This window comes from Mesorhizobium sp. L103C105A0, from assembly GCF_000502215.1.
Taxonomy (GTDB): Bacteria; Pseudomonadota; Alphaproteobacteria; order Rhizobiales; family Rhizobiaceae; genus Mesorhizobium.
Genome location: NZ_AYXF01000009.1, coordinates 1 through 112,725 on the forward strand (window position 1 = coordinate 1; position 112,725 = coordinate 112,725).

At 63.9% G+C, this 112,725-nt stretch carries 111 protein-coding genes and 2 tRNA genes; 72 read left to right on the top strand and 41 right to left on the bottom strand.

From position 1 onward, the window contains the following. Window positions 1–81: 81 nt before the first annotated feature. The 3 genes from X727_RS143210 to X727_RS143200 form a co-directional block, all read right to left on the bottom strand. Window positions 82–158, bottom strand: a tRNA-Arg gene (locus tag X727_RS143210). Window positions 159–320: 162 nt separating this feature from the next. Continuing rightward, entirely contained in the window at window positions 321–1,223 is a 903-nt protein-coding gene (locus tag X727_RS143205) for a DUF1003 domain-containing protein (protein WP_023703727.1), read from the bottom strand. Between the two features lie 429 nt (window positions 1,224–1,652). Then, window positions 1,653–2,621: a D-alanyl-D-alanine carboxypeptidase family protein gene (locus X727_RS143200; protein ID WP_023689149.1), complete on the bottom strand. Its 969-nt coding sequence runs from the start codon at window positions 2,619–2,621 to the stop codon at window positions 1,653–1,655. Window positions 2,622–2,870: 249 nt separating this feature from the next. On the opposite strand from X727_RS143200, the gene X727_RS0134390 reads away from it, so the two are divergent. From X727_RS0134390 to X727_RS143185, 4 genes are all read left to right on the top strand, one after another. Then, window positions 2,871–4,682, top strand: coding sequence for a chemotaxis protein (locus X727_RS0134390; protein WP_031204543.1), 1,812 nt, complete (start codon window positions 2,871–2,873; stop codon window positions 4,680–4,682). 236 nt (window positions 4,683–4,918) lie between these two features. Further along, window positions 4,919–6,010 (top strand): hypothetical protein, encoded by a 1,092-nt coding sequence (locus X727_RS143195; RefSeq protein ID WP_023714518.1) that lies wholly within the window; start codon window positions 4,919–4,921, stop codon window positions 6,008–6,010. A gap of 269 nt (window positions 6,011–6,279) precedes the next feature. Further along, a complete protein-coding gene (locus X727_RS143190; protein WP_023671222.1) occupies window positions 6,280–6,900 on the top strand; it encodes a nucleoside triphosphate hydrolase in 621 nt (206 codons plus the stop codon). Window positions 6,901–6,985: 85 nt separating this feature from the next. Then, on the top strand, window positions 6,986–7,357 hold the full coding sequence (locus tag X727_RS143185; RefSeq protein WP_023683605.1) for a hypothetical protein: 372 nt from the start codon (window positions 6,986–6,988) through the stop codon (window positions 7,355–7,357). A gap of 25 nt (window positions 7,358–7,382) precedes the next feature. On the opposite strand, the gene X727_RS143180 is transcribed toward X727_RS143185, so the two are convergent. From X727_RS143180 to X727_RS143170, 3 genes are all read right to left on the bottom strand, one after another. Beyond that, window positions 7,383–8,087 carry a glutathione S-transferase N-terminal domain-containing protein gene (locus tag X727_RS143180; protein ID WP_023671224.1) on the bottom strand — a complete coding sequence of 235 codons (705 nt, stop codon included), beginning with the start codon at window positions 8,085–8,087 and terminating at the stop codon, window positions 7,383–7,385. Between the two features lie 152 nt (window positions 8,088–8,239). After that, entirely contained in the window at window positions 8,240–9,448 is a 1,209-nt protein-coding gene (locus tag X727_RS143175) for a beta-ketoacyl-[acyl-carrier-protein] synthase family protein (protein ID WP_023671225.1), read from the bottom strand. A 5-nt stretch (window positions 9,449–9,453) separates the two neighbouring features. Further along, on the bottom strand, window positions 9,454–9,708 hold the full coding sequence (locus X727_RS143170) for an acyl carrier protein (protein ID WP_023671226.1): 255 nt from the start codon (window positions 9,706–9,708) through the stop codon (window positions 9,454–9,456). A gap of 235 nt (window positions 9,709–9,943) precedes the next feature. On the opposite strand from X727_RS143170, the gene X727_RS143165 reads away from it, so the two are divergent. The 5 genes from X727_RS143165 to X727_RS143145 are packed head-to-tail and all read left to right on the top strand — an operon-like array spanning window position 9,944 to window position 12,300. After that, the gene (locus tag X727_RS143165; RefSeq protein ID WP_081726189.1) at window positions 9,944–10,765 is read left to right on the top strand and encodes an urease accessory protein UreD; all 822 of its coding nucleotides are present in this window, start codon (window positions 9,944–9,946) and stop codon (window positions 10,763–10,765) included. A 30-nt stretch (window positions 10,766–10,795) separates the two neighbouring features. Further along, a complete protein-coding gene (locus X727_RS143160) occupies window positions 10,796–11,098 on the top strand; it encodes an urease subunit gamma (protein WP_023671228.1) in 303 nt (100 codons plus the stop codon). Window positions 11,099–11,108: 10 nt separating this feature from the next. Beyond that, window positions 11,109–11,363 (top strand): DUF1272 domain-containing protein, encoded by a 255-nt coding sequence (locus X727_RS143155; protein ID WP_023671229.1) that lies wholly within the window; start codon window positions 11,109–11,111, stop codon window positions 11,361–11,363. A gap of 29 nt (window positions 11,364–11,392) precedes the next feature. Then, a complete protein-coding gene (locus X727_RS143150) occupies window positions 11,393–11,986 on the top strand; it encodes a HupE/UreJ family protein (RefSeq protein WP_023671230.1) in 594 nt (197 codons plus the stop codon). Window positions 11,987–11,994: 8 nt separating this feature from the next. Continuing rightward, window positions 11,995–12,300: an urease subunit beta gene (locus X727_RS143145; RefSeq protein ID WP_023671231.1), complete on the top strand. Its 306-nt coding sequence runs from the start codon at window positions 11,995–11,997 to the stop codon at window positions 12,298–12,300. 26 nt (window positions 12,301–12,326) lie between these two features. On the opposite strand, the gene X727_RS143140 is transcribed toward X727_RS143145, so the two are convergent. Then, on the bottom strand, window positions 12,327–12,824 hold the full coding sequence (locus X727_RS143140; protein ID WP_023671232.1) for a hypothetical protein: 498 nt from the start codon (window positions 12,822–12,824) through the stop codon (window positions 12,327–12,329). A gap of 123 nt (window positions 12,825–12,947) precedes the next feature. Next, window positions 12,948–13,310: a hypothetical protein gene (locus tag X727_RS143135; RefSeq protein WP_023671233.1), complete on the bottom strand. Its 363-nt coding sequence runs from the start codon at window positions 13,308–13,310 to the stop codon at window positions 12,948–12,950. Window positions 13,311–13,487: 177 nt separating this feature from the next. Between X727_RS143135 and ureC the strand changes: the two genes are divergently transcribed. The 8 genes from ureC (at window position 13,488) to X727_RS143095 (ending at window position 19,776) form a co-directional block, all read left to right on the top strand. After that, entirely contained in the window at window positions 13,488–15,203 is a 1,716-nt protein-coding gene (ureC, locus tag X727_RS143130; protein WP_023671234.1) for an urease subunit alpha, read from the top strand. 91 nt (window positions 15,204–15,294) lie between these two features. Continuing rightward, entirely contained in the window at window positions 15,295–15,888 is a 594-nt protein-coding gene (locus X727_RS143125) for a hypothetical protein (protein ID WP_023683601.1), read from the top strand. Window positions 15,889–15,930: 42 nt separating this feature from the next. Beyond that, complete coding sequence (locus tag X727_RS143120; RefSeq protein WP_023683600.1) at window positions 15,931–16,536, top strand: glutathione S-transferase family protein; 606 nt, start codon at window positions 15,931–15,933, stop codon at window positions 16,534–16,536. Continuing rightward, entirely contained in the window at window positions 16,533–17,135 is a 603-nt protein-coding gene (ureE, locus tag X727_RS143115; protein WP_023683599.1) for an urease accessory protein UreE, read from the top strand. The genes X727_RS143120 and ureE overlap by 4 nt, the downstream gene beginning before the upstream one ends. Next, window positions 17,128–17,799 (top strand): urease accessory protein UreF, encoded by a 672-nt coding sequence (locus X727_RS143110; RefSeq protein WP_023683598.1) that lies wholly within the window; start codon window positions 17,128–17,130, stop codon window positions 17,797–17,799. The genes ureE and X727_RS143110 overlap by 8 nt, the downstream gene beginning before the upstream one ends. After that, complete coding sequence (locus tag X727_RS143105; RefSeq protein WP_023683597.1) at window positions 17,796–18,236, top strand: DUF3995 domain-containing protein; 441 nt, start codon at window positions 17,796–17,798, stop codon at window positions 18,234–18,236. The genes X727_RS143110 and X727_RS143105 overlap by 4 nt, the downstream gene beginning before the upstream one ends. Before the next feature lie 13 nt (window positions 18,237–18,249). After that, window positions 18,250–18,882: an urease accessory protein UreG gene (ureG, locus tag X727_RS143100; RefSeq protein WP_023671240.1), complete on the top strand. Its 633-nt coding sequence runs from the start codon at window positions 18,250–18,252 to the stop codon at window positions 18,880–18,882. A gap of 126 nt (window positions 18,883–19,008) precedes the next feature. Beyond that, complete coding sequence (locus X727_RS143095) at window positions 19,009–19,776, top strand: class II aldolase and adducin N-terminal domain-containing protein (RefSeq protein WP_023683596.1); 768 nt, start codon at window positions 19,009–19,011, stop codon at window positions 19,774–19,776. A gap of 81 nt (window positions 19,777–19,857) precedes the next feature. Here the strand turns inward: X727_RS143095 and X727_RS143090 are convergent, their stop codons facing one another. Further along, complete coding sequence (locus X727_RS143090) at window positions 19,858–20,490, bottom strand: HAD family phosphatase (protein ID WP_023671242.1); 633 nt, start codon at window positions 20,488–20,490, stop codon at window positions 19,858–19,860. A gap of 219 nt (window positions 20,491–20,709) precedes the next feature. Between X727_RS143090 and X727_RS143085 the strand changes: the two genes are divergently transcribed. Beyond that, window positions 20,710–21,669 (top strand): sugar-binding transcriptional regulator, encoded by a 960-nt coding sequence (locus X727_RS143085; protein WP_023671243.1) that lies wholly within the window; start codon window positions 20,710–20,712, stop codon window positions 21,667–21,669. 35 nt (window positions 21,670–21,704) lie between these two features. On the opposite strand, the gene X727_RS143080 is transcribed toward X727_RS143085, so the two are convergent. Continuing rightward, entirely contained in the window at window positions 21,705–21,890 is a 186-nt protein-coding gene (locus X727_RS143080) for a hypothetical protein (protein ID WP_023834773.1), read from the bottom strand. 110 nt (window positions 21,891–22,000) lie between these two features. Between X727_RS143080 and X727_RS143075 the strand changes: the two genes are divergently transcribed. The 10 genes from X727_RS143075 to X727_RS143030 all read left to right on the top strand — a co-directional run bounded on the left by X727_RS143075 (window position 22,001) and on the right by X727_RS143030 (window position 32,486). Then, a complete protein-coding gene (locus tag X727_RS143075; protein ID WP_023671245.1) occupies window positions 22,001–22,909 on the top strand; it encodes a LysR substrate-binding domain-containing protein in 909 nt (302 codons plus the stop codon). 112 nt (window positions 22,910–23,021) lie between these two features. Then, entirely contained in the window at window positions 23,022–23,363 is a 342-nt protein-coding gene (locus X727_RS143070; protein WP_155923262.1) for a hypothetical protein, read from the top strand. Between the two features lie 242 nt (window positions 23,364–23,605). Beyond that, entirely contained in the window at window positions 23,606–24,916 is a 1,311-nt protein-coding gene (locus X727_RS143065; RefSeq protein WP_023746514.1) for a sugar ABC transporter substrate-binding protein, read from the top strand. A 122-nt stretch (window positions 24,917–25,038) separates the two neighbouring features. Further along, complete coding sequence (locus X727_RS143060; protein WP_023711367.1) at window positions 25,039–25,911, top strand: sugar ABC transporter permease; 873 nt, start codon at window positions 25,039–25,041, stop codon at window positions 25,909–25,911. An 11-nt stretch (window positions 25,912–25,922) separates the two neighbouring features. After that, complete coding sequence (locus X727_RS143055; RefSeq protein ID WP_023829333.1) at window positions 25,923–26,747, top strand: carbohydrate ABC transporter permease; 825 nt, start codon at window positions 25,923–25,925, stop codon at window positions 26,745–26,747. A gap of 50 nt (window positions 26,748–26,797) precedes the next feature. Then, complete coding sequence (locus tag X727_RS143050) at window positions 26,798–27,802, top strand: ABC transporter ATP-binding protein (protein ID WP_023689168.1); 1,005 nt, start codon at window positions 26,798–26,800, stop codon at window positions 27,800–27,802. After that, complete coding sequence (locus tag X727_RS143045; protein ID WP_023834774.1) at window positions 27,799–28,569, top strand: L-iditol 2-dehydrogenase; 771 nt, start codon at window positions 27,799–27,801, stop codon at window positions 28,567–28,569. Before X727_RS143050 ends, X727_RS143045 begins: the two co-directional genes overlap by 4 nt. A gap of 46 nt (window positions 28,570–28,615) precedes the next feature. Further along, window positions 28,616–30,094 carry a mannitol dehydrogenase family protein gene (locus X727_RS143040; RefSeq protein WP_023834775.1) on the top strand — a complete coding sequence of 493 codons (1,479 nt, stop codon included), beginning with the start codon at window positions 28,616–28,618 and terminating at the stop codon, window positions 30,092–30,094. Between the two features lie 11 nt (window positions 30,095–30,105). Further along, complete coding sequence (locus tag X727_RS143035) at window positions 30,106–30,765, top strand: HAD family hydrolase (protein WP_023689170.1); 660 nt, start codon at window positions 30,106–30,108, stop codon at window positions 30,763–30,765. A 134-nt stretch (window positions 30,766–30,899) separates the two neighbouring features. Beyond that, a complete protein-coding gene (locus X727_RS143030) occupies window positions 30,900–32,486 on the top strand; it encodes an FGGY-family carbohydrate kinase (protein WP_023834776.1) in 1,587 nt (528 codons plus the stop codon). 54 nt (window positions 32,487–32,540) lie between these two features. On the opposite strand, the gene ugpC is transcribed toward X727_RS143030, so the two are convergent. The 7 genes from ugpC to X727_RS142995 form a co-directional block, all read right to left on the bottom strand. Then, complete coding sequence (gene ugpC / locus X727_RS143025) at window positions 32,541–33,635, bottom strand: sn-glycerol-3-phosphate ABC transporter ATP-binding protein UgpC (protein ID WP_023834777.1); 1,095 nt, start codon at window positions 33,633–33,635, stop codon at window positions 32,541–32,543. A gap of 2 nt (window positions 33,636–33,637) precedes the next feature. After that, entirely contained in the window at window positions 33,638–34,684 is a 1,047-nt protein-coding gene (locus X727_RS143020) for an NAD(P)-dependent alcohol dehydrogenase (protein WP_023834778.1), read from the bottom strand. A 15-nt stretch (window positions 34,685–34,699) separates the two neighbouring features. Further along, a complete protein-coding gene (locus tag X727_RS143015) occupies window positions 34,700–35,512 on the bottom strand; it encodes a carbohydrate ABC transporter permease (protein ID WP_023806251.1) in 813 nt (270 codons plus the stop codon). Between the two features lie 11 nt (window positions 35,513–35,523). Continuing rightward, complete coding sequence (locus tag X727_RS143010; protein ID WP_023683583.1) at window positions 35,524–36,390, bottom strand: sugar ABC transporter permease; 867 nt, start codon at window positions 36,388–36,390, stop codon at window positions 35,524–35,526. A gap of 98 nt (window positions 36,391–36,488) precedes the next feature. Then, window positions 36,489–37,760 (bottom strand): sugar ABC transporter substrate-binding protein, encoded by a 1,272-nt coding sequence (locus tag X727_RS143005; RefSeq protein ID WP_023693095.1) that lies wholly within the window; start codon window positions 37,758–37,760, stop codon window positions 36,489–36,491. Window positions 37,761–37,989: 229 nt separating this feature from the next. Next, complete coding sequence (locus tag X727_RS143000) at window positions 37,990–38,907, bottom strand: AraC family transcriptional regulator (protein ID WP_023671262.1); 918 nt, start codon at window positions 38,905–38,907, stop codon at window positions 37,990–37,992. Window positions 38,908–39,001: 94 nt separating this feature from the next. Further along, window positions 39,002–39,811, bottom strand: a complete 810-nt coding sequence (locus tag X727_RS142995) for a LuxR C-terminal-related transcriptional regulator (RefSeq protein ID WP_023745861.1) — start codon at window positions 39,809–39,811, stop codon at window positions 39,002–39,004. A gap of 113 nt (window positions 39,812–39,924) precedes the next feature. On the opposite strand from X727_RS142995, the gene X727_RS142990 reads away from it, so the two are divergent. The 6 genes from X727_RS142990 to X727_RS142965 all read left to right on the top strand — a co-directional run bounded on the left by X727_RS142990 (window position 39,925) and on the right by X727_RS142965 (window position 46,323). Further along, entirely contained in the window at window positions 39,925–41,061 is a 1,137-nt protein-coding gene (locus X727_RS142990; protein ID WP_023745860.1) for an ABC transporter ATP-binding protein, read from the top strand. Continuing rightward, window positions 41,042–42,205 (top strand): spermidine/putrescine ABC transporter substrate-binding protein, encoded by a 1,164-nt coding sequence (locus X727_RS142985; RefSeq protein WP_023711362.1) that lies wholly within the window; start codon window positions 41,042–41,044, stop codon window positions 42,203–42,205. Before X727_RS142990 ends, X727_RS142985 begins: the two co-directional genes overlap by 20 nt. A 34-nt stretch (window positions 42,206–42,239) precedes the next feature. Continuing rightward, entirely contained in the window at window positions 42,240–43,130 is an 891-nt protein-coding gene (locus tag X727_RS142980) for an ABC transporter permease (protein ID WP_196813865.1), read from the top strand. Continuing rightward, entirely contained in the window at window positions 43,130–43,942 is an 813-nt protein-coding gene (locus tag X727_RS142975) for an ABC transporter permease (protein ID WP_023671267.1), read from the top strand. The genes X727_RS142980 and X727_RS142975 overlap by 1 nt, the downstream gene beginning before the upstream one ends. Before the next feature lie 28 nt (window positions 43,943–43,970). Beyond that, a complete protein-coding gene (locus tag X727_RS142970) occupies window positions 43,971–44,732 on the top strand; it encodes a glucose 1-dehydrogenase (RefSeq protein WP_023745859.1) in 762 nt (253 codons plus the stop codon). Between the two features lie 187 nt (window positions 44,733–44,919). After that, window positions 44,920–46,323 carry an MATE family efflux transporter gene (locus X727_RS142965; protein WP_023745858.1) on the top strand — a complete coding sequence of 468 codons (1,404 nt, stop codon included), beginning with the start codon at window positions 44,920–44,922 and terminating at the stop codon, window positions 46,321–46,323. Between the two features lie 196 nt (window positions 46,324–46,519). Here X727_RS142965 and X727_RS142960 read toward each other — a convergent pair whose 3' ends face one another. Beyond that, window positions 46,520–47,134 carry a TetR/AcrR family transcriptional regulator gene (locus X727_RS142960; protein ID WP_023745857.1) on the bottom strand — a complete coding sequence of 205 codons (615 nt, stop codon included), beginning with the start codon at window positions 47,132–47,134 and terminating at the stop codon, window positions 46,520–46,522. Between the two features lie 89 nt (window positions 47,135–47,223). On the opposite strand from X727_RS142960, the gene X727_RS142955 reads away from it, so the two are divergent. The 3 genes from X727_RS142955 to X727_RS142945 all read left to right on the top strand — a co-directional run bounded on the left by X727_RS142955 (window position 47,224) and on the right by X727_RS142945 (window position 50,562). After that, window positions 47,224–48,639 carry a coniferyl aldehyde dehydrogenase gene (locus tag X727_RS142955; protein WP_023745856.1) on the top strand — a complete coding sequence of 472 codons (1,416 nt, stop codon included), beginning with the start codon at window positions 47,224–47,226 and terminating at the stop codon, window positions 48,637–48,639. A gap of 147 nt (window positions 48,640–48,786) precedes the next feature. Next, window positions 48,787–49,689, top strand: a complete 903-nt coding sequence (locus X727_RS142950) for an NAD(P)H-binding protein (protein WP_023745855.1) — start codon at window positions 48,787–48,789, stop codon at window positions 49,687–49,689. A gap of 45 nt (window positions 49,690–49,734) precedes the next feature. Beyond that, window positions 49,735–50,562, top strand: a complete 828-nt coding sequence (locus X727_RS142945; protein ID WP_023834779.1) for an SDR family oxidoreductase — start codon at window positions 49,735–49,737, stop codon at window positions 50,560–50,562. Between the two features lie 366 nt (window positions 50,563–50,928). Here the strand turns inward: X727_RS142945 and X727_RS142940 are convergent, their stop codons facing one another. From X727_RS142940 to speB, 8 genes are all read right to left on the bottom strand, one after another. Next, window positions 50,929–51,732, bottom strand: coding sequence for an ABC transporter permease (locus tag X727_RS142940; RefSeq protein ID WP_023834780.1), 804 nt, complete (start codon window positions 51,730–51,732; stop codon window positions 50,929–50,931). Beyond that, window positions 51,729–52,583 carry an ABC transporter permease gene (locus X727_RS142935; RefSeq protein ID WP_023703699.1) on the bottom strand — a complete coding sequence of 285 codons (855 nt, stop codon included), beginning with the start codon at window positions 52,581–52,583 and terminating at the stop codon, window positions 51,729–51,731. The genes X727_RS142940 and X727_RS142935 overlap by 4 nt, the downstream gene beginning before the upstream one ends. After that, window positions 52,580–53,617, bottom strand: coding sequence for an ABC transporter ATP-binding protein (locus X727_RS142930; protein ID WP_023834781.1), 1,038 nt, complete (start codon window positions 53,615–53,617; stop codon window positions 52,580–52,582). Before X727_RS142930 ends, X727_RS142935 begins: the two co-directional genes overlap by 4 nt. A 77-nt stretch (window positions 53,618–53,694) precedes the next feature. Next, entirely contained in the window at window positions 53,695–54,774 is a 1,080-nt protein-coding gene (locus tag X727_RS142925) for an extracellular solute-binding protein (protein ID WP_031193903.1), read from the bottom strand. 77 nt (window positions 54,775–54,851) lie between these two features. Further along, a complete protein-coding gene (locus X727_RS142920; protein ID WP_023739697.1) occupies window positions 54,852–55,499 on the bottom strand; it encodes an amino acid ABC transporter permease in 648 nt (215 codons plus the stop codon). Further along, entirely contained in the window at window positions 55,496–56,152 is a 657-nt protein-coding gene (locus X727_RS142915; RefSeq protein ID WP_023671277.1) for an amino acid ABC transporter permease, read from the bottom strand. The genes X727_RS142920 and X727_RS142915 overlap by 4 nt, the downstream gene beginning before the upstream one ends. A 6-nt stretch (window positions 56,153–56,158) precedes the next feature. Further along, a complete protein-coding gene (locus tag X727_RS142910; RefSeq protein ID WP_023695894.1) occupies window positions 56,159–56,953 on the bottom strand; it encodes a transporter substrate-binding domain-containing protein in 795 nt (264 codons plus the stop codon). Window positions 56,954–57,036: 83 nt separating this feature from the next. Continuing rightward, on the bottom strand, window positions 57,037–58,098 hold the full coding sequence (gene speB, locus X727_RS142905; RefSeq protein WP_023671279.1) for an agmatinase: 1,062 nt from the start codon (window positions 58,096–58,098) through the stop codon (window positions 57,037–57,039). A 212-nt stretch (window positions 58,099–58,310) separates the two neighbouring features. Between speB and gcvA the strand changes: the two genes are divergently transcribed. The 8 genes from gcvA (at window position 58,311) to X727_RS142865 (ending at window position 67,300) form a co-directional block, all read left to right on the top strand. After that, window positions 58,311–59,279, top strand: coding sequence for a transcriptional regulator GcvA (gcvA, locus tag X727_RS142900; RefSeq protein ID WP_023671280.1), 969 nt, complete (start codon window positions 58,311–58,313; stop codon window positions 59,277–59,279). Between the two features lie 169 nt (window positions 59,280–59,448). Further along, window positions 59,449–60,753: a nicotinate phosphoribosyltransferase gene (pncB, locus tag X727_RS142895; RefSeq protein WP_023683568.1), complete on the top strand. Its 1,305-nt coding sequence runs from the start codon at window positions 59,449–59,451 to the stop codon at window positions 60,751–60,753. Window positions 60,754–60,944: 191 nt separating this feature from the next. Continuing rightward, the gene (locus X727_RS142890; protein ID WP_023745848.1) at window positions 60,945–62,387 is read left to right on the top strand and encodes a hypothetical protein; all 1,443 of its coding nucleotides are present in this window, start codon (window positions 60,945–60,947) and stop codon (window positions 62,385–62,387) included. 152 nt (window positions 62,388–62,539) lie between these two features. Further along, window positions 62,540–63,844, top strand: a complete 1,305-nt coding sequence (locus X727_RS142885; protein WP_023689191.1) for an ABC transporter substrate-binding protein — start codon at window positions 62,540–62,542, stop codon at window positions 63,842–63,844. 159 nt (window positions 63,845–64,003) lie between these two features. Next, window positions 64,004–64,885 (top strand): branched-chain amino acid ABC transporter permease, encoded by an 882-nt coding sequence (locus X727_RS142880; RefSeq protein WP_023671284.1) that lies wholly within the window; start codon window positions 64,004–64,006, stop codon window positions 64,883–64,885. After that, complete coding sequence (locus X727_RS142875) at window positions 64,882–65,844, top strand: branched-chain amino acid ABC transporter permease (RefSeq protein ID WP_023689192.1); 963 nt, start codon at window positions 64,882–64,884, stop codon at window positions 65,842–65,844. The genes X727_RS142880 and X727_RS142875 overlap by 4 nt, the downstream gene beginning before the upstream one ends. Next, window positions 65,841–66,566 (top strand): ABC transporter ATP-binding protein, encoded by a 726-nt coding sequence (locus X727_RS142870; protein WP_023693111.1) that lies wholly within the window; start codon window positions 65,841–65,843, stop codon window positions 66,564–66,566. The genes X727_RS142875 and X727_RS142870 overlap by 4 nt, the downstream gene beginning before the upstream one ends. Beyond that, window positions 66,563–67,300, top strand: a complete 738-nt coding sequence (locus tag X727_RS142865) for an ABC transporter ATP-binding protein (protein WP_023707773.1) — start codon at window positions 66,563–66,565, stop codon at window positions 67,298–67,300. Before X727_RS142870 ends, X727_RS142865 begins: the two co-directional genes overlap by 4 nt. 161 nt (window positions 67,301–67,461) lie before the next feature. Here X727_RS142865 and X727_RS142860 read toward each other — a convergent pair whose 3' ends face one another. Then, window positions 67,462–68,829 carry a sodium:proton antiporter gene (locus X727_RS142860; protein WP_023823943.1) on the bottom strand — a complete coding sequence of 456 codons (1,368 nt, stop codon included), beginning with the start codon at window positions 68,827–68,829 and terminating at the stop codon, window positions 67,462–67,464. Between the two features lie 85 nt (window positions 68,830–68,914). Then, window positions 68,915–69,529 (bottom strand): bifunctional nicotinamidase/pyrazinamidase, encoded by a 615-nt coding sequence (gene pncA / locus X727_RS142855; RefSeq protein ID WP_023683560.1) that lies wholly within the window; start codon window positions 69,527–69,529, stop codon window positions 68,915–68,917. 283 nt (window positions 69,530–69,812) lie between these two features. On the opposite strand from pncA, the gene X727_RS142850 reads away from it, so the two are divergent. The 6 genes from X727_RS142850 to X727_RS142825 are packed head-to-tail and all read left to right on the top strand — an operon-like array spanning window position 69,813 to window position 77,108. Beyond that, window positions 69,813–70,676: a xanthine dehydrogenase family protein subunit M gene (locus X727_RS142850; RefSeq protein ID WP_023745842.1), complete on the top strand. Its 864-nt coding sequence runs from the start codon at window positions 69,813–69,815 to the stop codon at window positions 70,674–70,676. 11 nt (window positions 70,677–70,687) lie between these two features. After that, window positions 70,688–73,651, top strand: a complete 2,964-nt coding sequence (locus tag X727_RS142845; protein WP_031204548.1) for a molybdopterin-dependent oxidoreductase — start codon at window positions 70,688–70,690, stop codon at window positions 73,649–73,651. Continuing rightward, window positions 73,648–75,189, top strand: a complete 1,542-nt coding sequence (locus X727_RS142840) for a hypothetical protein (protein WP_023739686.1) — start codon at window positions 73,648–73,650, stop codon at window positions 75,187–75,189. Before X727_RS142845 ends, X727_RS142840 begins: the two co-directional genes overlap by 4 nt. Next, window positions 75,189–76,073, top strand: a complete 885-nt coding sequence (locus tag X727_RS142835) for a thiamine biosynthesis protein ApbE (RefSeq protein ID WP_023834783.1) — start codon at window positions 75,189–75,191, stop codon at window positions 76,071–76,073. Before X727_RS142840 ends, X727_RS142835 begins: the two co-directional genes overlap by 1 nt. Continuing rightward, entirely contained in the window at window positions 76,066–76,650 is a 585-nt protein-coding gene (locus X727_RS142830; protein ID WP_023683555.1) for an amino acid synthesis family protein, read from the top strand. Before X727_RS142835 ends, X727_RS142830 begins: the two co-directional genes overlap by 8 nt. Then, a complete protein-coding gene (locus X727_RS142825; protein ID WP_023671294.1) occupies window positions 76,647–77,108 on the top strand; it encodes a MarR family transcriptional regulator in 462 nt (153 codons plus the stop codon). The genes X727_RS142830 and X727_RS142825 overlap by 4 nt, the downstream gene beginning before the upstream one ends. Here the strand turns inward: X727_RS142825 and X727_RS142820 are convergent. Together X727_RS142820 and X727_RS142815 are read right to left on the bottom strand one after the other, a co-directional pair. Continuing rightward, window positions 77,105–78,220, bottom strand: coding sequence for an aminomethyltransferase family protein (locus X727_RS142820; protein ID WP_023834784.1), 1,116 nt, complete (start codon window positions 78,218–78,220; stop codon window positions 77,105–77,107). The genes X727_RS142825 and X727_RS142820 overlap by 4 nt on opposite strands. A 70-nt stretch (window positions 78,221–78,290) precedes the next feature. Then, a complete protein-coding gene (locus tag X727_RS142815; RefSeq protein WP_023683553.1) occupies window positions 78,291–79,061 on the bottom strand; it encodes an ABC transporter substrate-binding protein in 771 nt (256 codons plus the stop codon). A 254-nt stretch (window positions 79,062–79,315) separates the two neighbouring features. On the opposite strand from X727_RS142815, the gene X727_RS142810 reads away from it, so the two are divergent. After that, on the top strand, window positions 79,316–80,206 hold the full coding sequence (locus X727_RS142810; protein ID WP_023671297.1) for an SGNH/GDSL hydrolase family protein: 891 nt from the start codon (window positions 79,316–79,318) through the stop codon (window positions 80,204–80,206). Between the two features lie 22 nt (window positions 80,207–80,228). Here the strand turns inward: X727_RS142810 and X727_RS142805 are convergent, their stop codons facing one another. Both X727_RS142805 and X727_RS142800 read right to left on the bottom strand, forming a co-directional pair. Next, on the bottom strand, window positions 80,229–81,911 hold the full coding sequence (locus X727_RS142805) for a hydantoinase B/oxoprolinase family protein (RefSeq protein ID WP_023834785.1): 1,683 nt from the start codon (window positions 81,909–81,911) through the stop codon (window positions 80,229–80,231). 1 nt (window position 81,912) lies between these two features. Continuing rightward, window positions 81,913–83,997, bottom strand: a complete 2,085-nt coding sequence (locus X727_RS142800) for a hydantoinase/oxoprolinase family protein (protein ID WP_023834786.1) — start codon at window positions 83,995–83,997, stop codon at window positions 81,913–81,915. Window positions 83,998–84,217: 220 nt separating this feature from the next. Between X727_RS142800 and X727_RS142795 the strand changes: the two genes are divergently transcribed. The 5 genes from X727_RS142795 to X727_RS142775 all read left to right on the top strand — a co-directional run bounded on the left by X727_RS142795 (window position 84,218) and on the right by X727_RS142775 (window position 90,914). Beyond that, complete coding sequence (locus tag X727_RS142795; RefSeq protein ID WP_023671300.1) at window positions 84,218–85,045, top strand: ferredoxin--NADP reductase; 828 nt, start codon at window positions 84,218–84,220, stop codon at window positions 85,043–85,045. Window positions 85,046–85,251: 206 nt separating this feature from the next. Continuing rightward, window positions 85,252–86,301 (top strand): deoxyribose-phosphate aldolase, encoded by a 1,050-nt coding sequence (deoC, locus tag X727_RS142790; RefSeq protein ID WP_023689207.1) that lies wholly within the window; start codon window positions 85,252–85,254, stop codon window positions 86,299–86,301. A 226-nt stretch (window positions 86,302–86,527) separates the two neighbouring features. After that, window positions 86,528–88,900, top strand: a complete 2,373-nt coding sequence (locus tag X727_RS142785; RefSeq protein ID WP_023732652.1) for an aldehyde dehydrogenase family protein — start codon at window positions 86,528–86,530, stop codon at window positions 88,898–88,900. Between the two features lie 290 nt (window positions 88,901–89,190). Beyond that, a complete protein-coding gene (locus X727_RS142780; protein ID WP_023671303.1) occupies window positions 89,191–89,922 on the top strand; it encodes an SDR family oxidoreductase in 732 nt (243 codons plus the stop codon). A 146-nt stretch (window positions 89,923–90,068) separates the two neighbouring features. Beyond that, window positions 90,069–90,914, top strand: a complete 846-nt coding sequence (locus tag X727_RS142775; protein WP_023671304.1) for a fumarylacetoacetate hydrolase family protein — start codon at window positions 90,069–90,071, stop codon at window positions 90,912–90,914. Between the two features lie 80 nt (window positions 90,915–90,994). Here X727_RS142775 and X727_RS142770 read toward each other — a convergent pair whose 3' ends face one another. Continuing rightward, complete coding sequence (locus X727_RS142770; RefSeq protein ID WP_023671305.1) at window positions 90,995–92,014, bottom strand: LLM class flavin-dependent oxidoreductase; 1,020 nt, start codon at window positions 92,012–92,014, stop codon at window positions 90,995–90,997. A gap of 82 nt (window positions 92,015–92,096) precedes the next feature. Beyond that, entirely contained in the window at window positions 92,097–92,294 is a 198-nt protein-coding gene (locus tag X727_RS1000000168065; RefSeq protein WP_155923605.1) for a hypothetical protein, read from the bottom strand. A 60-nt stretch (window positions 92,295–92,354) separates the two neighbouring features. Between X727_RS1000000168065 and msuE the strand changes: the two genes are divergently transcribed. Genes msuE through X727_RS142745 form a run of 5 tightly spaced genes read left to right on the top strand, consistent with a single transcriptional unit; the run spans window position 92,355 to window position 97,047 of the window. After that, the gene (gene msuE, locus X727_RS142765) at window positions 92,355–92,912 is read left to right on the top strand and encodes an FMN reductase (RefSeq protein ID WP_023683545.1); all 558 of its coding nucleotides are present in this window, start codon (window positions 92,355–92,357) and stop codon (window positions 92,910–92,912) included. A gap of 55 nt (window positions 92,913–92,967) precedes the next feature. Then, complete coding sequence (locus tag X727_RS142760; RefSeq protein WP_023834787.1) at window positions 92,968–94,344, top strand: LLM class flavin-dependent oxidoreductase; 1,377 nt, start codon at window positions 92,968–92,970, stop codon at window positions 94,342–94,344. A 24-nt stretch (window positions 94,345–94,368) separates the two neighbouring features. Beyond that, window positions 94,369–95,217, top strand: a complete 849-nt coding sequence (locus X727_RS142755; protein WP_023711343.1) for an ABC transporter permease — start codon at window positions 94,369–94,371, stop codon at window positions 95,215–95,217. 42 nt (window positions 95,218–95,259) lie between these two features. Next, the gene (locus X727_RS142750) at window positions 95,260–96,258 is read left to right on the top strand and encodes an ABC transporter substrate-binding protein (protein ID WP_023732650.1); all 999 of its coding nucleotides are present in this window, start codon (window positions 95,260–95,262) and stop codon (window positions 96,256–96,258) included. A gap of 24 nt (window positions 96,259–96,282) precedes the next feature. Beyond that, window positions 96,283–97,047, top strand: coding sequence for an ABC transporter ATP-binding protein (locus tag X727_RS142745; protein ID WP_023683542.1), 765 nt, complete (start codon window positions 96,283–96,285; stop codon window positions 97,045–97,047). Window positions 97,048–97,095: 48 nt separating this feature from the next. Here the strand turns inward: X727_RS142745 and X727_RS0134400 are convergent, their stop codons facing one another. From X727_RS0134400 to X727_RS142735, 3 genes are all read right to left on the bottom strand, one after another. After that, window positions 97,096–97,431 (bottom strand): hypothetical protein, encoded by a 336-nt coding sequence (locus X727_RS0134400; RefSeq protein WP_245259937.1) that lies wholly within the window; start codon window positions 97,429–97,431, stop codon window positions 97,096–97,098. A 156-nt stretch (window positions 97,432–97,587) separates the two neighbouring features. After that, window positions 97,588–97,663 (bottom strand) — tRNA-Ala (locus tag X727_RS142740). Window positions 97,664–97,836: 173 nt separating this feature from the next. Further along, window positions 97,837–98,229: a TIGR02300 family protein gene (locus tag X727_RS142735; RefSeq protein ID WP_023683538.1), complete on the bottom strand. Its 393-nt coding sequence runs from the start codon at window positions 98,227–98,229 to the stop codon at window positions 97,837–97,839. A gap of 206 nt (window positions 98,230–98,435) precedes the next feature. Here X727_RS142735 and aroA point away from each other — a divergent pair, with 206 nt between their 5' ends. From aroA to X727_RS142715, 4 genes are all read left to right on the top strand, one after another. After that, window positions 98,436–99,794, top strand: coding sequence for a 3-phosphoshikimate 1-carboxyvinyltransferase (gene aroA / locus X727_RS142730; RefSeq protein ID WP_023671314.1), 1,359 nt, complete (start codon window positions 98,436–98,438; stop codon window positions 99,792–99,794). A gap of 240 nt (window positions 99,795–100,034) precedes the next feature. Next, window positions 100,035–100,679: a (d)CMP kinase gene (cmk, locus tag X727_RS142725; protein ID WP_023671315.1), complete on the top strand. Its 645-nt coding sequence runs from the start codon at window positions 100,035–100,037 to the stop codon at window positions 100,677–100,679. 204 nt (window positions 100,680–100,883) lie between these two features. Further along, entirely contained in the window at window positions 100,884–102,581 is a 1,698-nt protein-coding gene (rpsA, locus tag X727_RS142720; protein WP_023671316.1) for a 30S ribosomal protein S1, read from the top strand. 247 nt (window positions 102,582–102,828) lie between these two features. After that, window positions 102,829–103,650: an MOSC domain-containing protein gene (locus X727_RS142715; protein WP_023742298.1), complete on the top strand. Its 822-nt coding sequence runs from the start codon at window positions 102,829–102,831 to the stop codon at window positions 103,648–103,650. 136 nt (window positions 103,651–103,786) lie between these two features. Here the strand turns inward: X727_RS142715 and X727_RS142710 are convergent, their stop codons facing one another. The 4 genes from X727_RS142710 to X727_RS142695 all read right to left on the bottom strand — a co-directional run bounded on the left by X727_RS142710 (window position 103,787) and on the right by X727_RS142695 (window position 107,770). After that, window positions 103,787–104,494 carry an SDR family NAD(P)-dependent oxidoreductase gene (locus X727_RS142710; RefSeq protein WP_023742299.1) on the bottom strand — a complete coding sequence of 236 codons (708 nt, stop codon included), beginning with the start codon at window positions 104,492–104,494 and terminating at the stop codon, window positions 103,787–103,789. 188 nt (window positions 104,495–104,682) lie between these two features. Beyond that, on the bottom strand, window positions 104,683–106,263 hold the full coding sequence (locus X727_RS142705) for a 5-guanidino-2-oxopentanoate decarboxylase (protein ID WP_023834788.1): 1,581 nt from the start codon (window positions 106,261–106,263) through the stop codon (window positions 104,683–104,685). Continuing rightward, on the bottom strand, window positions 106,260–106,928 hold the full coding sequence (locus X727_RS142700; protein WP_023834789.1) for a TetR family transcriptional regulator C-terminal domain-containing protein: 669 nt from the start codon (window positions 106,926–106,928) through the stop codon (window positions 106,260–106,262). Before X727_RS142700 ends, X727_RS142705 begins: the two co-directional genes overlap by 4 nt. Further along, window positions 106,898–107,770 carry a dimethylarginine dimethylaminohydrolase family protein gene (locus X727_RS142695; protein ID WP_023725952.1) on the bottom strand — a complete coding sequence of 291 codons (873 nt, stop codon included), beginning with the start codon at window positions 107,768–107,770 and terminating at the stop codon, window positions 106,898–106,900. The genes X727_RS142700 and X727_RS142695 overlap by 31 nt, the downstream gene beginning before the upstream one ends. Here X727_RS142695 and X727_RS1000000168615 point away from each other — a divergent pair. The 6 genes from X727_RS1000000168615 (at window position 107,697) to X727_RS142665 (ending at window position 112,462) form a co-directional block, all read left to right on the top strand. Continuing rightward, on the top strand, window positions 107,697–107,852 hold the full coding sequence (locus X727_RS1000000168615) for a hypothetical protein (RefSeq protein ID WP_196815015.1): 156 nt from the start codon (window positions 107,697–107,699) through the stop codon (window positions 107,850–107,852). The two genes, X727_RS142695 and X727_RS1000000168615, sit on opposite strands and share 74 nt — an antisense overlap. 144 nt (window positions 107,853–107,996) lie before the next feature. Continuing rightward, window positions 107,997–108,812: an ABC transporter ATP-binding protein gene (locus tag X727_RS142690; RefSeq protein WP_023671322.1), complete on the top strand. Its 816-nt coding sequence runs from the start codon at window positions 107,997–107,999 to the stop codon at window positions 108,810–108,812. Window positions 108,813–108,866: 54 nt separating this feature from the next. Further along, a complete protein-coding gene (locus X727_RS142685) occupies window positions 108,867–109,667 on the top strand; it encodes a transporter substrate-binding domain-containing protein (RefSeq protein WP_023671323.1) in 801 nt (266 codons plus the stop codon). 156 nt (window positions 109,668–109,823) lie between these two features. Next, window positions 109,824–110,537: an ABC transporter permease subunit gene (locus tag X727_RS142675; RefSeq protein ID WP_245274195.1), complete on the top strand. Its 714-nt coding sequence runs from the start codon at window positions 109,824–109,826 to the stop codon at window positions 110,535–110,537. Continuing rightward, window positions 110,537–111,346, top strand: coding sequence for an ABC transporter permease (locus X727_RS142670; RefSeq protein WP_023834792.1), 810 nt, complete (start codon window positions 110,537–110,539; stop codon window positions 111,344–111,346). Before X727_RS142675 ends, X727_RS142670 begins: the two co-directional genes overlap by 1 nt. Before the next feature lie 114 nt (window positions 111,347–111,460). Next, on the top strand, window positions 111,461–112,462 hold the full coding sequence (locus tag X727_RS142665) for an Ldh family oxidoreductase (protein ID WP_023834793.1): 1,002 nt from the start codon (window positions 111,461–111,463) through the stop codon (window positions 112,460–112,462). The last annotated feature ends 263 nt before the right edge of the window (window positions 112,463–112,725 follow it).

A 112,725-nucleotide genomic window follows, 5' to 3' on the forward strand; every position in this document is an offset into this window, starting at 1 on the left:
AAAACCCCTTCGGGCCAAAAGTGTTACCCATGTCTCCGATATAAACCGTAACCTATGTGTCCGGAATGGACCTCGGTAAGTTGGCGCACCCGACAGGATTCGAACCTGTGACCTCTGCCTTCGGAGGGCAGCGCTCTATCCAGCTGAGCTACGGGTGCCTTCAAGGAACCTGAAAACGAACCAGCCGATAGGCCGGCCAGCCACGGCTTCTTAGCGGAAGCCGCGCCGGGCTTCAACGGGCAATTGGCGTGGCGATATTTTCGAAGCCACCTTGCGCGGCCTGGCAAGTTCGCGTCCGCCCTGCAGCCTCAGCCGGGGACTCACCCCGCCACCTCCACCTTCGCCACCCGCCTGCGCACCCTGCGTGGCGCCCGCTTCGCCTTCTTCGCCCCCGTCAGCTCGTGCATCGCGTCCAGCTGCATCTGCTGCATTTCGGCCAGCCGCGTCCATTGGCGCGAGATCAGGTAGTCGAGCTTTTCGTGCAGGTGGCGCACTTCCAGCTCGGCTTTCAGGTTCACCCGGTAGTCGTTGAAGGAGCGCAGGCGGTCCTTGGCCTCCGTCCGTCTCTGGCTCATCATGATGATCGGCGCCTGGATGGCGGCGATACAGGAGAGCAGCAGGTTGAGCAGGATGAAGGGGTAGGGGTCGAAGGCGCTGCTCACGCCCGCGATCAAATTGATGCCGATCCACACCGCAAGCACGCTGCCGAACGAGATCAGGAACCACCAGCTGCCGCCGAAAGCCGCCATGTTGTCGGAGACGCGGTCGGCGAACGAGCGGTGCTCCTCGAACTCCTCTTCCGAGTTTTCCGAAATCGTGTCCTGCCTAGCGATCGATTCGACCACCTGGCGGTCGAGCTCGGAGAATTCGCCATGCTCCTGCTGCAGCAGCTCCTCCATGTAGCGCATGCGGTAACGGCCGAGCTCCTCCCGGCTGATGCGGGCGCCGCGCGGCAGGTCGGGATGATCGGAGCGGATGCGGTCGGCCAGGCTCGGCCTGAGGTCGTCGATGCGCACCAGGTCACGCTTGCGAAACTTTCTACCTGATATCGCCGACGGTTTTCGCTTCGGCTTCAGGCGGCCATGGGGTTCGGAGTCCGGCACATCGGGCGCTTCCAGCGCCTCGTCGGCAACCAGTTCGGCGTCGTGGGCGGGCGGCGCCTCGAAATACTCGCCGCCGCTGTCGTTTTCATTGTCGGCCTGTTCGGATGGTTTTGGGCTCATGATGCCGGCTCCTGCTGTCGCGCCCACGATACGCCAAGGCGAGGCGGCATAGCCACTGTGGCGGTGAAGATTGGGGGCTTGTGCATGCTTGTGATGAATGCCTGCTGCAATTGCCTGTGGCAGCGCAGCCCCCCGGGGCCTCGCTCGCCTGCTGCTCGGCAACCAGACCGCCGAAGTGCTGTTGCCGACGGAGGTCGCGCCTGCTGCAGAGTTAAGATGAGGCAGCGATCCTTCACGACCCCCCTCTGTCCTGCCGGACATCTCCCCCTCAAGGGGGGAGATCAGATGTCGCCATGGCTTCGCCAAACACGAAAAAGAGGCGAGACGCCGAAGCTGCTAATCTCCCCACTTGAGGGGGAGATGGCCGGCAGGCCAGAGGGGGGTGCTGTCCCGCCGGCGTTTCAGAGTTCCTCCACCCAACGACGGGTTCTATTGCGGCGGTAAACCAGGCAACTGCGACCCCTGCGCCGGCAAACCAGGCGGCGGCAGGCCGGGCGACGCGGCCGGCTGATCTCCCGCAAACATCAGCCGCGTCTTCGTATCGGCCATGGCGGGCGACAGACTGCGCTGGATCAGCGCTTCGACATGGTCGTTGCGCTGCCTAGCGCTGTCGGCGCCCATCACCACCACGATCAGATGCCGGCCGTCGGCATTGTAGGACGTGACGATATTGTAGCCGGATGCCCTGATATAGCCGGTCTTGATGCCGTCGACGCCGCGCACCCGGCCGAGCATGTCGTTGTGGCCGCGCACCAGCCGGCCGCGGAACATGAAGTCGCTTTCGGAGAAATAGTGGAACTGCTGCGGGAAGCGGGCGCGCAGCGCCATCCCCAGCGTCGCCATGTCGCGCGCCGATGTGTGCTGGCCATCGTCGGGCAGGCCGGAGGCATTGCGGAAGACGGTGCTGCTCATGCCGATCTGGCGCGCCTTGGACGTCATCATGGCGGCGAACTGGTCCTCCGAGCCGCCGAGATATTCGCCCACCGCCACCGCCACGTCATTGGCCGACTTGACCACGATCGCCCGGATCGCCGAATCGACATCGATGCTCTCGCCGCGCTTGAAGCGCAATTTGGTCGGCGGCTGCCGGGCGGCATTGTCGGAGACCGGAATCTGCGTTTCCTTCGAGACGCGGCCGGACTCCAGCGCCTCGAACAGCAGGTACAGCGTCATCATCTTGGTCAGCGACGCCGGATAGCGTTGCGCCCTCGAACTGACTTCGAACAGCGTCTTGCCACTGCCGGCATCGACGACGATGGCCGCATATTTCTCCTGCGGCGCCGGCACCGCCAGCACGCTGTCGGGCGGTGCGGTGGTGCTGCAGCCGGCCACGAAGACAAGCAGCAGGAGGGCTGCGAGAAATTTCTGGGCGGGGGAGGGGAAATGGAAATTTGGCAAGTCAAGTCCGGCGTTGCTGAGAGGGCCGGAACCTAGCCTAACCCATTTTGTTCGTCCATTTGGTTAACGGCGGAGCTGCCGATGACGCTGCCAATCTCCCCCGCAAGGGGGGAGATCAGATGTCGCTTCGGCTTCGCCAACCATCGGCGCTGAAACGGCAACCTCCCGAAATCGCCTGCTTCCTGTCCTGTTTTGCCTGCGGGGTCGCGGTGCTGCTATAGAGGCGGCAATTGCTTGGGGGATTTGACAATGACCGGTGACATCGGCGCGGCTGCGCCATCTCTTATCAGGGCTTCGCTCAGCCGCACCGGCAAATGGGCCGGCAGCGTCGCTTTCATCGGCGGCGCCGCATCCGACATCCTCAATCCGCTGGCGCCGTTCGCCGCCTATATCGCGCTGGTCGCTTCGGTTGCCGCCGCCGTCATCGCCATTGCCATCGTTCTGCGGCTGGTGCTGGCCGCCAAGGCGCTGCCGGCGCTGATCTTTGCCACCAGCGCTGCCGCCGTCGCCGGCGGCGTCTATGGCCTGCAGCAGCAGTCCAATTCGCAGAACGGTGTGATCGCCGGCCTGGTGCCGGCCATCGCCCAGTTGCAGCAGCAGATGGGCATCGTCTCGGCCAGGGTGGCCAAGATCGAGCAAACGGTAACCGAGACGAAGCTGGCGGTCGACCAGGTCAAGCAATCGACCGACGCGGTGGCGAAGAAGACCGAGGAAATTGCGTCGACCCAGCAGCAGCAGGCTGAGCAGGGCGCGCAGACGCAAAAGTCGGTAGAGGCGGTCAAGCAGACGACCGAAACGCTCGCTGCCGGCCAGCAGAAACAGGCCGAGCAGGCGGATAAGCTTCAGGCGACCACCGAGCAGATCGCCGCCTCGATCGACACCATCGCCAAGGGCTTTGCCGCATTGGCCGCGCAGGGCGGGACGATCGCCGAGCCGAAGCGGCCGGACGAATTCTATCACAATGCCCGCGTCTACGAGCTTTCCGGCGACATGCTGAATGCGCGGCGCTCCTATCTCGCTTTCGCCGGTTTCGACGTCGACGCCGTCGATCCCTACACACGCTTCGCCACCCTGCTGCGCGTGCAGGACGGCAAGGCCGGCGCCCGCGAAGTGTTCGGCGCCCTGGCCGACAAGGCCAAGGCGCTGTCGATCAAGCTGGTCCATATCCTGCAGTTCGACGATGCCCAGCGTCTCGACAAGCTCAACGCCTTCATCGCGGCCAATCCGGATTTCGCACCGGCCTATTACCTGCTCGCGCAGGAGTTTTCCGAGGATCGCCTCGGCGTCCAGTCGCTGTCCGACAAGCGCAGCGAGGCCGAGGCGCTGACCAGGTTCGTCTCCTATGAAAAGGAAGGCGGGCTGCTCAAATATTTCGTCGACCAGACGCAGCTCGCCGACTGGCTCGACCGCAGCCGTACCCGCCTGACGGCGCTTGGCGACGTGCTCGACCCAGCACGCTTTGCCCCGACGCTGACGCCGATGCGCTCCAATGCCGGCTGGACGATCTCCATCTCGCTGCCCGAGGCCGCGACCGGCATTTCCTGGCGCATGGGTGTGTCAGGTCCGTTCACCGACACCGGGCTGATGGCGATGAACGACCAGCGCACCGGCAAGCCGATGCCCAATCCGAGCTTCGAATTGCCCGACAGCACCACGGCCACCACCATCGGGGTCAAGTATCTCGATCTCAGGGGCCGCGAGACCGGGCCGTTCGACATAAGTTTCGATCCGGACGCAGCGCTGCAACAGGGCAACAAACAGATCCTCGACCAGTTCTGGACGTCGTGGATCGCCTTCGGCGCCAGCGGCAATCATGGCCTGGTCTATTTCTCCCAGATGCTGTCATTCCGCTGCGGCATCAAGGAGGTGCGCTACAGCCTGAACGGCACGGCGCTCGACAGGGAGATCAAGCTGCCGCCTTGCGACAAGAAGGACCCGTACGCCATTCCTTATGACTACCAGCCTTACTTCAAGGTCGCCGACAACGTGACGTCGATGGCGGTGCAGGTCACCTACACCGACGGCACCAAGTCGCCGGTGCGCGAGTATAAGCGGCAGTAGGCGCCCACCCTCCCCCATGTGGGGAGGGTCGATCCGCGTAGCGGATCGGGGTGGGGGTCCTCGTAGGGCGCTACCCCCACCCCGTCGATCGATCTCCGCTTCGCTCCGATCGCTCGCCGACCCTCCCCACAAGGGGGAGGGTAAAAATCGCCCTGATGCAAAATGCCGGTCGCTGTGCTTGCGCATCCCTCGCGGAGCGGGTTTGTTCGCTGCCATCAGAATCAGCAGGTGCGCGGATGGATACGGTCACGATCAAGGCAAAGGGCATTTCGGTCACGCTCGATCTCACTGTCGGCCATATCGCCGACATGACGGTCGACAGCGATGGCCGCCAGCTGAAGCCGCTGCACCGCGCGCCCTGGATCGATGCCGGCGAGACGCTGCCGCCGGATCTGCCTCAAGGCACGGTGCGGCTGTCGGGCGATTTCCTATGCGCACCGTTTTCGGCCAGCGACATCGAGGCCGCACCGCTGCATGGCTGGCCGGCCAACAGCCCCTGGGATGTCACCGTCAGCGAAGCGACATCCGACGGCTGGCGGGCCGTCTTCCGGTTGCGCCGCACGGTGATGGGCGCGACGGTCGACAAGATCTTCACGCTCCGCAACAGTCATCCCTTTCTCTATCAGGAGCATGTCTTTTCCGGCGGTTCCGGAGCGGTCTCCGCCGCCCACCATCCGATGGCGGCGATGCGCGATGGCGGCCGGCTGGCCTTTTCGCCGAAGCGCTTTGCCGGGACACTGGACGCACCGCTGGAGCCCGATCCGGCCCGCGGCCGCTTCAAGCTTTCCTATCCCGCCCGCTCGACCGATCTGACGCGCTTTCCAGCCACTGGCGGCGGCACGCTCGATCTCACCGACTACCGCATGGAGGATGAGCGCGAGGATTTCATCACCCTGGTCGAAGCCGATCATGACGGTCCGGGCTGGACGGCGCTGGCGCGCCGGGCCGAACAGGATCTGGTGCTGGTGCTGAAGAACCCGGCGGAGCTTCCGGTCACCATGCTGTGGTTCAGCAATGGCGGCCGCGACTACGCGCCGTGGAGCAGCCGCCATCGCGGCGTGCTCGGCATCGAGGACGGCCGCGCCGCCATCGGCCATGCCGCATCGATCGACGACAATTGGCTGAAGCGCGAAGGGGTCGCGACCGCTTTTACCCTCGGCGGCGAAGTCTCCTTCCGCCATGTCATCGGCACGCTGCCGCTGGCGAGCGGCGAGCCGCCGCGCGCTATCGGGACAGCCTCAGGTCACATGCATCTCACCGGAGCCGATGGTTCGACCCGCGATGTCGCATTCGACAGCGATTTCCTGCGGATCGGCCAGCCCGGCTGATTTTCGAACGCTGGCCCTGCCCCTCACCTGCCTGCCGGCATCCTCGACACACGGCACATGGAGCTTGTCCGCCGCACCGCCGCGCCAACCAATCTGCTTGGCGCTGCGGCGGACGCATAGGGGGAGAAGTGTTACCCATCTATCGGCTGCACACCGGCAGGGCGACGAGGGGCAGCGCTGACGTGGCGGATGTCGTGAGATTGCCCAAATCGCGGTTTGAAATTTCCTCAAACTGCCGACAAGATGCAAAGCATAACTGGAAGCGCCCAATGTCCGAAATCGCCCATCTCGCCGCCACCATCTTCAAGCGCGCTGGCAAGGCGAAACGCTTCATCGTCGCCATTGCCGGCCCGCCCGGCGCCGGCAAGTCGACGCTCTCGGCCGGCCTGCATGATCTGTTGCCGGAGGGCGCGGCTGAAGTCGTGCCGATGGACGGCTTCCACTATGATGACATCGTGCTCGACCAGCGCGGCCTGCGGTCAAGAAAGGGCGCGCCGGAGACTTTCGACTTCGCCGGCTTCGAGACGCTGTTGAAGCGCATCCGTTCGGGCGAGCCAGACATCGCCATTCCGGTGTTCGACCGCAGCATGGAATTGTCGCGCGCCGCCGCCTCCATCGTTGCCGCCGAGACCAAGTTCATCCTGGTCGAAGGCAATTACCTCCTGCTGGACGAGGAGCCGTGGTCGCGGCTGGCGCCGCTGTTCGACTTCACCATCTTTGTCGATGTGCCGCGTGCCGAACTCGAGCGCCGCCTTCTGGTGCGCTGGCACGAGCATGGCCGCTCCGACGAAGACGCCCGCGCTTGGATCGCTTCCAACGACATGCCCAACATCGATCGCGTGCTCGGCCGTCGCAGGTCCGCCGACCTGGTTGTTGGCGATCCCGCATAGTTCGCTGGACTTCGGAACGGGAACCTTAAGACTTTCAGGTCGTTATCTCTCATCGGCAATCGTGCCGCCGTGAGGGAACCGTCAGATGGCAACCAAGGCAAAAACACCCGCCAAGAGCAAGACCGCTCAACCCAAAGCCAGGCAGGCAAAGGCCACGCAGGCGAAGGCAGGCGCCGGCCCGGCGATCGCCGAGCGGTCCAAGGACGCAAAGCCGGCTTTCGGCAAAGCGGCGCCAAAGAAGGTAGAACCGGTGGCGACGGCAAAGGTGACGGCGAAAACCGCCAAACCCAAGAAGCCGGCAAGCAGCGGCTCGGTGGCCGGCGGCGCGATGCGCACCGTCAAGGCGACCGCCAATGTCGCCGCTGGTGCGGTGGCGGCGACAGCCAGGGGCGCTGCGTCGCTCGCTGCGTCCGTCATCGGCAAGGGCGGCTCGAAAAGCAAGGCCAAGGCGAAATAGACCCGGCTGCTTCGGCTGGCCGAGGTCAATTCCTGGCGGGAATGGTCAGGCCGCGCTGCACCGCGGGCCGCGCCAGCCCGCGCTCCAGCCATGCCGCGACGGTGGGGAAGTCGTCGAAGCCGACGAGTTCGCGCGCCTCGTAGAAGCCGATCAGATTGCGCACCCAGCCCAGCATCGAAATGTCGGCGATGGTATAGTCGTCGTCCATGATCCAGGTTCGACCCTTCAGCCGCGTCTCCAGCACCCCGATCAGCCGCCGCGATTCATTGCGGTAGCGATCCAGCGGCCGCTTGTCGGCGATCTCGCGTCCGGCGAATTTGTTGAAAAACCCGACCTGTCCGAAAATCGGCCCGATCGCCGCCATCTGGAAGAACACCCATTGGATGGTCTCGTAGCGCCGCGCCGGATCGGCAGGGATCAGCTTGCCGGTCTTGTCGGTGAGGTAGAGCAGGATGGCGCCGGATTCGAACAGGCCGAATGGCCTGCCGCCCGGCCCGTCGGGGTCGATGATCGCAGGTATCTTGCCGTTCGGGTTCAGCGACAGGAATTCCGGCGTCCAGCTCTGGTCCTTGCCGATATCCACCAGATGCGCCTCGTAGGGGAGGCCGAGTTCTTCCAGCGCGATCGAGACTTTCACCCCATTCGGCGTCGTCGCGGAATAGAGCTGCAGGCGGTCGGGGTGGCTGGCCGGCCAGCGCTTGGTGATCGGAAAGGCGGACAGGTCGGTCATCGAAAGCTCCGGTCGGGAATTTGGCGCGGTATCGCGCCGTCTGGCGAGTTGCGAAGGATTATCCTCGGCTTCTTTGCCGATCAACCGGTCGAAGGTGCACACACCGTCTTCGCAGTCATTCAGGGCCAGTCGCTCAGGCCAGTCGCTTGCCGTCAGACCGCCTTGAACGCCACCACGGCATTGGTGCCGCCGAAGGCAAAACCGTTGCTGATCGCCGCGCGCACCTTGCGCTCGCGCGCCACATTCGGCGTGATGTCGAGATCGCAGTCGGGGTCGGCCTGCCGGAAATTGGCCGTCGGCGGCACGATGCCTTCGCGGATCGCCATCACGCAGGCGATCATTTCCAGGCCGCCCGAGGCGCCGAGGCAATGGGCATGCATCGACTTGGTCGACGACACCGACAGCTTATAGGCATGGTCGCCGAAGACGCGCTTGATTGCCGCCGTCTCGATCTGGTCGTTGGCCTTGGTGCCGGTGCCGTGGGCGTTGAGATAGTCGACGTCCTCGGGATTGAGCCCGGCGTCCGCCAGGCAGGCGCGCATCGCCGCCGTCGGTCCCTCGACAGTCGGCGCGACGATATCGGAAGCGTCGGCGGAAAGGCCGGCTCCGGCAAATTCGGCCAGAATGGTCGCGCCGCGCGCCATGGCGTGTTCATACGTTTCCAGCACCGCCATTCCAGCACCTTCGCCGAGCGACAGGCCTTGGCGATCGGCCGAGAACGGCCGGCAGGTATCGGGCGCCAGCACCCGCAGGGCCTCCCAGCCCTTCAGGATGCCCCAAAGCAGCGGCGCGTCGGTGCCGCCGGCGACCATGACATCGGCGCGGCCGAGCCGGATCTGGTCGACCGCCGAGGCAAAGGCGTGATTGGACGAGGAGCAGGCCGAAGTGACGCCGAACACCGGCCCGCGCAGGCCGAGATTCATGCTGACATGGCCGGATGCCGCACTCGGCATCACTTTCGGCACGGTGAAGATGCCGGCCCGGTTCTTGCCGTCTACCAGGATGGCGCGATAGTTCTCCTCGATCGCCTCCCAGCCGCAGACGCCGACGCCGACAACCGCGCCCATCCGGTAGGTGGTTGCTTCAGTCGATGTCAGGCCGGCATGCTGCATGGCTTCGCGCGCGGCAATCGTCGCCAAAAGGCTGAAGCGGTCCATCGACACGGTCTGCTTGTGGCTGATGCCATGGTCGGGCAGCGTCTTGATTTCGCAGCCGACCTTGACCTTCAAATCATGCAAACCGGGATTGCTGATTTGACCGATGGCCGATCGGCCGGCCCGCATTTCGTTCCAGATTGCAGGCGCATTGGCGCCGAGCCCGCATATGCCGCCGATGCCGGTAATGACGACGCGCTTTTGCATTCAGCTCAGGCTTTTTTCGCAATCAGCGCGCGAACAGCCTCAACCATATCGCCGACATTCTTGAGATTGCTCCAGGCATCGACCGTGTTCATCTCGATCTCGATGCCGTACTGCTCCTCGAGATCGAAGATGATCTCGGTCAGTTCCAGGGAATGGATGCCAAGCGCGGTCAATTCCGTATTGGTGGTGATCTCTTCGCCACCGGGCTCCGCATGTGCCCTGATCTTGGCGATGATTTCCGTTGCCAGCTCGTCAGCCATTCGATTCCTTCCCCAATTTTATAACGTCGCGGTGCCGATTGGTTGGCGCCCCTGTTGCCTGGACTGAAATCGCCGTCGCCTTCAAAAACCCGCCAGGCGCAGCATGACCGTTCCAAAGAGGCTCCCTCTATAGAAACGGAAACGCTGTCAAGCAACAAGCTATATCAACAAGCACCATATCGACAAAGCGCCGGGAGTGCTTAACGTTAGCGCCGTGGATACGTTGCAGCATGTCTTGATCCCAGCTCTTCCGGCCCAGCGCGCGGCCGGGGCGGCCCGGCTTGCGTGCGGCGTCAGGGATGGACGCACCCGGCTTTTGCGCCTCTATCAGGACGGCTCGGCCAAAATCCGCATGCCGGCCGTTGCGGCCGATCCGCTCGAAGCCGTGCTCATCAACACCGCCGGCGGTCTGACCGGCGGCGATCGGCTCGGCTGGGAAATCGATGTCGGGCCAGGTGCCTCCGCCTCGATAACCACCCAGGCCTGCGAAAAGATCTATCGTGCCGCTAGCGACCGCGCCGAAGTTCGGGTGAAGCTCAGCGTCGGCGCGGGCGGGCGTATCGCCTGGCTGCCCCAGGAAACCATCGTCTTCGACCGCTCGGCCTTTGCCCGCACGCTCGAGGTCGAGCTTGCCGCAGGCGCCGAGGCATTGCTGCTTGAAGCCACCATATTCGGCCGCCTCGCCATGGGCGAAGAGGCCGCGCACGGCCATTTCCACGACCGTTGGCGTGTCCGCCAGGATGGTGCGCTCGTTCATGCCGAGGATTTCCGCATCGGGCCGGCTATCGCGGCGGCACTTGGCCGCCCGGCGGTCGCCGGCGGCGCCATTGCCGCTGCGACGCTGCTGATGGTCTCGCCGCAGGCCGAAGCCTTGCTCGATCCGGCCCGCGACATCGTCGGCGCCGACGGCGATGCCAGCGCCTGGAGCGTCAAAAAATCTGGCAAGCTTCTTGCGAGGCTGTTTGCCGAGGACGGCTATCAGCTGCGCAAGCGGCTGGTTCCGCTCGTCGAACTGCTCAACGGGCGGGCGGGTCTGCCCAAATTATGGTCACTCTGAGCCAAATACAGGCCAAATCCAGGAAAGCGCATGAACCTGACGCCGCGTGAAAAGGACAAGCTGCTCATCGCCATGGCGGCGATCGTGGCGCGCAAGCGGCTGGAACGCGGCGTCAAGCTCAATCACCCCGAAGCGATCGCGCTGATCACCGATTTCGTCGTCGAGGGCGCCCGCGACGGCCGCCCGGTCGCCGAACTGATGGAGGCCGGCGCCCATGTCATCACCCGCGCGCAGGTGATGGAAGGCATCGCCGAGATGATCCACGACGTGCAGGTCGAGGCGACCTTTCCCGACGGCACCAAGCTGGTGACCGTTCACGAACCGATCAGGTGAGGAGAAAACGATGCTGGAGCTGCGACCGAATTGCGAATGCTGCGACAAGGACCTGCCGCCGGAAGCGGCGGACGCGCTGATCTGCACCTTTGAATGCACCTTCTGCGCTGACTGCGCTGAACATGTGCTGGGCGGCGTCTGCCCGAACTGCGGCGGCAATTTTTCCGCACGCCCGATCCGCCCAGTGGAGAAACTGGTGAAATATCCGGCCTCGACCCAACGCGTGCTCAAGGCCGAGGGCTGCGGCCCGCGCAAGGCTGCGTGATTGTTTTCGTGACTTCGAAGGGAAGACCGATGATCTCTGCTTCAACCAAACGCACCACGCTTGCAGCGATCCTGCTGCTGGCGGCGGCGATGCCCGCCTATGCCCATGTCGGCATCGGCACGACCTCGTCCTTCGCGGCGGGCTTCGCGCATCCGCTGTCCGGCCTCGACCATATGACCGTCATGGTAGCCGTCGGCCTGTGGGCGGCGCTCAAGGGCGGCAAGGCAATCTGGGCCTGGCCGCTGGCCTTTGTCGGCGTCATGCTGGTCGGCGGCGCGCTCGGCATGCTCCACGTGCCGGTGCCTTTCGTCGAACCGGGCATCCTTGCCTCCGTCGTCGCGCTTGGCTTGCTGGTGGCGTTGGCGGTCGATCTGCCGGTCTCGGCCGGAGTCGCCATCATCGGCCTGTTCGCGCTGTTCCATGGCCATGCCCACGGCACCGAAGTGCCGGAAAATGCCGGTGGACTTGACTATATGGCCGGCTTTGCCGTTGCCACCGCACTTCTCCATGCCATGGGCATCGCTGCCGGCCTTGGCCTCGGCATGCGCTTTCGCGGGCTTGCCCGCGCCGCTGGCGCCGCTTGTGCTGCAGTCGGCGGCGGCCTGGTCTTCGGCGTTTTGTGAGGCTAACGATGATTCCCGGCGAAATCATCACCGCAAGCGGCGACATCGAGCTCAACAAGGGGCTGCCGACGGTGACGCTGAAGGTCGCCAACAGCGGCGACCGGCCGATCCAGGTCGGCAGCCACTACCATTTCTTCGAGACCAATGAGGGGTTGAAATTCGACCGCGACAAAGCGCGCGGCATGCGTCTGGACATTGCCGCCGGCACCGCGATGCGCTTCGAACCGGGACAAGAGCGGGACGTCACGCTGGTGCCGTTCGGAGGAAAACGCGAGGTCTACGGTTTTCAGCAGAAGATCATGGGCAGGCTGTGAGATCGACGGGGTCGAGCGCCCTGAGGTCAGTTCGACGGCCTGGCCGCCGCGTAGATGACGATTCTTGCCGAGCCGTCGAATTCCACCGCAAGGACGTCTTCCGTAAGCACGCGCCGCGAATCGATGGCGTTGAACAGCAAGGCGTTGGCGTCGATCTCCTTGCGCAGTTCCGCAATGTCGTCCTGATGCTGTTCGACCTTGCTCTCGACGGCCGGCGGCGGGCCGCCTTCGCTGCGCGCCGCGTCGGTGAGGAAGACGATATCCACAGTATCGAGCTTGGACGTCTTGCGCACGGCGCCGATGTTCTCACGCGTCCGCTCGATCGCGGTGATGATCTTGTTGGTCTGTGGTTCCGTCCGCGCCTCCTCCTGCCGGACATCGGAGCCGACGATCCTGTTGACGGTGTCGGCCCGGTTGACGGCGTCAGCGCTTTCAAGACCTTGCGCGGCTTGCGGGCCGAAAGCTGCGAGAAATGCGCAGGCAGCAAGGCTCTGGAGCCATCTGGTGTCGGCAAAGACAGGCATTGCTCGCTCCTGGTGGACTTTTCTGTGCAACGCCGTTCGGCGCCAAAGGGACGAAACGCCTCCTGTCGGGCGAAGGTTCCCTGTGGGCTGGCGGGCCGGGTGCCGGCCCGCCAAGCGCTTCTTTCAGCTTGCCTTCTTGGTGACAAGGGTCAGCGCGCCATCGGTGGTCATGCTGGCGGCGACCACCTGTGCCGAGGTGAGCCCCTTGGCTTCGAGCGCCGACTTGATCTGCGGCGTCGCGTCGATCGAAGAGCGCAGTTTCTGCAGCCCGGCATCGCCACGCTGGGCGATCACCTGATTGACCTGCGTCTGGGTGGCTTTGGGCAATTCGCTGATATCGACGATGTTGACCTTCTGGATCGCCGGCGCCGCCGGCTGAGCGCTGGGCGCTGCCGGCTTCGGTTGCGGCGTGGGCTGCTGCTGGGCGCCGGCTACGGTTGCGGAGGCCAGCGTGGCGGCGGCTGCAAGAACGATGATTTTGCGCATGTATTTTCCTTTCATCGATTTGGCCAAGGGTTTGGCAAACGGGCGGTTTGGGGTGGCACGGCCACCTCAACGGCCAAATGGGATCAGAAGGTGTCGCCGGGCGGGTCATTGCATGACCATTGGATGGCGACGATGTGGAGTTCGGCTGCGGCCGGCCTCTCGTTTGGGGAGCATTGACTGATGGCTAGAATTACCCGCGCCGCCTACGCGCAGATGTATGGCGCGACGGTCGGCGACAGAGTGCGCTTGGCCGACACCGAGCTGTTTATCGAGGTCGAAAAGGACCTCACCGTCCATGGCGAGGAGGTGAAATTCGGCGGCGGCAAGGTCATCCGCGACGGCATGGGCCAGAGCCAGGTGTCGCGCGCCGGCGGCGCGGTCGACACGGTCATCACCAACGCGCTGGTGGTCGATGCCACGGCCGGCATCTTCAAGGCCGACATCGGTCTCAGGGACGGCCGCATCGCGGCGATCGGCAAGGCCGGCAATCCCGACACGCAGGACGGCGTCACCATCGTCATCGGCCCCGGTACAGAGATCATCGCGGGCGAGGGCAAGATCCTGACCGCCGGCGGCTTCGACGCGCACATCCACTTCATCTGCCCGCAGCAGATCGACGAAGCGCTGATGTCGGGCATCACCACCATGCTCGGCGGCGGCACCGGCCCGGCGCATGGCACGCTGGCCACCACCTGCACGCCTGGACCCTGGCACATGGCGCGCATGATCCAGTCCTTCGACGCTTTCCCGATGAACATCGGCCTGTCCGGCAAGGGCAACGCCTCGCTGCCGGCAGCGCTGGAGGAAATGGTGCTGGGCGGCGCCTGCTCGCTGAAGCTGCACGAGGACTGGGGCACGACGCCGGCGGCCATCGACTGCTGCCTGTCGGTTGCCGACGATTACGACGTGCAGGTGATGATCCACACCGATACGCTGAACGAATCCGGCTTTGTCGAGAACACCGTCGCCGCCATCAAGGGCCGCACCATCCACGCCTTCCACACCGAGGGTGCCGGCGGCGGCCATGCGCCCGATATCATCAAGGTCTGCGGCTTGCCCAACGTCATTCCGTCTTCGACCAACCCGACCCGGCCCTACACCGTCAACACGCTGGCCGAGCATCTCGACATGCTGATGGTCTGCCACCATCTGTCGCCGTCGATCCCTGAAGACATCGCCTTTGCCGAAAGCCGCATCCGCAAGGAGACCATCGCGGCGGAAGACATTCTGCACGATATCGGCGCCTTCTCGATCATCTCGTCGGACTCGCAGGCCATGGGCCGTGTCGGCGAGGTGGCGATCCGCACCTGGCAGACCGCCGACAAGATGAAGCGCCAGCGCGGGTCATTGCCGCAGGAGACCGGCAACAACGACAATTTCCGCGTCCGCCGCTACATCGCCAAATACACCATCAACCCGGCCATCGCGCATGGCCTGTCCAGGGACATCGGTTCGATCGCGGTCGGCAAGCGCGCCGATCTGGTGCTGTGGAACCCAGCCTTCTTCGGCGTCAAACCGGACATGGTGCTGATCGGCGGCATGATAGCCGCAGCCCCGATGGGCGACCCAAACGCCTCTATCCCGACACCGCAGCCGATGCACTACCGCCCGATGTTCGGCGCCTATGGCAAGGCCAGGACCAACTCGTCGGTGACGTTCGTTTCCAAGGCGGCTCTGGACTCAGGCCTGCATGGCCGGCTCGGCGTCGACAAGCAGTTCGTGGCCGTGGAAAACACCCGTGGCGGCATCGGCAAGCATTCGATGGTGCTCAACGACGCTACGCCGCATGTCGAAGTCGACCCGGAGACTTACGAGGTGCGCGCCGATGGCGAGCTACTGACCTGCGAGCCGGCAAGCGTGCTACCGATGGCGCAGCGGTATTTCCTGTTTTGAGGCGAGGGGCGATTTGATCGACCCGGCAAATTCCGTTGCGACCCGGTCGGTCCCACCGCAATATGCGGCTCAAAGAACCGCGTAGCAGGTCATGGTCACCGAAATAGCCTCCGCCCACGACATCTTCCCGCATATCCGCATCGTCATGGGCATGGTGATCGGACTTGGCGTCGCTCGCCTGCTGTCGGGGGTGGCGCGAATCGTCCAGCATCCCGGCCAGTACAGGCTCTATCCCGTGCACCTCGGCTGGGTCGCCTCCATGCTGTTGCTGCTGGTGCATTTCTGGTGGTGGGAGTTCGGCCTCTACACCATAGAGGTCTGGACTTTCGGCAAGTACCTGTTCCTGATCTTCTACGCCATCACGCTGTTCCTGCTGTGCGCGCTGCTGTTTCCGGATTCGATGCTCGACTACACCAGCTACGAGGATTTCTTCTATTCACGCCGTGGCTGGTTCTTCGGCCTGCTGGCGACGACCTATCTGCTCGACGTCGTCGACACGCTGCTGAAGGGTCCCGAGCATTTCGCCCGCTACGGCAATGAATATCTGTTCCGAACGCCGGTTTTCGTGGTGTTGTGCATCGCCGCCATACTGGTGCGTGACCGCCGCTTCCACATCGCATTCGTCGCCGGCACGCTGATCTATCAGATATCGTTCATCCTGCGGCTCTTCGACACCATCGTCTGAACAGTGGCTATGGTTTAGGGTCGCAGGAAAGAGGGTTCAACCATGTACAAGGCCATCGGATCGCGTGGATCCCGCGTCAGCCGCGTTCTGTGGATGCTCGAGGAACTCGGGCAGCCCTATGAATTCGTCGAGGTCAAATTGCGTTCGCCCGAAGCCTATGCGCTCAACCCGTCGGGCAAGGTGCCGATCCTGATCGATGGCGAACTGACGGTGACTGATTCGGCGGCAATCTGCGTCTATCTCGCCGACAAGCACGCCGACAAAGGCATGGGCGCCAATCCAGGTGTGGCCGGACGCGCCGAAATGGATTCCTGGATGCATTTTGCCCAGTCCGAGTTCGAAGCGCCGCTGTGGAACAAGCTGCGCCACCGCTTCCTGTTGCCGAAGGACGTGCGGGTCGATGTCGGCCCCGCCGCCGCCTACGATTTCGCCTCGGAGGCCAAGGCGCTCGACGGCCGGCTGGGGGATCGGGAGTTTGCGCTGGGCGACCGGTTTTCCGCCGTCGACGTGCTGTTGGGCGACATGGGCGGCTGGGCCCGCGCCGGAAAATTTCCGATCGAATCCGAGCGCGTCAACGCGTATTTCGACCGCGTCCTGGCGCGGCCTGCCCGTGCGAGAGCCCAGGCTAACGGTGGAGCCATGCGATGAAACTCAACCTGAACACCGACTTCACCAAGTTCCCCCGGGCCGTCTCGGTGGTGCCTGCCGGCACTGCCGGAACTACGCCGCCATCCGGCCGTGCCGTCCTGCCCCATGACGAGCGTCATTTGCGCCGCCGCGCCATTGAGCTTGCCGACGGCAGCAAGGTGCTGGTCGATCTGCCCGAGCCCGTGACCTTGAACGATGGCGACCGGCTGGTGCTGGAGGATGGCGGCCAGGTCGAGATCACCGCGGCACCCGAAGAGGTCTATGATATCCGCGCCCGCGATGCGGTGCATCTGACGGAGCTTGCCTGGCATATCGGCAACCGCCATCTGGCGGCAGCGATCGAGCCCGGCCGCATCCTGATCCTGCGCGACCATGTCATCAAGGCTATGCTGGAAGGGCTGGGCGCCACGGTCCGCGAAGTCTCCGAACCGTTCAAGCCGGTGCGCGGCGCCTATTCCGCCCAAGGTGCGCATGGTCACGATCATGGCCATGCGCATGCGCACGCCGAAGCGCATTCCCATGATGGACGTTCCCACGCACACAGCGAGTCGCATTCGCACAGCCATTCCCATGACGGGCACCATCACGATCATGACTGACCAGCCATCCGGCATCGCTTTGCTGCGGCTCATGGCGTGGCTGTCGCCGGCCTTTCCGGTCGGCGGCTTTGCCTACAGCCATGGCCTCGAACGCGCCGGGCAAGACGGGCTGGTTGCCGATACCGCCAGCCTCGCCTTCTGGCTGGAGACGCTGGTCGAGATGGGCTCGGGCTGGAACGACGCCGTGCTCTTCACGGAAGCCTGGCGCCGCGCCCGCGACGGCGGCGATCTCCATGAAATTGCCGATCTCGCCGAAGCGCTGGCCGGCTCGCGTGAGCGTCACACCGAAACCATGCTGCAAGGCGCCGCCTTCCTGAAAGCGGCAGCGGCTTGGGCGAATCCGGTGTTGGGCCGCCTGCCGGCCGAATGCGCCTACTGTGTCGCCGTCGGCGCCGTTGCCGGCGGCAACGGCATCGCGCTTCAGGACGCGATGTCGGCCTTCCTGCAGGCCTTCTTCTCCAACCTCGTCCAGGCGGCGATCCGACTCGGAATCGTCGGCCAGACGGACGCTATGGCCTTGCTCGCCGGCTTCGAGCCGTTGGCGCTGTCGACGGCCGCGCGCGCCGCCGGCTCGACATTGGACGATCTCGGCGGCTGCGCCTTCATCTCCGACATCATGGCGATGAAGCACGAGACGCAGTATTCCAGGCTGTTCCGCTCATGATCGTCCTCGCCTTCGCCCTCTCGGCCGTCCTGCTGCTGATCACCGCGCTGCATGTCTATTGGGGCCTTGGCGGCATCTGGCCGGGCAGGGACGGCGTCTCCTGCGCCCACGCCGTCGTCGGCTTTCGCGGCGTCGACGAGATGCCGACGCCGTTTGCCTGTCTCGCCGTTGCCGCGTGCCTGTGCCTCGCAACCCTGTGGCCGCTGGCGCTGACCGGGGTCTTCGCCACCCCCTTTCCAAGGGAAGGCCTTGCCGCCACAGCGCTGCTCATAGGGCTGGTCTTCCTCGGCCGCGGCATTGCCGGCTTCACGCCGTGGTGGCGCCGTCTGGCGCCGGAACAGCCTTTTGCGCGGCTCGATGTCAGCTTCTATTCGCCGCTCTGCCTGTTGATCGGGCTCAGCTTCGCCATCCTCGCCATCACGGAGTTTTCGGCATGACGGATTTTTCGCTATGACTCAGGCCAACGGTCCCCTGCGTATCGGCATCGGCGGTCCCGTCGGCTCCGGCAAGACGACGCTCACCGAGAAGCTCTGCAAGGCGCTGCGCGACGATTTCTCCATCGCCGTCGTCACCAACGACATCTACACCAAGGAAGACGCCATGATGCTGGCCCGCCTGCAGGCGCTGCCTGAGGACCGCATCGTCGGCGTGGAGACCGGCGGCTGCCCGCACACCGCCATCCGTGAGGACGCCTCGATCAATTTGCAGGCGATCGCCGGACTGAACAGGAAATTCCCCGACCTCGACATCGTCTTCATCGAATCCGGCGGCGACAATCTTGCCGCCACCTTCTCGCCCGACCTCGCCGACCTGACCCTCTATGTCATCTCGGTCTGCCAGGGCGAGGAAATCCCCAGGAAGGGCGGGCCGGCGATCACCCGTTCCGATTTCCTGGTCATCAACAAGAGCGATCTGGCGCCCTATGTGAACGTCAACCTCGATGTCATGGAGAGCGATGCCGCCCGCATGCGCGGCAAGCGCCCGTTCGGTTTCACCGACCTGTCGCGCGGCAAGGGCCTGCAGGAAGTCATCGACTTCATCGTCGAACATGGCGGGCTGCAGTCGGCCCGCTCGGCGGCGTAATGCATGTCGCCCAAAAGTGCGTAGCGGTTTTGGGACAACGGACAATGCGAAGACAGCCTGCCCCAGCAGTTTGCGGTTGCTGGCCACGGCCGAGCGCGGCATTCTCTTAAAAACGGAGGTTTTCGGATGAGCATCGCCCGCCTGCAAAAGGAAACGCTGACCAACCTGCCCTATTATGAGGAGCGCGTCGACCTTGCCGCCGCCTTCCGCTGGACGGCGCGGCTCAACATGCATGAGGCGGTGGCCAACCACTTCTCGCTGTCGGTCAACGAGGACGGCAGCAAATTCCTGATGAACCCCAACCAGGTGCATTTCTCGCGCATCAAGGCGAGCGACCTTTTGCTGATCGACGCCAACGATCCCGAGACGCTGACCAGTCCCAACGCCCCTGACCCTACCGCCTGGGGCCTGCACGGCGCCATTCACCGCAACGTGCCGCATGCGCGCTGCACCATGCATGTGCATTCCATTCATGCCACCGTGCTTGCATCGCTGGCCGACTCGACCCTGCCGCCGATCGATCAGAACTCGGCCATGTTCTTCAACCGCCACGTCGTCGACGCCCATTATGGCGGGCTGGCCTTCGAGGAAGAGGGCGAGCGCTGCTCGCAACTGCTCACCGACCCTAAGGTCAAGGTGATGGTGATGGGCAATCACGGCGTCATGGTCATCGGCGACACCGTCGCCGACGCCTTCAACCGCATGTTCTATTTCGAACGCGCCGCCGAGACCTACATCAAGGCGCTGTGGACCGGCCGTCCGCTGCGCACGCTGTCCGACGCCATTGCCGAAAAGGCCGCCAGCGAAATGGACGACTATCCCGGCCAGGCGGAGCGTCACCTCGCCGAGCTGAAGGCGATCCTCGACGACGAAGAGCCGGTGTACCGCAGCTGAATGAGTTCACCCTTCTCCCCGTTCACGGGGAGAAGGTCCCGCCAGGGGGATGAGGGGCAGCGCCGACGTTCATAGGCTCACTCAGAGTCCCAACTGAGCCCGCAACTCTTCCGCACTGTTGATCACGACAGCGCCCTTCGGTCCTGCCATCGGCGCTTCCGGCCAGAAGATCGTCCGCATCCCCGCGGCCAGGCCTGATGTGGCGCCGGTAACGCTGTCGTCGACGGCCACCGCGTCTGAAGGATCGACGCCGGCCAGCCATGCGGCGCGCAGGAACGGTTCGGGATGCGGCTTGCCTTCGCGCACGTCGTTTCGGCTGATCGTGCGCATGCCGGGATAGATCAGGCCGACGGCGCTCAGATTTGCATCGACGATCACCCGGTCGGAATTGGACACCACCGCCTGCTGCACGCCGAGCGCGCGCAATTCGTTGAACACTTCGATCGCGCCGGGGCGCGGCTTCAGCGTCTCGGCCATCGGCATGTAGTGATCGTATTTGCGCACGATCCAGTCGTCGAAGGGCAGGTCGAGGCCGAACTCGCTGCGCAGCATCTCGTAGACCGGTGCGGCGGCGACGCCCAGCACCCGCTCATGCAGGTCGGCCGGCGGCGTGATACCGACGCTGCGCAGCGCCGCCACCAAGGCCGCCTCATGCAGCGGCTCGCTGTCGACCAGCGTGCCGTCCATATCCCAGAAAACCGCTTTCGGCGTCATGCGAGGCTCCTTTGCCGATCCCCTTAAAGCGTTTGTATCAGGAGATAAACCGCCGAGCCCGTCCGCTGGCGATTTTCGCTGGGTTGGTTGCCGCGCGGCGGCCGGATCGAAGCAGCAAGCAATTGCCCTGCCGATAGACAATTGCGCGCCGACACATTCCCTGCAAGACTATGACGCTTCGCCTAAGGGCGGGCAAAGGGGCAGGGCTGGAGGCACATTTTGAATTCGCGGCAAGACGGCGGCAGCAGCAGGCTGGACGAGGCAGCGCGCGCCGGCTGGCTTTATTATGTTGCCGGCAACACCCAGGACCAGATCGCCGCCACGCTCGGCATTTCCCGGCAGACGGCGCAGCGGCTGGTGTCGCTGGCGGTGTCGGAGGGGCTGATCAAGGTTCGCGTCGATCACCCGATCGCCAATTGCCTTGATCTCGCAGCTAGACTGAAGTCACGCTTCGCGCTCGACCTCGTCGAAGTGGTGCCGAGCGATCCAACCTCATCCTCGACCACGATCGGCATTGCCGAGGCGGCCGCGGCCGAGATCGAGCGGCGGCTGCGGTCACCGACGCCCATCGTCTTGGCCATCGGCACCGGCCGCACGCTGAAGGCGGCGATCGAGCAATTGCCGCCGATGGAATGCTCGCAGCACAAGGTTGTGTCCTTGACCGGCAACATCTCGCCCGACGGTTCGGCCGCCTTCTACAACGTCATCTTCACCATGGCCGACCGGGTCAAGGCGCGCTCGTTCCCGATGCCGCTGCCGGTCATCGCCTCGTCGCCGGAAGAGCGCGAGATGCTGCTTGCCCAGCCGATGATCCAACCGACGCTGGCGCTGGCCGCGGAAGCCGACGTGACCTTTGTCGGCATCGGCGATCTCGGCCCGAAGGCGCCGCTCTACGAGGACGGTTTTATCTCGGAAAGCGAGCTGAAGGCGTTGCAAAAGGCTGGCGGCGTCGCCGAGATCGTCGGCTGGGTGTTCGATCGGGAAGGCCGCATGATCGAGGGCATCACCAACGACCGGGTATCGTCGGCAGCCTTGCCGTCACGCGAAAAGTCGCTGGTCATTGCGCTCGCCATGGGCGAGCGCAAATTGCCGGGCATCCTGGCCGCTGTGAACCGCCGGCTGGTCAATGGCCTCATCACCGACGAGCGGACCGCCACGGCCTTGCTCGACGGTTCCTGATAGATTAAGCGGCCCATCGATAAAATCCAACACGTTTATTTGCAGCGCCCGGACGGGTCGTTGCCGTCGAGAAAACCCATGTCGCGCTGCAGATGCGGCGACAACTCCCGGACGTCGACGTAGCCGCGCCGGCGGTGCACAAGCACGGAAAATTCATGCACCAGCAGGGAAAACCAGCTCTGCGCCGGGGTGGAATGGAGTTTTTGCTGTGCCGTGGTCATGATCTTCAGCCTCCGCTATGCTTGAACTTGATTGATCGTTGACACCAGATATCGGCCTGATTGGCTCTTGCCGCCAATCAAACGTCGATCACGACCCATAAGGAGGGCTTATGCCCGATCTCAAGGCACCACAGCTCGCCCAGTTGCCGCCGCTGCAGGCCATCAGGGTGTTCGAAGCCGTCGCGCGGCATCTCTCCTTCACCAAGGCCGCGCAGGAACTCGGCATGACGCAGGCCGCCGCCAGCTATCAGATCAAGCTTCTGGAAGAGCGCATCGGTTCGCCGCTGTTCCTGCGCCAGCCGCGCCAGATCGTGCTGACCGAACCCGGCCAGCGCCTGGCGCCCGCCGTCAGCGAGGCGTTCAGCCTGCTCTCAAGCGCCTATTCCGCCGCGCGTGGGGGCGCCGATGGTGTGCTGTGCGTCTCGACGCTGCTGACCTTTGCCTCGAACTGGCTGGCGCAGCACCTCGGCTCCTTCCAGGTCGCGCATCCGTCGCTGGCGGTGCGCGTCGATACCTCGAACAGGGTGATCGATTTTGCCCGCGAGGACATGGACATCGCTATCCGCTCCGGCAGCGGCAAGTGGCCTGGAGTGGAGACCCATCTTTTGTTCAAGGCCGATTTCACCCCGGTGCTGAGCCCGGCACTCGCTGCCACCATAGGTGGCGTCCACGAACCCGCCGACCTGTTCAAGCTGCCCATTCTCGATCCCGGCGACATCTGGTGGCGGGAATGGTTCGCCCTTGCCGGCGTCCCGGCGGACGAACTTGCCAGGCGCACCGGCACCAGCATGGGCGCGCAGGCCTATGAGGCGAACGCGGCCATCGCCGGCCATGGTGTGGCGATCCTGACCACCGCATTGTTCAAGACCGAGCTCGCCGCCGGCCGCCTGATCCAGCCCTTCGACCTAGTCGGCGACGACGGCCACGCCTATTGGCTGGTCTACCCGACGGCGCGTCGCAACGTGCCGAAGATAAAAGCCTTCCGGGACTGGATCCTGGCCGAGATCGCCTGCGCCTGAGGGCGAGCGATTCGCGGATTGATTTCCGAGATGCAAAGCGAGCCATGGATCCGCGACGAATGCTCGCTTTCGCGGACAAACAGCTGCGATCGGGCCACCCGGTTAACCAAGCTTGACAAAAACGCTGTCGATATCACTCGCCCGGCATAGGCTTGTGCTTGTGACGACCCAATTGAGCAGGATCAATCGTCTGCAGATTGAAACAGGGTCGATCAGCCGGCTGATGAAAGTCTATCGCGTCGAAGAAATCGAAAACAACACCGTGCGCACGACGCAGGTGATCGAAGCATTTACGCCGTTTCAAGCTGCCGTGAAGGCAATCGGCCGGGAAGTTAGGCTGCGCAAGGACGAGCCCAGCTGGATCCAGGTGACGGAAGTGCTGACCAGAGCCAAGCAAACACGCGACGGCAGGGTTTTCGAATATTCCGTGGGAAGCTACCCGTCCCACGGCTGATGGACTCGGCCCTATCGCTCCCCTGGCGCGACGATTGGGTTGCGATGGGTCGGCATCAACGCGCTCTCACATCCCCTGCAAACAGCTTCCCAAATCGGTTCAATATCCTCTACGCGCGCAACGCCGCGCTCCGCCTTGCGTGCTGCGCTGCAGCATCGAATCTGGCTTGACATAATTTATGCCAAGTGAGTAATTGCCCATTACCAAGGCAAATGCTCATCTTGGTTCATGGGAGGAATTTGATGAAACTGCGCACGCTCACCCTGGGCTTGTTGTCGGCCAGCGCTTTCGCTTTTGCCGCACACGCCGAATCCATCACCATCGCCACGGTCAACAATGGCGACATGGTCCGCATGCAAAAGCTGACGGACGACTTCACCAAGGCGAACCCCGACATCCAGCTGAACTGGGTCACGCTCGAAGAGAACGTGCTGCGCGAGCGCGTCACCACCGACATCGCAACCAAGGGCGGCCAGTATGACGTGATGACGATCGGCACCTACGAGGTTCCGATCTGGGCCAAGCAGAGCTGGCTGTTGCCGCTCGACAAGCTCGGCGACGACTATGACGCCAAGGACATCATCCCGGCCATCGCCGGCGGCCTCTCGGTCGACGGCAAGCTCTATGCCGCGCCCTTCTACGGCGAAAGCTCCTTCGTCATGTACCGCAAGGACCTGATCGAGAAGGCCGGGCTGACCATGCCCGATGCCCCGACGTGGGACTTCATCAAGCAGGCGGCCGACAAGATGACCGACCGCGCCAATGGCGTGAACGGCGTATGCCTGCGCGGCAAGGCCGGCTGGGGCGAGAACACGGCGTTCCTGACGGCCATGTCCAACTCGTTTGGCGCCCGCTGGTTCGACGAGAACTGGAAGCCGCAGTTCGACCAACCGGAATGGAAGAACACACTGCAGTTCTATGTCGACCTGATGAAGGCCGACGGTCCGGAAGGCGCTTCGTCCAACGGCTTCAACGAGAATCTGGCTCTGTTCCAGCAAGGCAAGTGCGGCATGTGGATCGACGCCACCGTGGCTGCGTCCTTCGTCTCGGATCCGAAGGCCTCGAAGGTGGCCGACAAGGTCGGTTATGCTTTGGCGCCGGACAATGGCCTCGGCAAGCGCGCCAACTGGCTCTGGGCATGGTCGCTGGCGATCCCCGCAGGCACGCAGAAGGCGGAATCCGCCCAGAAGTTCGTCTCATGGGCGACCAGCAAGCACTATGCCGAACTGGTCGCTTCCAAGGAAGGCTGGGCCAACGTTCCTCCGGGAACGCGTTCCTCGCTCTACGCCAATCCCGAGTACCAGAAGGCGGCCCCGTTCGCCAAGATGACGCTGGACTCGATCAATGCCGCCGATCCGGCGCATCCGACGGTCAAGCCGGTGCCCTATGTCGGTGTGCAGTTCGTCGCCATTCCTGAGTTCCAGGGCCTCGGCACAACCGTTGGCCAGCTGTTCTCGGCGGCGCTCGCCGGCCAGACCAGCGTAGACGACGCGCTCAAGCAGGCGCAGGACGCCGCCACGGCGACCATGACCGAAGGCGGTTATATCAAGTAAGGCTCCTCCCGGTGCCGAACGCCGGTCGCCTCCTGACCGGCGATGGCCGCCCGAGTCCCAGTTCGGGCGGCCGCTTTTTCCCCGCTGTGAAAATTCAGTCCGACTAGTGAAGGGTGACCGTCATGGCTACTCAGCAGACCCGTTCGCTTGCCCGCTTCATGATGGCGCCGTCCGTCGTGTTGCTGTTCGTCTGGATGATCGTGCCGCTGGTCATCACCTTTTGGTTCTCCTTCCAGCAATACAATCCGCTGAACCCGATCCGCGACGGCTTCGTCTGGTTCTCGAATTACTCGCTGTTCTATTCCAACCCGGCATTCCTGCAGTCGATCCTCAACACGCTGGTCCTGGTCGGCAGCGTGCTGCTGATCACCGTCATCGGCGGCATCATGCTGGCGCTGTTGATCGATCAGCCGATGTGGGGACAGGGGATCGTCCGCATCCTCGTCATCTCTCCGTTCTTCGTCATGCCGCCGGTGGCTGCACTTGTCTGGAAGAACATGATCATGCACCCGCAATACGGCGTCTTTGCCGACATTGCGCGCTTCTTCGGGGCTCAACCGATCGACTGGTTCGGGCAGCATCCGATGCTTGCCATCATCATCATCGTCGCCTGGCAATGGCTGCCCTTCGCAACGCTGATCCTGCTGACCGCATTGCAGTCGCTCGACGGCGAGCAGAAGGAAGCCGCCGAGATGGACGGCGCCGGCTTCGTCAGCCGCTTCATCTATCTGACGCTGCCGCACATGTCGCGCGCCATCACCGTCGTCATCCTGATCCAGACCATCTTCCTGCTGTCGGTCTATGCCGAAATCCTGGTCACCACCAATGGCGGACCCGGCTATGCCTCCACCAACCTGCCCTTCCTCGTCTACCAGAAGGCATTGCTGGAGTTCAAAATCGGCCAGGCATCGGCCGGCGGTGTCATCGCCGTCATTCTCGCCAACATCGTCGCCTTCTTCGCCATGCGCGCGGTGGGCAAGAACCTGGACAAGTAAGGGAGGATACGATGGCACGTGCAGTCACCACCCAACACAAGATCATTGCGACAGGCGCCGCCTGGATCGTCGCGCTGCTGATCTTCTTCCCGATCCTCTACACGATCATCACCTCGTTCAAGTCGGAGCAGGAGGCCATCCAGGGCTTCGCGCTGATCCCGTCGGGGACGTTCGAGAGCTATACCGAGGTCCAGGCGCAGAGCGGCTACTTCAAGTTCTTCTTCAACTCGGTGCTGCTCTCGGTCGGCTCGACCATCCTGGCCCTGATAGTCGCGGTTCCGGCCGCCTGGTCGATGGCCTTCTCGCCGAGCAAGTGGACCAAGGACATCCTGATGTGGATGCTCTCGACCAAGATGATGCCGGCGGTTGCCGTGCTATTCCCGATCTACCTCATCTTCCGCGATGCCGGACTGCTCGACAGCCGCATCGGCCTGATGATCATGCTGATGCTGATCAACCTGCCGATCGTGATCTGGATGCTCTACACCTACTTCCGCGAAATCCCCGGCGAAATCCTGGAGGCGGCACGCATGGACGGCGCCACCCTGTGGGGCGAGATCGTCTATGTGCTGACCCCCATGGCCGTGCCGGGCATCGCATCGACCATGCTGCTCAACATCATCCTGGCATGGAACGAAGCGTTCTGGACCATCCGCCTGACCACCACCGAGGCGGCGCCGCTGACGGCCTTCATCAGTTCGTTCTCAAGCCCGCAAGGCCTGTTCTGGGCCAAGCTTTCGGCGGCCTCGACGCTGGCCATCGCCCCCATCCTGATCATGGGCTGGTTCAGCCAGAAGCAGCTGGTGCGCGGCCTGACATTCGGCGCGGTAAAATAACGGACGTTGCCTGAAGCAATCCGGCCAAATAACCCCTCGGGGAGGAAACCATGGGAAACATCACGCTCAAGAACGTCTCCAAGCATTTCGGATCGACGGTCATCATTCCAGGCCTCGACCTGGTCATCGAGAATGGCGAGTTCGTCGTCTTCGTCGGGCCGTCGGGTTGCGGCAAGTCCACGTTGCTGCGCCTCATCGCCGGGCTCGAGGACACCAGCGGGGGCACCATCAACATCGATGGCCGTGACGTCACCGGCGAGGCGCCGGCCAAGCGCAAGCTGGCCATGGTATTCCAGTCTTATGCGCTCTATCCGCATATGACGGTGGCCAAGAACATCGGCTTCCCGCTGAAGATGGCGGGCGAGGATGTGGCGACGATCGACAAGAAGGTGAAGGACGCAGCCCGGGTCCTCAACCTCACCAACTATCTCGAACGCCGGCCCGGCCAGCTCTCCGGCGGCCAGCGGCAACGCGTCGCCATCGGCCGCGCCATCGTGCGCCAGCCCTCGGCATTCCTGTTCGACGAGCCGCTGTCCAACCTCGATGCCGCACTGCGCGGCACCATGCGGCTCGAAATCAGCGAGCTGCACCATCAGCTCAAGACGACGATGGTCTACGTCACCCACGACCAGATCGAAGCCATGACCATGGCCGACAAAATCGTCGTGCTCAACGCCGGCAACATCGAACAGGTCGGCTCGCCGATGGAACTCTACAAGTCGCCGAAGAACCTGTTCGTGGCGGGCTTCATCGGTTCGCCGAAAATGAACCTGATCGAAGGTGCGCCGGCGGCCAAATACAACGCCAAGACCATCGGCATTCGTCCTGAGCATATGGGGATATCGACCACCGCGGGTGACTGGAAAGCCCTTGTCGGCGTCGCCGAGCATCTGGGCTCCGACACCTTCCTGCATGTCCAGGCCGACGGCGTCGGTCCGCTGACGGTACGCGCCGATGGCGAACTGGCCGTACGCCACGGCGACACCATCTATTTGACGCCGGACAAGGTCCGCATGCATCGCTTCGGCCCCGACGGAAAGGCGCTGACGCAGTGAGACTGAAAGGCAAATCGGCGCTGATCACCGGATCCGCGCGCGGCATCGGCAGGGCTTTTGCCGAAGCCTACACCCGCGAGGGCGCCACGGTGGCCATTGCCGATATCAATCTGGCGGCTGCCGAAAAGACGGCCGCCGAGATTGGCGCCAACGCCTATCCGGTCAGGCTCGACGTCAGCGACCTCGCTTCGATCCAGGCGGCGGTCAATGCGGTCGAAACAAAGACCGGCGGCCTCGACATACTGATCAACAACGCTGCTTTGTTCGACCTGGCGCCGATCGTCGAGATCACCAAAGCAAGCTACGACAAATTGTTCTCCGTCAACGTCGCCGGCGCCTTGTTCATGCTGCAGGCAGCGGCGCGTTCGATGATCGCAAGGGGCAAGGGCGGCAAGATCATCAACATCGCCAGCCAGGCAGGACGCCGCGGCGAGCCGCTGGTCGCCGTCTATTGCGCCACCAAGGCCGCGGTGATTTCGCTGACCCAGTCCGCCGGGCTCGATCTGATCAAGCACCGCATCAACGTCAATGGCATCGCGCCCGGCGTCGTCGACAGCGATATGTGGGATGAGGTCGATGCGCTGTTCGCCAAATACGAGAACCGGCCGAAAGGCGAGAAGAGGCGGCTGGTCGGTGAGGGCGTGCCCTATGGCCGCATGGGCAAGCCGGAGGACCTGACCGGCATGGCGGTATTCCTGGCCAGCGACGACGCCGAATACATCGTCGCCCAGACCTACAATGTCGATGGCGGCCAATGGATGAGTTGATGGGCCGGGATCACGAAGGCCGCAGCCCGGCCAAAAGGGTAAAAAAATGACCGTGAAACTCTCCTCCTCGATCCTCTCGGAACTCCCCGCCAAGGTCGCCGGTCCCAGATATGATCGCTCCAGGCTCAAACCCGGTATCGTCCATTTCGGCGTCGGCAATTTCCATCGCTCGCATCAGGCGGTCTACCTCGACGATCTCTTCAATTCAGGCATCGGCCATGACTGGGCGCTGGTCGGCGCCGGGGTCTTCGAGGGCGAAAAAATCGGCCGTTCCAAGCTGCAGGAGCAGGACTGGCTGACCACCGTGGTCGAGCAGGATTCCGACCATATGAGCGCCCGCGTCACCGGCGTCATGATCGACTTCCTGACGCCCGGCGATGCCGATGCCATCATCGACCAGCTCGCCGATCCGGCGATCAAGATCGTCTCGCTGACCATCACGGAAGGCGGTTATTTCATCGATCCGGCCTCCGGCAAGTTCAACCCGACCCACCCCGACATCGTCGCCGACGCACAGGGAGGCACGACGCCGAAGACGGTGTTCGGCCTCATCCTGGCCGGGCTGAAGCGCCGCCGTGCCGACGGCATCGTGCCGTTCACCGTCATGTCTTGCGACAACATCCCTCACAACGGCCATGTCACCTCGGATGGCGTCATCGGCCTCGCCCGCCTGATCGATGAGGATCTGGCGAACTGGGTCAGCGACAATGTCGCCTTTCCCAACGGCATGGTCGACCGCATCACCCCCGCCACCTCCGACCGCGAGCGCGGTATTCTCGCCTCGGAGTTCGGCCTCGAGGACAACTGGCCGGTGTTCTGCGAGCCGTTCAAGCAATGGGTGCTGGAAGACCGTTTCACCGACGGCCGCCCGCCGCTGGAAAAGGTCGGTGTGCAATTCGTGAGGGATGTCGCGCCCTATGAACTGATGAAGATCCGCATCCTCAATGGCGGTCATGCCACGATCGCTTATCCCGCAGGGTTGATGGACATCCATTTCGTCCATGAGGCGATGCAGGAGCCGCTGGTGCGCGGCTTCCTCGCCAAGCTCGAGCATGACGAGATCATCCCGACGGTGCCGCCGGTGCCGGACACCGTGCTGGAGGATTATTACCAGCTCATCGAGCACCGCTTTTCCAACCCGAAGATCGGCGACACCATCCGTCGGCTTTGCCTCGACGGTTCCAACCGGCAGCCGAAATTCATCATCCCGACCATTGCCGACCGGCTGAAGGCCGGCAAAGGCGTCGCGGGTCTGGCGCTCGAGTCCGCGCTGTGGTGCCGCTACTGTTTCGGCACCACAGACAGCGGCGCGGTCATCGAGGCCAACGACCCGAGTTGGGACCGGCTGCAGGCAAGCGCGAAGGCGGCGAAGGATAAGCCCGGTGCCTGGCTTGCGATGGAGGATATCTATGGCGGTGTCGGCCGCTCGGCGCCTTTCGCCGAGGCCTTTGCCCATGCGCTCAACGTCTTGTGGGCGAATGGCACGCGCGCGACGCTGACGCGCTATATCTCCGGCAAGCTCTGACGCCAGCCGCAATGACGCCCGAACTGGTCATCTTCGACTGTGACGGCGTGCTGGTCGACAGCGAGGCGCTGTCGGTTTCGGCTCTGCTCGGCATGATCTCTGCCGCCGGGGGCTCGGTCAGCGAGGATGCCGCCTACGAGCATTTCCTCGGCAAGAGCATGAAGAGCGTGCGCGAGATACTTCTTCGCGATTTCACCATCGACATCACCGACGTGCATCTTACCGACATGCGCGTCGAACTGATGCGCAAATTCCGCGAGGAGCTGAAGCCGATTCCCGGCATCAGCGACATCCTGCCGAGGCTGGGCGTACCCTGCTGCGTCGCTTCCTCCGGCACGCTCGACCGGATACGCTACGCGCTCGACGTCACCGGTCTGCTCGGCCTGCTCGAGCCGCATCTGTTCAGTGCCGCCATGGTCGCGCGCGGCAAGCCGGCGCCGGATCTTTTTCTCCATGCCGCCGCCGCCATGGGCGCGCATCCCGGTAATTGCATCGTAATCGAGGACAGCCCTGCCGGCATCGCGGCGGCGCGTGCGGCCGGCATGCGCGTCTTTGCTTTCACCGGCGGTTCGCACGCCGGCAACCCGGCCTTGAAAGCGCGGCTTGCGTCGAGTGAACCGGACTTTATATTCGCGGACATGCTGCAATTGCCCGATCTGATTGCAGGCTAGAGCATGATGCCGAAAAGTGTGAAGCGGTTTTCGGACGACATCATGCTCTACTTCTTTGATTTAGAGACGGATTCAGATTTCAGGTCGAACAGACCTGAAATCATACGGCTCTAGGGAGCGAGAGTAAAAGCATCTTGACGAAGAGCTTCGTTTGCGCGGTCGATGTCGGCACCGGGAGCGCCCGTGCGGGCATTCTCGACATGTCAGGCACCTTGCTCGGCCGCGCCGAGCATCCGATCGTCATGAACCAGCCGAAGGCCGATCACGCCGAGCACAATTCGCAGGATATCTGGTCGGCTGTGTGCATTGCCGTACGTGCCGCGCGCGAAAAGGCCGGTGTGTCAGCCGACGATATTGTCGGCATGTCGTTCGACGCCACCTGCTCGCTGGTGGTGCTGGACAGGAATGCCGGCCAGCTCAGCGTCTCGGTGACGGGCGAACGGCGCTGGGACACCATCGTCTGGCTCGACCATCGCGCCATCGCCGAGGCAGATGAATGCACCGATAGCGGCCACGCCGTACTCGACTATATCGGTGGCGTCATGTCGCCGGAAATGGCGACGCCGAAGCTGATGTGGCTGAAGCGCAATCTGCCGGGAACTTGGCATGAAGCCGGCTACCTGTTCGACCTCACCGATTTCCTGACCTGGAAGGCGACCGGGTCGCTGGCGCGCTCGCAATGCACGCTGACCGCCAAATGGACCTATCTGGCGCATGAGGAAACCGGCTGGCGCCGTGACTTCTTCGACAGGGTCGGGCTTGGCGATCTGTTCGAACACGGCAGCCTGCCGGAGAAGGCAAGTGCTGTCGGCGAAGACATCGGCACGCTCACCCCTGAAGCGGCGGCGGAGTTGGGCTTGAGCGAAAACTGTCGGGTCGGCGCCGGCGTCATCGATGCCTATGCCGGCGCGCTTGGCGTGCTCGGCGGCTTTGCTGGCGACGAGCAGAATATCGGCCGCCATCTGGCGCTGATAGCCGGCACCTCGTCCTGCGTCATGGCGATGTCGCCCGACCCGCAGCCTTTCGCCGGCGTCTGGGGTCCATACTATGGTGCGGCACTGCCAAAGCTGTGGCTGTCGGAAGGCGGACAGTCGGCCACTGGTGCCTTGCTCGACCACATCATTCGCTGGCATGGCGCCGGCGGCGAGCCGGATGCGGCCATGCATGCCAAGATCGCCAGGCGCGTCGCTGAACTGCGTAGCACCGAAGGCGACAAGCTGGCGGCGAGGTTGCATGTGCTGCCGGATTTCCACGGCAACCGCTCGCCGCTTGCCGACCCGCATGCCGTCGGCGTGGTCAGCGGGCTGACGCTGGATTCCTCCTTCGACAGCCTGTGCAAGCTCTATTGGCGCACCGCCGTCGGCATCGCACTCGGCGTGCGCCATGTGCTGGAGGCGCTGAACGAGAACGGCTATCTCATCGACACGCTGCATGTCACCGGCGGCCACACCAAGAACCCGTTGCTGATGGAGCTTTATGCCGACGCCACCGGCTGCGCGGTGATCGAGCCGCTGGCCGACGAAGCCGTTCTGCTCGGCACCGGCATGGTCGCCGCCACCGCGGCCGGTCTGTTCCCGGACCTGAATGCCGCTTGCGTCGCCATGCAGCAAGGCGGCAGGGCGCGCACCTCGAACCCGGCCGCGTCAGGCCGCTTCGACCGCGACTACAGGATCTTCCTCGAAATGCACCGCCAGCGGCAGGAGCTCGACGCCATCAGCTAGAGCAATTCCAGGAAAGGTCTGAAACGGTTTTCCGTCCGGAATTGCGTACCAAATCTAGGCCTCCTCTCGCCTGCGCAAGGATGCGCCCGTTGCCGCGTCGAACAGATGCACGCTCTCCTCCTCGAATGTGTAGCGCACAGGCGCGCGCAACGCCGGGCATTCGCGGGTTGATACCAACGCACCGACCTCCTTGCCGCCGCAGGCGAACGTCACCAGCGCGTCATTGCCATGGAACTCGATGAGGTCGGCGGTGCCTTGCAGAAGATTGATGCTCTGAGCGCCGGCGGTCTTCAGGTCCGGCGGTCGGATTCCAAGCACGGCGCGCTGGACGCCGCGCAGATCGAAGCCCAGGCCTTCTATGGAGAAGGTCGAGCCGCCGCCTGTCAGCGTCCAGCGTTCGTCCTTCCGCCCGACGGCCACGTCGATGAAATTCATGTTCGGCGTACCGATGAAGCCGGCGACGAACAGATTGCCCGGCTGGCGATAGATCTCCGCAGGCGAGCCGATCTGTTCGATAACGCCATCCCTGAGCAGCACGATCCGGTCGGCCAGCGTCATCGCTTCCAACTGATCGTGGGTGACATAGACGGTGGTGGTCTTCAGCGACTGATGCAGCCGGGCGATCTCGACCCGCATGTGGTTGCGCAGCTTGGCATCGAGATTGGACAGCGGCTCGTCGAACAGGAACACTTTCGGCGTCTTGATCATGGCGCGCGCAATCGCCACGCGCTGCTGCTGGCCGCCGGAAAGTTCGGTCGGCTTGCGGGCGAGGTAAGGTTCGAGGCCGAGCGTCGTTGCCACCGCCTCGACCCGCTTCCGGATCTCGGCCGGGGGCACTTTCTGTCGCTTGAGCCCAAAGGCGATGTTGTCGAAGATCGTCATATGCGGGTAGAGCGCATAGTTCTGGAAAACCATGGCAATGCCGCGCTCGCCGGGCTCGAGATCGTTGACCACTTTGCCGCCGATCGACACTTCCCCGCCGCTGATATCCTCCAGTCCGGCCAGCATCCTGAGCAAGGTCGACTTGCCGCAGCCGGACGGGCCGAGGAATACGACGAATTCGTGCTCCTCGATCGAGAGATTGAGGTCGCGGATGACGGTGCTGGCGCCGTAAGCCTTGTCGACATGGGAGCAAACGATCGCGGGCATGGTCAGCCCTTCTCGCCGGTAAGAAGGATTTGCAGCTTGACGTCTTGCGGCTTGCCTTGCGCCGCCCGCTCGAAGGCCTCGATGCTGTCCGAGAAATCATAAGTGCCGGTGATCAGCGGCTTGAGGTCGACCTTCCCCGAGGCGATCAGCTGCAGCGCGCGGTCGAAGATGTTGGCGTAACGGAACACCGTCTCGATGCGCACTTCCTTGGAGATCGCCGCCGGAACGTTGAGGCTGACCGGTTCGACCGGCAGTCCGACCAGCACCACAGCGCCGCCCGGCCGCACGACATCGAACAGGTCGGCGAATGCCTTCGGGCTGCCGCTCGCCTCGAACACGATATCCGCGCCCCAATTGTCGGTCGCGGCGGAGACTGCGTCGACCAGCGATTGCTCACCTAAATTGACCGGCACGATGCCGGGATATTGCGCGGCAATCTTGAGCTTGGGTGCGGAAAAATCGGAGATCAGCACCTTCGAGCAGCCGCCGGCCAGCGCCGCCAGCGCGATCATGATGCCGATCGGGCCGCAGCCGACGACGACGGCGACGTCGCCAGGCACGATGCGGGCGCGGCTCGCCGCCTGCATGCCGATGGCAAAGGGTTCGACCATCGCGCCTTCGGCGAAGGTGACATTGTCCGGCAGTCTGTAGGTGAAGGCGGCCGGGTGCACGGCATAGGGCGCCAGCACGCCATGCACAGGCGGCGTCGCCCAGAAGGAGACGTCAGGGTCGACATTGTAGATGCCGAGCCTGGTCGCGCGCGACGACAGGTTCGGCACGCCCGGCTCCATGCAGACGCGGTCGCCGACCTTCAGCGTGCCGACATTGGCGCCGATCTCGACGATCGTTCCCGCGGCTTCGTGGCCGAGCACCATCGGGGCCCGCACGACATAGCTGCCGATCGCGCCATGGGTGTAATAGTGCACGTCGCTGCCGCAGACGCCGACCGTGTGGATGGCAATCTTGACATCGCCCGGTCCGACGTCGAGCGGCAGCGCGATCTCGCGCAGCGACAGTTCGCCTTTTTTCTCAAGCACCAGTGCCCGCATAGGTAAGTCCTCGCATCAAGTCTTTTTTTGCCGGAAAACGGAATTCAGGAAGCCGCTGAGCACGCCGAGGAACAGCAGCGGCGGTAGCGACAACAGCACGACCGAGGCGTTGAGGATTCCCCACGGCACGTTCATGCCTTGCTGTGAAAGTTCGGAAGCGACGATCGGCAATGTTTTGGCGTTGGAACTGGACAGCATCAGCGCGATCAGGAATTCGTTCCACACCAGCACGAAGCTGAAGGCGACGGCGCCGATCAGCGAGCGCGCCGCTACCGGCAGCGCAATGCGCCAGAACACCGAGTAAGCGCCGTAGCCGTCGACGAAGGCGGCTTCCTCGATTTCCTTCGGCACGGCCTGGAAGGCGGGAATGGCGAGCCACATGATCACCGAGATGGTGAGCAGCGAATAGGTGACGATCAGCGCCGGCAAGGTGTCGTAGAGCCCGATCTGCAGCCAGATCACCATCAGCGGAATGGCGACTGCCACCGGTGGCAGGAAGCGCAGCGACAACACGAAGAACTGGATGTCCCCAGCGAAGCGGTTGGGATAGCGCGCCACCGCATAGGCTGCCGGAAGGCCGAGCATGACGCCGATCAGCACGGCGACGCCGCAGGAAATGACCGAGTTATAGAGGCCGGTCATGACGCTGTCGCGGCCGATGATGTAGCTGATGTTGTCGAAGGTCGGGGTAAACACCAGGCGCGGCACGCGGGTGATGATGTCGACATTGTTCTTCAGCGAATTGACCGCCGTCCAGGCGAGCGGAAACACCGCCATGAAGCCGGCGAGGGCCAGGATGATCTTGCCGATGAGGCGGCCCGGTCTCATGCGATACGGCCTCATGCCTGCACCCGCTTCCACAGCATGGTGAAGGTGATGACAGTCGCGATCATCATCAGCACCGCCATGGCCGAGGCATAGGACACCTTGCCGGATTCGATGAAGCCTTGCGAGAAGGCGTACATGTCGAGCGTCTCGGTCGCCACGCCCGGCCCGCCGCGCGTCATCACATAAATCAGGTCGAAGGAGCGCAGCGATTCGATCATCTTGACGAACATCAGGCTGATCAGCGGCGCCTTCAGCATAGGCAAGGTCACATAGGCATGGATCTGCCAGCGTTTGGCGTGGTCGAGCCGCGCCGCTTCGATCGGCTGCGGCGGCAAGGTCTCCAGAAGCTTCAGCACGATGACCGCGAAGAACAGTCCCCACTGCCAGACATCGACCGAGGCGACGGCAAACAGGGCCGTCGACGGCTTCGACAGCGGGTCGAAGATCAGCCCGCCGGTGATCAGCCTGTAGGGATAGGTGGCGATGCCGTAGAGCGGATGATAGGCAAACTTCCACACGAAGGCCGCCGAGACACGCGGCAACAGCACCGGGATGATGAACAGCAGGCAGTAGATGTTGCGCAGCCGCGGCGACGCTACTTCGAACATCAGCACGCCGAGCCCGATCGCCACCATCATCGTCGCCACCACGGTGACGATTTCCCACTTCACCGAAACCCAGACCGCGTTGAGGAAACGCCGGTCGGCGAACAGGTCGATGAAGTTCGACAGCCAGACCCAGGAATAGTCCGACGAGCTCAGCTCGCGGTTCTGCAGCGCAATGACGATGGCGTACAGCGTCGGCACCATCGACAGCACCAGAAGAATGGCGAGCGTCGGAACCAGAAACGTCACGGGCAGGGAAGAGCGTCGGCGCATTGCCTATCCTCGGGCTGTGCCTTTTTGGGGAGAACCCGCGGCGCACAGGTCCCGGCATCCGGTCGAATGCCGTGGACCGCGCGCCGCGGGCGGGAGGATTACTTCTTCTTCACCAGCTCGTTGGCGTAGGCCTCGAGTTCGTCGAGGCCGCCCTTGACGTCGGTGCGCGTGCCGGTGACCAGCTCTTCCAGGATGATGCCCCAGCGGTCGCCGAGATCCGGCCAGCGCGGATCCTGCCAGAAGTTCACCGCCGTCACCTTGCCGGTATCGGCAAGCGCCTGGCCGAGATCGGCGCCGTAAATGTCGGCGAACTCCTTGCTGGACAGCACGCTGGTGCGGTTGAGCTCGCCGAATTGGTGCGCGTCGAGCCGGCGCTTCTCGTTCTCCTTCGACGTCGCCCAGGCGATGAACAGGCCGGCGCATTGCTTCGCGGCGTCATCGGCATTGGCCTTGGCGGCGATGGCGAGGCCGTGGCCGTAGCCGCCGCCGGTCAGTGGCGAGGGCGGCGGCAGGAAGCCGATCTTGCCAACCACTTGCGAGGTCTTCGGGTCGACCGCCATGCCCGACAGCGGCGTCGATTCGACCAAGATGGCAACCTGGCCCGACAGGAAGGCGCCGGTCGATTCATCCCAGCTGCCGGTCTGCGTGCCGGGCGCTGAATCCTTGAACAGTTTAAGATAGGTCTCGGTCGCTTTGACCGCGGCCTCGGAGTTGAAAGCCGGCTTGTCACCGTCGAACCATTTTCCGCCATAGGCCTTGAAGAACGGCATCCAGCGCCAGACATTGGCGCCCGAGCCACGCGCGCCGCGCAGCGCGATGCCGTACATGCCCTTGTCGGGATCTGTCAGCTTCGGCACGTCGGCGATCAACTCGTCCAGCGTCTTCGGCGGCTGGATGCCGGCGGCTTCCAGAATGTCCTTGCGGTAGACCATCAGGTCGCCGCCGCCGGTCAGCGGCGCGAACCACACCTTGCCGTCATAGGTGGCGACCTTCTGCCGGCCCGGGTCGAAATCGGCGTAGTCGTAGTCAGCCGGGTAATAGTCGGTGAGCGGCACGATCCATTTCGACGAGGCGAACAGCGCGACATTGGCTTCGTCGACATAGTAGACGTTGTAGTTGCCGACCGTGGACGCATCGGCGCGCGACTTTGCCCGGCGGTCGTTCTCGTTGAGATAGTCGATCTGGAAGCTGGCGCCGGCCAGTTTCTGGAACTCGTCCTTGGACGCCTCCAGCAGCGTCAGCCCGTCACGCGGTTGCGCCAGCACCTTGACCGGTGCCGAGCAGACCGGCGCCGCCAGCGCCATGGTCGAGAGGGTCGTGGTAAGCATGAAAGCTGCGCTTATGCTCGCAGCGAGCCGAATTGGTTTCATTGATTTTCTCCTCCAGGAACAGTCGCAGGAAGCGGAAGTCTTCGGTTGCGCGATCCTCGCCATCGCCCGAGCGACAAGCCACCCATCGCCAAAATGAGGAGTTGCTAAAGGCCGCGCTAGAAGCCCCGTTGCAGCAGACCTGTACTTTTATGCATTGTGCGCTGCAAAATCCGGCTCGCCTGCACGGCCTCTGTCACATGAGTACCGATGGAGTGAGGAAGGCCGGTTTTCAGGCGCGCATCGTCATCCGCTGCTTCGACAGCTTGCGGTAGGATGACGGCGTCATCCGGTGCTTGCGCAGGAAGGCGCGGTTGAAGTTGGAGATGTTCATGTAGCCGACCTGGAAGCAGATGTCGGTGATCGGAATATCGGTGTCCGCCAGCAGCTTGCAGGCTTGCCAGAGCCGGAGCTTGGCGATGTGGTCGCTGAAACTGTTGCCGGTGTTTTTCTGGAAGAAGCGCGAAAACGTGCTTTCGCTCATCCCCGCCAGCTCCGCCGCCTCCGGCAGCTTCAGGTCCTCGGCGAAGTGCTGGAAGAGATAGGTCAGCGTGCGCTGGATGATGTCCAGCGAGGTTGCGTCGAGCGCGGGTGAGAAATCCGGCGAGGACAAAAGCTCGTATTCGTCTGTCCTGGCCAGCAGATCGACCAGTTCGAGGAAGAGGCAAAACCGGGCGAGCCCGTGCACGGTGCCCATCCTTTCCATCAGCGCAGCGCCGTCGAGCGCGGCGCGGCCATGGAAGACGATGCCGCGCAGCGATCGCTCCAGGAACGGTTCTAGTTCGCGCAGCTCCGGCAGCAGTCCCGCCGAGCCGCGCAGCCGCTGCGGATCGAATTGCAGCACGATGTCGCGTCCTTCGATCAGCTCGCCGGGTTGCACCGATGTCACCCAGTCATGCGGCAGCCCGCCGCCGACGATGCTCAGGTAGCCCGGCCCGAATTCGCCGATGTGATCGCCGACCAGCGCGACCCCGGAAGACTTCCTCAGGAGATGGATCTCGTATTCCGGATGAAAATTCCAGACATTGCGCTCCCAGGGATAGTCGTCGAGCCGCCACAGGAAACTGTCGCTCGCCTCGGTGACGATGTGCTCGAAAGCCGGCACCGTGCGAGGGATCGCGGCCGTGTTCTTTCTGCGCCTGAATGCCATCGTCTGCTCTCCGGGGCGTATGAGGAAGCGACTGGTTTCGGGTAATCCGTAGCAGTCTGTTGCCCGCAAGTGAACGATGTCTGCCTCAGCGATTTCAACGCCGGCTCTCGATGATCTCAATGAAGCGGGCGAACAGCCCGGCTTGGGATTTGACGCCGAGTTTGCGATGGATGTTGCGGCGATGAACCTTCACCGTTCCCGGCACGATGCGCATGGCTCTCGCGATCGACTCGGTGGAATGCCCCTGCAGCACCAGATCGACGACATGCTTTTCGCGCGGGGTCAGCGACAGGCTTTCCCAAATGTGGGCGCGGTCGAACTCGTTGACGGCGGCGATCGTCTCGCCCTGCTCCGCTTCGTCCTGCTCCTCGGCCGCAAGTGCGGGCCAGCGCAACCGGGCGAAGTTGATGACCGCCGGCGCCATGTCGCGCAGCAGCCTGGCATCGGCGGTGCCGAAGGGGCCGGAGGCCTGCAATCGCATCAGCGACAGCACCAGCGCATCCTTGCCGGGCAATGGCACGAAGAAGCCGACCTCCTCGGCGAGCCTTGTCTGACTGTAGTAGGTGCGAAAATACTCGCTGGCATAGAAGCGGTCGGGCGCCAGTTCGCGCATGCGCCAGAACCCCTCCTTGCGCTCCACCGCCGCGTGATGAAACGGGTCGAGCAGGTAAGGCCCTTCCTGATAAAGCGTGACGAAGACATGGCTCTCGTCAGGCGAGAAGGTTTCGAACAGCAACGGCGGCCGCGAAGCGCCGCGATAGCCGAAGATCACGCAGTGGTCGAAGCTGACATGCTGCCTCAACCAATCGACCATAGCCTGGCCGAACAGGTCGCCGCTGGTCTCTCGCGTTGCCGCGACAAGGGCAGCGAGCCGGCTGTATTCGTCGCTGCGAGATGCGCTCAAAATATACCCCCTTAAACGAGAAAATAGATCAGATATACCACCAGCGAGGTATATACTAGCCGCCATTGGCTCTGGTAGCGTCCTGAAATAGCCCTGTTGCTGGAGCCAGCACTTTGACCGCAGTGCCCGACATCGAGTTTCGCGGCGTCACCAAGCGCTATGGCGCCGTGACCGCTGTCAGCGGCATCGATCTGGCTGTGCCGCCCTCCGCCTTTGTCGCCCTTCTCGGACCGTCCGGCTGCGGCAAGACCACATGCCTGCGCATGATCGGCGGCTTCGAGCAGCCGAGCGAAGGCCAGGTGTTCATCCGTGGCCGGGACATGGCCGGAACGCCACCCTATCGTCGGCCGGTCAACATGGTGTTCCAGCAATACGCGCTGTTTCCGCACCTCGATGTGGAAGCCAATGTGTCCTACGGGCTGCGCCAGGCACAGCCACGCCTGTCGTCGCAGGAAATCGGCCGGCGCGCCGGCGAGGCGCTCGAAATGGTGCGGCTCGCCGGCTATGGCCGCCGCAAGATCCACGAACTCTCCGGCGGCCAGCAGCAGCGCGTCGCGCTGGCGCGCGCACTGGTCAACAAGCCGGCGGTGCTGTTGCTCGACGAGCCGCTGGCGGCACTCGACAAGAAACTGCGCACCGATATGCAGATCGAGTTGCAGAACCTGCAGCGCGAGATCGGCATCACCTTCGTGCTGGTCACCCACGACCAGGAGGAAGCGCTGTCGATGAGCGACTTCGTCTGCGTCATGAATGGCGGCCGCATCGTACAACTCGGCCAGCCGAGCGAGATCTATGACGAGCCGGCCGACCTGTTCGTCGCCGACTTCGTCGGAAAGACCAATCTGTTGAGCGGCAAGGTTGCCGGGCATACAGGCGATCTTGTCAATGTGGCGCTGGCGGACGGAACCGTCATTGCCGCGCGCAAACGAACCGCCTTGCAGCAGGGCGAGACCGTTTCTGTCAGCCTGCGTCCTGAATCGCTAAGCCTCGGCGCCACCAAAGGCAGCCCTTTCAAGGGCATCGTGCGCAACCGGATCTTCTTGGGCTCGACGGCGGAATACGCCATCGAGGTGCAGGGCATCGGAACGCTGCTGGCCAAGGCCGACCATGTGATCGGCCATGGCAACCTCTTCAAGCCGGGTGAACCCGTCGCCATCGGCTTTGCCTCCGGGACGCCGCTGGCGTTTCCGGAGACCAAGAACAACGGGACCAACCAGAGGGTAGCAAAAAATGTCGAAATCATATCGTGACGGACTGCCGATTAGCCCTGAGAACTTCGTCGACCAGCTGATGCGCCTGAAGCGCGGCTCGATCGGCCGCCGCGACTTCCTCCGCCTCACCGGCCTTGGCATCGCAACCGCGGTGATGGCGCGCGAGCTCGGCATCATGCCGACGCCGGCCTTCGCCGCCGAAAACCTCGGCGACCGCATGTCGATCGCCACCTGGCCGAACTATCACGACCCGCAGACCTTCGAGAATTTCAAGAAGGACACCGGCGTCGCCGTCGAGGTCAACGTGTTCGGCTCCAATGAGGAGATGCTGGCCAAGCTGCAGGCCGGCGCCTCGGGCTGGAGCCTGTTCGTGCCGACCAACTACACGATCTCGACCTACAAGAAACTCGGCATCATCGATCCGCTCGACATGGCCAAGCTGCCGAATTTCGACAGCTCCCAGGAGGACCCGCGCTTCACCTCGGAAGGCACGATCGACGGCACGACCTACGCGGTGCCGAAGAACTGGGGCACCACGGGCTTTGCCGTCAACACCAAGAAGCTGGCCAAGCCGATGACCAGCTGGAAGGAATTCTGGGACGTCGCCATGGCCGAGGGCGATGGCCGCACCATGGTCCACGACTACCAGCTGACCACAATCGGCAACGCGCTGAAATATCACGGCTATTCCTTCAACTCGCTGAAGCAGGACGAACTCGCCAAGGCCGAGGAGCTGCTGCTCAAGGTCAAGCCGCATCTGTTCGCGGTCTCGTCCGACTACCAGCCGGGCATGCGGGCGGGCGACGCCTGGATGACCATGTGCTGGACGAATGACGGCGCACAGCTGCATCGCGATATCCCGGAGATCGCCTATGTGCTGGGCAAGGAGGGCGGCGAAATCTGGACCGATTTCTACGCCATCCCGAAGGACGCGCCGAACAAGCCGGCCGGCTATGCCTTGCTCAACTATCTGATGACCCCTGAGGTCGCGGTGAAGGAGCATCTGGCCAACGGCGCGCCGTCGACCGACGCACGCGTCAACAAGCTGCTGCCCAAGGAAGTGCTGGACAATCCGATCCTCTATCCGGCGGCCGACCTGTTGACACCGCTGGAATTCGGTGCGGCGGCGACGCTGACCGATCCCGGCCGCGCCGAGCTGATGGCGCGCTTCAAGTCGGCTTGAGGCCGGCCTGACGCAAACGGAAACCGGTGGGCCTATGTCCGCCGGCATCGGGGCGGTTTCCATGCACGGCAACAGATTTCGGTATAACATCCTGACAGCGCTGCTGCTCGCTCCGGCTACAGCGTGGCTGGTGGTGTTTCTGGTGTTGCCGTTCGTCGCCATTGCCGTGTTCAGCGTCGGCGAGCGGGCGCCGGAGGGCGGCTACCAGGCCGCCTTCACGCTGGCGCAATATGCCAACCTCCCGGCGCGGGCGACTGCCTTCTGGAACACCATGATGCTGGCGCCGGTGGGCGCGCTTGCCTGCCTGCTCGTCGCCTACCCCGTCGCCTACTACCTTGCCCTGAAGGCGCCGCAACGCTGGCGGCTGATCCTGCTTGCGCTCGTCGTCATTCCGTTCTGGACCAGCCTTTTGATGCGTACCTATGCCTGGATGTACATTCTGGGCGGACGCGGCATTCCCGCGCTGCTGGCCTTTGTCGGTATCGAGGATGTCAGGCTGATCAACACGCCGGGCGCCGTGCTGCTCGGCATCGTCTATGGCTATCTGCCGCTGATGATCCTGCCGATCTATGTCAGTCTCGAGCGGCTCGACCGAAGGCTGCTGGAAGCCTCCGCCGATCTCGGCGCGACCCCGCTCTCAACCTTTCTGGGGGTGACGCTGAAGCTGTCGCTGCCGGGCGTCATGACCGGCTTCTCACTGGTCATGATCCTGCTGCTCGGAGAATACCTGATCCCGACGCTGCTTGGCGGCGGCAAGGTGTTCTTCATCGGCAATGCGCTGGTCGACCTGTTCCTGCAGTCGCGCAACTGGCCGTTCGGATCGGCCATCGCCATCACGCTGGTGGCGGTTTCGGTGGTGGTGCTGATCGCGGCAAACCGCATTTCGACACGGGTGTCGGGCGCCCGCAGGGTGGATCTGATCTGATGCGCGCCTTCGTCACAGCCGTCTTCGCCTTCCTCTATCTGCCGATCGCGTTGGTCGTGCTGTTTTCCTTCAACGCCGGCCGCCATGCCAGCGAGTTCACCGGCTTTTCGGTGCAGTGGTACGGCACGGCGCTGTCGAACCCGTTCCTGGTCGAGGCGTTGAAGAACAGCCTGTTCATCGCCACCACCAGCGCCCTTCTGGCGGCGGTGTGCGGCACGGCGGCGGCACTCGGCCTGGCGCGGGTCGGGCTCAGAACCCGCGCCGTCTTCGACGCGCTGATGGGTGCCGCGATCGTCGTTCCCGGCGTCGTCATCGGCATCTCGACGCTTGTCGCGCTGGTCCAGCTGTTTGGCGTGCTCAACCCGTTCCTCGCCTCGATCTGGCCAAACGACCAGCCGCCGCGCCTGTCGCTCGGCTATGGATCGATCATCGCCGCCCACGGCCTGTTTTCGATGGCGTTGGTGACGATGATCGTCGGCACGCGTCTCGCCAGCCTCGACCGCAACCTGGTCGAGGCCTCGAGCGATCTCTACGCCACGCCGCTGACGACGTTTCGCTCGATCGTGCTGCCGCAGATCATGCCGGCGGTGATCGCCGGCTTCCTGCTCGCCTTCACCTTCTCCTTCGACGATTTCATCGTCGCCTTCTTCGTCGCCGGCGCGCAGACGACGCTGCCGATCTATGTCTTCGCCTCGATCCGGCGCGGCGTGACGCCGGAAATCAACGCCATCGCCACCATCGTGCTCGTCGCCTCGGTTCTTCTGGTGGTGCTTGCCCAATGGCAGCTGCGCCAGCGCCAGCCGTCAAACTGAACAAGCCATCCAGCTGAAAGACAAATTCATGATCCTTAGAGACCGCATCGCCGTGGTGACGGGCGCCGGTTCCGGCATCGGCCGAGCCGGCGCCATGATCATGGCCAGGGAAGGCGCTGTGGTGGTCATCGCCGACCGGGATAAGACCAGCGGCGAGACGACAGCGGCGGACATCCGGGCAGTGGGCGGGCAGGCCGAGGCGATTGTCACCGACGTCTCTGACGACGCGGCGGTCGGGCAGCTCATCACAGGCACGCTCGGCAAGTATGGCCGCATCGACATCCTGCACAACCACGCCGGCATTCAGGTCGGCGGCACGCTGACCGAGGTCGAGGTCGATGGCATGGATGCGTCCTGGCGCATCAATGTACGGGCGCAGTTCCTGGCCGCGCGGCTGGCCATGCCGGCGATGGTCGCGCAAGGCGGCGGCGTCATCCTCAACACGGCTTCGAATTCGGGCGTCTTCTACGACCGCGAGATGATCGCCTATGCCACGTCCAAACATGCGGTGGTGGCGATGACCAGACAGATGTCGCTCGACTATGCCCGCCACAATGTGCGCGTCAACGCGCTCTGCCCGGGCTGGGTCGACACGCCTTTCAACGAGCCGTTCATCGCCCAGATGGGCGGACGCGAGGCGATCGAGACCTATGTCCGCACCAAGATCCCGATGGGGCGCTGGGCGAGCGCCGAAGAGATCGCCGAAGCGATCCTGTTCCTCGTCTCGGACCGCTCATCCTTCATGACCGGCCAGGCGCTGGTGATCGACGGCGGCGAAAGCATCGGTTGATCCAAAGGCAGCCGGATAGGAGGGTTCCCGCCTCTGGCTCAATCGCCGGCTGCCCGTCCTCCCTTGCCTTCATGCCGCATTTCGTCCAATAGAACGACGCAAACGCTGCGAAACCGAAGGTTTTGCCGTTTGGAAGTGCGGCTTCCGGCCTCGTTGCCGACGCGCCGCAACCGGAAAGAGCAGGACAATGTCTGCGATCGAAGCCGGCGCTCGTGCGCCGGAAAATCTTTGGCGTCAGGAAATCAGGGCGACGCTGGCGCTGGCCTGGCCGATGGTGCTGACCAATCTCGGCCAGACCGCGATGACCGCCACCGACGTCATGATGATGGGGCGTCTGGGCGCGGATACGCTGGCCAGCGGCGCGCTCGGCGCCAACCTCTATTTCATGCCGCTGATCTTCGGCCTTGGCCTGATGCTGGCGACCTCGCCGATGATCGCCACCGAGCTTGGCCGCCGCCGCTATTCGGTGCGCGATTTGCGTCGCACCGTGCGCCAAGGGCTGTGGCTGGCGATCCTGATCTCGATCCCGATCTGGATCGTGCTGTGGCATGGCGAGGCCATTCTGCTGGCCATGGGCCAGGAGCCGGCATTGGCACATCAGGCCGGCATCTATCTGCGCTGGCTGGAATGGGCGGTGCTGCCCTTCTACGGCTATATCGTGCTGCGCTCGTTCATCTCGGCGCTGGAGCGGCCAGGCTGGGCGTTGGTCATCGTTTTCGTCGCCGTTGCCTGCAACGCCTTTTTCAACTGGGTGTTCATGTTTGGCAATCTCGGCGTCACCTCGATCGGCATTGCCGGTTCGGGGCTGGCGACCACGCTGTCGAGCACGCTGATGTTCTGCGGCCTGGCAGCCGTGGTGATGCTGGAGAAGAAGTTCCGCCGCTACCGCCTGTTCGGCCGCTTCTGGCGCTCCGACTGGCCGCGCTTCAAGGGTCTGCTGCGGCTCGGCATGCCGATCGCCGGCATCCTCGCCTTCGAGGTGACGATCTTCAACGCCGCAGCCCTGCTGATGGGCCTGATCGATGCGGATTCGCTCGCCGCGCACGCCATCGCCATCCAGATCGCCTCGATCTCCTTCATGGTGCCGCTCGGCCTCAACCAGGCGGTCACCGTGCGTGTCGGGCTGGCGCATGGCGCAGGCAATCCGGCAGGCGTTTCGCGCGCTGGCTGGACCGCCTTCGTCATCGGCGTCTCGTCCATGGCGCTGATGGCGCTGGTGATGGTGCTGTGGCCGCATCTGTTGATCAGCGCCTTCATCGACATGACCGATCCGGCCAATGCCAGGGTGATCGCGCTGGCCGTGTCGTTCCTGGCCTTTGCCGCGCTGTTTCAGATCTTCGACGGCGCGCAGGCCGTTGCCGCCGGCATGCTGCGCGGCCTGCACGACACCAAGCTGCCGATGATCTATGCCGCCATCGGCTATTGGGGCATCGGCCTGCCGCTCGGCGTGCTGCTCGCCTTCCATTTCGGCCTGCACGGCGTCGGCATTTGGATCGGCCTGGCGTCGGGTCTGGCCGTGGTGGCGGTGCTGCTGCTCGCGCGCTGGCTGCGGCGGGACCGCATCGCACCGCCGCTCGTCTTCAGCCATTGAAGACGCACCAAGCGGTCCGCCAACTGCCCGAAGCAGTCACTGCAGAGCAGATGTCTGGTTGTCGCCTTTTGGACCGGAAGCAGAATGTCTGCTTAGGGCAGGAATCCACCAAACAGGCCGGCAAGCTTGCCTCTATCGGTTTGGCTTGCCGCCGCACTCTTCGGAACGCCCTTGCGTTGACGGGAGATCGGGCGCTTCACATTCCCTCGCTCGCGATCCCCTCCATAAGTGACCCAAATGCAGCCTTCAGCGGCTCCAAGCCAACCTTTTCGGGCATTAGCAGGCCATCGATTGACAGCATGGTCATCCCGTGAAGAAGCGACCAGCACGCCGTTGCATAATCGCGAACCGGCCGTCGGCGGAATACACCTTCAGCCTGGCCGCGGGCCAGGACATCCATGACTGTGTTGAACACGCTGATCGCACTCTCGCCGAGATGGACGTCGCACTGGTAGCCGCTCTCCGCGCCGAACATCAGGCGATAAAGGGCGGGATTGTCGACGCCGAAATCGATATAGGCGCGCGCCATGGGCAACAGCGCCTCGCGCGGCTCCCCTCCAGCGTTCGACTGCGCCTGAATCAATGCTGCGCGCAACTGATCGAACCCAATCAATGCCAGCGCGGTGAGCAATGCACCCTTGTCGGGAAAGTGCTTGTACGGCGCCGCGTGGCTCACGCCAGCGCGTCGCGCGATTTCCCGCAATGTGAACTGCCAGTTCCGCTCCTGCCGCATCACCTCCAAGGCCGTGTCGATGAGCGAGCGGCGAAGGTTGCCGTGGTGGTAGGGCCGTTCCGGTGTTGTTTTCTGCATTTGAAGTGTCCCATGTAAACATATGTTGACAGCGTTCACTTTGGAGCATAGATAGGCGTCATGTTTCCTCTGTCTACATAGAGTTCGTCATGAATGCCATCACAAAAAACGTCGATGCAGAGCAGCTCGCTGCGCTCCTCGATGCACAGCGCGCCGCATTCCTGCGCGACGGTTCTCCGTCACTCGCCCATCGCCGCGCCGATCTCGCCAAACTCAAGAAGGCCCTGATCGATCGTCGTGACGCGATAGAGGCTGCGATCGATTCAGACTTTGGCCATCGTTCGCGGCACGAGACGGCGATCATGGAAATCTTCGGCGTTGTCGGCGGGATCGACTATCTTCGCAAGAACCTGCGCCGGTTCATGCGGCCGGAGCGGCGCCATGTTTCGCTCCTCATGCAATTCGGCAGGGCTTGGATCGAGTACCAGCCCGTTGGCGTGGTCGGCGTCATCTCGCCGTGGAACTACCCCGTCAACCTGTCGATGATGCCGGTGGTTACCGCGATCGCAGCGGGAAACCGCGTGATGCTCAAACCTTCGAAGCTAACGCCGGCGACGAACGCGGTGTTAGCCTCGATGCTCCGCGAGATCTTCCCCGAACAACAGGTCACCCTTGTCAATGGCGACGGCTCCGCATTCTCTTCGCTGCCGTTCGATCATCTCGTCTTCACCGGGAGCCCCGCCGTGGGGCGAGCGGTGATGGAGGCGGCTAGCAAAAACCTCGTCCCCGTCACTCTCGAACTCGGCGGCAAGTCCCCGACCATTGTCTCCAAGGGTAGCGTGTGTGACCGCACGGTGTCCGCGATCGTATACGGGAAGCTTCTCAGTGGCGGGCAGACCTGCATCGCCCCGGACTACGCCCTTGTCCACGAATCCGAGGTCAGCACCTTCGTCGAGAGCTACGACAGGCTGGTGAAGACTGCCTACCCCGATGGCCCGACGAGCGCGGACTACACTTCAATCGTCAACGACCAGCAATATTCGATGCTGACCGACCTGATCAACGACGCTCGCGCCCACGGCGCGCGGATCATTGAGGTTGGACACCGGCCCGGCGACGCAACCCGTCGTCCTCACACCCTGGCGCCGACCGTCGTGCTCGGCGTCACCGACGAGATGAAGATCGCGCACGAGGAGATCTTCGGTCCCATCCTGCCGATCTTGAGCTACGGCAGAATCGATGACGCCATCGCCTATGTGAACGCCCGGCCCCGACCACTCGCGCTCTACTACTTCGGCAATGACGCGGACCGACGCAAGGTACTGGACAACACGACGTCGGGCAACGCCATGATAAACGGCACCATTATGCATGTCGCGCAGGACGATCTACCGTTCGGCGGCATCGGCACCAGCGGCATCGGTGCCTATCACGGCATCGAAGGCTTCAAGCGTCTTAGCCACGCCAAGGGCGTCTACGCCCAGGGCCGGTGGAACGCCCTCAAACTTTTCCGCCCGCCGTTCGGGAAACCGGTCGATCGCCTTCTGAATATCATGTTGCGCTAACAACGCAGGGTCTCGCGGGCATTATGTTGGCCTTCGTCAAGACCATACCGACGACGCGTTCCAACTAAGCCTGCAAGCAGGTGGTCAGATTTGAATTCAGGCGAAATTGCCGGGACATGCTCGGCATCGACCTGCAAGGAGTAGGAAATGACAAACCCGATCTTGGTCACTGGTGCTGCCGGCGCCGTCGGTTACGCCGTGTGCGAGCAGCTGGTGAAATGCGGACTTAAGGTAAGGGCGATGGTCCGCAAGGCCGATGAGCGATCGGCCAAGCTGGCGGAACGAGGAGTGGAGATCGCGGTTGGCGACCTTCTCGATCTTCAAGCTGCGCATCGCGCGATTGAAGGCTGCGACCGGGTCTACTTCGGAATGAGCGTATCGCCGTCCTACCTTGAGGCAACGATCAATGCGGCCGCCGTCGCGAAACATCACCAAGTTGGTGCGTTCGTGAACATCTCGCAAATGACCGTATCGCAGATGGGTATCACGTCGACCACCGACAGCCCGCAGCAGAAGCTGCACTGGCTTGCGGAGCAGGCGCTGAACTGGTCCGGCCTGCCCGTTGTGCATATCCGTCCGACAGCGTTCCTCGATACCTTCTTCCTTCGCCTTTCCATGCAGTCGATCCATCAACATCAGCAAATTCGCCTCCCCTTCGGGAATGGCAAGATCTCGCCTATCGCAAGTGACGATGTCGCGAGGGTCATCGCGACGGTGCTGAAGGCACCAGCCGAGCACATCGGCAAAATCTATGAACTGACCGGCCTTCGTTCGCAGGATATGCATGACATTGCCGAGGAATTCTCCCAGGCGCTTGGGCGGTCGATCACTTACGTGGACGTGCCTTGGGAACCCTGGCGTAAGGCGCTGGAGGACAGCGGCATGCTGACCCGACATGTGCTCGCTCATTTGGCCACGATGGCGCTTCTCATCCAGCAGAACCGCTATGATCGGCTGACCGCCGACGTCGAACAGGTCGCCAAAATGCCGCCGCTCGGTGTTCTGGAGTTCGTCCAACAGCACGCGGGGGCATATCGCGCAGAAACATGATGGCATCCGCGCGCGATGTCGCCCGTTCAATTGAAAGGAAGAAAGATGCCACACGCTGATGACACGGGAACGCAAATCTCCGCTGGTGAAAAGCATGGCGTCCCGCGAAAACGGGCCCTGATCACAGGCGCATCTAGCGGGCTCGGGCTCGAATTTGCCGAGCTGCTGGCGGCGCAGAAGGTCAATCTGGTGCTCGCAGCCCGGCGACGCGAGCCGATGGAAAAGCTCGCCGCTGAACTTCGCCGGAATCATGGCGTCGACATCCTCGTCGAGCCAGTCGACCTTGCCGCGCCTGGAGCCGCTGACCATTTGAAAAGCAGCCTGGAAGCGAGGTCGCTGCAGATCGACATTCTGGTGAACAATGCGGGATACGGGTTGCACGGCGAATTTCTGGAAACGCCGATCGAGCGTACCACCGAGATGATACAGCTCAACATCACGGCGCTCACCGAACTGAGCTATGTTTTCGGGCGAGACATGGCAGCCCGGGGATCCGGCCAGATCCTTCTCATTGCGAGTCTCCTGGCGCTCCAGCCTGTTCCCACCTTTGCCGCTTACGCAGCGACGAAGTCCTATGTGCTGGCTTTTGGAGAGGCTCTGCACGATGAACTTCGCCCGCAAGGTGTGGTCGTCACCAGTCTTTGCCCCGGGCACACCGAAACGGGCTTCGATGCAGCGGCCGGCGCTCCCGTTTCGCCCATTCTGCGCCTTCTGACGATGAAGCCCCGTCCTGTCGCCGAAAGCGGTCTGCGGGCACTAGGACAAGGCAAGGCGATCGTGATTCCCGGGCTCTTGAACAAGATCGTTGCATTTTCCAATCGCCTGACACCCCGTTCGATACAACGCGCTTCCATGGAACGAATTGTGGGATGATGTCAGTTAATCGCAAATCGCCTCCGATGGAGCAGCGATCGCATCTTAGCTAGACCTCAGGCCACCACCGGCTCCTACTCGATCAGATCAGCCGAGCGGCGAGTCTTCTAGCTCTTTCCGTCGACGAGGCGGCGCTCAGTCGTAGGCTGCGCGTTATTCCTCCGCGAACATTCGGCCGGTCAACTCAAGCGTATGAGCAAGTCATCTGCTAGGACGACCGCTTTCGGGCGGCCAGCCCGGACTTCTGAACGGCCAGCAAAGGCGCGAAGCTGCCGCCTGCGCGAGTGCATAGGGTGCACTCAGACACCTTGATGGCATTGGTGGTTCTGAGCAGCGATCGAGGGGTGCTGTTACAAATGAATGCGCTCAGCTCCCGTCCGACGACATCGCGCCGAGCAGCCTGCGTATATCGCCGAACCTGGCGATCGAGCCGAACACCAGTGCCGCCACCGCCACGAAGAACACCGACACCGAAGCCATGGTCGGCGTGTAGCCATAGCGCAGCGCGTTGAAGATCTTGATCGGCAGCGTCTCGGTGGTGAAGCCGATCGTCATGTAGGCGACGATGTATTCGTTGAGCGACAAGACGAAGGCGAAGGCGTAGCCCGAGACGAGGTAGGGCAGGATCAACGGCAGCACCACGGTTTTCAGCACTGTGCGGTCGTCGGCGCCCATGGTGGCGGCGGCCTCTACCAGCGAGGGGTCGATCGAGGCAAAGCCCAGCGACAGCGTCACCAGCGGCAGCGTCACGAAGAAGATGGCGTGGCTGATGATGGCGGTGAAGAACAGGCCGAACAGCCCGGCCGTCGCCCAGAAGGAGAGGAAGCCGAGCGCGGTGATGACCGGCGGCAGGATGAAGGGCGCGAGGCCCAGCACCTGAAAAATGTTCGCCCATGGCGCGATGCGCCGCCACAGGAACCAAGCCAGCGGCAGCGCGACCGCCACGGCAATGGCCGCCGAGCAGACGGCCAGCGTCACCGAATGGATCAGCGCCAGCCGCCATTCCGGATCGGTGAAGATCTGGGCGTACCAGGCGAGCGAGAAACCGACCGGCGGGAAGGAGAGCTCCTGCCGCGAATTCACCGACACGCCGGCGACGACGATCAGCGGCGCCGCCAGGAACAGCGCGACGATGGTGAAATAGACACGGCGCAGCCAGGTCGCGGTCATAGGGCGTTCTCCCTTCGTCCGACGAGCAGTGTCAATCCGACCAGCGCCAGCGAGATCAGCACCAGGAACACCGCCATTGCGGCTGCGAACGGCATGTTGGACTGGTAGATCGCCTGGTCGGTGATCAGCACCGACAGCGTCCAGTGCTGCGGCCGTCCCAGAATCTGCGGCAGCAGGTAGGAGCCGAGGGCGAACACGAAGACCATGATCAGCGTCGCCACAATGGTGTTGCGCAATGCCGGCGCGACGACGTTGAAGAAGGCGCGGATCGGCGAGGCGCCGAGCGTGCGCGCTGCCTCGAGCAATGTCGGGTCGAGGCGCACGAGGGCGGGGTACAGCACCAGGATCGTATAGGGCAGCGCCTGGTAGACCATGCCGGTCAGCACGGCGCCAAAAGTCGGCAGCAGCGCCACCGGCTTGTCCATCAGCCCGATCGCCACGAACAGATTGGTGATGCCGGCGGTGCGCGAAAACAGCGTCGACCAGGCAAAGCCGATGATGACCTCCGACAGCGACAGCACCGACAGGAGGCCGACCAGCCACAGCGTCTGCACGCGGCGCGGCCGGCGGGTCAAAAGGTAGGTGAAGGGAAAGGCGATGGCCACGCAGCAGACGGCGACCAGCACCGCCAGCAGCAGCGAAAAGCCGAGCACGCCGCCGAAGAACACCGACAGAAAGCGGGCGTAATTGTCGAACACGAAATCCGGCGTGTAGAAACCGGACGGGTTGCGCTTGAAGAAGCTGACCGCGATCATCGTCGAGAAGGGCACGACGAAGAAGACTATCAGCATCAGCGCCGGAAAGAACAGCGGCGTGTAGTCGGCTATCGACTTCGGCGCTTCGCGTCTCATGCGCCGAGCACCACGCAGCTCGCCGGCGGCAATGTTACGCCGACCTTGGCGCCGACCGGCACGTCATGCCGCTCGCGCGGCGTCGTTACCGCAATGATGCTGGTACCGCCGACGTCGACGAAGGTCTCGATGGTGCCGCCGAGATCGCGAACGAAACTCACCTCGCCGGTAATGGCCGAGCCGCCGGGGCTGCCCAGATGCACATCCTCCGGGCGGACCGAAACAGACGCTTTGGTCTGACCCACCGGCATGGCAAGACCTGGAATGGCTGTGCCCAGAATGGTGGTACGCCCGGTGCTGTCGATCTCGGCCGGCAGCAGATTGGTGATGCCGATGAAGTCGGCGACGAAGGCGTCGGCCGGCTTGCGGTAGATCTCGATCGGCGGCGCCGCCTGCAGGATCCTGCCGTGGCCCATGACGACGACCAGGTCGGCCATGGTCATGGCTTCGCGCTGGTCGTGGGTGACGACGATGGTGGTGATGCCCAACCGCTGCTGCAACTGGCGCAGTTCCACCTGCATGGCCTCGCGCAATTTGGCGTCGAGCGCCGACAGCGGCTCGTCGAGCAGGAACAGTTTCGGCGACAGCGCCAAGGCCCGCGCAATTGCCACGCGCTGGCGCTGGCCGCCCGACAGTTTGGCCACCGGACGGTCGGCAAAGCCGGTCAGATGGATGAGGCCCAGCAACTCGTCGACGCGTTTCTTCTGCTCCTCCTTCGAGGCGCCGCGAATGCGCAGCGCATAGGCGATGTTGTCGCCGACGGAGAGATGCGGAAACAGCGCCAGCGACTGGAACACCATGCCGAGATTGCGCTTGTGCGTCGGCAAAGGCGTGATGTCCTCGCCGTCGAGCACGATGGCGCCGCTGGTCGGCTCCTCCAGTCCGGCAATCATGCGCAGCAGCGTGGTCTTGCCGCAGCCCGACGGGCCGAGCAGACACACGAACGTGCCATGCGGCACGTTGAGCTGGACATTGTCGACGGCGGCGAAGTTGCCGAATTTTTTGGTGACGGCGTTGATGTCTAGTCCGGACATGCTCATCCCTTGGAGGGTTTGCTAAGGGGCCGCCGGACTATGCCGGCGGCCGCTGTGGTTCAGACGGATCGAACGGCTCAGCCGACGATCAGCTCGGTCCACTTCTGGTTGATCCAGTCGGCCTTCGACGTATAGAGGTCGTAGCGCGGGATGATCGGATCGATATCCGACGACACGGCTGCGAACTCTTCCGGCTTGAGGTCGAGCACCTCTTTCTTCAGCGTCGGCGTGGTTCCGACCTTGCGCGACATCAGGCCCTGCATCGACGGCTGGCTCATATAGTCGATGAAGGCATGCGCCTCGTCGACCTTGGTCGAGGCGCGCGACAGCACCCAATTGCCGGAATCCTGGATGCCGCCTTCCTTCGGGAAGGTCGAGCGGACATGGAAGCCGTCGGCGACCGCGAGGCCGGTGACGTCGTGATAATACTGGCCCATCGGGATCTCGCCCGACTTCAGCGCCTGCTCGAACTGCGCCTCGTCGCGATACCACAGCCGGACATTCGGCTTGAGCTCGGCGAGCTTTTCGAACGCCTTGTTCAGTCCGTCCTCGGTGTCGAGCGCATTGGTGCCGCCCATGAAGGTCTTGGCTGTCACTTCGAGCAGGAACGAGTTCGAGGCAAGTGCCAGAAGGCCAAGCTTGTCCTCATTGGCCTTGTCCCACAGAGTCTCCCATGAGGTCGGCGCATCCTTGTAGACGTCGGTGTTGGAGACCAGCGTGATCCACCAGGCGACGGCGCCGATGCCGGCGACCCGGCCATCCGGATATTTGTTGACGAAGCGCGGCAAGAGGTCGTTGTAGTGCTTGAACTTCGACGTATCGAGCGGCGTCCACAATTCGGTCGACTGGCCCTTCAGCGTCGAGGTCTGCGACATCATCGAAAGGTCGGCCGGGGCTTGGCCGGCCTTGGACGCCTGTTCGAGCTGCACCAGCCAGGCTTCGCCGGTCGGCTCGGCGACCGACTCGACCGCAATGCCGGTCGCCTTGGTAAAGTCGGGGAAGACGTGCTCGTCGAAGGATTTCTTGAAATAGCCGCCATAGACGCCGACCTTCAGCGACTTGTCCTGCGCGCGCAGGATCGACGGCATGGCGAGCACGCCGGCTGTAGCGAGGCCCGCACCAAGCACGCCGCGCCGTGTCAGGGATTTTCCAATCAGTCTGTTCATCTGGTTTCTCCTCAGTTGATGCCGTTCTATTCCGGCAGGTTCCCTTCACGCACTGTCGCCCCCTGGCGTCAGTGGGCCGCCGCTCGTTGTTCGAGCGTACGGGCGTATTGCGTCAGTGGAAAGCACATGACGAAGAAGATCAGCGCCACCAGCCCGTAGACCTTGAACGGTTCGAAGGTGGCGTTGTTGATGGCGTTGGAGGTTCTGACCAGCTCCTCGAAGCCGATGATCGAGGTCAGCGCCGTCGATTTGATCAACTGCACCAGGAAGCCGACGATCGGCGCCCTTGTGATCGAGAACGCCTGCGGCAGGATGATCAGCCTGAGCTCCTGCAGGCGGTGCAGGCCGAGGCTGGCGCCGGCATCCCACTGTCCCAACGGCAGCGCATCGACGCCGCTGCGCCAGATCTCGGCCAGATAGGCGCTGGCGAAGAAGGTCAGGCCGAGCACCGCTGCCGTCCATGGCTCGATGCGCAGGCCGAGCATCGGCAGGCCGAAGAACATCAGGAACAGCTGCATCAACAGCGGCGTTCCCTGGAACAGGGCGATGTAGCCGGAAGCGACCCGCTGGCTCCATTTATTCTCTGCGATCCTGAAGAACAGCACGATCAGCCCGACCAGCGCCCCGCCGACGAAGGCGGCCAGCGACAACAGCACCGTCCAGCGGGCGGCGAGCAGCAGATTGCGAACGATGTCCCAGAAGGTGAATTCGATCATGTGACACCTGCCCCCAATACGCGGCGCCCGCCTGTGACCAGCAGCCGGCGCAAGGCCATGGACAGGACGAGGTAGACCAGGGTCACGACGAAATAGGTTTCGAAGGACCGGAAGGTGCGGGCTTGCAGCATGTCGGCCTCATAGGTCAGCTCGCGCACGGCGATCTGCGACACCACGGCCGATTCCAGCATCATGATGACGATCTGGCTGGTCAGCGCCGGGTAGATCACCTTGAGCGCCTGCGGCAGCACGATCTTGATGAAGACCTGGCGCGGTCTCAAGCCCAGTGCAAGCGCTGCTTCCGTCTGTCCGCCGGGCACGGCATCGAGACCGGCGCCGACGATTTCAATGGTGTAGGCCGCCATGTTGAGCGTCATTGCCAGCATGGCGGCCAGGATCGGGTCGAGCCTTATGCCGAGGCTGGGCAGGCCGAAGAAGATGAAGAACAGCTGCACCAGGAACGGCGTGTTGCGCATCACCTCGACATAGACCGCGATGGCGCGCTTCACGAATACCGGGCCGTTGCGCCGGCCGGCAGCGCCCAGGATGCTGAGCAGCGTGCCCACGAGCGTGGTCACGACGATCAACAGGATCGTCGTGGCCGCGCCGCGCGCGATGTCGCCCACAGCGCCTGGGAGCCAGGCAAAGGCCACGAGAACTCAATCCTTGAGGTTGTCGGGATTGAGCGGCGTCTTCAGCCAGGCCTTCGAGCTCTCGTCGAGCTTGCCGTCGGCCAGCATCTTGGCAACCGCATCATTGACCGCCGTCTTCAGCCGGTCCTCTTTCTTGTTGAGGCCGATATGCGAAGGCGAGGTCAAAAGCTGGAACTTCTGCTCCGGCTTCAGCGCGTCCTGCTTGGCCAGCACCTGCGCGCCGACATCATTGCCGACCACCATCAGCTGGGTCTGGCCGGAGATGAAGGCCTGGATGACGGAATTGTAGTTGTCGAAGCGCTTGATGTCGGCCGATGACGGCGCCGCTTCGGTCAACGACGTATCCTCGAGCGTGCCGCGATTGACGGCGATCGACTTGTCGGCGAGATCTTCCTTGCCTTTGATCGAAAGCGCTGCCGGACCGATGACGGCGATGTAGTAGGGCGCATAGGCGGCGGCGAAATCGATCACCTCCTCGCGCTCCTTGGAATAGCCGACGCTCATCAGGATATCGACGCGCTTGTCGGTGAGATACGGGATGCGGTTCTGGCCGGTGACGCTGACCAGATTGAGCTTCACCTTGAGTGAATCGGCGATCGCCTGCGCGACGTCGACGTCGTAACCCTTGATGCTCATATCGGCGCTGGCCGAGGAGAAGGGCGGAAAGTCGGAGAAGATGCCGACATTGATGGCGCCGGCCTTGGTGATGTCGTCGACGGCGTCGGCATTGGCCTGGGAGGCGAAGCCGAGGCCGGCGAGCATCAGCGCGGCGGCGATGGTTGATTTCATTTGGATTGTCATTGGTATTCCCCTTCTGGAAGCTTGTTTGTTTTGGAAACGGCCGCCGGCTCCAGCGCGGCGGCCGCCTTTGCATGTGAAATCCGTCAGGCCCCCTTGCCGGTGATCGCCGGGCTGAACACCATCAGGCTCAGGATCTCGAACAGGACCTGGGCGCCGACATGGGCGGTGTTGGTGGTCGCGTCATATTGCGGCGCCACCTCGACGACGTCGCCGCCGATGATGTTGAGGCCTTTCAAGCCGCGCAGCAGTTCGAGCACCTCGCGCGTCGTCAGGCCGCCTATTTCCGGCGTGCCGGTACCCGGCGCGAAGGCCGGATCGACACTGTCGACGTCGAAGGAAATGTAGGTCGGGCCGTCGCCGACGATTCTGCGCGCCTTCTCGATGATGGCCGGGATGCCGAGACCCGTCACCTCTTCGGCATGCACGACCGTCATGCCGGATTCATAGGTGAACTCCCACAGATACTCCGCCGAGCCGCGGATGCCGATCTGGATAGTGCGGGTCGGGTCGAGCACGCCGTCCAGCACCGCGTTGCGGAACGGTCCGCCATGATGGAACTTGGTCATGTCGAACAGCCCGCTTGTGTCGCAATGGGCGTCGATATGGATCATGCCGACCGGCGCCTTTTTGCCGACCGCCTTCAGGATCGGATGGCTGATCGAGTGGTCGCCGCCGACCGAAAGCGGCAGCACGCCGGCATCGACGATCTGGTTGGTGCGGCGCTCGATGTCTTCGTGGCTGACCTCCAGCCGGTAGCGGCTGCGGAACGGCGTATCGCCGATGTCGGCGACGCGCAGCTCATGCGTCGGCGCGCATTCCAGCACATGATTGTAAGGGCCGATGCGCTCGATGGCGCGCAGCGCCCTTGGCCCGAAGCGCGAGCCGGGCCGGTTGGTGACGCCGAGATCCATCGGCACGCCGATGATCGCCACCTGCAAATCGCCGAAATCCGGATTGTCGGCAGCGATTTCACGGTAGGGCGCGGCGAGGAAGGTGGGGATGCCGGCATAGGGCGCCAGCCTTGTGCCGCTCTTGGAGAAGATCTTGTCCGCGACCTTGCGGAACTTCGGGTCGAACATCTCGCCGCCATGGCTCTCGCCATACTTGCGGCGCAAGGCTTCCAGCTTGCCTCTGTCATAACCCATGTCGGTCTCCTCCTGCGGGCTGATGCATGCGGCCGTGGCGACATCTGCGAACTGACCATCATCCGGCCGGGTCGCTGTCCCGCTGGCTGCCTGTAGATTTCACGTCATTGATGCTGTTGACCTGCCAAAGTGTCCGGCAGCCGCATTGAAAAATCAATTGATATTGTTACGGTGCTGATTGTGAGAAAATCTCACAGAGTATCCGGTTGCTCATGGCCAAGCGTCTGCCCCCCTTGAATCCCTTGCGCGCCTTCGAGGCGACGGCGCGGCATGCCTCGCTGACCAAGGCGGCGAGTGAGCTCAACGTCACCCACGGCGCAATCAGCCACCAGATCAAGGCGCTCGAGCAATCACTCGGCGTAAAACTGTTCGAACGCACCGGACAGCGGGTAAAGCTCACCCCGCACGGCGCCGAATTGCTGCCGGCGGTCTCGACCGCCTTCGACGGCATCGCCGCCGCCACCCAGCGCATGACCAGGCCAGCGAGCGCCGGTACGCTGTCGGTCTCCTGCGTGCCGGCGCTGCTGCTTCTGTGGATGACGCCGCGGCTCGGCAGCTTCATGGCGCAATATCCTGATATCAGGTTGACGCTGATCCCGTCCAACGACCCCAAGGACATCCGCGCCCCACAGGTCGATGTCTGCGTGCTCTATGGCGACGGCAGCTGGACCGATTGCTGGATGCGCAAATGGTCGGGCCTCGAACTGTTCCCGGTGGTCAGCCCGACGCTGATCAACAACCGGCCGCTCCGCATCTGCCGGGATCTTGCTGGCCATGTCATCCTGCATGGCGATGATGGCCGCGAATGGCACACCTGGCTGGCCGCCGCCGATGGGCTCGACCTCGAACGTGGCCGCCGCCACCATCTCGGCGACGCCCGTACGGCGATCGAAGCCGCGGTGCACGGACATGGCGTGGCGCTCGGCGATTCCGTCACCGCCAGCATGCTGCTCGCCAGGGGCCTGCTGGTGGCGCCGTTCAGCCTGTCGGTGCCGGCGGTCGACGATTTCTACGTCGTTTGCCGCAACGAGATGCGTTCGGCGCCGATCGTGCAATTGTTCGTCGACTGGCTGTTTGCCGAAAAGGAACAAGCCGACAGCCGCGCCGACGCGCCGGTGGCCGGCCGCATCGGCAGCCGCCGGAAGCGTCCGGCGCTGCGGGTGGTGGGCGCCAAGAGTTGAGGCTGGACCGGAGCGACTGCTTTTTGTCGGGCCAGCCCGGAAAGCGGGAGGCGCTTTCAAAAATTCAATGCTAATAAGCTCTTGCCAGGCAATTCCAGGAAAAATGTGCGGCGGTTTCCCGTCCGGAATTGGGTAAGACGGACGTGAGCAGCGAAGGCGACGGCAGGACATGGCAAGAACTGATATAGCGCGGCGCGTCTACAACCACACCTGGAAGCTGGACCCGATCGTCCGCAGCCTGCTCGACACCGATTTCTACAAGCTTCTGATGCTGCAGATGATCTGGGGCATGTACCCCAAGGTCGACGCCACCTTTTCACTGATCAACCGCACCACCTCGGTGCGCCTGGCCGACGATATCGACGAAGGCGAACTGCGCGACCAGCTCGACCATGCCCGCACGCTGCGCTTCTCCAAGAAGGAGATGATCTGGCTCGGCGGTAACAATTTCTATGGCCGCAAACAGATCTTCGAGCCGGAATTCCTCGCCTGGCTGGAAGGTTTTCGGCTGCCCGACTACGAGCTCTCCAAGCGCGACGGTCAGTACGAGCTCTCCTTCAGCGGTCCCTGGATGTACACCACCCTGTGGGAAATCCCGGCGCTGGCGATCATCAATGAGCTTCGTTCCCGCGCCGCCATGCGCGCCTTCGGTCCCTTCGCGCTTGACGTGCTCTATGCACGCGCCAAGGGGAAGATGTGGGCCAAGACCGAACGCTTGAAGGCGCTGCCTGGCATCCGCATCTCCGATTTCGGCACCCGCCGCCGCCATTCCTTCCTGTGGCAGCGCTGGTGCGTCGAGGCGCTCAAGGAAGGCATTGGCGAAGCCTTCACCGGCACCTCCAACGTGCTGCTGGCCATGGACAACGACCTCGAAGCGCTCGGCACCAATGCGCATGAGCTGCCGATGGTTTTCGCCGCCCTTGCCAAGTCGGAAAAGGAATTGAAGGAATCTCCCTACAAGGTGCTGCAGGACTGGCAGCGCTATTATGGCGGCAACCTGCTGATCGTGCTGCCCGACGCTTTCGGCACCGCATCCTTCCTGCGCGACGCGCCGGACTGGGTCGCCGACTGGACCGGCTTCCGCCCCGACAGTGCGCCGCCGATCGAAGGCGGTGAAAAAATCATCGACTGGTGGCGCGAGAAGGGCAAGGACCCCAGGCAGAAGCTGCTGATCTTCTCCGACGGGCTCGAGGTCGAAACCATCGAGGAGACCTACAGGCACTTCAAGGGCAAGGTGCGCATGTCCTTCGGCTGGGGCACCAACCTCACCAACGATTTCGAAGGCTGCGCGCCGACCGAAACCAACAGCCTCGATGCGATATCGCTGGTCTGCAAGGTGACGGAGGCCAATGGCCGGCCGGCGGTGAAGCTGTCGGACAATCCGGCGAAAGCGACGGGCGACAAGAAGGAGATCGAGCGCTATCTCCGGATTTTTGGGGCGAAGGACCGCGTGGAGCAGCTGGTCAAGGTTTGAGGGTCGGCGGGTGCCTTGCTGGACGAAATGGAAATCGCGATAGCGTGAGTTCCCGCCCACCCCCCTCTGTCCTGCCGGACATCTCCCCCGCAAGGGGGGAGATTGGCAGCGTCGAGTACCGCGCCTCTTTCTTCACCCTTGAAAGTTGGCGAAAGCCCCGGCGACATCCAATCTCCCCCCTTGCGGGGGAGATGGCCGGCAGGCCAGAGGGGGGTGTGAAGGATCGCGTCAGGCTGACATATGTCGCCTGCTCCCCCACCCTCACACTCCTCCCCACCCCTGCCTTCGCCCACGCCTCCGACCGCGGCCACGTCCTCCTCCTCCCGACCGGCTACTACATCGCCGGCGGCGCGCTTGCCGTCGCGGTCAGCTTCCTCGTCCTCGCCCTGCTGCCACCCGCAACCCTCGACCGCTTCTGGCGCCGCCGCCTGCCGCTCTTCCCATTCGCCGACACCGCCCGCATAATCATCAGCCTCATCTCCTTTGCCGGCTTCGCAACCCTCATCGCCGCCGGCCTGTTCGGCAGCCGCGACCCGCTCTCCAATCCGCTGCCGCTAACCATCTGGACGCTGCTCTGGGTCGGCCTTGCCATCGCCCAAGGCCTGTTCGGCGATCTCTGGTCGTGGCTGAACCCATGGTATGGCCCGTGGCGGATCGTAAGCCGCCTGTTCGAGCTTCGTGGCGGTGAGGGACAGGAATCGCGTTTGCCTTCATGGCTCGGCTGCTGGCCGGCCGTTATCCTGTTCTTCGCCTTCGCCTGGTTCGAACTGATCTATCCGGCGCCCGACGATCCGGCGCGGCTGGCCTATGCCGCCGGCCTCTACTGGTTGCTTACCTTCATCGCCATGCTCGCCTTCGGCTACCGCGATTGGAGCCGGCGCGGCGAATTCCTGACGATCTTTTTCGCCATGGTGGCTCGTTTCGCCATCGTCGAGCGCGATGAACACGGCCGCCTCGCTCTCTGCTGGCCCGGCGCAAAACTGCTCGGCGCAGCGCCCCTGCCGGCAAGCGGTATCGCCTTCCTGCTGCTCAGCCTGTCATCGGTGTCCTTCGACGGCCTGTCGAAAACCTTCTTCTGGCTCGGCCTGTTCGGCATCAACCCGCTGGAATATCCCGGCCGCACCGCGCTCATCGGCATAAGCAGCTTTGGCCTCGTGCTGACCTTCGTCTTGCTCGCGGCGGCATTCCTGCTGGCCGTCATACTCGGCCAGCGCCTTGCCGGCAGCCGACATTCCCACGGCGAGGCCGCCGGGCTGCTGGTCTGGTCGATCGTACCGATCGCGCTCGCCTATCATGTCGCGCACTATCTGACGGCGCTGCTGGTCGACGGCCAGTATGCGATCGCCGCTTTGTCCGACCCGTTCGCGCTGGGATGGAACCTGTTCGGCGCCGCCGACATGCAGATCGAGGCCGGCATCGTCGCCGGGGCCCACTCCGCCTGGTGGCTGTGGAACCTGCAGGCCGGCATCATCATCGCCGGGCACATGCTGGCGGTGCTCGTTGCCCATGGACTGGCCTGGCGACTGCACCAGGTGCCATCGCGCGCCGCCCTCAGCCAGTTGCCGCTCACCATGCTGATGATTGCCTACACGATCTTCGGCCTGTGGTTGCTTGCCACGCCGACGGCCGGATGAGACAAGCTGATCAATATGCCTTTGCGGAAAGCCCGCTTGCAAGCTCTGTGCTTTGGTGATTTAGTTTGTACACATGCAATTTCTGCCCCTCCTGCAAGGGAGTGGCCTTGCCTCGTTACAGACAGTCAAAACTCAAAAACAGGGGAACTGCCGTGACTGACAAGAATGGGTTTTTCGATCTCTCCAAATCCACCCTTAGCCGCCGCACCGCGCTGAAAGGTCTCGCCGCCGGCGCCGGGCTGACGCTCGCGCCCGGCTTCGTCCGCTACAGCCAGGCGCAGAGTTCGGCGCCAATCAAGATCGGCTTCCAGTCGCACCGCACCGGCATCGGCGCCGCCTATGGCCGCTGGTATGAAAAGACCAGTGCCGCCGCGGTCAAGGCGATCAACGACGCCGGCGGCATCAATGGCCGACCTGTCGAACTGGTGATCGAGGATGACGGCACCGATCCCGGCCGTGGCGCCGAGGTGGTCGGCAAGTTCGCCACCCAGCACAAGACCGACATCGTCTTCGGCACGCTGTTCTCGCATGTGGTGATCGGCTCGGCGCCGGCCGCCGGCGAAAACAAGATCCCGTATTTCGTCGTCAGCGAAGGCCACCACGTCGCTTCGACCAAGCTCAACCGCTACGTCTTCCAGCCTGGCATCACCGATGTGAAGAGCCAGATCCAGTCGATGGCGCCGTGGATCGCGGCCAATGCCGGCAAGAAGGTGACGCAGATCTTCCCGGATTTCGCCTTCGGCTACGACCATCGCGACTACCTGCCGCCGGCGCTGAAGGCGCAAGGCGCCGAGGTCATCGCCCAGATCGCCATCCCGCCGACAGAGTCGTCTTTCACGAAATACTTCCCGCAGATACCCGCCGAGACCGAAGTCATCTACCACGTGATGGTCGGCCCGGCCGTGCTCACCTTCGTCAAGGAACTCGGCGAGTTCTACGGCTCCAACCGGCCGCAGCTGTTCGGCTTCATCGATTCGCTCGAAGCCACCGACATCAACAGCCCCGGCCTCGAATTCCTGGACGGCAGCCATTTCTGGGAAGGCTCGCCGCGCTATGCCCAGGCCAATGACTCGGCCGCGCAGAAAGCCTACCGCGCCGCCGTTGGCATCGACGAAAATGGCGCTGCCGTTGGCGACCCCAAGGACGTCTCCACCGCCGCCCACATGTTCGGCTGCTGGGAGACGCTCTATGTCGTCAAGAAGGCGATGGAAGACGCCGGCTACAAGGGCCCGGAAGACCGCGCCAAGCTGGTCGAGGCGACCGAGGCGCTGACCGAATTCGCCGAAGGGCCGGAGCATCCGCAGGGGCCGAAGACCTTCAACGGCAAGATCCACCAGTGTTTTGGCATCCAGAACATCTCCAAGGTCGAAGGTGGCAAGCTGAATGTCGTCCACAAGACCAAGATCGAGGACGGGCTTTACGAGGCCGAAGGGGATTATACGACGCAGGCGCTGTGAGGCGCCTTACCCTCCCCTTTGTGGGGAGGGTCGGCACGCAAGCTTCGCACTTTTGCGAAGCTTGCGAGACGGGGTGGGGGTCGCGACGGCCCGTGCCCAACCCCCACCCGACCGCTGCGCGGTCACCCTCCCCACAAGGGGAGGGTAAGGGCGCCCTGAATGCATTTCGGACCCCATCTCCTCCTCGCCGCCCTCGAAGGCCTTGTCACCTCCGCCGTGTTGGCGCTGACGGCGCTTGGGCTGTCGCTGGTGTTCGGCGTCATGCGCGTCGTCAACGTCGCCCATGGCGAGTTCTTCATGCTGGGCGCGGTGCTGGCCTGGGCGATCTCGACGGCGATACCCGGCCATCCCACGCTCGGCTTCCTGGCGGCGCTGGTGATTGCGCCGCTGATTGTCGGCGCCATTGCGCTGGTCGCCGAGCGGCTTGTGCTGCGCCGGCTCAATTACAATCCGGAAGCCACCATCGTCGCCACGATCGGCATGCTCTACATCATCCAGCAGCTGGCGTTGAGCTTCTATGGCCCGGAAGCCCGCCCGGTGGAGCCGCCCTTCAGCTACCGCATCCTTTTGCCCTGGTTCGGCTATTCCGGCTACAAGCTGTCGATCATTGCCGCTTCGGCCCTTCTGCTCATCGCCACCTGGCTGGTGCTGACGCGCACCAAGATCGGCCTCATCATGCGCGCCACCCAATATGACAGCGAGACGGCGCAGGCCTTCGGCATTCCGGTCGACCGCGTCTATGCCGGCGTCTTCGGGCTCGGCGCCATGCTGGCGGCCATCGCCGCCGTGCTGATCGTGCCGATCAGTCAGGCGCATTATCTGATGGGACAGGACCCGCTGCTGTTGTCCTTCATCGTCGTCATCATCGGCGGCCTCGGCTCGCTGCGCGGCACCGTCGTCGCCGCCGTGCTGATCGGCCTGTCCGACGGCATCATCTCGGTGTTCTTTTCGCCGACTTTGGCCAAGATCATCGCCACGCTGCTGGTGGCCATGGTGCTGGTATTCCGGCCGCAGGGCCTGTTCGGGCAGGCGTCGCGATGAGCGAAGCTTCGCCGGCAAAAGCCTATGCATTGCATCTCGGCGTCATCGCGCTACTGTTTGCGCTGAGCTTCGTCCTGCCCGACTACCATCATGGCCTGCTGGCCCGAATCATGGTGCTGGCGGTGTTCGCCATGGGCTACAACATGCTGTTCGGCTATGTCGGCCTGCTCAGCCTCGGCCACGCCATGTTCTTCGCCGCCGGGCTCTATGGCGCTGGTCTCGCGGTCATCCATCTCGGCTGGAGCGTGCCTTTGGCTTTCCTCGCCGGCATCGCCTGCGGCGCGCTGCTGGCACTGGTGATCGGCCTGCTGGCGCTGCGCACCACCGGCGTCGCCTTCATGATCGTCACCATGATGTTCGCGCAGGTGTTTTACCTCGTCATCCTCTATTTCGCCGCCTGGACCGGCGGCGACCAGGGTCTGGTCGTGCCGCAGCCGGCGCGGGTTCTGGCCTTCGGCGCGACATCGCTCGACCTAACCAACCCGACCGTGCGCTACATGAGCGCGCTGGCGCTGTTCTCGGTCGTGCTGCTGATCACCCTCGCCATCGTCCGCTCCCGCTATGGCCGCGTGCTGGTCGCGGTGCGCGAGAACGAGGAGCGCACGAAAATGCTGGGCTACGACACCTTCTCCAACAAGCTGATCGCCGTCGTCGTCTCCGGCACCATCTGCGCCGCCTCGGGTGCGGCCTATGCGCTGCTGTTCGGCTATGTCGGCTCGAGCTTTGCCTCGGTGCAGTATTCCATCCTGCCGCTGCTCTGGGTGCTGCTCGGCGGCGCCGCCACGACGCTGGGCGCGCTGCTCGGCACGGTGTTCATGTACTATGTCATCGACACCGCCAGCGGCTACACCTCCGCCTATCTCCTGATCGTCGGTATTGCGCTCATCCTGCTGGTGCTGTTTTTCCCCAAAGGCATTCTGGGCACCATCCGCCAGCGCTGGCTCGGGTGGCTCCCATGATGCCGTTGCTGACCACCAAAGGCCTGGCGCGCAGTTTCGGCGGCCTGCGCGCCGTCGATGGTGTCGATTTTCAGCTGATGCCGGGCGAGATCCGCGCCGTCATCGGCCCCAATGGCGCCGGCAAAACCACCTTCGTCAGCCTGGTCAGCGGCCGCATTCAGCCATCGTCCGGCATGATCGTCTTCGACGGCGCCGACATCACCAGCCAGCCGGCCTATCTCAGGGTGCGCCGGGGCATCGCCTACACCTTCCAGATCACCAGCGTCTTCGCCAACCTCTCTGCCTACGATAATGTCGCGTTGCCGGTGCAGCGCACGCTGACCGATGGCCGCTCGAAAGGTGCGGTGCGCACCGGCGTCATGGCCGCGCTGGAACGCACCGGACTTGCCGGCCGCGCCCATATGCCGGCCGGCCAGCTTTCCTACGGCCACCAGCGCCTGCTGGAAGTCGCGATGGGCCTGGCGCTTAAGCCGCGGCTTTTGATCCTCGACGAGCCGACGCAGGGGCTGGCCGACAGCGAGATCGACAATTTCATCGGACTGGTGCGCGAGATTGCCAAGAGCGCCACCGTGCTCCTGATCGAGCACAACATGCCGGTCGTCATGCAGCTGGCCGACCGCATCACCGTCTTCAACGCCGGCAGGATCCTGGCCGAAGGCACGCCCGAACAGGTTCGCGCCAACACACAGGTGCAGGAAGCCTATCTGGGGACGGCGCCATGAGCGAAGCCCCCAAGACTGAGGCCCACGAGACTGAAGCGTTGACCATCTCCAGGCTCGATTGCTTCTATGGCGAGGTCCAGGTGCTCTACGAGCTTGATCTCGTGCTCAACAAGGGCGAGGTGCTGTGCCTGTTCGGTCGCAACGGCGCCGGCAAGACGACGGCGCTGAAAGCGATCATGGGGCTGGTTCCGTCGAGCGCCGGCTCGATCCGGCTCGCCGGCAAGGAGTTGACCGGCCTGCCGGCGCATGAGGTGCCCAAGGCCGGCGTCGCCTATGTACCGCAAGGCAGGCGGCTGTTCGCCGAGATGACGGTGGCGGAAAACATCGAGATCGGTCTGATGGCGCGCGGCAAGGGCAGAGCGACGCGCGAAAGCGTGCTCGATCTCTTCCCGCTGCTGCGCCAGCGGCTGCGCCAGCGCTCCGGCACTTTGTCCGGCGGCGAGCAGCAGATGCTGGCCATGGCCCGTGCGCTTTGCCTTGAGCCGCAGGTGCTGTTGCTAGACGAGCCGACGGAGGGGCTGATGCCGTCGATGATCGCCAAGATCCGCGAGACGGTGGTGAAGCTGCGTGAGCTAGGTGTCTCCACCATTCTGGTCGAACAGCGCGTCGACGCCGTGCTGTCCGTCGCCGACCGCGTCTGCTTCATCGAAAACGGCCGTAACCGCGAGACGGTGGATGTCGAACAGCTTCGCGCCGATCCGTCGGCGGTGCGCCGATATGTGGGCGTCGGCTAAGATTACCCTCCCCCTTGTGGGGGTCCGAAGGACGGGCGAGACCCGTGGCTCGCCCCGACAAGTGGCTGCGAAGCAGCCGGGTGGGGGCGGCACCGACCCCCACCCGGACCTTCGGTCCGACCTCCCCACACGGGGTAGGTAAGGGCCCAGCGCCCTTCGCATCACGCAAAGAAGACAAAACCTGTAATCAGAAATATCGGGATCAGCACCACGCCCGACCACGCCATGTAGCCGAAGAAGCCCGGCATTTTCACGCCGCGATGCCGGGCGATGGCGTAGACCATGAAGTTGGGGGCATTGCCGATATAGGTGTTGGCGCCCATGAACACCGCGCCGGCCGAAATGGCAGCCAGCGTCGAGGCCGCCTCCGTCATCAGGTGCCGCGCGTCGCCGCCTGCGAGTTCGAAGAACACCAGATAGGTCGGCGCATTGTCGAGGAAGGACGACAGCCCGCCGGTCAGCCAGAAATAGGCGAGATCATTGGGCTGGCCGGTGGGTGACGTCACCAGCGCGACCAGCGGCGCCAGCGCCCCGTCATGGCCGGCGCGAAGGATGGCGATGACCGGCACGATGCAGACGAAGATGCCGGCAAACAGTTTTGCCACCTCCGCGATCGGGCCCCAGGTGAAGCCGTTCGCCTCGCGATGGCTCTTGAGGGAAACGACAAGCGACAGTCCGGCGAGCCCCAGGATGATGGCGTCGCGCGCCAGGTTCTGCAATTCGAGGCTGACGCCCAGCACTGAAAAGCTCACGCCCGGCTTCCACGCTGCCGACAGCAGGATGGCGGCGATGACGCCAGCCAGCAGCGGCAGATTGGCCAGGCCGCGCAGACGCACCTTCGTATCCGGCGTCGGATCCTTGATCTTCGGCGCGCCGCCTTCACGGCGATGCAGCATGATGTCGATGGCCAGGAAGACAAGCAGCACCAGGCCGCCGGTAAACAGCGTCTCGCGCCAGAGGTTCGCCGTCGTCCAGAAGAAGTCGACGCCGCGCAGGAAGCCGACGAACAATGGCGGGTCGCCCAAGGGCGTCAGCGAGCCGCCGATGTTGGACACCAGGAAGATGAAGAAGATGACGACATGGGCGTTGAACTGCCGGTTGTCGTTGGCGCGCAGCATCGGCCGGATCAGGATCATCGAGGCGCCGGTGGTGCCGATCACCGAGGCCAGCATTGCCCCGACGAGCAGCAGCCCGGCATTGACCAGCGGCGTGCCATGGATGTTGCCGGCCACAAGGATGCCGCCCGAAATGGTGTAGAGCGCGAACAGCAGGATAATGAACGACATGTATTCGGTGAGCAGCGTGTGCAGCACGGCTTCGCCGGCTACCGGAACGCCGAATGCAACCATCAGGGGGATGATCGCCAGCGCTGCCCAGCCGGCGGCGATCTTGCCGTAATGATGCTCCCAGACATGGTGGAACAGCAGCGGTCCGGTGGCGATCGAGAGCAGCAGGCCGGCGAAAGGCAGCGCCCACCACAGCGACATGGCAGCATCGGGCAGGCCGCGGGCCTCGGCCGCGAAGGCCATTTGCGGAGACACAGCGGAAGCGAGTACACCTGCCGCGAAAGCCTTCCCCAACTGTGTGCAGCCCCCTCGATGCGTCACGATCCAGTCACTCCGAGATCGGGTCTTCGAGCTTCACCCCGGCATCGCGCATCCTCTTCAGCATCGCCTCGACCGAACCGTTTAGATCGATGCCGCGGCACGCGTCGAGCCGCACCGTCGTCTTGAAGCCTTGCTTGACCGCGTCGAGGGCCGAAAAGGCAACGCAGAAGTCGGTCGCCAGGCCAACCAGGGTCACACTGTCGATGCTGCGCTCCTTGAGGTAGCCGGCGAGCCCCGTCGGCGTCTTGTGGTCGTTCTCGAAGAAGGCGGAGTAGCTGTCGATATCAGGGCGAAATCCCTTGCGGATCACCAGCTCGGCCTTGGTCCAGGCGAGCCCCGAGTGAAAATCCGAGCCGAGGCTGCCCTGGATGCAATGGTCCGGCCACAGCGTCTGCGGCCCATAGGGCATCTCGATCGCGCTAAAGGGCTGCGCCCCCGGATGGCTGGAGGCAAAGCTCGAATGTCCGGCCGGGTGCCAGTCCTGCGTCAGCACGACATGCTCGGCATGCCGAATCAGATCGTTGACCAGCGGCACGATTTCGTCGCCGCCGGCAACCGCCAGTGCGCCGCCGGGGCAGAAGTCGTTTTGCAGGTCGATGACAACAAGCGCTTCGTCGGCCATGGCGCCTCTCCTCTTCTACGTCTCGAACGGGGGATCGAGTGAAATACGCCGCTGATGCGACCGGATGCTGAAACTTGACCGGATGGCCGCCTGCGTCAACCTCTGCAAGCGTAAGAAATGCTTGGCGGCCGGGTTCCCTTAAACTCCGGCTTTGACAATTTCCGCCAGCTTGATATCATTTGCATACGAATGAATTTGGCCTGATCAGACATTGGCGGGGTTCGGGAAGACCCCACCTTTTGAAGGTCCCAATGGGAAGGCCTATTTTTTTGGAAGGCAAAGCGTGATCCGTTACGCGAAACCCGCCACGCTCGACGAGGCGCTCGCTCTGCTGGGCGAGGGCGCCTGGCGCGTGCTTGCCGGCGGCACCGATTTCTATCCGGCGCAGGGCGCCAAACCGTTCCGCGACAATGTTCTCGATATTAACGGCCTGGTCTCGCTGCGCGGCATTGCCGAGACCGAAACCCATTGGGTTTTGGGCGCCCGCACCACCTGGACCGACCTTGTCCGCCATCCATTGCCGGCGGCTTTCGATGCGCTGAAGCAGGCCGCGCGCGAAGTGGGCTCCCTGCAGATCCAGAATGTCGCCTCGATCGCCGGCAATCTCTGCAATGCTTCGCCTGCCGCCGATGGCGTTCCGGGACTGCTGGTGCTGGACGCCGAGGTCGAGCTGCGCTCTGCAGCCGCGACGCGTCATCTGCCGCTGCAGGAGTTCATTCTCGGCAACCGCCGCACCGCTTTGCTGCCGGGCGAACTGGTCACCGCCATCCGCATCACGAAGCGGGCCTCTGCCGGCACGTCGGCCTTCGTCAAGCTCGGTGCGCGGCGCTACCTCGTCATCTCCATCGCCATGGTGGCGGCGCGCCTCGTTGCCGAGAGTGGCATAGTCATGGAAGCCGCTGTCGCGGTCGGGTCCTGCTCGGCCGTCGCCAGGCGGCTCGCCGCTGTCGAAGCCGTGCTGGTGGGCAAGCCTGTCGGCCCGGCACTCGCCGATGCTCTCCTGTCCGCGCCGATGGCCGAGCTCTCGCCGATTGCCGACGTGCGCGGCAGCGCCGAATACCGGCTCGACGCAGCGCGCGAGCTTGTCGCTCGCGCCGTGCTGGGGGCCTGCGGGCTGACGAACGACAACAGCATGGTGGCGGCATGAGCCACTCTGAGATGATTGAAGCCCTGCCCGACCTCGTGCCGGGCCTCGGCATCGAGCGCGCCGAGATCGCCTTCGCCGTCAATGGCGCCGCCGTCTCGGTCAATGTGCCGCCGCTGCGCCGTCTGTCGCAGGTTTTGCGCGACGAATTGCAGCTGACGGGCACCAAGGTTGGCTGCGATGCCGGCGATTGCGGCGCCTGCACGGTGCTGGTCGACGGCGACGCCGTCTGCGCCTGCCTGATGCCGGCGGCCTCCGCAGCCGGGACGTCCGTAACGACCGTCGAAGGCCTCGCCGATCGCCGGCTGTCGGCGCTGCAGGCGTCTTTCCTGGCGCATGGCGCCGCGCAATGCGGCATCTGCACGCCGGCGCTGCTGGTCGCGGCAACGGCGCTGCTGGATGGCACGCCGAATCCGACCGAGACCGAGGTGCAGGATGCGCTGGGCGGCATCCTCTGCCGTTGCACCGGCTACAGAAAGATCGTCGCGGCAGTGATGGATGCGGGACGGTTCGGGACGTCGACCGACGGCGCTGCCCCTCATCCGCCTGCCGGCACCTTCACCCCGTATAGTGACGGGGAGAAGGGAAGTGCTCCAGCGCCGACGCTCCCCTCTCCCCGTTCTTCACGGGGAGAGGGTAAGGGTGAGGGGCAGCGCCAACGTCATTCGTTGGAATTCAACTTTGAACGTAGAATGCCAACCACAGGGAATGCTGTAGGCGCCTCCCCGGTCCGGCTCGACGGCGTGCCAAAAGTCACCGGCGCTGAAAAATTCGGCGCCGATGCCTTTCCCGCCGATGCGCTGGCCGTGCTGGTGGTCCGCTCGCCGCATTATCATGCCGGCTTCGCCTTCGGCGACCTGGAGGGCTGGGTGAAGTCGCATCCCAGCATCGTCGGCGTCTTCACCGCCGCCGACATTCCGGGAAAAAACTGTTTCGGCGTCATCGGTCCGTTTGCCGACCAGCCGGCGCTGGCCGAAGGCTTTGCGCGGCTGCGCGGCGAGGCAGTGGCGCTGGTCGCCGGCGAGCGCGAGGCCATGCTCGATCTCGACCTCCAGGATTTCCCGGTCCGCTGGACCGAGCTGCCGCATTTTCTGCAGCCCGGCGACGCGCAGGCAGAAGGGGCTGCGCTCATCCACGCGAACCGCCCGGCCAATTTGTTGACCAAGGGCTTTGTCGAGCGCGGCGACCCCGAGGCGGCGCTTGGCGAGGCTGCTTACACGGTGTCCGGTGCCATCGACACCTCCTATGTCGAGCACGCCTATATCGAGCCGGAAGCCGGCCATGCCTACATGGACGGCGACACGCTGGTCGTCGTCGCCTGCACCCAGGCCCCCTATATGGACCGTGACGAAACGGCAAAGGTGCTCGGTCTTGCCGTCGACAAGGTGCGCATCGTGCCGACCGCGACCGGCGGCGGCTTCGGCTCGAAACTGGACGTTTCACTGCAGCCGCTCATCGGCCTTGTGGCGCTGAAAACCGGCCGGCCGGCGGCGCTTGCCTACACCCGCACCGAATCGATGATGTCGACCACCAAGCGCCACCCAGCCGAGATGAAGGCGACGATCGGCACCGACGCCGAGGGCCATGTCACCGGCATGATCTTTTCCGGCGATTTCAACACCGGCGCCTATGCCAGTTGGGGGCCGACTGTCGCCAACCGCGTGCCGGTGCATGCCTCCGGTCCCTATGCGACGCCGAATTACCGCGCCGAAGGCCGCGCCATCCACACCCACGGGCCGATTTCCGGCGCCTTCCGTGGCTTCGGCGTGCCGCAGGCGACGATCATGCAGGAGACGCTCTATGATGAGCTTGCCGGCAAGCTCGGCATGGACCGGCTCGATTTTCGCCTGAGAAACTGCCTTCGGAACGGATCCGAAACGGTTACCGGACAGCGACTGGAGTCGGGAGTCGGTATCTTCGAGTGCCTCGACTCCTTGCGGCCGCATTGGGCTCGCGCGAAGGTCGACGCAGATACATTCAACAATGCCAATACGAGCAAAAGGCGCGGCGTCGGCATCGCGTCCTGCTGGTATGGCTGCGGCAACACCTCGCTGCCCAATCCGTCGACCATAAGGGTCGGTATCTCGCCAGACGGCGACGTCATCCTGCACCAGGGCGCCGTCGATATCGGCCAGGGCTCCAACACCGTCATCGCCCAGATCTGCGCCGACGCACTCGGCCTGCCGCTGGAAAAATTCAAGCTGAGAAGCGCCGACACCGCGATCAGCCCGGACGCCGGCAAAACATCGGCCTCGCGCCAGACTTTTGTCACCGGCAAGGCGGCCGAAAAAGCCGGCCGCGCCTTGCGCGAAAAGATCCTGCGTTTTGCCAATGTCTCGGAGAAAGCTGCCCTGCAATTGGACGGTCCGGTGATCGTCATTCGCGAGGGCGAAGCCACTCGGCGCATCGATCTCCCCGCCCTCGATGTCGATGCGGGCGGTTTCGTCTTCCGCGCCGAGGAGACCTACGATCCGCCGACGCTGCCGCTCGATGCCAAGGGCCAGGGCAAGCCTTACGCCGTCTATGGCTATGGCGCGCAGATCGCCGAACTCGAAGTCGATCTCAAGCTCGGCACGGTGAAGCTCTTGAAAATCACCGCCGCGCACGATGTCGGCAAGGCTATCAACCCGCTGCTGGTCGAAGGCCAGATCGAAGGTGGCATCGCGCAAGGCATCGGCATGGCGCTGATGGAGGAATACATCCCCGGTCGCACCGAGAATTTGCACGACTATCTCATCCCGACCATCGGCGATGTGCCTGAGATCGAGCACATATTGATCGAGGTTCCCGATCCGGAGGGACCGTTCGGCGCCAAGGGCCTGGGCGAGCATGTGCTGATCCCGACCGCACCCGCCATCCTCAACGCCATACGCCACGCCACCGGCGTTCTCATCACCAAGGTTCCGGCGACGCCGGCGCGCATCCGCGCCGCCATCCGCGAAAAAGATGGCATCCGCGACAAGGAGGCACGCCGATGAGCGAGCTTGCCGAACGCTTCGAAACCCACGATCCGGGCGAAAAGCTGGTGGCGGAAAAGATCCGCTGCGATGCCTGTCCGGTGATGTGCTACATCGCCGATGGCCGCACCGGCGCCTGCGACCGCTACGGCAATGTCGGTGGCCGCATCGTGCGTATGGACCCGCTGACCATCCTCGACCATGCGGCAGAGAGCGGCGCCGCGGTCGTGCCTTTCACTGCCGAGGGCGAGCAATGGGACGGCGAACTGGTCAACACCGGCCGCCGCTTCGTCACTGCAATCGGCGCCGGCACCACCTATCCCGACTACAAGCCGGCTCCCTTCATCGTCAGCCAGGAGGTCGAGGGGGTCGATCTGGTGACCGTGGTCACCGAAGGCATTTTTTCGTACTGCGGCGTCAAGGTGAAGATCGACACCGACCGCCATCTCGGTCCCGAAACGGCAATCGTGCGCGCGCAAGGCGAGCCGATCGGCCACGTCACGACAGGCGAATACGGCTCGCAGATGCTGTCGCTCGGCGGAGTGCATCATTTGACCGGTGGCTCTAAGGCCGAAGGCCGGGCAACCTGCGACGCGATGCTCAGTCTGTGCAATCGCAAGCCGGTCGAACTGACCATCGATGGCGGCGCCACCATCATCGTCGAAGCCGGCAAACCACCTGTCATCGACGGCAAGCAGGAACACCGTATGCGGGTCGGCTGCGGGTCGGCCACCATCGGCATGTTCGCCACGCAATGGCGCGGCCTTGTCGACGAGGTGGTGGTGGTCGACGACCATATCACCGGCGTCGTCTCCGAGCATCAGGCCGGCAAGGTGCTGGGCTGGCAGGATACCGGCATCAAGATCATCGGCCGCCGTTCGACGCCGGGCCGCTATTTCAAGGTTTCCGAGCCCGGCCTCGGCTGGGGCGGCACCTCGATTTCCGACCCGCTGTCGATCCTCGGCGAATGGAACGCCAAGAAGGGCGCCCGCCCCGGCCTGTCGCTGCTGATGGTGTCGACCACCGGCGAGCAGTTCGCCTATTACGAGCTCGACGACGAGTTGAAGCCGGTGGAAAAACCGTTCCCCGAGCGGCTGCAGAAATCGGTCGGCCTGATCGAGGACAATTGCGAGCCGGCGCTCTGCACCGTGCTGTTCATCGGCGGCGCCGGCGGTTCGCTGCGCGCCGGCGTCACCGAAAACCCGGTCAATCTCACCCGCTCGGTGCAGGGCTTGAATACCTATGTTACCGTTGGCGGCGCGCCGGTCTATGTCTGGCCGGGCGGCGGCATCACGCTGATGGTCGACGTCATGCGCGTGCCGGAAGGCGCCTTCGGCTATGTGCCGACGCCGGCGCTGGTGGCGCCGATCGAATTCACGCTACGCCGCGACGACTATGTCCGGCTGGGCGGCTACGAGGCCGAGATACGCAGCGTCGAGGATATCGTTGCCAAAGGCGGCGAATATCTCAACCCGCGCCGCGGCTCAGGCGCCGAGGCCCACAATCCATGGCCGCCGCTGGCGCAGTTGCGCCGCGTCGGCTCGAACGGGGCCTCTTGATGCAAGGCCCGCAAGTCCACTGGCTGCAGGACGGCAAGCGGCTGCACCTCAACCACGGGCCGATCGACCTGATCGTCGAGGCCTTTGGTGAGGCGGCTGAGTGTCGTGCCGCCTACGATCAGGCGATCGAGCGCTTCCAGACGATCCTGATCGAGTTGGTCGAGGAGCTTCCCGAATTGCGGCTGCCGGCATTTTTCCTGGCGCCGCGCACCTTCGCCGGCCCGACTGCGCGGCGCATGGAAGCAGCCGTCATGCCCTTGGCGGAATGCTTCATCACGCCGATGGCCGCCGTCGCCGGATCAGTAGCCGACGAAGTGCTCGCCGCGCTGCTTGCCGGTCGCAAGCTCGACCGGGCCTATGTCAACAATGGCGGCGACAGCGCCCTCCATATCGGCAAGGGCCAGTCGATGAACCTGGCGATCGCCGGCACCGGCAACGGCATGGCCGACCGCCTCACCATTCGCTCGGCGGACGGCGTGCGCGGCGTCGCCACCAGCGGCTGGCGCGGCCGTTCGTTCTCGCTTGGCATTGCCGACGCCGTCACCGTGCTGGCGCACACCGGCGCCGAGGCCGATGCGGCCGCGACACTCATTGCCAACGCCGTCGACCTGCCCGGCAATCCCGCCATCAAGCGCATTCCCGTGCAGGACTTGGCGCCCGACAGCGATCTCGGCGCGCGGCTGGTGACACAAGCCGTCGGCATGCTCGCGCGTGGCGATGTGGAGCGGGCGCTGGACAATGGCCTTGCCGTCGCCGAAGATTTTCGCCGGCGCGGCCTGATTGCCGCATCGGCGCTGTTTCTAGGTGGGGAAGCCCGCATCAGTGGTTCCATGGCGCTTGCCGCGCCCAACAAAAATCCAGGGAAGGAAGTTGCCCATGCCTGAGTTTCCGATCCGCAAGATCGCGGTTCTGACCGAAGAGATCTTTCACGATGGCGGGCCGGTCGCTGCTCTGCCGCGCCGCCGCGCTGCAGCCGTGGCCCTGGTGAAGAACCCGTTCGCCGGCCGCTACGTCGAAGAACTGCAGAGCGCCATGGACGATCTGAAGCCGCTCGGCCTGCTGCTCACCGACAAGCTCATTGCCGCATTGGGCGGCGACATCAAGCAGATCGACGCCTACGGCAAGGGCACCATCGTCGGTTCGTCAGGGGAGCTGGAACACGGCGCGCTGTGGCATGTGCCGGGCGGTTACGCCATGCGCGAGCGGCTGGGCGACGCCAAGGCGATCGTGCCGTCGGCAACCAAGGTCGGCGCCTTCGGCTCGCGGCTCGACGTGCCGCTCGGCCACACCAACGCCGCCTATGTGCGTAGCCATTTCGACGCCATGGAGGTCGGTCTCAGCGACGGGCCGCGCGCCGACGAAATCCTGTTCTGCCTCGCCATGAGCTGCGGCCCCCGCGTGCACGACCGCATGGGCGGCCTGGCGGTCGGCGACATCAAGGCCTGGGACGGCTTGCGATGAGCGGCGGGGACAATCTTCTCAAGCTCGTCGAGGCCGAAGAGCCCGACGAACATGACTACCGCCTGCAGGAGCAGGTCGGCTTCATCCTGCGCAAGGCGCATCAGCGCCATGTCTCGATCTTTGCCGCCCAGATCAGCGACCTGACGCCGCCGCAATTCGCTGCACTTGCCAAGCTGCACGACGTCGGCGAGACCTCGCAGAACCAGTTGGGCACGCTGATCGCCATGGATGCGGCGACGGTCAAGGGCGTCATCGACCGGCTGAAGGCGCGTGGCCTGGTCGATCTGACCAAACACGAGGTCGACAAGAGGCGGCTGCTGGTCAACCTCACGCCAGAGGGACGCGAGGCGATCGAGCGGCTGATCCCGCTGGCCCGCGCCATCACCCAGGAAACGCTGGCGCCGCTGACCGCCAAGGAGGCCGCTACGTTTATGCGGCTGCTGGCGAAACTCGCCTAGGCGCGCAGTCTCGTGCCTTCTGGATCGAAGAACGGCATCGGCGCCACCACCGCGCGTGTCCGCTTGCCGTCAATGTCGGTGCTGAGTTCGGTGCCGATGGCGGTGAACGGCAGCCGCAGATGCGCGGTCGCCAGCACCTTGCCCAGCGAATAGCCGTGATCGCTATAGGTGACGACACCGGCATCCTCGCCGTCGGCGAAAACCCTGGCATCCGTCGCGGCCGGCTTGTCACCGTCGAGAATCAGCCCGGTCCAGCGTTCGTCGAGCCCCTTGCCGCGAATTGTGAGCAATGCCTCGCGGCCGATGAACTCGCCCTTGTCGAACTTGATCCAGCGATCGAGCCCGACATGGAAGGGCGTACGGCTCTCGTCCATGTCGATGCCATGCGCCGGATAGGCCTTTTCCAGCCCGAGCGTGAACATGGCCAGCACGCCGTATGGCTTCAGGCCGAAATCGCTACCGGTCCGCATCAGCGCGTCCCAGACGGAAGTGGCCTCGTCCGCCGGCACGAACAGTTCGAAGCCGAGCTCGCCGGTCACCCCGGTGCGTGAGATCAGGACTTTGGTCTCGCCGACGCGCCCTGAAGTGAACGCCCAGCGTTTCAACTCTTCGAGATCGGCATCCGACACTATAGCTTTCAGCAGCTCGCGTGAGCGCGGCCCCTGTATGGTCGGGAAGGCGACGGCCGCGGTGATGTCGGTGACATAGGCCTTTCGCGCTTCAGCATGATGCTGCAGCCAGGGCAGCATCTTCAGCCGGTTGACCGAGCCGGTCACCAGCATGAAATGCTCAGGCGCCAGCCGGAACACGGTGAGGTCGTCCATGATGCCGCCATCGTCGCGGCAGACGGTGGAATAGCGCACCTGGCCGGGCTTCATCGCGGCGGCATCGTTGACGATGATGTGGTTGACCAGCGCCTCGGCTTCCGGCCCCTTGATGTCCATCTTGCCCATGGTGCTGAGATCCTGCACGCCGACATTCTTGCGCGTGTTCAGATGCTCGTCGGCGATGCCGGAATAAGTTTTGGCCGAGACGAAGTCGCCGCCGACCCGGCCCATCGTGGCGCCGAGGCCAACGATGCTGGTGTAGAAAGGGGAGCGCCGCTCAACCAAGAAACTTCTCCGTCATCTCATGAAAACGGCAGCGCCGGGTGGCGCTGCCGAGGTCGGGTTGGCTGAGGGATTAACCCCCGTAGACGTCGAAGGCGAAGTACTTGTCGTTGATTTCCTTGTACTTGCCGTTGGCACGCAGGGCGTCGATGGCGGCATTGAACTTGTCGGCCAGTTCCTTGTTGCCCTTTTGCAGGGCGATGCCGACGCCGGGTCCATGAATGGCCGGATCAGCGGTGAGCGTGCCGAGCAATTTGCAGCAGGCGCCATCGGGCTTCTTCAGCCATTCGGTCAGGATGATCGAGCCGTCCATCATCGCGTCGAGCCGGCCATTGGCCATGTCGGTGCGGGCGTCGTCGCCGGTCGGATACGCTTTCACGGTCGAGCCGGAGTATTTCTGCTCGGCGAAATTCTGGTGGATGGTTGCGCTCTGCACGCCCAGCACCTTGCCCTTCAGATCGTCCGGCGATGTGCCGGCGATGGTCGAATCCTTCGGCACGGCGATGGCCGGCGGCGTCTGGTAATATTTGTGGGTGAACTCGACCTTCTCGGCCCGTTCCGGCGTGATGGTGATGTTGATGATGGCGTCGAACTTGCCGGCCTGCAGCGCCGGAATGGAACCATCGAAATCCTGTACGGAGAATTCGCACTCGGCCTTCATCTCGGCACACAGCGCCTTGCCGAGGTCGATGTCGAAGCCGCCCAGCGTGCCGTCCGAATTGGCATAGTTGAAAGGCGGATAGGCGCCCTCGGTCCCGATCCTGAGTTTCTCGGCGGAGGCAGCACCGGTCCCAAGCAGCAGGGCGGCGGAAGCGGCAAGCACGAAACGACCGAAAAGACGCATGTTCCTGATCTCCGTTGACTAAGCAATTCCAGGGAAGGTGTTGGCGGTTTCCCGTCCGGAATTGCGCGAAAACAAGGATAGAAGTCTATGGTCTTTTGCAGGCCCCACGGAGACGGAAACGACATGCTCTGCGGCGATCACGGCGCGGCAAGCCGTCCTTCCCCAGGAATCTTACTGTGATCTAAATTACAGACCGATCATGGACATGGGCGCATGCTCAGCTGGAAGTAGACGGTCGTGGGAGGGACCTGGGGATGGACCAGCAGGAATTCGTGCAGGAAGCCGCGCAGCGGCGCATAGACGACGACATCGCCAAGCGCATCAAGGTTCACCAGGCCAACATCGAGCGGCTCGAAACCGCAAGGGAAAGCGCCGGCAATCTCGAGGCGGCCGTCGCCAACCGGCCGCTGGTGATGCTGGCGCAGGGCGATTCCTGGTTCGACTATCCGCTCACCGGCAACGGCTTTCCGTTCGTCGACACCGACGTGATCGCGCAGCTGCGCCGCATCGGCTCGATGCCGCCGACCATCCTCAACCTTGCCCATCATGGCGATGCGGCGACCGACGAGATGTCGCTGCCCAAGCAGCAGCGCATGATCGCCGCCCTGCGCAACAAGGCCAACTGGCTGGACGGCAAGCCCGATGCCATCCTGTTCTCTGCCGGTGGCAACGACATTGCCGGCGACCAGTTCTGCATCTTCCTCGACTTCAATGACGGCCACGCCCCCGGGCTGAACAAGAACCGCTTCACCAAGGCGCTCGGCATGGTCGAGGCCTGCTATCTCGATTTGTTCGCGCTGCGCGACCGCGTCGCGCCAGGCGTGCCGATCTTTGGCCATTGCTATGATTTTCCGATCCCGAACGGAGCGCATCCGTCCTGTGTCGGCCCGTGGCTGAAACCGTCGCTCGATTTCTGCAACTGGACGGTCGCCAAGGGCACGGTCATCGTTCACGACGCGCTGGCGGCGTTCCGCGATGTGGTGAAGCGCCTGGCCGACGATCCCAACAACAATTTCCATCTGGTCGACACGCAGGGAACGTTGAAGGTGGCCGACTGGGCCAACGAACTGCATCCCGATCCCGCCGGCTTCAAGAAGATCGCGCAAAAATTCGCCGATGCGCTGAAGGCCAAGCTGCAGACCTGACGCGGCTCGGGCCTGTCGGCTGTCAGGTTCCGAACAGCTCTTTGGCTTGTTCAACGGTGTAGTAACCAAGCCTGATGTCTTCGGCGACCAGTTTCGGGTCGCGCTCACGCGGATCGCCATAGCCGCCGCCGCCCGGCGTGCCGACGCGCACGCGGTCGCCGGCCTTGAGCGCGATGTCCTGTTCCTTGGACAGATGCGGCGGCACATGTGCCTCGCCGGCGCGGAACACGGTCACCGTGTTGACCGCGCCGTCCCTGCCGCCGAGCGCGCCTTGCGGGCCGAAACGGCCATGGTCCATGACGAAGGACGCGCGCGCTTCGCCTCGCAAGATCTCGACCTCATAGGCGAGGCCGAAGCCGCCGCGCTGCTTGCCGGCGCCGCCCGAGCCTTCGCGCAAGGCATAGTGGCGGTAGAGCACAGGAAACGCCTGCTCCATGATCTCGACCGGCGGCGATTTGGAAATGCCGATGGTAGAGCAGCCATTGGTCAGCCCGTCATGGCCTGAATTGCCGCCATAGCCGCCGCCGGAGATCTGATACATCACATAGTCGCGGCCGCGCGCCGGATCGTTGCCGCCCAGCGCGAAATTGCCGCTGGAGCCGGCGGGTGCAGCCGTCACCTTTTCCGGCAGCGCCTGCACCATCGCCGCGAACACCGCCTCGGCGATGCGCTGCGAGACTTCAGCCGCGCAGCCCGAGACCGGCCGTGGGTATTTGGCGTCGAGGAACGTGCCTTCCGGCCGCTTGACGATCAGGGGCTCGAAGGCGCCGGCGCTGATCGGTACATCCGGGAAAATATGGCGCATGGCGAGATAGACCGACGACAAAGTCGTCGCCAGCACGCTGTTCATCGGCCCGGCACAGGGTTTTGACGAACCGGTGAAATCGAAGGTCAGCGTGTCGCCCTTCTTCTCCACCGCGAGCGCGATGGTCAGCGGCTCGTTGACCACGCCGTCCGAGTCGACAAAGGCCTTCGAGCTGTAGGTGCCGTCGGGAATGGCGGAGATGTTGGCGCGCATCTGCTCGGCGGCGCGGCGACGCAGTTCGGCGATCGCCCCGACGACGGTTTCGTCCCCGTAACGATCGAGGATTCCATTGAGCCGGTCCTGACCGATCAACAGTGCCGCGGCTTGCGCCCTTATATCGCCGATGCGCTGGTCGGCGACGCGGATGTTGGAGCAGATGATGGCGTAGATTTCGGAGTCGAGCACGCCCTTCTTGAACAGCTTGACCGGCGGCAGCCGCAGGCCTTCCTGCTCGACGGCTGTGGCGGAGGCGGAGAAGCCGCCCGGCACCGAGCCACCGATATCGGGCCAGTGGCCGGTATTCGATAGCCAGCAAAATATCTTGCCGCCGCGGTAGACCGGCATGGCGAAGCGCACGTCCATCAGATGCGTGCCGCCGAGATAGGGATCGTTGACGATGTAGATGTCGCCGGGTTCCGGCGGCAGGCAGCGGCCGTCGGCGATCATCTCGATCACCGTTTTGGTCGAATACTGCATGACGCCGACGAACACCGGCAGGCCCTGGCTGCCTTGTGCGATCAACGAACCATCGACGGCCGAGTAGATGCCGTCGGAGCGGTCATTGGCCTCGGCGATGACAGGCGAGAAGGCAGCGCGGGAGAAAGTGAGATCCATCTCGTCGCAGACCTGCTGCAAGGCTGCCTGCAGGACCGAAAGCGTGATGGCGTCGAGCTTTTGCATCTCAGGCCTCGCCGATATCGATGATGATGTTGCCGTCGGCGTCCGATCTTGCGCGGTCGCCGGGTTCGAGCACGGTGGTGGCGTCCATCTGTTCGAGGATCGCCGGCCCTTGGATAACGGCATCGAGCGGCAATTTTTCGCGTGCGTATATCGGCGTATCGTGCCAGCGTCCGGCATACCAGACCGGCCTTGTCTCGCGCAGCGCCTCGTCTAGCGTCTTTGTACGTCCGGCCGGGTCGATCAGCCGTGACAGGTCGATTGCCGGCCGCACGCCCGTCACCGACGTGTTGAGGTTGACCAGATTGGCGCGGATCTCCGGCAACTCGACCTTGAAGCGGGCGAAATAGGCTTTTTCGAACAGCGCCTGCAACTCGTGCCTTGTCACCGATGAAGACGGCAGCGCCACGTTGATGATGTGGGTCTGGCCGACAAACTGCATGTCGGCAGAGTGCGTAACGCGGATCGTTTCCGGCTTCACCGCTTCCTTGCCGATCAGTTCCTCGCCTTCCCCGCGGTGACGTTCCAGCACCTCGCGAAGCCTGGCTTCATCGAGCACGGCGACCGGCTGGTTGATGGTGTTGACGAAGTCATGGCGCAGATCGGCCACGACGCAGCCGAGCGCATTGGTGATGCCCGGACGCGCCGGCACCAGCACGCGGGGCAGGCCGAGTTCGCGCGCCAGGGCGGAGGCATGCAGCGGCCCGGCGCCACCGAAGGCGAACAGCGCGAAATCGCGCGGATCATGGCCGCGCGACACCGAGACCATGCGGATGGCGCCGGCCATCTTCATGTTGCCGAGGCGCAGCACCGCGCCCGCCGCTTCGACGCCGGAGAGGCCGGCGGCCTTGCCTATTCTGTCTTCGAAGATACCGGTGACCCGCTCGACGGTGACCGGATTTTCGACCGCCAGCAGCTTCTTCGGCGCCAGCCGCCCGAGCACCAGATTGGCGTCGGTGATGGTCGGCTCCAGGCCGCCGCGGCCGTAGCAGATCGGGCCGGGATTGGCGCCGGCACTTTCCGGGCCGATCTGGATCAGGCCGGCGGCATCGACCCGGGCGATGGAGCCGCCGCCGGCACCGACCGTATGCACCGCCACCATCGGCACATGGATCGGCATCGCATATTCGATCTCGATCTCGTTCGAGACGGCGGGCTCCGCATCCCGGATCAGCGCCACGTCGGTCGAGGTGCCGCCCATGTCGTAGGTGACGAGGTTTTCAAAGCCGGCGCGCTTGCCCGTATAGGCGGCCGCGATGACACCCGAAGCCGGGCCTGACATCACGGTCTTGGCCGACTCGCGCGTGACGAAGCGGGCCGAGATCATGCCGCCATTGCCGTTCATGATCAGGAAGTCGCGGGCATAGCCTTTGGCGGCCAACTCCCTGCGCAGCCGCTCGACATAGCGCTCGAGGATCGGCTGCACCGAGGCGTTCACCGCGGCGGTCACGCCGCGCTCGAATTCGCGGGCTTCCGACAGCAGCGCATGGCCAGTCGTGATGTAGCCGTTCGGCCAAAGCTCGGCGGCGATTTCGGCGGCGCGCCGCTCATGCCCAGGGTTGGCGTAGGAATGCAGGAAATGGATGACGAGGGACTCGCAGCCGGCGACGATCAGCGTCTTCACGGCGTCGCGCATCTCGGCCTCGTCGAGCGGCGTGCGCACCGCGCCCGACGCCTCGACGCGCTCCGAAACTTCCAGCCTGAGATCACGCGGGATGATCGGAACGAAGCTTCCGGTCATGCCATAGGGCTGCGGCCGTGTGCGGCGGCCAAGCTCAATCACGTCGCGAAAACCGCGCGTGGTGATCATGCCGGTTTTCGCCAGCCTGCGTTCCAGAACCGCGTTGGTCGTGGTGGTCGTGCCATGCACGATGAGGTCGATGCCGTCTATGGCAAAGCCTGTGGCGCCCAGCGCTGAAACCACGCCGAACGCCTGGTTGTCGACCGTCGTCGGCGTCTTGGCGATATGCACCTTTCCGCCGTCATTTCCGTCGATCAAAATGAGGTCGGTGAAGGTTCCGCCAACATCGATGCCGGCAACGACGTGACCCAGGGAATCCGGTTGTTGCACCGAAAAATTCTCTTTCATTGTCGAAATCCGAAATGGCGGAACTACGAATATGCCGCAGTTTGGAAAGCTGTTTTAGCGTGGTATCTTGACACAAATATCGTTTGTATACTAATAAATCTGAGACACAAGAGCTCACTGCTTTGGAGTGTGTGAACGGCACGCCGGGACCTGAATGGTCTGGGCGCGCAGGAAACGGTTTGGCGCCCGCACAGGCGTGGGCAAGACAGAGTTGGATTTGATGAACACCACATCCGCACTCAACACCGCCGGCGCCCGTCCGCTGCAGTTCCCGATTCCGGCCAACGTCTATGCCGAAACCGTCGTCTCGGTGAAGCATTACACCGACCGTCTGTTCTCGTTCCGCATCACCCGTCCGCAGTCGCTGCGCTTCCGCTCCGGCGAGTTCGTCATGATCGGGCTGCCCAATGCCGAAAAGCCGGTGTACCGCGCCTATTCGGTGGCAAGCCCGGCCTGGGACGAAGAGCTGGAATTCTTCTCGATCAAGGTGCCGGACGGCCCGCTGACCTCCGAACTGCAGAAGATCCAGGTCGGCGACACCGTCATCATGCGCCAGAAGTCGACCGGCACGCTGGTTGTCGACGCGCTGACCCCGGCAAAGCGCCTGTTCATGATCTCGACCGGCACCGGCATTGCGCCCTTCGCCAGCCTTCTGCGCGACCCCGATACCTACGAAAAATTCGATCAGGTCATCCTGACCCACACCTGCCGCGACAATGCCGAACTGACCTATGGCCAGGAACTGGTGGCCGCGCTCGAGAACGATCCCCTGATCGGCGAACTGACCGGCGGCCGCGTCACCCTCTACAATTCGACGACCCGCGAAGAGTCGGCGCGCATGGGCCGCATCACCGCGCTGATCGGCTCCGGCAAATTCTACGACGACCTCGGCATCGAGAAGCTCAATCCGGAGACGGATCGCATTATGATCTGCGGCTCGATGCATATGCTGAAGGACGTCAAGGAAATGGCCGAAAGCCTCGGCTTCCATGAGGGCTCGCTCAGCCATCCCTCGACCTTCGTCGTCGAGCGCGCTTTCGTCGGCTGACATCAGCCGGCGCCTCGGCGCCACGTCTTGAATTGACGTTTTGACCATGTGGTCAAAATTCAGCTGCTTTTGCCGCCTTTTTCCGTTATGAGCCCTTGAAGGACTCGTGAAGCATCGATTCACGGGCTATCTTCGGTGTGTGTCGCCCAAGTCCGGGAGCAACGACACGCACCACGACGTAAAATCGTCGAGCGAAAGGGCAGGAGATGAGCAGCACAATCCGCGAAGCCGATCTCGGCGGGTCCAAGGTCACGCCGCTGCCGGCGCGTGCCGCAGCCAACACGCCCGTGCCGCAAAGCCACGGTATTGCCCGCAACACCGGCATGCGGCTCGATCTCGGCTTCATGGAATCGGTGCGCTCGGTCAACCGCTCGGCGCTGGAACGCAGGGTCGCCAGCCTCACAAAGCGGCGCTCGATCAAGGCTGACAACCAGGCCGCCTGGCTGCTGCGCGCGGTCTCCTGCATGGATTTGACGACTCTGAATTCCAACGACACCGAAGAGCGGGTGCGCCGCCTATGCGCCAAGGCGATCAACCCGTTCCGCCGCGACATCGTCGAGGGGCTTGGCATCGAGGGCGAAAAAATCCGCCCGGCGGCGGTCTGCGTCTATCATCCATTCGTCGCGACGGCTGTTGATGCCGTGCGCGGCACCGGCATCCATGTCGCCGCCGTCTCCACCGCTTTCCCGCACGGCCTTGCGCCGTTGTCGACCCGCCTGCAGGAGATCGAGGCATCGGTGCGCGACGGCGCCGACGAGATCGACGTCGTCATCCCGCGCGGCCTGGTCTTCGGCGCCAAGTGGCAGGAGCTCTACAACGAGATCGTCTCGATGCGCGAAGCCTGCGGCGATGCGCATCTCAAGGTCATTCTCGGCACTGGCGACCTCGCCACGCTGCGCAATGTCATGCTGGCCTCGATGGTGGCGATGATGGCCGGCGCCGATTTCATCAAGACCTCGACCGGCAAGGAAAGCGTCAACGCCACGCTGCCCGTCGGCCTTGCCATGGTGCGCGCCATCCGAGCCTATTTCGAGGAGACCGGCTTTCTCATCGGCTTCAAGCCGGCCGGCGGCATCTCTACAGCCAAGGCTTCGCTCGACTGGCTGGTGCTGATGAAGGAGGAGCTCGGCCGGCCATGGCTGGAGCCAGACCTGTTCCGCTTCGGCGCCTCGAGCCTGCTGACCGATATCGAGCGCCAGCTCGAGCATCATCTGACCGGGCATTATTCGGCCAACCACCGCCACGCAATGGCGTGAGGCGGGTGAAGGCCTTGAACGCCGAGTTTTTTCGCGCCCCCCTCTGTCCTCCCGGACATCTCCCCCACCTGGGGGGAGATTGGCTATCATTGACGATTTCGCCAGTCGTCGACGTTTCGGAGCCGACAGGCGCGAATGCTGATCTCCCTCCTTGTGGGGAAGATGTCCGGCAGGAAGGAGGGGGGCGCCACAGAGCGCCTGCCAAGAAGATTATCTGGAGCGCGTCATGAACATTCTCGAACGCTATCACGCCATGGAATACGGCCCGGCGCCGGAAGCCCGCACCGAGGCCGATGCCTGGCTTGCCGGACGCGATTTCGGCAAGGCGCTGTTCATCGATGGCGGCTGGAAGGCGGCCGCCAGCGGCAAGACTTTCGAGACCAGCGAACCCTCCTCCGGCAAGCTGCTGGCCAAGATCTCCGATGCCGGCGCCGCCGATATCGACGCAGCCGTCGCCGCAGCCACCAAGGCCTTACCGAAATGGTCGGCATCCTCGGGCTACCAGCGCGCAAAAGTGCTTTACGCCATCGGCCGCGCGATGCAGCGTCATCAGCGCCTGTTCGCAGTGCTTGAGTCAATCGACAACGGCAAGCCGATCCGCGAAAGCCGCGACATCGACGTGCCGCTGGCCATCCGCCATTTCATCCATCATGCCGGCTGGGCACAGGCGCTGGACAAGGATTTCCCAGGCCACAAGGGTGTCGGCGTCGTCGGCCAGATCATCCCATGGAATTTCCCGCTGCTGATGCTGGCATGGAAGATTGCGCCGGCGCTCGCCGCCGGCTGCACGGTGGTGCTGAAGCCGGCCGAGTTCACGCCGCTCACCGCCATCCTGTTTGCCGAGATCTGCGAGCGTGCCGGCGTGCCCAAGGGCGTCGTCAACATCGTCCAGGGCGGGCCGGAAGCGGGCGTCGCCATCGTCAACCATCCCGGCATCCAGAAGATCGCCTTCACCGGCTCTTCGGAGGTCGGCAAGATCATCAGGAAAGCCACGGCTGGATCGGGCAAGAAGCTGTCATTGGAGCTTGGCGGCAAATCGGCCTTCATCGTCTTCGAGGACGCCGATCTCGACAGCGCCGTCGAAGGACTGGTCGACGGCATCTGGTTCAACCAGGGCCAGGTCTGCTGCGCCGGGTCACGGCTTCTGGTGCAGGAAGGCATTGCCGATGCCTTGATCGCCAAGGTCAAGGTCAGGATGAGCCGGCTTCGCGTCGGCAGCCCGCTCGACAAGAACACCGATGTCGGCCCGCTGGTCGACGCCACGCAGCTCGACCGCGTCAAGGGTCTGGTCGCCGAAGGCGCCAGGCAGGGCGCCGTCTGCTGGCAGCCCGATGCGGTGCTGCCGTCTTCCGGCTACTACCACCTGCCGACGCTCGCCACCGGTGTTTCGCCGGCAAACATACTGGCGCAGGAAGAGGTGTTCGGTCCGGTTCTGGCCACCATGACCTTCCGCAACACCGAGGAAGCGATCGAGCTTGCCAACAACACGCGCTATGGGCTGGCCGCCTCGGTGTGGAGCGAAAACATCAACCTCGCGCTGCATGTCGCTCCGCAATTGAAGGCCGGCGTCGTCTGGGTTAACGGCACCAACATGTTCGACGCCGCCTGCGGCTTCGGCGGCTATCGCGAAAGCGGCTTTGGCCGCGAGGGCGGGCGCGAGGGCATGTTCGAATATCTCTCGGCAAAACTGCCGCTCGGCCCGGTGATCAAGCCGACGGCGTCTTCGGCGCAGCCCGTCGAGCAATCGGATGGCGGCGCCATCGACCGCACGGCCAAGCTGTTCATTGGCGGCAAGCAGGTGCGTCCCGATGGAAATTACTCGGTTTATGTCGCCACTGCCAGGGGCAAGCTGGCCGGCGAAGTCGGTCTCGGCAGCCGCAAGGACATCCGCGACGCCGTTGCCGCCGCCCGCGCCTGCAAAGCGTGGCCGGAGGCGACCGCCTACAATCGCTCCCAGGTGCTATATTATCTCGCCGAAAATCTGTCCGGCCGTGCCGGCGAGTTTACCGCACGCTTGACCGAACTGACCGGCGCCAACGCCAAGGCCGCGCGGGAGGAAGTGGAACAATCGATCGAGCGCCTGTTCCTCTATGCCGGCCTTGCCGACAAGTATGAGGGCAGGGTGCATCAGCCACCGGCCCGCGCCGTCACGCTCGCTTTGCACGAGCCGGTCGGCGTCGTCGGCATCGTCGCCCCGGACAGCGCGCCGCTGCTCGGCTTGATCTCCCTGATCGCACCTGCGCTTGCCATGGGCAACACGGTAGTGGCCGTGCCGTCGGAAAAATACCCGCTGCTTGCCACCGATCTCTACCAGGTGATCGAATATTCCGACGTTCCGGCAGGCGCCATCAACATCGTCACCGGCCGCACGGCGGAGCTTGCCGGCGTGCTGGCCAAGCATGACGATGTCGACGGGCTCTGGCTGTTTGCCGATGCCGACACTTGCGCCAAGGCGGAGGCCGATTCCGTCGGCAATCTCAAGCGCGTCTGGACCGGCAACGGCAGCAGCCTCGACTGGGCGTCCGACGAGGCCGCCGGCGATGCCCTGCTGCGCCGCGCCGTCGAAGTGAAGAACGTCTGGGTGCCATACGGCGACTAATGCCGCCTGAAGCGCGCTGTGCTTGAGTGAACCATGGCAGCGTGACTCGTTGTCCGGTTGTCATACATGTTGTTGCATCAGAGCAAGCGATGTGCATTACATCAGCCGTCGCGAAGGTGATCGCGTTCGGGCTTGACGCTTGGACATGTGTTCTTTAACCAGAAAAAACATTTGTTATGGACTGATGGATTGTGCAGGGCCGCATAGTCGCGCCTGTCTGGCACGGGACGCCCCAGTCAGCCGGCAGTAAATCGGGCCGAGCAGTGGCCAAAGAGGGCGAGGAGAAACGCATGGCGGATCTGGCAGGCAAGGTCGTTGTCGTCACCGCGGCGGCACAAGGCATCGGCAGAGCGAGCGCATTGGCCTTCGCCAAGGCAGGTGCCATCGTGCACGCCACCGACATCAACGAGGCGCTGCTGGCCGAACTCGCCAAGACCTCCGGCATCAAGACCCGCAAGCTCGACGTTCTCAACGACGATGCGGTGGCATCCGGCTTCGCCGAAATCGGCCGCGTCGACGTGCTGTTCAACTGCGCCGGCTTCGTCCATTCCGGGTCCATCCTCGAGATGAAGGACGCCGATCTCGATTTCGCCTTCAACCTCAATGTCCGCGCCATGATCCGCACCATTCGGGCCGTACTGCCCGGCATGCTGGAGCGCGGCGATGGCTCGATCATCAACATGTCGTCCGTCGCCGGCGCCGGCAAGGGTGTGCCCAACCGCTTCGCCTACGGCGTCACCAAGGCGGCCGTGATCGGTCTCACCAAGGCGATTGCCGCGGACTATGTCGCCAAGGGCATTCGCTGCAACGCCATCTGCCCCGGCACCGTCGAGAGCCCGTCGCTACAGGACCGCATGCATGCGCAGGGCGATTACGAGGCGGCCCGCGCGGCCTTCATTGCCCGCCAGCCGATGGGCCGTCTCGGCACGCCCGAGGAAATCGCCGACCTTGCCGTCTACCTCGCCGGCGCCACGTACACCTCAGGCCAGGCCTATAATATCGACGGCGGCTGGTCGATCTGAGCAATAGCCTCGATCCGCAGGTCCAGGCTCGAACAGTTCTAAAGTCCGGCTTGCCCTAGGTCGGGTCCGATAGCCAGAGTCCACCCAGTCATCGCTTGGCGGAACGAGTTTTGAAAACGGCCTTGGGCCGCAATTTGGAGAGCAAGATGAAACTGCTGCGCTATGGCGAGATAGGGAGCGAACGCCCCGGCCTGCTCGATGCGGATGGAACGATCCGCGATCTTTCGGGTCATGTCACCGACATTGCCGGCAAGGCGCTCGATCCGGCGTCGCTCGAGACATTGTCGAAGCTCGATCCGAACTCGCTGCCAGCGGTTTCCGGCAAGCCGCGCCTCGGCGCCTGCGTCGCCGGCACGGGCAAGTTCATCTGCATCGGCCTGAATTATTCCGACCATGCCGCCGAAACCGGCGCCACCGTGCCGCCGGAGCCGATCATCTTCATGAAGGCAAGCTCGGCCATTGTCGGTCCCGACGATGACGTGCTGATCCCGCGCGGTTCGGAAAAGACCGACTGGGAGGTTGAACTCGCCGTGGTCATCGGCAGAAAAGCCAAATATGTCAGCGAAGCCGAGGCGCTGGATTATGTCGCCGGCTATGCCGTTGCCCATGACGTGTCCGAGCGAGCCTTCCAGGCCGAGCGCCAGGGCCAGTGGACCAAGGGCAAGAGCTGCGACACGTTCGGTCCGACCGGGCCGTGGCTTGTCACCAAGGACGAGGTTGCCGATCCGCAGAACCTCAAAATGTGGCTGACGGTCAACGGCAAGACGATGCAGAACGGCTCGACCAGGACCATGGTCTACGGCGTCGCCTATCTCGTTTCCTATCTCAGCCAGTTCATGTCGCTGCATCCTGGCGACATCATCTCCACCGGCACCCCGCCCGGCGTTGGGCTGGGCATGAAGCCGCCGGTGTTCTTGAAGGCTGGCGATGTGGTGGAACTGGGCATCGAGGGGCTCGGCCAGCAGAAGCAGACCTTCAAGGCGGATGTTTAGCCATCTCTTCTCTTGAGCGTTTCACCGTTTGGCGGCGAAACGCTCAATCTCTTTGTTTCCCCGGCGGCTGGCGCCTCTTGTCAGCGCCAGCCGAGAGCCGGCGCGACGTGCTTCAGGATCGCCTCGATGACGTGGGCGTTGTACTCGACGCCGAGCTGGTTGGGGACGGTCAGAAGCAGCGTGTCGGCCTCGGCGATCGCTTCGTCCTCTTTCAGCTGATCGATCAGCACATCGGGCTCCGCGGCATAGGAGCGGCCGAAGACGGCAAGCTTCTCAGGCTCGATATAGCCGAAATGATCTTCGCTGCTGCCGCCGCCGAAATAGGCGCGGTCGCGGTCGTTCACTAGCGCAAAGATGCTGCGGCTGACCGACACGCGCGGCTCGCGCGCATGGCCGGCCTCCTTCCACGCCGCGCGATAAGCGCGGATCTGTTCGGCCTGCTGGATGTGGAGCGGCTGGCCGCTCTCATCGAACTTCAGCGTTGAACTTTGCAGGTTCATGCCGAGCTTGCCCGCCCATTCGGCGGTGGCGTTGGTAGCGGCGCCCCACCAGATCCGGTCGCGCAGGCCGGCCGAGAACGGCTCGAGCCGCAGCATTCCCGGAGGATTGGGGAACATCGGCCGCGGATTGGGTTGCGCGAAACCTTCGCCGCGCAGCACGTCCAGGAACACCTCGGCATGGTTGCGCGCCATGTCGGCATCGCTTTTGCCGTCCTGCGGCACGTAGCCGAAGTAGCGCCAGCCGTCGATCACCTGCTCCGGCGAACCGCGGCTGATGCCAAGCTGCAGCCGGCCACCGGCGATCAGGTCGGCAGCACCCGCATCCTCGGCCATATACAGCGGATTCTCATAGCGCATGTCGATGACGGCGGTGCCGATCTCGATGCGGCTGGTGCGGGCGCCGACCGCGGCCAGAAGCGGAAATGGCGAAGCGAGCTGGCGGGCAAAATGATGGACGCGGAAATAGGCGCCGTCCGCGCCCAGCTCCTCGGCGGCGACGGCCAGGTCGATCGACTGCAGCAGCGCGTCGGAAGCCGAGCGCGTCTGCGATTGCGACGAGGGCGACCAATGGCCGAAAGAAAGAAGGCCGATCTTCTTCATGCGCGCATCCTGTTCTTTGATTCCAGTTGCCTACTTCGTCGCCCACGCGATCGGGTTCAATCGACACTCACACAACGCAGTGTCAATGCCGCCGGCCCTTGACGGTTTCGCGACGATACCCATCGGTGCGCAAAGGACCAAGGCCATGGTCCCCGGCGATGCCTTGCGCGACCGCGTCAGCATCTGCCGCGGCGCTTTTGGGGCCAAATGAACCAACCAAAGGCGATGTACCGCAAACTCCATTCGCTTCAGAGCCCGGTTTTGAAATCTTCTCGCTCATTTAATTCTACAAAATCGGTAGGCTTAATGCGGATAGTGCGTTTGCGAGAAGGAGCCTCGGATGTCAAAAAAGCTGGTGGTGGGGTTGTCCGGCAACCTGACCCGTCCGTCCAAGACGAAGGCATTCGTCAGCCACATCGCCGGTGAGGTGGCGAGCCGGGCCGGCTCGGCTTTGAGCGTTTTCGACATCGAGGATCTCGGCCCGTCCTTTGCGCCTGCAAGACAGCTTGGCGATCTCGATCCGGCGGCGCGCGGTATTATCGAGCAGCTGCTCGGCGCCGACGTGCTGGTGGTCGGCTCCCCGACCTTCAAGGGCAGCTACACCGGGCTGTTCAAGCACTTCTTCGACCTGCTCGACCCGTCGTCGCTGCGCGGCAAGCCGATCATCCTGGCGGCAACAGGCGGCGGCGAGCGTCATTCGCTTGTCGTCGAACACCAGTTGCGGCCGTTGTTCGGCTTCTTCGAGGCGCAGACCCTGCCGACCGCGATCTACGCCTCGGACAAGGACTTTGCAGATGGCGTGCTGGTGTCAGAGGCAGTCAAGGCGCGAGCCCGGCAGGCGGTCGCCGAAGCATGCCGGGTGGCCGGCGTGCCCTACAGCGTCGTCCTTGCCGCCTGAAACCACGATCCGCGACGCAATATTCCATCCCGCATAGACCAGAAGGACGCCTGCAATGACTCGAGCCAGCAAGTCCGATAGCAGGCCGCGGCAGATCAAGCTCGGCGCTTTCCTGCCCGGCGGCGGGCAGCATATCGCCGCCTGGCGTCATCCCGATGCGCCGGCCGACGGCGCCACCAATTTCGAGTTCCACAAGCAACTGGCGCTGACCGCCGAGCGCGGCCTGTTCGACGCCTATTTCCTGGCCGACAACCTGACCGTCGGCCTCGGCGCCCGCGAGGGCGGCAACGCCAAGATCGCCGGCTTCGAGCCGGTGACGCTGTTTGCGGCGCTGGCGCCGCTGACGACGCATCTCGGCTTCATCGCAACGGCGTCCACCACTTATGAGGAGCCTTACACGCTGGCGCGCAAATTCGCTTCGCTCGACCTGTTGTCGAACGGCCGCGCCGGCTGGAACGTGGTGACCTCGGCCGGCGACGAAACGGCACGCAATTTCAACCGCGACGTCCAGCCCAGCCATGCCGAGCGCTATGCCAGGGCGCATGAGCATGTCGAGACGGTCAAGGCGCTGTGGGACAGCTGGGAGGATGACGCCTTCATCCGCGACAAGCAGTCGGGCCGTTTCTACGACAAGGACAGATTGCACGACATCGACCACAAGGGCGAGCATTTCAACGTCAAGGGTCCGCTCAACGTGCCGCGCCCGGTGCAAGGACATCCGGTTGTCGTACAAGCGGGGCAGTCGGAAGACGGCCGTGGGCTTGCCGCGCACTCGGCCGAGGTCATCTTCACCGCCCATCAGAAGCTCGAGACGGCGCAGGAATTCTACCGCGACATCAAGGCGCGCGTGGCTGAAGTCGGCCGCGATCCCGACCAGGTGCTGATCATGCCGGGCGTCGCGCCCTTCGTCGGCCGCACCGAGGACGAGGCCCGTGCCAAATACCAACAGCTTAACGACCTTATCCTGCCCGAGGACGGTGTCGCCCTGCTCAACGGGCTGGCCGGCCAGACGCTCGACATCAGGGGCTATCCGCTCGACGGCCCGTTGCCGCCGAGCAAGGAAACCGAAGGCATGAAAAGCCGCCAGGCGCTGATCCGGCAGATTGCCGACGAGCACAATTTCAGCATCCGCCAGCTTTACCAATGGGTAGCGACGGCGCGCGGCCACTACACCATCGTCGGCAGCGTCACGCAGGTCGCCGATCAGCTGGAGGAATGGTTCACCAGCGAGGCGGCCGACGGCTTCAACATCCTGCCGCCCTGGCTGCCCGGCGCGCTCGACGATTTCGTCGACCTGGTCATTCCCGAGCTGCAGCGGCGCGGCCTGTTCCGCACGGCTTACGAAGGCCGCACGCTGCGCGAGAATCTCGGCCTCAGGCGCCCGGAAAATCCATGGACCGTCGCCCGCTCGACCGTCCTTGCCGCCGAATGACCTTGGCATCGAAGGGGTGAAGCAATGACGCTGCAGCACATCGATCGGCAGATCACGGTTCGCCGCAGTGGTGGCGAAACTGGGCTCGGCACCGACTTCCTGAACCTCGGCAGCAAGGCGGCTGTTCGCTTCCTGAAGCGCTACGGCGTGCTTGCCGGCTTCCTGGCGCTCTGGCAGGTGGCGAGCAGCGTCGGCTGGGTCAACGCGGCGGTGCTGCCGCCGATCGACATGATCGTCGTCGCACTCTGGAAGGGGCTTGCCGGCGGCAGCCTGCTCGGCGACATCGCCATCAGCCTGCAACGCGCCGGCATCGCCTTTGCGGCGGCTGTAGCCGTTGCCATTCCGCTCGGCCTGTTCATGGGCCAGGTGCGCCCGGTCGAAACCGCGCTCGATCCGATCCTGCAGGTGTTCCGGCAGACCTCTGCACTGGCGCTCTACCCGGTGTTCATCCTGCTCTTGGGACTTGGCGAGACCTCGAAGATCTTCGTCATCTTCTGGGCGACGCTGTTTCCGCTGCTGCTCAATACCACCAGCGGCGTCAAGGAAGTCGATCCCAAGCTGCTTGAAATGGCGCGCGTCTATGGTGCGAGCCGGCTCACCGTGTTTCGCCGCGTCGTACTGCCGGGCGCCGTGCCGTCGATCTTCGTCGGCTTGCGGCTGAGCGCCACCACCGCGCTGCTGCTGCTGATCGCGTCCGAGATGATCGGTGCCAACAAGGGCATCGGCTTCCAGGTGATGAACGCGCAGTACAATTTCCAGATCCCGCTGATGTTTGCGGCAATCGTCATCCTCGCCGGGCTTGGCCTGATCGCCAACCAGGCATTGGTCACCCTGCAGCGGCGGCTCTGTCGCTGGAGCAATCCTGTCAACTGAGCAGTCCGCCCCTCACCGTTTACCTCCAGGAAGGACCCGATCATGAAAATCACCCGCCGTTCGCTGCTTGCCGGCGCGCCGCTTGCCGCCGGCCTCATCGCCGCCGGCCTGCCGCGCATGGCCTTTGCGCAAGCCGCAGCCGTCAAGTTCCGCTACCTCGCCAGCCGTGGCAGCATCTCCCCGCACGAGCTGGCCGACGAGCTTGGCTACTTCAAAGGGCTCGGCGTCGAGCTGGAGAATGTCGGCTATTCCTCGGGTGGACCGGAATCGCTGTTTGCGCTGTCTTCCGGCAGCGTCGACATCGGCTCGGCCGCCACCGCGGCGGTGATCAACTCAATCTCGGGCGGCAACGACTTCGTCGCGGCGTATCCGAGCAACGGCATCAACAAGGATGTGAAGAGCGTCTTCTACGTGCTGGAAGACAGCCCGATCAAATCGATCGCCGACATTGCCGGCAAGACCATCTCGGTCAACACGCTCGGCGCTCATCTCGACTATACGGTGCGTGAGGCCCTGCACAGCGTCGGCCTGCCGCCGACCGCCGCCAACCTCATTGTCGTGCCCGGCCCGCAGCTTGAGCAGACGCTGCGCTCGCGCCAGGTCGACATTGCCGGCCTCGGCTACTGGCAGGCGACCTTTGCCGGCGCGCTGGTCGCCAATGGCGGCGTGCGCGGCGTGTTCGACGACACGCAGGTGCTCGGCGAGCTCGCCGGCGGCTTCGTCGTACTCAGGCGCGACTTCATTGCCGCCAACCCGGATGCGGCGCGCAACTTCGTCGAACAGTCGGCGCGCGCCTCGGACTGGTCGCGCCAGAACCCGGACGAAGCCCGCAAGGTGCTGGCCACTATCCTCGACAAGCGCGGTGAAAACGGCGATCTCGCCCGCTACTGGACCGGCTTTGGTCTGCGCGAAGGTGCGCAGGCGACCGACCGCGACATCGACTTCTGGGTCGCCGTGCTGGAGCGCGACGGCCGTCTGGCCAAGGGCAAGCTGAAAGCCGCCGACATTCTGTACCGGCCCGGCGAAACCAAGATCAACTGAGCTCTGAAATAGCTGAGAGATGAGATGACCGGTTCCAACCGCGGCGGGGAGGTCTCGATCCGCGACCTGTCCAAATCCTTCAGCCTCGGCGGGCGCCAGCTTGCCGTGCTGCGGACGCTCAACCTCGACATTCGTTCGGGGGAATGCCTGGTCATTGTCGGCGCCAGCGGCTCCGGCAAGACCACGCTGCTGCGTATTCTGGCCGGGCTGGAGGCGGCCGACAGCGGCGGTGTCGCGATCGACGGCCAGCCGGTGCATGGCGTCGGCGCCGAGCGTGCCGTGATCTTCCAGGAGCCGCGGCTGCTGCCGTGGCTGAGCGTGCTCGGCAATGTCGCGTTCGGCCTCGAAGTGCGCGGTGTTCCCAAGAGGCAGGCCGAGGAACGCGCCCGCTTCTACGTCGCCCTGGTCGGCCTTGCCGAATTCGCCGATGCTTTTCCGAGCCAGCTTTCCGGCGGCATGGCGCAGCGCGTCGGCATCGCCCGGGCGCTCACCGTGCAGCCCGAGATCCTTCTGCTCGACGAGCCGCTGGGGGCGCTGGACGCCATGACCAAGATCGGCATGCAGGAGGAACTGGCGCGCATCTGGAGCGAGGAGAACGTCACCATGGTGATGGTCACCCACGATCTGGAGGAGGCGATCTATCTTGCCGACCGGGTGCTGATCCTGCCCAAGGAGAAAGGCGGCGCGGCGCGGTTGATCGACATCGACCTGCCACGCCCGCGCGAGCGCAGCGAGAGCCGCTTCGTGCGCTATCGCGAAGAACTGCTGCGCGAATTCGGCCTGCACTGATCGGGGAAGGGGCCAGCCGTGGCTCCCCCGGAAGATTAGCTCTCGCAATTATTGCTTGGTGAACGTGCCCGTATAGGTTCGGTCGGCAAGCCCATAGGTGACGGCCAGCGTTCCGTCCGCCTGAATGACCGCGCTGACGTCCGCGCCATTGGGAAGGCGCCGCAGTTTCAACGTGTTGCCGAAAATCTTGCCTTCGCCGTCGGCCACGCCCGGTTTGTTGTCGGCGACATCGCCCCAGGCATAGGTGGCGGTGACATTGCCGCCGCGCGTAATCGTCAGCACGGCGAGCTTGCCGTCATACATCCCGTCCAGCTGTCCGCCCCATATGCCGGAAAACGCGACATACTTGGCCGGGACGCCTTCGCCGGGCGGCATAACCCGCACGGATGGATCGAGGACCGCCGCACCATCAGGAGCAGAGATCGCGGCAGGCGCCATGGGCTGAGGTGCGGGCGTTGGCGGCGGCGATGATGGTTCAGGCGCCGACTGGCAGGCGACAAGCACGAATGCCGCGAAACCGAGCGTCGGAAAAAGACTGTTTGGTGGAGCCAATCGGGATCGAACCGACGACCTCTTGAATGCCATTCAAGCGCTCTCCCAACTGAGCTATGGCCCCACTCCGGCAGTCAGCCGTCGCCGTTGCCGGCGAGAGGTCCGGCGCGGGTTTCAGGACCGCGCCGTTTAGTGCAGGCGGCTTCTAACCCCGCCTTCCCTGAAGATCAAGCCTTCGAGGGCCGCTTTTTCGTCATAGCCCGTCAACGCCGCTAAATGCATGCGTTCGAAGCGTTCCTAGACTTCGTCGTCGTCGTCGCCGACGCCGATCATGTCGGCGACGTCGTCGTCTTCTTCCTCTTCGTCGGCAAGGAAAGTATCGTCCTCATCGTCGCCTAGATCGACATCGTCCTCGTCGTCGCCCAGGTCGGGAAGCTCGTCGCCGGCCTTGACGTCTTCGTCGGCCTCTTCAAGCGAGACGACTTCAACGCCTTCTTCTTCCTCGGCGTCCACTTCCTTCTCGGCCACTTCCTCTTCCTCTTCGAGGGCGGCGATCTTGCCGTCCTCGAAATAGGAACGCGGATACGTCTTGCCCGTATAGGGCGAGACGATAGGGTCCTTGTTCAGGTCGTAGAATTTTCGGCCCGTTTCAGGGTCGACACGCTTTGTGCCAAGTTCGTTTTTTGCCACGTCAAGCCTCGTCAGTAAAAGAGTGGTCCCCTTAACCACAGTTTACCGCGCTGTCAAAGCGAAAAGCCGGCGTCACAAAACCAAGCACTGAAAGGCCTCGCGCCAAGCGACGACCATGGGGATGACCATTCGTGCCCGCCGTGATACGAGACCGCCGCAACAAATGAAAAGCGCCGGCGCGCCGGCATTCCGTCCAGGGAAATTCCATGTCTCACGCCGCCGCTGCCAAGCCGGCCACCGCCCGCAAATCATCCGCCCTTTCCGGCACCGCTCGCGTGCCGGGCGACAAGTCGATTTCGCACCGTTCCATGATGTTCGGCGGCCTTGCCTCCGGCGAAACCCGCGTCACCGGCCTGCTCGAAGGCGAGGATGTGATGCGCACGGCGGCCGCCATGAAGGCGATGGGCGCGCATATCGAGAAGCGCGGCGCCGAGTGGGTGATCCGCGGCACCGGCAATGGCGCGCTGCTGCAGCCGGAAGGCCCGCTCGATTTCGGCAATGCCGGTACCGGCTCCCGCCTCACAATGGGCCTCGTCGGCACTTACGACATGGAAACGACCTTCATCGGCGACGCATCGCTGTCGGGACGGCCGATGGGCCGCGTGCTCGAACCCTTGCGCCAGATGGGCGTGCAGGTGCTGAAGGCGACGCCGGGCGACCGCATGCCGATCACGCTGCATGGGCCGAAACACGCCGCACCCATTACCTACCGCGTGCCGATGGCCTCGGCGCAGGTGAAGTCGGCCGTGCTGCTGGCAGGCCTCAACACGCCCGGCATCACCACCGTGATCGAACCGGTGATGACGCGCGATCATACCGAAAAGATGCTTAGGGGATTTGGCGCCAATCTCTCGGTCGAGACCGACGAGCGCGGCGTGCGCCACATCTTCATCGAGGGCCAGGGCAAATTGACGGGGCAGACCATCGCCGTGCCCGGCGACCCCTCCTCGGCCGGCTTCCCGCTGGTCGCGGCACTGATCGTGCCGGGTTCGGACATCGTCATCGAGAACGTGCTGATGAACCCCACCCGCACCGGCCTGCTTCTAACGTTGCAGGAAATGGGCGGCCAGATCGACATCTTGAACCCGCGCAATGCCGGCGGCGAGGATGTTGCCGATCTGCGCGTGCGCTACTCCGAGCTCAAGGGCGTCACCGTGCCGCCCGAGCGGGCCCCGTCGATGATCGACGAATATCCGGTGCTGGCGGTTGCCGCAAGCTTCGCCGAGGGCGAGACGTTGATGCAGGGGCTGGAAGAGCTGCGGGTGAAGGAATCCGACCGACTGGCAGCGGTTGCCAATGGGCTGAAGCTCAACGGCGTCGACTGCGCCGAAGGCGAAGCTTCGCTCGCGGTGCGCGGAAAGCCCGGCGGCAAGGGGCTGGGCGGCCATCCCAATGGCCAGGACACGACGGTGCAGACGCATCTCGACCATCGTATCGCCATGAGCTTCCTGGTAATGGGGCTGGCAACGGAAAAGCCGGTGACCATCGACGACGCCGCCATGATCGCGACGAGTTTCCCGGAGTTCATGGGTCTGATGACGGGGCTCGGTGCGGAGATCGGGTAGGTTGATGCCAAGCGCAAAGCAAGCAGAGATGTCGGCGGGACAGCGCCCCCCTCTGTCCTGCCGGACATCTCCCCCTCAAGGGGGGAGATCGGCCGTCACAGCGGCTTTCGCCAGTTTTCGAAATTGCAGGAAAGAGTGGGGCGCAGAAGCTTCTGATCTCCCCTCTGGAGGGGGAGATGTCCGGCAGGACAGAGGGGGGCGCGAAGGATCGCGGCGTCTGTCTTTCGTGTTGGCCCGCCAATGACCTTCACCATCGCCATCGACGGTCCCGCCGGCGCCGGCAAAGGCACGCTGGCCCGACGGCTGGCCGACCACTACCGCCTCAACCTGCTCGACACCGGCCTCACCTACCGCGCCGTCGCCTATGCGTTGATCCGGCACGCGCTGCCACTCGACAATGTCTCAGCAGCCGAAACCGCCGCACGCCAGGTCGATCTGGCAAAGCTCGACCGTGCGGTGCTGTCGGCGCATGCGGTTGGCGAGGCGGCCTCGAAGGTCGCGATTTACCCTACCGTCCGGCGCATCCTGGTCGAAAAGCAGCGCGATTTCGCCAGGACACCGCCAGGCGCGGTGCTCGACGGGCGCGACATCGGCACGGTTGTGTGCCCTGACGCCGACATAAAGCTCTATGTGACGGCGAGCGCCGAAGTGCGGGCGCAGCGCCGGCTGGCCGAGATCGAAAGCATCGGCGGCACCGCCGATTTCGCCGAAATTCTTGCCGATATTGTGCGCCGCGACGAGCGCGACATGGGCCGCGCCGACTCGCCGCTGAAGCCGGCGGCGGACGCGCACTTGCTTGATACCTCCGAAATGGCTATAGAGGCCGCGTTTCTGGCGGCCAAAGCGATCATCGACGACGCCCTGGCCAAGAGAGACAAAGCCTGATCCAGGGTTTTCCCGCTCCACCGATTGCCGGAAGCGAAGAAAATACCCATATCGGGCACGAACCAGCCTGCCAGCATTCTTCATGCGCCGGAATTGCCGCTTAGGCGGCCCAGGGCTTTTGTAGCCCGGAACGCCGGCAGGCCAACGCAACGCTAACCCACGGCGCCCGTCCCGCTTCAGATGCGGGGCACTCCAGGAGAAAATATGTCAGCTGCAAATCCCACTCGCGACGATTTCGCGAGCCTGCTCGAAGAATCATTTACCACCGGTCACTCCGGCGAAGGTCAGGTCGTCAAGGGCACGATCCTGGCGATCGAAAAAGACATGGCCATCATCGATGTCGGCCTCAAGGTCGAAGGCCGCGTGCCGCTGAAGGAATTCGGCGTCAAGGGCAAGGACTCGACGCTCAAGGTCGGCGACACGGTCGAGGTCATGGTCGAGCGCATCGAAAACGCGCTGGGCGAAGCCGTCCTGTCGCGCGACAAGGCCCGCCGCGAAGAGAGCTGGGTCAAGCTCGAAGAGAAGTTCACCAAGGGTGAGCGCGTCGAAGGCGTCATCTTCAACCAGGTCAAGGGCGGCTTCACCGTCGACCTCGACGGCGCCGTGGCCTTCCTGCCGCGCAGCCAGGTCGATATCCGCCCGATCCGCGATGTCTCTCCGCTGATGCACAACCCGCAGCCCTTCGAGATCCTCAAGATGGATCGCCGCCGCGGCAACATCGTGGTGTCGCGCCGCACCGTGCTCGAGGAAAGCCGCGCCGAACAGCGTTCGGAAATCGTGCAGAACCTCGAAGAAGGCCAGGTTGTCGAAGGCGTCGTCAAGAACATCACCGATTACGGTGCGTTCGTCGACCTCGGCGGCATCGATGGCCTGCTGCATGTCACCGACATGGCATGGCGCCGCGTCAACCACCCGACCGAGATCCTCAACATCGGTCAGACGGTCAAGGTGCAGATCATCCGCATCAACCAGGAAACCCACCGCATCTCGCTCGGCATGAAGCAGCTCGAGAGCGATCCGTGGTCCGAGATCGGCACCAAGTTCCCGATCGGCAAGAAGATCAAGGGTACCGTCACCAACATCACCGACTACGGCGCGTTCGTCGAGCTGGAGCCGGGCATCGAAGGCCTCATCCACGTTTCGGAAATGTCGTGGACCAAGAAGAACGTGCACCCCGGCAAGATCCTGTCGACGACGCAGGAAGTCGACGTGGTCGTGCTCGAGGTCGATCCGGCCAAGCGCCGCATCTCGCTCGGCCTCAAGCAGACGCTCGAGAATCCGTGGCAGGCTTTTGCCGCGAGCCATCCGGTCGGCAGCCAGGTCGAGGGCGAGGTCAAGAACAAGACCGAGTTCGGCCTGTTCATCGGCCTTGAAGGCGACGTGGACGGCATGGTGCACCTCTCGGACCTCGACTGGACCCGTCCGGGCGAGCAGGTCATCGAAGAGTACAATCGCGGCGACATGGTCAAGGCGCAGGTGCTCGACGTCGACATCGACAAGGAGCGCATCTCGCTCGGCATCAAGCAGCTGGCCAAGGATACGGTCGGCGAAGCGGCGACTTCAGGCGAACTGCGCAAGAACGCGGTCGTCACCTGCGAAGTCACCGGCATCAAGGATGGCGGCCTGGAAGTGCGGCTGGTCGACAGCGGCATAGAGACCTTCATCAAGCGCAACGACCTCAGCCGTGACCGTGACGAGCAGCGCCCCGAGCGCTTCTCGGTCGGCCAGAAGCTGGACGCCCGCGTCATCGCCTTCGACAAGAAGACCCGCAAGCTGCAGGTCTCGATCAAGGCGCTGGAAATCGCCGAAGAGAAGGAAGCCGTCGCACAGTACGGCTCTACCGACTCCGGCGCTTCGCTGGGCGACATCCTTGGCGCCGCGCTGAAGAAGCAGGGCAGCTAAGCCGCTTTGCGCGCAGCGCGTAAGCCGCTTCGCGCAAGCGTAAGCCTCGGCTGCGCCTCGCGCGCAGCCTGAACAAGAAAACCCGCGGGCCGCAAGGCTCGCGGGTTTTTCATGCTCGGCTGCGCGATTGGCACTAGACTAAGACTGTGCAACCCCTTCAATTCCACACGCGCGGTTGTAGGCTCGGCCGTCGTTGCAGACGTAAACACGGAAGTCCGGCCCTTCGGGCAACGGAGAAGCATGCGCGATGAAGGTCGTCGAACTCTATCGCTATCCGGTCAAGAGCCTGCGCGGCCATGCCGTGCCGAGCGCCGACATCGAGACAATGGGCATGGAAGGCGACCGCCGCTGGATGGTCGTCGACAAGGATGGGCAGTTCCTCACCATTCGCCAGATACCTGATATGACGACGATCGACGTCGAGCATCGCGGAACGGGCATCCTGTTGAAACATGACAGGCATGGCTCGCACTTCGTCGAGGCTCCGGCTCCCGGCACCGCGCTCCGGCAAGTCAAGATCTGGAAGGATATGGCTGCCGCGCGGCCGGGCGATCCGGCCGCCGGCGCCTATCTCTCGGCTATTCTTGGCCGGCCTGTCGATCTCGTCTATTTCGACGATCCGCAAAACCGGCCGGTCGATGCGGAATTCGGCCAGCCCGGCGATTTCGTCGGCTTTGCCGACGGTTTTCCGCTGCTGATCGCCACGACAGGCTCGCTGAACCATCTGAACAGCCATCTTGCCAGGCCCATCGAGATGGCGCGGTTCCGGCCAAACATCGTCGTCGACGCAGAAGGCGCATGGCCTGAAGACAGCTGGAAGACGATCCGCATCGGCACGGTGGAGTTGCGGATCGCAAAGCCCTGCTCGCGCTGCGTCATCACCACCCGAGATCCGTTGAGCGGCGAGCAGCCGGACCCGCGCGAGCCGTTGCAGACGCTTGGCAAACTCCACTGCTCCGCCAAGGGCGGCATCATCTTCGGCCAGAATGCGATTCCCAACAACGCCGGCGCGATCGCCATCGGCGACGCAGTCGAGGTCGTGGAAGCGGGCGTCTCGAACCTGACGTAGTCGCAGGCCTTCTAATGCCGTGGAGGCGTCGGCGGACGCCATGATTGAATGGCCAACCTCCGCTGTAGACTCAGGCGAGGTCGGCAAAGGCCGCCATCGGAAGCCAAACCAAATGAGTCGCCTGCGCGGCGGAACTTCAGGCGCGGCCGTAAAGTGGCGCCAGCGTTCCGCTCATTGCCAGATTGGCCGGTGATGCCAGATAGGCGATTGCCTCGGCGGCGGCTTCGAGGCTGACCCATTTGCCGAAATCGGCATCCGGCATGTCGGCGCGGTTGGCCGGCGTATCGAGCGTCGAGGGCGCCACCGCGTTGACCAGTATGCCTTTGTGCTTCAGCTCTTCCGCCATCGCCACGGTCATCGCCGCCACTGCCGCTTTGCTCGCGGTATAGGCGACCATGCCGGCGCCTCGGCGCGGGTCGAGCCCGGCGCGTGCCGTGACATTGACGATGCGGCCCGCTGTGTTCGAGCCCAACATGGAGCGCACTGCCGCGCGGCAGCACAGAAAGGCGGTGCGGGCGTTGGTGTCCATCATTTCGGCAAAGGATGCGGATTCGATTTTCTCGACGGGGGCCATGGCAAAGCCGCCGGCCAGATGGATGGAGGCCCACAATTCGGGAACGCTGTCATAGAAGGCATCGACCTTGGCAGGATCGGCGAGATCGACATTGTGCGCCAGCCGGACGCGATCATGGGCCGCGAAGGGGAAATGCGTGGGGGCCGACGCGTGGGCATTGGGCACATGGCAGATCGCGCCGTCCGCCAGCAATTTGCCGACGACCGCGGCACCCAGCGCCCCGGTGCCACCGGTCACCACGATATGCTTGCCCTGAACTGTTTCCGTCATCCTGGACGCTCCTGTCGTTTCTTATGATTATGTCGCTTGTCGTGCCGACCCGACGCAGAGCGTCGCGCCTTTTGCACGATCACTCAACCGACATCTCGACATGGCAGTTGTTGCGTCTTTGCATCGCTCGAAGCCGCCGACCGCCCCTTCCGACCCCCGCGCATGGACGTACGGCGCGCGGCCAGGCGTCAGTCGATGGTGATTTCGATGACGTGAGGCATGCCCGTTGCGCGTGCGCGTTTGAGCGCATCGGCGAGACCGGCAGTACCGGCAAGCCGTTCGGCTGATATGCCGTAGGCATCGGCCAGCTTGCAGAAATCCGGCGGCGCCGGGGACACGCCGACCGGCTCGACGCCGACATCGAGCATCGACGTTTCGATCTCGCGATAGCCTCTGTTGTTCCAGACGACGAAGATGACCGGTGCGGGTGCATCGAGCGCCGCGCCCAGCTCCGGCAAGGTGAACTGAAAGCCGCCGTCGCCGGTGAGGCAAACCACCGGCACGCCGGGCGTGGCGAGCGCTGCGCCGATCGCCGCCGGCGGCCCGTAGCCGAGCGCGCCGAAACCGGTGGCGGCGTTGAACCAGCCGCCTGGCCGGTCATGGTCGTAATAGAGATTGGCGGCGTAGATCGGCTGCGTGGAATCGCCGACGATGATGGCGCCCGGCAGTGCGTCGCGGATGGTTTCCACCGCACGCACCTGCGCGGCATAGGCCGGGCTGAGCTCGGCAAAGGCCGCCTTCCTCGACGCGGCTGCGCGGCTCTCGCCGTCCTTCGCTGCGGCATGATCAGGGTGGAGCGCGCCTAGCAGTGCACCAAGCGCCTCCGCGCAATCGGCCTGGATGCCGACGCTCACCGGGCGGCGGGCGAGCTGGTCGGCGCCGATATCGATGCGGATCAGATTGGCGGGCAGCACGAAGCCGCCGTCGCTGTAACCGTCATAGTCGGTCGGGCCGAATTCGGTGCCGGCGGCGATGACCAGATCGGCGTCTGCCATCAGCGCACGCACCGCCTTCAGGCTGGGGCTGGCCGGCACGCAAAGCGGATGCGCGTGCAGCAGACCGCGCGCATTGGCGGTCTGGACGACAGGTGCGCCGAGCCGCTCGGCCAGGCGCTGCAGTGGCTGTTCGGCGCGCTTGGCGCCGCCACCGGCAAGGATCAGCGGCCGGCGCGCGGCTGCGATCAGTTTGGCTGCCTCGGCAATGGCTGCGCCATCCGGCGCCGGCGGCGCTGCATTGGTGAGCGAAGCAGCGATGCCGTCGGCCGGTTTGACCATGACGTCGGTCGGGATCTCGATATGGACGGGGCCCGGCCGCGACGACGAAAACAGCGCGAAGGCCCGCGCCAAAGCGCCAGGCAATTCGCTGGCCTCGGTGACACGCTGCGAAAACAGCGCCACCTTCTCCATCATGCCGCGCTGGTCCGGCAGTTCGTGCAGGAAGCCCAGCCCCTTTCCCAGCGTCGGCATCGCGTTGACGCCCGAAATCACCAGCATCGGCACCGAATCGGCGCGCGCCTGGCCCATTGCGGTGATGGTGTTGGTCAGCCCCGGTCCGGTGATGACAAAGGCAACGCCCGGCCGGCCGCTGGCACGGGCATAGCCGTCGGCCATGAAGCCGGCGCCCTGTTCGTGACGCGGCGTGACATGGCGTATCTTTGAACGCGCCAGCCCGCGGTAAAGCTCGACAGTGTGGACGCCAGGAATGCCGAAAACGGTGTCGACGCCATGCGCTTCGAGCAGCGTGATCAGCGCTTCGCCGATGGTGGTCATGGCTTCTCTCCCTTTTGCGGTGCGAGGCCGAGCTCGGCCTCTATGGCTTTGACGCCGATCGCCGCCAATTCGCCAGGCGAGAACATCTCTGCGGCCATACAGCCTTCGATCCAGAGCCCGTCGATGATCGCGTTGATGGCAATGGCATGGCGGCGCAGTTCATTTGCGTTTGGCCTGCGCTGCTCGGCGCCGAGCACTTCAGCAACGACTGCTTCCACCTCGTTGCGAAAGCCAAGATAGCCTTCGCGGTGGGCGCGAGCCAGGCTCGGATCCGCGCCGGCGCGGCCGATGAAGGTTGCCCAGAGCGAAAACACGCGTGCATCGATGATCGGGGCGTTGAGGTTGGCGGTAACGAAGGCCGCAAGGCGCTGGCGCGGCGCGGCGTCTTCCATGAGCAATGCTGCCTTCGCCTGCTCGGTCATACGGCCCATCACCGCCGCGTACGCTTCCTGCAGCAAGTCTTCCTTGCCGGGGAAATAGTGCCGGATCAGCCCCGCGGTGACGCCGGCGCGCAGTGCGATGGTGCGCAGGCTGGCGCCCTCCAGCCCATGTTCGGCCACGCTGTCCAGGGTCGCGTCGATCAAATCCTGCCGCCGCCGCTCCTCGCCCTCGCGGCGGAACTTGCGGCGCTCATTCATTGCCGCAGGATGGGCCGCGTCAGGCATGTCGGCCCACCTTCGCAGGCGATGCAGAGGGCATCCGCCTCGAAGATTTGAACCGTGCAGCCGGCGGCTTCCATCGCGGCCTTGGTCTTGGGAAAGCCGGCGACGGCAATGACCTTGTGCGGGCTGGTCGGCAGCACGTTCAGGCTGAGGCCGTTGGACGCGGCAAACTCTTCGGCGTCGCCTTCCACCAGCCGGATGCCGCGCGCCTTCAGCAACTGATAGAACGGCGCCGGCAAAAGCGGTGAATAGACCAGGGCCAGGTCGTCGGCCAGCGGGCTGATCACCGACATCAGATGCAGGCACGCCTCCTCGCCCTGCCACAGCGGCAGATCGAAGCCGTAGACGGAAATGCCGAGCGGCGTCAGCAGGTTGGAAACCTGCTGTATGCCTTCCTGGTTGGAGCGCACCCCGCGCCCGATCACCAGCGTGCTGGCATCCAGCCATACGCAATCGCCGCCTTCGACCTGGCCGGGAGCCTGGACGCGGCCGAGGATGGGAATACCCAGGCGTGTGTAGGTTTCCTCATGCAGCGATGGCTCCCGGGCGCGCAATGGCTTGCCCATGGACAGGATCAGCGCGCCGCGGTCGGTCATCAGCGACGGGTCGTGGGTGAATACGGAATCCGACAGCCCGTCGGCCTTGTCATCGATCCATTCGATTTCGGCGCCGGACGCCGTCACCAGCTCAGCGAGAGCCGCGTGCTGCGCCGCCGCTTTCGCCGGGTCGAAACCCGGGCCATAGTGCCAGGTAGCCCGGTCGGCACCGCGCATGGCATTGGCCGCCGACCGCATCAGCACGCGCCGCAACGGCGCCGCCATGGATTGTGATCCGAAAGCGCTCATCAGTGCCCTTTTCAATGCCGTGTTCAAGGTGAAAAAAATGGAAAAATTTTCATCGGAGGCTATTTATACACTTGCACAATAAGGCCGCAAGTGCCGTAATGAGCGGGATTGACGGGCTCGCGCTGTTGGGTCCATGCTGAAGTCTGGAGTGGGCATTACAGCGTATGTTGATTAGCCGGATAGACGTTCGACGATCTGCCGTGGACCCTGTGGCAGAGGTTCCCCGGTGAGCGCGGCGGGAACCGCCGCAGTCCAATCCGGCAAGGCGCAGGACGGCGCCGCCGAAGCCATCCATGTCGAGAACCTGCACAAGAAATTCGGCCATCTGCATGTGCTGAAAGGCGTTTCGCTGTCGGCGCGCGACGGCGAGGTGATCGCCATTATCGGCGGCTCGGGTTCCGGCAAGTCGACGCTGCTGCGCTGCATCAACTGCCTGGAAAACCCGACCAGCGGCATCATCCGCGTCAATGGCGAGGAGATCAAACTCAAGGCCGACAGCCACGGCCACACCGTGCCCGCCGACCGCCGGCAGATCGAACGCATCCGCGCCAAGCTCGGCATGGTGTTCCAGAACTTCAACCTGTGGAGCCACATGACGCTGATCGAGAACGTCATCGAGGTTCCGGTGCATGTTCTGGGCGTCAGGCGCGACGTGGCGATCAGGGAAGCCGAAAAGCTTTTGGCGCGCGTCGGCCTGGCCGAAAAGCGCGACGTCTATCCGGCCTATCTCTCGGGCGGCCAGCAGCAGCGCGCGGCGATCGCCCGCGCCCTGGCCATCAACCCGCGCGTCATGCTGTTCGACGAGCCGACCTCGGCGCTCGACCCGGAGCTGGTCGGCGAGGTGCTGAAGGTGATCGGCGACCTGGCGCGCGAGGGCCGCACCATGGTGCTGGTCACGCATGAAATGAAATTCGCCCGCGAGGTCGCGACCCATGTCGTCTACCTCTGCAACGGGCTGGTCGAGGAAGAGGGGCCGCCGGAGCAGATATTCGGCGCACCGAAATCCGAAAGGCTGAAGCAGTTCATCCGCAACATCGGCTAGGACAAGCCGGGACGGAAGAAAACCGGGAACCAACAACAAACTGGGAGTCGTGACATGAAGACTGTTCTGAAAACATTCGCCGCAGCGCTGCTGCTCGGCGTTGCCGCCATGGGCGTGGCCAAGGCCGATCCGGTCAAGATCGGTGTCGCCGCCGAGCCCTATCCGCCCTTCACCTCGCCGGACGCTTCCGGCAAATGGGTTGGCTGGGAAATCGAGTTCATCGACGCCGTCTGCGCCGAGGAGAAGCTCGACTGCGTCATCACGCCTGTCGCCTGGGACGGCATCATCCCGGCGCTGACGACCAAGAAGATCGACGTCATCGCCAGTTCGATGTCGATCACCGCCGAACGCGAGAAGACCATCGACTTCTCGGATAAGTACTACAACACGCCGACCGCCATCATCGGCCCGAAGGACCAGAAATTCGGCGCCACGCCGGACGATCTCAAGGGCAAAGTGCTCGGCGTGCAGGTGTCGACCACCCATTCGGCCTATGCCAAGAAGCATTTCGGCCCCACGGCCGCCGAGATCAAGGAATACCAGACCCAGGACGAAGCCAACAACGATCTGGCCGCAGGCCGCCTCGACGCCGTCCAGGCGGATTCGATCGCGCTCGACGCATTCCTGAAGTCGGACCAGGGCAAGGCCTGCTGCGATCTGAAGGGCATGGTGGCTCCGGACGATGAAGTGCTCGGACCGGGCGTGGGCGCCGGCGTGCGCAAGGAAGACACCGACCTTAAGGCCAAGATCAACGCCGGCATCAAGGCGATCCGCTCGAACGGCAAATATGACGAGATATCGAAGAAATACTTCGATTTCGACATTTACGGTGGTGGCGGCGCGCAGTCGAACTGACGATCCTCGCATGAGCTAGGGGGCATGGGGTTAGCGCCATGCCTCCCTGCCCGATCTTTCCCAGACATGCTTGCCGCCGGCGCTGCCGTCGGCGGTTAGAGCCAGCATCCGGGGGCGACGCTGATCGACGCACTTCTTTCGGCCTCGGCGGCCGGCATCATAGAGCTCCTTTCGTACAACCCGCCAGGCTGGGGTGGTAAGCTCCTGCTCGGCCTCCTGCATTCGTTGGAAATCGCGCTTGGCGCAACCTGCCTCGGTCTTATGATCGGCACTGCCGGCGCCTTCGGCAAACTCTATGGCGGTCCCGTGGTGCGCGACCTGCTCGCAGTCTACACCACCGTCGTGCGCGCCGTGCCGGAACTGGTGCTGATTCTGCTGCTCTACTACGCCGGCACCGATTTGATAAACCAGTTGCTGGCGGCGCTCGGCTTTCAACGCCTCGATATTAGCGGGCTCGCCGCCGGCATCGCCGTGCTCGGCTTCGTCCAGGGCGCCTATTCGACCGAAGTCATCCGTGGCGCCATACTGGCGATACCGCAGGGGCAAATCGAAGCGGCGCGTGCCTACGGCATGTCGCCCGGCCTGATGCTGCGGCGCATAACGCTGCCGGCCATGCTGCCCTTCGCCATACCGGGGCTGGCCAATCTGTGGCTGATCGCCACCAAGGACACCGCTCTTCTGGCTGTCGTCGGCTTCGAAGAACTGGCGCTAGCGACGCGGCAGGCCGCCGGCGTGACCAAGGCTTACTTCACCTTCTTTTTCGCCGCCGGTCTTCTATATCTCCTGGTGTCGCTGGTTTCCAACCTCATCATCGGCCGCGTCGAAGCGCGGTCCAGGCGCGGTATGCCGTCGCTCAAGGATGCGCGCTGATGGCCGGAGAAGCGACCATTATCAATGTTGCCGCGCGGACGTCGCTGTGGCTGCAGCCGCATCGCATCGTGCTGATCCTGATCGCGATCGGGCTGGTGCTGAGCGCCGCCTTCTTCATGCGCTGGGACTGGCTGCCGCAATATTATGAAATGGGACTGATCGGCGTCTGGCGGTCGCTGTGGATCCTGGCCGTCACCTGCTTTCTCGGCTTCCTGCTCGCCGTGCCGCTCGGGCTGGCGCAGGCCGCCGGCCCGTTCTGGCTTTCCGCTCCAGCCAGGACATTCTGCACCGTCATCAGGGGCACGCCGCTGCTGATCCAGTTGTGGCTGCTCTATTACGGGCTGGGCTCGCTGTTTCCGCAATTTCCCTGGATCCGCGAATCCTGGATGTGGCCGTATCTGAGGCAAGCCTGGCCTTATGGCGTGCTGGCACTGACCTTGTCCTTCGCCGGCTATGAGGGCGAAGTAATGCGCGGCGCCTTTGCCGGCGTGCCGAAGGGGCAGTTAGAGGCGGCCCGCGCTTTCGGCATGAGCCGCTGGAAGATTTTCCGCCGCATCTGGCTGCCGCAGGCCATCTACCGGGCGCTGCCGACGCTGACCGGCGAAACCGTGCTGCAGCTGAAGTCGACGCCGCTGGTGGCGACGATCAGCGTCATCGACATCTTCGCAGTCTCGTCCAAGGTCCGGCAGGACACCTACCTCACCTACGAACCCTTGCTGCTTTTGGCGCTGATCTACATGATCATCACCGGCATGCTGGTGTTTGCATTCAGCAAGATCGAGGCGCGCATACCGAACAAGGTGGGCTAGGGAATAGTGAGCAGGCAGTAGTGAGTAGTCAGCATATGACCGGGAAACCGCTTGCTTTCGCTACTCCCTACTGACTACTCCCTACTCACTCTCACCACCAATCGGGTCCGCACCATGCAACTCTCTCTAGACCAGGCAACAGGGCTGTGCCGGATGGCGGCGCTCGGCGCCGGCGCCAATGAGGAGGCGGCGCGGTCGCTCACCGCCTCGATCATTGCCGCCGAGGCGGAAGGGCTTTCGACCGTCGGGCTGACCCATTTCATCGATTACCTCGAAGCGCTGGAAGCCGGCCGCATCGACGGCAATGCCGATCCGGTGATCACCAGGCCGGCGCTCGCCGTCTATCTCTCCGATGCGCGTGGCGGCCTCGCCCATACCGGCTTCGACCGCACCATCGACGACCTCGCCAAGGCGGCAAAGCTGTTCGGCGTCGCCATCTTCTCGCAGAAGAATGCCTATACGTGCGGCGCGCTCGGCTATTTCACCGGGCGTCTGGCGCAACTGGGATTGGTCTCCTTCGCCGCCACCAACGGACCGGCGGTGCTGGCGGGCTCGGGCTCGGTCAAGCCGGTCTATTGCACCAACCCGATGTCGTTTGCGGCACCCGCCGCCGATGGCGCGCCGCTGGTCATCGACCAGTCGTCGAGCGCCACCGCCTTCGTCAACATCCGCAAGGCGGCCGAGGACGGCAAGAAGATCCCCGAAGGCTGGGCGCTGGACGCCAGCGGCAACCCGACCACCGATCCGGCCGCGGCCATGAAGGGCGCCATGCTGGCCTTCGGCGGCCAGCGCGGCGCCAACATCGCGCTGATGGTTGAAGTGCTGGCGGCTGGACTGTCGGGCGCCAACTGGTCGCTCGACGCGCCCTGGTTCTCCGGCGGAACGGACAGCCCGGGAACCGGCCTGTTCGTGCTCGCCGTCGAGCCAAAACTGCTCGACCCGGATTTCGAGCAGCGCATGAAGGATCAGCTCGACCGGCTGCGCCGGCGCTTTGGCGTGCACGTGCCGGGCCGGGCGCGGGCCGAAGCGGCCGAGAAGGCGCAGGCGCGCGGCATCAATGCCCCCAAAGCCGTGGTGCAGCGCATTTCCGAGTTCGCCGAGCGCTATTCGGGCTGAAGCGGTCCTGCGACAACGCGACCTGGCTGAACCTTTCTACCGATCGCAACGACCAATAGCTGCCGGGTCGGGTTTGCCCGGTCGGTGTCTTCTGTCGGATACGTCCAGGGCCCGGGCGGGCGTATGCCGTCTCAGCTTATCCGCCCCGTTGCGCTCTGTCTCGACCGTTGCGTCACCCGGAAAACCCCGCTTCGGCGGGGTTTTCTGCGTTCGTGCTCTGTGTGCTAAAACATGATGGCGGAAGTTAACTTTTGTTAACTTGA

Coding starts and splice junctions, on each gene's coding strand:
- X727_RS143205 (WP_023703727.1), bottom strand. CDS start 1,223: ATGAGCCCAAAACCATCCGAACAGGCCGACAATGAAAACGACAGCGGC.
- X727_RS0134390 (WP_031204543.1), top strand. CDS start 2,871: ATGACCGGTGACATCGGCGCGGCTGCGCCATCTCTTATCAGGGCTTCG.
- X727_RS143195 (WP_023714518.1), top strand. CDS start 4,919: ATGGATACGGTCACGATCAAGGCAAAGGGCATTTCGGTCACGCTCGAT.
- X727_RS143190 (WP_023671222.1), top strand. CDS start 6,280: ATGTCCGAAATCGCCCATCTCGCCGCCACCATCTTCAAGCGCGCTGGC.
- X727_RS143185 (WP_023683605.1), top strand. CDS start 6,986: ATGGCAACCAAGGCAAAAACACCCGCCAAGAGCAAGACCGCTCAACCC.
- X727_RS143180 (WP_023671224.1), bottom strand. CDS start 8,087: ATGACCGACCTGTCCGCCTTTCCGATCACCAAGCGCTGGCCGGCCAGC.
- X727_RS143175 (WP_023671225.1), bottom strand. CDS start 9,448: ATGCAAAAGCGCGTCGTCATTACCGGCATCGGCGGCATATGCGGGCTC.
- X727_RS143170 (WP_023671226.1), bottom strand. CDS start 9,708: ATGGCTGACGAGCTGGCAACGGAAATCATCGCCAAGATCAGGGCACAT.
- X727_RS143160 (WP_023671228.1), top strand. CDS start 10,796: ATGAACCTGACGCCGCGTGAAAAGGACAAGCTGCTCATCGCCATGGCG.
- X727_RS143155 (WP_023671229.1), top strand. CDS start 11,109: ATGCTGGAGCTGCGACCGAATTGCGAATGCTGCGACAAGGACCTGCCG.
- X727_RS143150 (WP_023671230.1), top strand. CDS start 11,393: ATGATCTCTGCTTCAACCAAACGCACCACGCTTGCAGCGATCCTGCTG.
- X727_RS143145 (WP_023671231.1), top strand. CDS start 11,995: ATGATTCCCGGCGAAATCATCACCGCAAGCGGCGACATCGAGCTCAAC.
- X727_RS143140 (WP_023671232.1), bottom strand. CDS start 12,824: ATGCCTGTCTTTGCCGACACCAGATGGCTCCAGAGCCTTGCTGCCTGC.
- X727_RS143135 (WP_023671233.1), bottom strand. CDS start 13,310: ATGCGCAAAATCATCGTTCTTGCAGCCGCCGCCACGCTGGCCTCCGCA.
- X727_RS143125 (WP_023683601.1), top strand. CDS start 15,295: ATGGTCACCGAAATAGCCTCCGCCCACGACATCTTCCCGCATATCCGC.
- X727_RS143120 (WP_023683600.1), top strand. CDS start 15,931: ATGTACAAGGCCATCGGATCGCGTGGATCCCGCGTCAGCCGCGTTCTG.
- ureE (WP_023683599.1), top strand. CDS start 16,533: ATGAAACTCAACCTGAACACCGACTTCACCAAGTTCCCCCGGGCCGTC.
- X727_RS143110 (WP_023683598.1), top strand. CDS start 17,128: ATGACTGACCAGCCATCCGGCATCGCTTTGCTGCGGCTCATGGCGTGG.
- X727_RS143105 (WP_023683597.1), top strand. CDS start 17,796: ATGATCGTCCTCGCCTTCGCCCTCTCGGCCGTCCTGCTGCTGATCACC.
- ureG (WP_023671240.1), top strand. CDS start 18,250: ATGACTCAGGCCAACGGTCCCCTGCGTATCGGCATCGGCGGTCCCGTC.
- X727_RS143095 (WP_023683596.1), top strand. CDS start 19,009: ATGAGCATCGCCCGCCTGCAAAAGGAAACGCTGACCAACCTGCCCTAT.
- X727_RS143090 (WP_023671242.1), bottom strand. CDS start 20,490: ATGACGCCGAAAGCGGTTTTCTGGGATATGGACGGCACGCTGGTCGAC.
- X727_RS143080 (WP_023834773.1), bottom strand. CDS start 21,890: ATGACCACGGCACAGCAAAAACTCCATTCCACCCCGGCGCAGAGCTGG.
- X727_RS143075 (WP_023671245.1), top strand. CDS start 22,001: ATGCCCGATCTCAAGGCACCACAGCTCGCCCAGTTGCCGCCGCTGCAG.
- X727_RS143065 (WP_023746514.1), top strand. CDS start 23,606: ATGAAACTGCGCACGCTCACCCTGGGCTTGTTGTCGGCCAGCGCTTTC.
- X727_RS143060 (WP_023711367.1), top strand. CDS start 25,039: ATGGCTACTCAGCAGACCCGTTCGCTTGCCCGCTTCATGATGGCGCCG.
- X727_RS143055 (WP_023829333.1), top strand. CDS start 25,923: ATGGCACGTGCAGTCACCACCCAACACAAGATCATTGCGACAGGCGCC.
- X727_RS143050 (WP_023689168.1), top strand. CDS start 26,798: ATGGGAAACATCACGCTCAAGAACGTCTCCAAGCATTTCGGATCGACG.
- X727_RS143040 (WP_023834775.1), top strand. CDS start 28,616: ATGACCGTGAAACTCTCCTCCTCGATCCTCTCGGAACTCCCCGCCAAG.
- X727_RS143035 (WP_023689170.1), top strand. CDS start 30,106: ATGACGCCCGAACTGGTCATCTTCGACTGTGACGGCGTGCTGGTCGAC.
- ugpC (WP_023834777.1), bottom strand. CDS start 33,635: ATGCCCGCGATCGTTTGCTCCCATGTCGACAAGGCTTACGGCGCCAGC.
- X727_RS143020 (WP_023834778.1), bottom strand. CDS start 34,684: ATGCGGGCACTGGTGCTTGAGAAAAAAGGCGAACTGTCGCTGCGCGAG.
- X727_RS143015 (WP_023806251.1), bottom strand. CDS start 35,512: ATGAGACCGGGCCGCCTCATCGGCAAGATCATCCTGGCCCTCGCCGGC.
- X727_RS143010 (WP_023683583.1), bottom strand. CDS start 36,390: ATGCGCCGACGCTCTTCCCTGCCCGTGACGTTTCTGGTTCCGACGCTC.
- X727_RS143005 (WP_023693095.1), bottom strand. CDS start 37,760: ATGAAACCAATTCGGCTCGCTGCGAGCATAAGCGCAGCTTTCATGCTT.
- X727_RS143000 (WP_023671262.1), bottom strand. CDS start 38,907: ATGGCATTCAGGCGCAGAAAGAACACGGCCGCGATCCCTCGCACGGTG.
- X727_RS142985 (WP_023711362.1), top strand. CDS start 41,042: ATGTCGAAATCATATCGTGACGGACTGCCGATTAGCCCTGAGAACTTC.
- X727_RS142980 (WP_196813865.1), top strand. CDS start 42,240: ATGTCCGCCGGCATCGGGGCGGTTTCCATGCACGGCAACAGATTTCGG.
- X727_RS142975 (WP_023671267.1), top strand. CDS start 43,130: ATGCGCGCCTTCGTCACAGCCGTCTTCGCCTTCCTCTATCTGCCGATC.
- X727_RS142970 (WP_023745859.1), top strand. CDS start 43,971: ATGATCCTTAGAGACCGCATCGCCGTGGTGACGGGCGCCGGTTCCGGC.
- X727_RS142965 (WP_023745858.1), top strand. CDS start 44,920: ATGTCTGCGATCGAAGCCGGCGCTCGTGCGCCGGAAAATCTTTGGCGT.
- X727_RS142960 (WP_023745857.1), bottom strand. CDS start 47,134: ATGCAGAAAACAACACCGGAACGGCCCTACCACCACGGCAACCTTCGC.
- X727_RS142955 (WP_023745856.1), top strand. CDS start 47,224: ATGAATGCCATCACAAAAAACGTCGATGCAGAGCAGCTCGCTGCGCTC.
- X727_RS142950 (WP_023745855.1), top strand. CDS start 48,787: ATGACAAACCCGATCTTGGTCACTGGTGCTGCCGGCGCCGTCGGTTAC.
- X727_RS142945 (WP_023834779.1), top strand. CDS start 49,735: ATGCCACACGCTGATGACACGGGAACGCAAATCTCCGCTGGTGAAAAG.
- X727_RS142940 (WP_023834780.1), bottom strand. CDS start 51,732: ATGACCGCGACCTGGCTGCGCCGTGTCTATTTCACCATCGTCGCGCTG.
- X727_RS142935 (WP_023703699.1), bottom strand. CDS start 52,583: ATGAGACGCGAAGCGCCGAAGTCGATAGCCGACTACACGCCGCTGTTC.
- X727_RS142930 (WP_023834781.1), bottom strand. CDS start 53,617: ATGTCCGGACTAGACATCAACGCCGTCACCAAAAAATTCGGCAACTTC.
- X727_RS142920 (WP_023739697.1), bottom strand. CDS start 55,499: ATGATCGAATTCACCTTCTGGGACATCGTTCGCAATCTGCTGCTCGCC.
- X727_RS142910 (WP_023695894.1), bottom strand. CDS start 56,953: ATGACAATCCAAATGAAATCAACCATCGCCGCCGCGCTGATGCTCGCC.
- speB (WP_023671279.1), bottom strand. CDS start 58,098: ATGGGTTATGACAGAGGCAAGCTGGAAGCCTTGCGCCGCAAGTATGGC.
- gcvA (WP_023671280.1), top strand. CDS start 58,311: ATGGCCAAGCGTCTGCCCCCCTTGAATCCCTTGCGCGCCTTCGAGGCG.
- pncB (WP_023683568.1), top strand. CDS start 59,449: ATGGCAAGAACTGATATAGCGCGGCGCGTCTACAACCACACCTGGAAG.
- X727_RS142890 (WP_023745848.1), top strand. CDS start 60,945: ATGGCCGGCAGGCCAGAGGGGGGTGTGAAGGATCGCGTCAGGCTGACA.
- X727_RS142880 (WP_023671284.1), top strand. CDS start 64,004: ATGCATTTCGGACCCCATCTCCTCCTCGCCGCCCTCGAAGGCCTTGTC.
- X727_RS142875 (WP_023689192.1), top strand. CDS start 64,882: ATGAGCGAAGCTTCGCCGGCAAAAGCCTATGCATTGCATCTCGGCGTC.
- X727_RS142870 (WP_023693111.1), top strand. CDS start 65,841: ATGATGCCGTTGCTGACCACCAAAGGCCTGGCGCGCAGTTTCGGCGGC.
- X727_RS142865 (WP_023707773.1), top strand. CDS start 66,563: ATGAGCGAAGCCCCCAAGACTGAGGCCCACGAGACTGAAGCGTTGACC.
- X727_RS142860 (WP_023823943.1), bottom strand. CDS start 68,829: ATGGCCTTCGCGGCCGAGGCCCGCGGCCTGCCCGATGCTGCCATGTCG.
- pncA (WP_023683560.1), bottom strand. CDS start 69,529: ATGGCCGACGAAGCGCTTGTTGTCATCGACCTGCAAAACGACTTCTGC.
- X727_RS142845 (WP_031204548.1), top strand. CDS start 70,688: ATGATTGAAGCCCTGCCCGACCTCGTGCCGGGCCTCGGCATCGAGCGC.
- X727_RS142840 (WP_023739686.1), top strand. CDS start 73,648: ATGAGCGAGCTTGCCGAACGCTTCGAAACCCACGATCCGGGCGAAAAG.
- X727_RS142835 (WP_023834783.1), top strand. CDS start 75,189: ATGCAAGGCCCGCAAGTCCACTGGCTGCAGGACGGCAAGCGGCTGCAC.
- X727_RS142830 (WP_023683555.1), top strand. CDS start 76,066: ATGCCTGAGTTTCCGATCCGCAAGATCGCGGTTCTGACCGAAGAGATC.
- X727_RS142825 (WP_023671294.1), top strand. CDS start 76,647: ATGAGCGGCGGGGACAATCTTCTCAAGCTCGTCGAGGCCGAAGAGCCC.
- X727_RS142815 (WP_023683553.1), bottom strand. CDS start 79,061: ATGCGTCTTTTCGGTCGTTTCGTGCTTGCCGCTTCCGCCGCCCTGCTG.
- X727_RS142810 (WP_023671297.1), top strand. CDS start 79,316: ATGGACCAGCAGGAATTCGTGCAGGAAGCCGCGCAGCGGCGCATAGAC.
- X727_RS142805 (WP_023834785.1), bottom strand. CDS start 81,911: ATGCAAAAGCTCGACGCCATCACGCTTTCGGTCCTGCAGGCAGCCTTG.
- X727_RS142800 (WP_023834786.1), bottom strand. CDS start 83,997: ATGAAAGAGAATTTTTCGGTGCAACAACCGGATTCCCTGGGTCACGTC.
- X727_RS142795 (WP_023671300.1), top strand. CDS start 84,218: ATGAACACCACATCCGCACTCAACACCGCCGGCGCCCGTCCGCTGCAG.
- deoC (WP_023689207.1), top strand. CDS start 85,252: ATGAGCAGCACAATCCGCGAAGCCGATCTCGGCGGGTCCAAGGTCACG.
- X727_RS142785 (WP_023732652.1), top strand. CDS start 86,528: ATGAACATTCTCGAACGCTATCACGCCATGGAATACGGCCCGGCGCCG.
- X727_RS142780 (WP_023671303.1), top strand. CDS start 89,191: ATGGCGGATCTGGCAGGCAAGGTCGTTGTCGTCACCGCGGCGGCACAA.
- X727_RS142775 (WP_023671304.1), top strand. CDS start 90,069: ATGAAACTGCTGCGCTATGGCGAGATAGGGAGCGAACGCCCCGGCCTG.
- X727_RS142770 (WP_023671305.1), bottom strand. CDS start 92,014: ATGAAGAAGATCGGCCTTCTTTCTTTCGGCCATTGGTCGCCCTCGTCG.
- X727_RS1000000168065 (WP_155923605.1), bottom strand. CDS start 92,294: ATGAGCGAGAAGATTTCAAAACCGGGCTCTGAAGCGAATGGAGTTTGC.
- msuE (WP_023683545.1), top strand. CDS start 92,355: ATGTCAAAAAAGCTGGTGGTGGGGTTGTCCGGCAACCTGACCCGTCCG.
- X727_RS142760 (WP_023834787.1), top strand. CDS start 92,968: ATGACTCGAGCCAGCAAGTCCGATAGCAGGCCGCGGCAGATCAAGCTC.
- X727_RS142755 (WP_023711343.1), top strand. CDS start 94,369: ATGACGCTGCAGCACATCGATCGGCAGATCACGGTTCGCCGCAGTGGT.
- X727_RS142750 (WP_023732650.1), top strand. CDS start 95,260: ATGAAAATCACCCGCCGTTCGCTGCTTGCCGGCGCGCCGCTTGCCGCC.
- X727_RS142745 (WP_023683542.1), top strand. CDS start 96,283: ATGACCGGTTCCAACCGCGGCGGGGAGGTCTCGATCCGCGACCTGTCC.
- aroA (WP_023671314.1), top strand. CDS start 98,436: ATGTCTCACGCCGCCGCTGCCAAGCCGGCCACCGCCCGCAAATCATCC.
- cmk (WP_023671315.1), top strand. CDS start 100,035: ATGACCTTCACCATCGCCATCGACGGTCCCGCCGGCGCCGGCAAAGGC.
- rpsA (WP_023671316.1), top strand. CDS start 100,884: ATGTCAGCTGCAAATCCCACTCGCGACGATTTCGCGAGCCTGCTCGAA.
- X727_RS142715 (WP_023742298.1), top strand. CDS start 102,829: ATGAAGGTCGTCGAACTCTATCGCTATCCGGTCAAGAGCCTGCGCGGC.
- X727_RS142710 (WP_023742299.1), bottom strand. CDS start 104,494: ATGACGGAAACAGTTCAGGGCAAGCATATCGTGGTGACCGGTGGCACC.
- X727_RS142705 (WP_023834788.1), bottom strand. CDS start 106,263: ATGACCACCATCGGCGAAGCGCTGATCACGCTGCTCGAAGCGCATGGC.
- X727_RS142700 (WP_023834789.1), bottom strand. CDS start 106,928: ATGCCTGACGCGGCCCATCCTGCGGCAATGAATGAGCGCCGCAAGTTC.
- X727_RS1000000168615 (WP_196815015.1), top strand. CDS start 107,697: ATGGCATTGGCCGCCGACCGCATCAGCACGCGCCGCAACGGCGCCGCC.
- X727_RS142695 (WP_023725952.1), bottom strand. CDS start 107,770: ATGAGCGCTTTCGGATCACAATCCATGGCGGCGCCGTTGCGGCGCGTG.
- X727_RS142685 (WP_023671323.1), top strand. CDS start 108,867: ATGAAGACTGTTCTGAAAACATTCGCCGCAGCGCTGCTGCTCGGCGTT.
- X727_RS142670 (WP_023834792.1), top strand. CDS start 110,537: ATGGCCGGAGAAGCGACCATTATCAATGTTGCCGCGCGGACGTCGCTG.
- X727_RS142665 (WP_023834793.1), top strand. CDS start 111,461: ATGCAACTCTCTCTAGACCAGGCAACAGGGCTGTGCCGGATGGCGGCG.